Annotated in this window: 117 protein-coding genes, 1 pseudogene and 2 riboswitches (2 of these 120 only partly in view); of the genes and pseudogenes, 23 read left to right on the forward strand and 95 right to left on the reverse strand. The window is 54.2% G+C overall.

The genetic code is table 11. From position 1 onward, the window contains the following. Positions 1 to 135 carry the 5' end (the start) of a hypothetical protein gene (locus tag BMX91_RS05760; protein WP_092051016.1) on the reverse strand. Its footprint begins 576 nt before the window's first position, so 135 of the gene's 711 nt are visible here — the first part of the coding sequence; its start codon is at positions 133 to 135; the stop codon falls past the left edge of the window. 104 nt (positions 136 to 239) lie between these two features. On the opposite strand from BMX91_RS05760, the gene BMX91_RS05765 reads away from it, so the two are divergent. Then, positions 240 to 719, forward strand: coding sequence for a YkvA family protein (locus BMX91_RS05765; RefSeq protein ID WP_092051018.1), 480 nt, complete (start codon positions 240 to 242; stop codon positions 717 to 719). Positions 720 to 768: 49 nt separating this feature from the next. Here the strand turns inward: BMX91_RS05765 and BMX91_RS05770 are convergent, their stop codons facing one another. The 3 genes from BMX91_RS05770 to msrA form a co-directional block, all read right to left on the reverse strand. Then, positions 769 to 2,379, reverse strand: coding sequence for an ABC-F family ATP-binding cassette domain-containing protein (locus BMX91_RS05770; RefSeq protein WP_092051020.1), 1,611 nt, complete (start codon positions 2,377 to 2,379; stop codon positions 769 to 771). A gap of 86 nt (positions 2,380 to 2,465) precedes the next feature. Then, on the reverse strand, positions 2,466 to 2,714 hold the full coding sequence (locus BMX91_RS05775; protein WP_245744302.1) for a hypothetical protein: 249 nt from the start codon (positions 2,712 to 2,714) through the stop codon (positions 2,466 to 2,468). A 145-nt stretch (positions 2,715 to 2,859) separates the two neighbouring features. After that, the gene (msrA, locus tag BMX91_RS05780) at positions 2,860 to 3,396 is read right to left on the reverse strand and encodes a peptide-methionine (S)-S-oxide reductase MsrA (RefSeq protein WP_092051024.1); all 537 of its coding nucleotides are present in this window, start codon (positions 3,394 to 3,396) and stop codon (positions 2,860 to 2,862) included. A 126-nt stretch (positions 3,397 to 3,522) separates the two neighbouring features. Here msrA and BMX91_RS05785 point away from each other — a divergent pair, with 126 nt between their 5' ends. The 6 genes from BMX91_RS05785 to dapB all read left to right on the forward strand — a co-directional run bounded on the left by BMX91_RS05785 (position 3,523) and on the right by dapB (position 9,685). Continuing rightward, a complete protein-coding gene (locus BMX91_RS05785) occupies positions 3,523 to 4,509 on the forward strand; it encodes an LCP family protein (protein WP_092052099.1) in 987 nt (328 codons plus the stop codon). Positions 4,510 to 4,532: 23 nt separating this feature from the next. Beyond that, the gene (locus BMX91_RS05790; protein WP_092051026.1) at positions 4,533 to 5,744 is read left to right on the forward strand and encodes an AI-2E family transporter; all 1,212 of its coding nucleotides are present in this window, start codon (positions 4,533 to 4,535) and stop codon (positions 5,742 to 5,744) included. Position 5,745: 1 nt separating this feature from the next. Continuing rightward, on the forward strand, positions 5,746 to 6,150 hold the full coding sequence (locus tag BMX91_RS05795) for a sporulation protein (protein ID WP_092051028.1): 405 nt from the start codon (positions 5,746 to 5,748) through the stop codon (positions 6,148 to 6,150). Positions 6,151 to 6,234: 84 nt separating this feature from the next. After that, a complete protein-coding gene (locus tag BMX91_RS05800) occupies positions 6,235 to 6,651 on the forward strand; it encodes a MarR family winged helix-turn-helix transcriptional regulator (RefSeq protein WP_177168293.1) in 417 nt (138 codons plus the stop codon). A gap of 1,076 nt (positions 6,652 to 7,727) precedes the next feature. Continuing rightward, a riboswitch (Lysine riboswitch) is annotated at positions 7,728 to 7,906 on the forward strand. Between the two features lie 158 nt (positions 7,907 to 8,064). Next, positions 8,065 to 8,946 carry a 4-hydroxy-tetrahydrodipicolinate synthase gene (gene dapA, locus BMX91_RS05805; protein ID WP_092051032.1) on the forward strand — a complete coding sequence of 294 codons (882 nt, stop codon included), beginning with the start codon at positions 8,065 to 8,067 and terminating at the stop codon, positions 8,944 to 8,946. Position 8,947: 1 nt separating this feature from the next. Further along, complete coding sequence (gene dapB, locus BMX91_RS05810) at positions 8,948 to 9,685, forward strand: 4-hydroxy-tetrahydrodipicolinate reductase (protein ID WP_092051034.1); 738 nt, start codon at positions 8,948 to 8,950, stop codon at positions 9,683 to 9,685. Between the two features lie 306 nt (positions 9,686 to 9,991). Here dapB and parC read toward each other — a convergent pair whose 3' ends face one another. Together parC and parE are read right to left on the reverse strand one after the other, a co-directional pair. Continuing rightward, on the reverse strand, positions 9,992 to 12,442 hold the full coding sequence (gene parC, locus BMX91_RS05820; RefSeq protein WP_092051038.1) for a DNA topoisomerase IV subunit A: 2,451 nt from the start codon (positions 12,440 to 12,442) through the stop codon (positions 9,992 to 9,994). Continuing rightward, entirely contained in the window at positions 12,439 to 14,400 is a 1,962-nt protein-coding gene (parE, locus tag BMX91_RS05825; protein WP_092052101.1) for a DNA topoisomerase IV subunit B, read from the reverse strand. The genes parC and parE overlap by 4 nt, the downstream gene beginning before the upstream one ends. Positions 14,401 to 14,664: 264 nt before the next feature. Between parE and plsY the strand changes: the two genes are divergently transcribed. Continuing rightward, on the forward strand, positions 14,665 to 15,267 hold the full coding sequence (gene plsY, locus BMX91_RS05830) for a glycerol-3-phosphate 1-O-acyltransferase PlsY (RefSeq protein WP_092051040.1): 603 nt from the start codon (positions 14,665 to 14,667) through the stop codon (positions 15,265 to 15,267). Positions 15,268 to 15,303: 36 nt separating this feature from the next. Continuing rightward, entirely contained in the window at positions 15,304 to 15,600 is a 297-nt protein-coding gene (locus BMX91_RS05835) for a HesB/YadR/YfhF family protein (protein ID WP_092051042.1), read from the forward strand. A gap of 14 nt (positions 15,601 to 15,614) precedes the next feature. Here the strand turns inward: BMX91_RS05835 and BMX91_RS05840 are convergent, their stop codons facing one another. From BMX91_RS05840 to acnA, 3 genes are all read right to left on the reverse strand, one after another. Beyond that, a complete protein-coding gene (locus tag BMX91_RS05840; RefSeq protein WP_092051044.1) occupies positions 15,615 to 15,932 on the reverse strand; it encodes a hypothetical protein in 318 nt (105 codons plus the stop codon). After that, the gene (locus tag BMX91_RS05845) at positions 15,932 to 16,357 is read right to left on the reverse strand and encodes an acyl-CoA thioesterase (RefSeq protein ID WP_092051046.1); all 426 of its coding nucleotides are present in this window, start codon (positions 16,355 to 16,357) and stop codon (positions 15,932 to 15,934) included. Before BMX91_RS05845 ends, BMX91_RS05840 begins: the two co-directional genes overlap by 1 nt. A 124-nt stretch (positions 16,358 to 16,481) precedes the next feature. After that, complete coding sequence (acnA, locus tag BMX91_RS05850; RefSeq protein WP_092051048.1) at positions 16,482 to 19,214, reverse strand: aconitate hydratase AcnA; 2,733 nt, start codon at positions 19,212 to 19,214, stop codon at positions 16,482 to 16,484. 570 nt (positions 19,215 to 19,784) lie between these two features. Here acnA and BMX91_RS05855 point away from each other — a divergent pair. Further along, positions 19,785 to 20,036 carry a GlsB/YeaQ/YmgE family stress response membrane protein gene (locus tag BMX91_RS05855; RefSeq protein ID WP_008298338.1) on the forward strand — a complete coding sequence of 84 codons (252 nt, stop codon included), beginning with the start codon at positions 19,785 to 19,787 and terminating at the stop codon, positions 20,034 to 20,036. 49 nt (positions 20,037 to 20,085) lie between these two features. On the opposite strand, the gene BMX91_RS05860 is transcribed toward BMX91_RS05855, so the two are convergent. The 5 genes from BMX91_RS05860 to BMX91_RS05880 form a co-directional block, all read right to left on the reverse strand. Next, on the reverse strand, positions 20,086 to 20,772 hold the full coding sequence (locus tag BMX91_RS05860; RefSeq protein WP_245744304.1) for a lytic transglycosylase domain-containing protein: 687 nt from the start codon (positions 20,770 to 20,772) through the stop codon (positions 20,086 to 20,088). 45 nt (positions 20,773 to 20,817) lie between these two features. Then, positions 20,818 to 21,417, reverse strand: a complete 600-nt coding sequence (locus tag BMX91_RS05865) for an SCO family protein (RefSeq protein ID WP_092051050.1) — start codon at positions 21,415 to 21,417, stop codon at positions 20,818 to 20,820. A 99-nt stretch (positions 21,418 to 21,516) separates the two neighbouring features. Continuing rightward, positions 21,517 to 21,645 (reverse strand): YvrJ family protein, encoded by a 129-nt coding sequence (locus BMX91_RS05870; RefSeq protein WP_092051052.1) that lies wholly within the window; start codon positions 21,643 to 21,645, stop codon positions 21,517 to 21,519. Positions 21,646 to 21,715: 70 nt separating this feature from the next. Further along, on the reverse strand, positions 21,716 to 21,934 hold the full coding sequence (locus tag BMX91_RS05875; RefSeq protein WP_092051054.1) for a DUF2922 domain-containing protein: 219 nt from the start codon (positions 21,932 to 21,934) through the stop codon (positions 21,716 to 21,718). 38 nt (positions 21,935 to 21,972) lie between these two features. Further along, positions 21,973 to 22,194: a DUF1659 domain-containing protein gene (locus BMX91_RS05880; protein WP_092051056.1), complete on the reverse strand. Its 222-nt coding sequence runs from the start codon at positions 22,192 to 22,194 to the stop codon at positions 21,973 to 21,975. Positions 22,195 to 22,311: 117 nt separating this feature from the next. On the opposite strand from BMX91_RS05880, the gene BMX91_RS05885 reads away from it, so the two are divergent. Continuing rightward, entirely contained in the window at positions 22,312 to 22,752 is a 441-nt protein-coding gene (locus tag BMX91_RS05885) for a DUF2621 domain-containing protein (protein ID WP_177168294.1), read from the forward strand. Between the two features lie 228 nt (positions 22,753 to 22,980). Here the strand turns inward: BMX91_RS05885 and BMX91_RS05890 are convergent, their stop codons facing one another. The 13 genes and pseudogenes from BMX91_RS05890 to BMX91_RS05945 all read right to left on the reverse strand — a co-directional run bounded on the left by BMX91_RS05890 (position 22,981) and on the right by BMX91_RS05945 (position 35,519). After that, complete coding sequence (locus BMX91_RS05890; RefSeq protein ID WP_177168295.1) at positions 22,981 to 23,496, reverse strand: CcdC family protein; 516 nt, start codon at positions 23,494 to 23,496, stop codon at positions 22,981 to 22,983. Beyond that, positions 23,489 to 23,818, reverse strand: coding sequence for a thioredoxin family protein (locus BMX91_RS05895; RefSeq protein ID WP_092051060.1), 330 nt, complete (start codon positions 23,816 to 23,818; stop codon positions 23,489 to 23,491). The genes BMX91_RS05890 and BMX91_RS05895 overlap by 8 nt, the downstream gene beginning before the upstream one ends. 46 nt (positions 23,819 to 23,864) lie before the next feature. Then, positions 23,865 to 24,575, reverse strand: a complete 711-nt coding sequence (locus BMX91_RS05900) for a cytochrome c biogenesis CcdA family protein (RefSeq protein ID WP_092051062.1) — start codon at positions 24,573 to 24,575, stop codon at positions 23,865 to 23,867. A 219-nt stretch (positions 24,576 to 24,794) separates the two neighbouring features. After that, the gene (locus BMX91_RS05905; protein ID WP_092051063.1) at positions 24,795 to 26,588 is read right to left on the reverse strand and encodes an ABC transporter ATP-binding protein; all 1,794 of its coding nucleotides are present in this window, start codon (positions 26,586 to 26,588) and stop codon (positions 24,795 to 24,797) included. Continuing rightward, positions 26,588 to 26,749 (reverse strand): hypothetical protein, encoded by a 162-nt coding sequence (locus BMX91_RS16050; RefSeq protein ID WP_407640875.1) that lies wholly within the window; start codon positions 26,747 to 26,749, stop codon positions 26,588 to 26,590. The genes BMX91_RS05905 and BMX91_RS16050 overlap by 1 nt, the downstream gene beginning before the upstream one ends. Before the next feature lie 153 nt (positions 26,750 to 26,902). After that, positions 26,903 to 28,275, reverse strand: a pseudogene (locus BMX91_RS05910) (ABC transporter transmembrane domain-containing protein); the annotation flags it as partial. A gap of 93 nt (positions 28,276 to 28,368) precedes the next feature. Further along, a complete protein-coding gene (locus BMX91_RS05915; protein WP_177168296.1) occupies positions 28,369 to 28,701 on the reverse strand; it encodes a YolD-like family protein in 333 nt (110 codons plus the stop codon). Between the two features lie 238 nt (positions 28,702 to 28,939). Further along, positions 28,940 to 30,193 (reverse strand): Y-family DNA polymerase, encoded by a 1,254-nt coding sequence (locus BMX91_RS05920; protein WP_092051067.1) that lies wholly within the window; start codon positions 30,191 to 30,193, stop codon positions 28,940 to 28,942. 276 nt (positions 30,194 to 30,469) lie between these two features. Then, positions 30,470 to 31,861, reverse strand: coding sequence for an argininosuccinate lyase (gene argH / locus BMX91_RS05925; protein ID WP_092051068.1), 1,392 nt, complete (start codon positions 31,859 to 31,861; stop codon positions 30,470 to 30,472). Beyond that, positions 31,858 to 33,084 carry an argininosuccinate synthase gene (locus tag BMX91_RS05930; protein ID WP_092051070.1) on the reverse strand — a complete coding sequence of 409 codons (1,227 nt, stop codon included), beginning with the start codon at positions 33,082 to 33,084 and terminating at the stop codon, positions 31,858 to 31,860. The genes argH and BMX91_RS05930 overlap by 4 nt, the downstream gene beginning before the upstream one ends. 136 nt (positions 33,085 to 33,220) lie before the next feature. Next, positions 33,221 to 33,781 carry a hypothetical protein gene (locus tag BMX91_RS05935; protein ID WP_092051073.1) on the reverse strand — a complete coding sequence of 187 codons (561 nt, stop codon included), beginning with the start codon at positions 33,779 to 33,781 and terminating at the stop codon, positions 33,221 to 33,223. 51 nt (positions 33,782 to 33,832) lie between these two features. Beyond that, positions 33,833 to 34,585 (reverse strand): SDR family NAD(P)-dependent oxidoreductase, encoded by a 753-nt coding sequence (locus tag BMX91_RS05940; protein WP_092051075.1) that lies wholly within the window; start codon positions 34,583 to 34,585, stop codon positions 33,833 to 33,835. After that, positions 34,572 to 35,519, reverse strand: a complete 948-nt coding sequence (locus BMX91_RS05945; RefSeq protein ID WP_092051076.1) for an MBL fold metallo-hydrolase — start codon at positions 35,517 to 35,519, stop codon at positions 34,572 to 34,574. The genes BMX91_RS05940 and BMX91_RS05945 overlap by 14 nt, the downstream gene beginning before the upstream one ends. A gap of 388 nt (positions 35,520 to 35,907) precedes the next feature. Here BMX91_RS05945 and proC point away from each other — a divergent pair, with 388 nt between their 5' ends. Then, complete coding sequence (gene proC / locus BMX91_RS05950; protein WP_092051078.1) at positions 35,908 to 36,717, forward strand: pyrroline-5-carboxylate reductase; 810 nt, start codon at positions 35,908 to 35,910, stop codon at positions 36,715 to 36,717. Positions 36,718 to 36,768: 51 nt separating this feature from the next. After that, entirely contained in the window at positions 36,769 to 37,785 is a 1,017-nt protein-coding gene (namA, locus tag BMX91_RS05955; RefSeq protein ID WP_092051080.1) for an NADPH dehydrogenase NamA, read from the forward strand. Between the two features lie 120 nt (positions 37,786 to 37,905). On the opposite strand, the gene helD is transcribed toward namA, so the two are convergent. The 6 genes from helD to mce form a co-directional block, all read right to left on the reverse strand. Then, the gene (gene helD / locus BMX91_RS05960) at positions 37,906 to 40,242 is read right to left on the reverse strand and encodes an RNA polymerase recycling motor HelD (protein ID WP_092051082.1); all 2,337 of its coding nucleotides are present in this window, start codon (positions 40,240 to 40,242) and stop codon (positions 37,906 to 37,908) included. A 210-nt stretch (positions 40,243 to 40,452) separates the two neighbouring features. After that, positions 40,453 to 41,397: a ribonuclease Z gene (gene rnz, locus BMX91_RS05965; protein WP_092051084.1), complete on the reverse strand. Its 945-nt coding sequence runs from the start codon at positions 41,395 to 41,397 to the stop codon at positions 40,453 to 40,455. 1 nt (position 41,398) lies between these two features. Beyond that, positions 41,399 to 42,610, reverse strand: coding sequence for a DNA polymerase IV (locus BMX91_RS05970; RefSeq protein ID WP_092051086.1), 1,212 nt, complete (start codon positions 42,608 to 42,610; stop codon positions 41,399 to 41,401). 263 nt (positions 42,611 to 42,873) lie between these two features. Beyond that, positions 42,874 to 43,995: a M20/M25/M40 family metallo-hydrolase gene (locus tag BMX91_RS05975; RefSeq protein ID WP_092051087.1), complete on the reverse strand. Its 1,122-nt coding sequence runs from the start codon at positions 43,993 to 43,995 to the stop codon at positions 42,874 to 42,876. Positions 43,996 to 44,058: 63 nt separating this feature from the next. Continuing rightward, positions 44,059 to 45,606 (reverse strand): acyl-CoA carboxylase subunit beta, encoded by a 1,548-nt coding sequence (locus BMX91_RS05980; protein ID WP_092051090.1) that lies wholly within the window; start codon positions 45,604 to 45,606, stop codon positions 44,059 to 44,061. 9 nt (positions 45,607 to 45,615) lie between these two features. Next, complete coding sequence (gene mce, locus BMX91_RS05985) at positions 45,616 to 46,026, reverse strand: methylmalonyl-CoA epimerase (RefSeq protein ID WP_092051092.1); 411 nt, start codon at positions 46,024 to 46,026, stop codon at positions 45,616 to 45,618. A gap of 129 nt (positions 46,027 to 46,155) precedes the next feature. Here mce and prli42 point away from each other — a divergent pair, with 129 nt between their 5' ends. After that, on the forward strand, positions 46,156 to 46,251 hold the full coding sequence (gene prli42, locus BMX91_RS15720) for a stressosome-associated protein Prli42 (RefSeq protein WP_157295552.1): 96 nt from the start codon (positions 46,156 to 46,158) through the stop codon (positions 46,249 to 46,251). A 396-nt stretch (positions 46,252 to 46,647) separates the two neighbouring features. Here prli42 and BMX91_RS05990 read toward each other — a convergent pair whose 3' ends face one another. The 10 genes from BMX91_RS05990 to BMX91_RS06035 form a co-directional block, all read right to left on the reverse strand. Continuing rightward, complete coding sequence (locus tag BMX91_RS05990) at positions 46,648 to 47,088, reverse strand: BrxA/BrxB family bacilliredoxin (RefSeq protein ID WP_092052110.1); 441 nt, start codon at positions 47,086 to 47,088, stop codon at positions 46,648 to 46,650. 70 nt (positions 47,089 to 47,158) lie between these two features. Then, entirely contained in the window at positions 47,159 to 48,202 is a 1,044-nt protein-coding gene (gene meaB / locus BMX91_RS05995) for a methylmalonyl Co-A mutase-associated GTPase MeaB (RefSeq protein ID WP_177168322.1), read from the reverse strand. Between the two features lie 23 nt (positions 48,203 to 48,225). Continuing rightward, entirely contained in the window at positions 48,226 to 50,382 is a 2,157-nt protein-coding gene (scpA, locus tag BMX91_RS06000) for a methylmalonyl-CoA mutase (RefSeq protein WP_092051097.1), read from the reverse strand. Further along, positions 50,379 to 52,070 (reverse strand): methylmalonyl-CoA mutase family protein, encoded by a 1,692-nt coding sequence (locus BMX91_RS06005; RefSeq protein ID WP_092051098.1) that lies wholly within the window; start codon positions 52,068 to 52,070, stop codon positions 50,379 to 50,381. Before BMX91_RS06005 ends, scpA begins: the two co-directional genes overlap by 4 nt. Before the next feature lie 198 nt (positions 52,071 to 52,268). Continuing rightward, entirely contained in the window at positions 52,269 to 53,609 is a 1,341-nt protein-coding gene (locus BMX91_RS06010) for a dihydrolipoamide acetyltransferase family protein (RefSeq protein ID WP_092051100.1), read from the reverse strand. A gap of 20 nt (positions 53,610 to 53,629) precedes the next feature. Next, positions 53,630 to 54,613 carry an alpha-ketoacid dehydrogenase subunit beta gene (locus tag BMX91_RS06015; protein ID WP_092051101.1) on the reverse strand — a complete coding sequence of 328 codons (984 nt, stop codon included), beginning with the start codon at positions 54,611 to 54,613 and terminating at the stop codon, positions 53,630 to 53,632. After that, positions 54,613 to 55,620, reverse strand: coding sequence for a thiamine pyrophosphate-dependent dehydrogenase E1 component subunit alpha (locus BMX91_RS06020; protein ID WP_092051103.1), 1,008 nt, complete (start codon positions 55,618 to 55,620; stop codon positions 54,613 to 54,615). Before BMX91_RS06020 ends, BMX91_RS06015 begins: the two co-directional genes overlap by 1 nt. A gap of 21 nt (positions 55,621 to 55,641) precedes the next feature. Then, positions 55,642 to 57,069: a dihydrolipoyl dehydrogenase gene (lpdA, locus tag BMX91_RS06025; RefSeq protein WP_092051105.1), complete on the reverse strand. Its 1,428-nt coding sequence runs from the start codon at positions 57,067 to 57,069 to the stop codon at positions 55,642 to 55,644. 45 nt (positions 57,070 to 57,114) lie between these two features. Continuing rightward, complete coding sequence (gene bcd, locus BMX91_RS06030) at positions 57,115 to 58,218, reverse strand: branched-chain amino acid dehydrogenase (protein ID WP_092051107.1); 1,104 nt, start codon at positions 58,216 to 58,218, stop codon at positions 57,115 to 57,117. Between the two features lie 28 nt (positions 58,219 to 58,246). Next, entirely contained in the window at positions 58,247 to 60,262 is a 2,016-nt protein-coding gene (locus BMX91_RS06035) for a sigma 54-interacting transcriptional regulator (RefSeq protein WP_092051109.1), read from the reverse strand. A 131-nt stretch (positions 60,263 to 60,393) separates the two neighbouring features. Here BMX91_RS06035 and BMX91_RS06040 point away from each other — a divergent pair, with 131 nt between their 5' ends. Further along, complete coding sequence (locus BMX91_RS06040) at positions 60,394 to 60,633, forward strand: DUF2627 family protein (protein WP_092051111.1); 240 nt, start codon at positions 60,394 to 60,396, stop codon at positions 60,631 to 60,633. An 18-nt stretch (positions 60,634 to 60,651) separates the two neighbouring features. On the opposite strand, the gene BMX91_RS06045 is transcribed toward BMX91_RS06040, so the two are convergent. The 27 genes from BMX91_RS06045 to BMX91_RS06170 form a co-directional block, all read right to left on the reverse strand. After that, positions 60,652 to 61,371 (reverse strand): glycerophosphodiester phosphodiesterase, encoded by a 720-nt coding sequence (locus BMX91_RS06045; protein ID WP_092051113.1) that lies wholly within the window; start codon positions 61,369 to 61,371, stop codon positions 60,652 to 60,654. A 163-nt stretch (positions 61,372 to 61,534) separates the two neighbouring features. Beyond that, complete coding sequence (gene spo0A / locus BMX91_RS06050) at positions 61,535 to 62,323, reverse strand: sporulation transcription factor Spo0A (protein ID WP_092051115.1); 789 nt, start codon at positions 62,321 to 62,323, stop codon at positions 61,535 to 61,537. A gap of 227 nt (positions 62,324 to 62,550) precedes the next feature. Next, positions 62,551 to 63,513 carry a SpoIVB peptidase S55 domain-containing protein gene (locus BMX91_RS06055; RefSeq protein WP_092051117.1) on the reverse strand — a complete coding sequence of 321 codons (963 nt, stop codon included), beginning with the start codon at positions 63,511 to 63,513 and terminating at the stop codon, positions 62,551 to 62,553. A 326-nt stretch (positions 63,514 to 63,839) separates the two neighbouring features. Further along, positions 63,840 to 65,531 (reverse strand): DNA repair protein RecN, encoded by a 1,692-nt coding sequence (gene recN / locus BMX91_RS06060; protein ID WP_092051118.1) that lies wholly within the window; start codon positions 65,529 to 65,531, stop codon positions 63,840 to 63,842. A gap of 18 nt (positions 65,532 to 65,549) precedes the next feature. After that, a complete protein-coding gene (ahrC, locus tag BMX91_RS06065) occupies positions 65,550 to 65,999 on the reverse strand; it encodes a transcriptional regulator AhrC/ArgR (protein ID WP_092051120.1) in 450 nt (149 codons plus the stop codon). Positions 66,000 to 66,087: 88 nt separating this feature from the next. Further along, complete coding sequence (locus tag BMX91_RS06070) at positions 66,088 to 66,909, reverse strand: TlyA family RNA methyltransferase (protein ID WP_092051122.1); 822 nt, start codon at positions 66,907 to 66,909, stop codon at positions 66,088 to 66,090. Continuing rightward, positions 66,906 to 68,810 carry a 1-deoxy-D-xylulose-5-phosphate synthase gene (gene dxs, locus BMX91_RS06075; protein ID WP_092052115.1) on the reverse strand — a complete coding sequence of 635 codons (1,905 nt, stop codon included), beginning with the start codon at positions 68,808 to 68,810 and terminating at the stop codon, positions 66,906 to 66,908. Before dxs ends, BMX91_RS06070 begins: the two co-directional genes overlap by 4 nt. Before the next feature lie 87 nt (positions 68,811 to 68,897). Next, positions 68,898 to 69,782 carry a polyprenyl synthetase family protein gene (locus BMX91_RS06080; RefSeq protein WP_092051124.1) on the reverse strand — a complete coding sequence of 295 codons (885 nt, stop codon included), beginning with the start codon at positions 69,780 to 69,782 and terminating at the stop codon, positions 68,898 to 68,900. Then, positions 69,775 to 70,032, reverse strand: a complete 258-nt coding sequence (locus BMX91_RS06085; protein ID WP_092051126.1) for an exodeoxyribonuclease VII small subunit — start codon at positions 70,030 to 70,032, stop codon at positions 69,775 to 69,777. The genes BMX91_RS06080 and BMX91_RS06085 overlap by 8 nt, the downstream gene beginning before the upstream one ends. Continuing rightward, on the reverse strand, positions 70,033 to 71,385 hold the full coding sequence (gene xseA / locus BMX91_RS06090) for an exodeoxyribonuclease VII large subunit (protein WP_092051128.1): 1,353 nt from the start codon (positions 71,383 to 71,385) through the stop codon (positions 70,033 to 70,035). It abuts the gene before it with no gap. 189 nt (positions 71,386 to 71,574) lie between these two features. Further along, a complete protein-coding gene (gene folD, locus BMX91_RS06095; protein WP_092051130.1) occupies positions 71,575 to 72,435 on the reverse strand; it encodes a bifunctional methylenetetrahydrofolate dehydrogenase/methenyltetrahydrofolate cyclohydrolase FolD in 861 nt (286 codons plus the stop codon). 26 nt (positions 72,436 to 72,461) lie between these two features. Continuing rightward, the gene (gene nusB / locus BMX91_RS06100; protein ID WP_092051132.1) at positions 72,462 to 72,845 is read right to left on the reverse strand and encodes a transcription antitermination factor NusB; all 384 of its coding nucleotides are present in this window, start codon (positions 72,843 to 72,845) and stop codon (positions 72,462 to 72,464) included. Positions 72,846 to 73,307: 462 nt separating this feature from the next. Next, entirely contained in the window at positions 73,308 to 73,709 is a 402-nt protein-coding gene (locus BMX91_RS06105; RefSeq protein ID WP_245744308.1) for an Asp23/Gls24 family envelope stress response protein, read from the reverse strand. A gap of 16 nt (positions 73,710 to 73,725) precedes the next feature. Beyond that, a complete protein-coding gene (gene accC, locus BMX91_RS06110) occupies positions 73,726 to 75,096 on the reverse strand; it encodes an acetyl-CoA carboxylase biotin carboxylase subunit (RefSeq protein WP_092051136.1) in 1,371 nt (456 codons plus the stop codon). Positions 75,097 to 75,109: 13 nt separating this feature from the next. Beyond that, a complete protein-coding gene (gene accB / locus BMX91_RS06115) occupies positions 75,110 to 75,613 on the reverse strand; it encodes an acetyl-CoA carboxylase biotin carboxyl carrier protein (protein WP_092051138.1) in 504 nt (167 codons plus the stop codon). Between the two features lie 167 nt (positions 75,614 to 75,780). Further along, positions 75,781 to 76,317 carry a SpoIIIAH-like family protein gene (locus tag BMX91_RS06120; RefSeq protein WP_092051140.1) on the reverse strand — a complete coding sequence of 179 codons (537 nt, stop codon included), beginning with the start codon at positions 76,315 to 76,317 and terminating at the stop codon, positions 75,781 to 75,783. After that, the gene (locus BMX91_RS06125) at positions 76,314 to 76,736 is read right to left on the reverse strand and encodes a hypothetical protein (RefSeq protein ID WP_092051142.1); all 423 of its coding nucleotides are present in this window, start codon (positions 76,734 to 76,736) and stop codon (positions 76,314 to 76,316) included. The genes BMX91_RS06120 and BMX91_RS06125 overlap by 4 nt, the downstream gene beginning before the upstream one ends. 137 nt (positions 76,737 to 76,873) lie before the next feature. Then, entirely contained in the window at positions 76,874 to 77,032 is a 159-nt protein-coding gene (locus BMX91_RS15725) for a hypothetical protein (protein ID WP_177168297.1), read from the reverse strand. Positions 77,033 to 77,036: 4 nt separating this feature from the next. Next, entirely contained in the window at positions 77,037 to 77,936 is a 900-nt protein-coding gene (locus tag BMX91_RS06130; protein WP_092051144.1) for a stage III sporulation protein AE, read from the reverse strand. A gap of 20 nt (positions 77,937 to 77,956) precedes the next feature. Continuing rightward, positions 77,957 to 78,334, reverse strand: coding sequence for a hypothetical protein (locus BMX91_RS06135; RefSeq protein WP_143059359.1), 378 nt, complete (start codon positions 78,332 to 78,334; stop codon positions 77,957 to 77,959). Positions 78,335 to 78,340: 6 nt separating this feature from the next. Next, complete coding sequence (locus BMX91_RS06140; RefSeq protein ID WP_008298205.1) at positions 78,341 to 78,544, reverse strand: SpoIIIAC/SpoIIIAD family protein; 204 nt, start codon at positions 78,542 to 78,544, stop codon at positions 78,341 to 78,343. Between the two features lie 177 nt (positions 78,545 to 78,721). Beyond that, positions 78,722 to 79,279, reverse strand: coding sequence for an elongation factor P (gene efp / locus BMX91_RS06145; RefSeq protein ID WP_092051148.1), 558 nt, complete (start codon positions 79,277 to 79,279; stop codon positions 78,722 to 78,724). Between the two features lie 23 nt (positions 79,280 to 79,302). Further along, positions 79,303 to 80,364 (reverse strand): M24 family metallopeptidase, encoded by a 1,062-nt coding sequence (locus BMX91_RS06150; protein WP_092051150.1) that lies wholly within the window; start codon positions 80,362 to 80,364, stop codon positions 79,303 to 79,305. 2 nt (positions 80,365 to 80,366) lie between these two features. After that, positions 80,367 to 80,807, reverse strand: a complete 441-nt coding sequence (aroQ, locus tag BMX91_RS06155; protein ID WP_092052118.1) for a type II 3-dehydroquinate dehydratase — start codon at positions 80,805 to 80,807, stop codon at positions 80,367 to 80,369. Between the two features lie 65 nt (positions 80,808 to 80,872). After that, positions 80,873 to 81,295: a hypothetical protein gene (locus BMX91_RS06160; RefSeq protein ID WP_092051152.1), complete on the reverse strand. Its 423-nt coding sequence runs from the start codon at positions 81,293 to 81,295 to the stop codon at positions 80,873 to 80,875. Between the two features lie 319 nt (positions 81,296 to 81,614). Further along, entirely contained in the window at positions 81,615 to 84,182 is a 2,568-nt protein-coding gene (locus BMX91_RS06165; protein ID WP_092051154.1) for a vitamin B12-dependent ribonucleotide reductase, read from the reverse strand. A 200-nt stretch (positions 84,183 to 84,382) separates the two neighbouring features. Next, a complete protein-coding gene (locus tag BMX91_RS06170) occupies positions 84,383 to 85,216 on the reverse strand; it encodes a lipoate--protein ligase family protein (protein WP_092051156.1) in 834 nt (277 codons plus the stop codon). Positions 85,217 to 85,366: 150 nt separating this feature from the next. Between BMX91_RS06170 and BMX91_RS06175 the strand changes: the two genes are divergently transcribed. Next, on the forward strand, positions 85,367 to 85,750 hold the full coding sequence (locus tag BMX91_RS06175; RefSeq protein ID WP_092051158.1) for a rhodanese-like domain-containing protein: 384 nt from the start codon (positions 85,367 to 85,369) through the stop codon (positions 85,748 to 85,750). Positions 85,751 to 85,870: 120 nt separating this feature from the next. On the opposite strand, the gene gcvPB is transcribed toward BMX91_RS06175, so the two are convergent. From gcvPB to comGA, 10 genes are all read right to left on the reverse strand, one after another. After that, complete coding sequence (gene gcvPB / locus BMX91_RS06180; protein WP_092051160.1) at positions 85,871 to 87,358, reverse strand: aminomethyl-transferring glycine dehydrogenase subunit GcvPB; 1,488 nt, start codon at positions 87,356 to 87,358, stop codon at positions 85,871 to 85,873. After that, positions 87,351 to 88,697 (reverse strand): aminomethyl-transferring glycine dehydrogenase subunit GcvPA, encoded by a 1,347-nt coding sequence (gcvPA, locus tag BMX91_RS06185; RefSeq protein ID WP_092052122.1) that lies wholly within the window; start codon positions 88,695 to 88,697, stop codon positions 87,351 to 87,353. Before gcvPA ends, gcvPB begins: the two co-directional genes overlap by 8 nt. A gap of 21 nt (positions 88,698 to 88,718) precedes the next feature. Then, positions 88,719 to 89,828, reverse strand: coding sequence for a glycine cleavage system aminomethyltransferase GcvT (gene gcvT / locus BMX91_RS06190; RefSeq protein WP_092051162.1), 1,110 nt, complete (start codon positions 89,826 to 89,828; stop codon positions 88,719 to 88,721). 140 nt (positions 89,829 to 89,968) lie between these two features. Then, a riboswitch (glycine riboswitch) is annotated at positions 89,969 to 90,062 on the reverse strand. 166 nt (positions 90,063 to 90,228) lie between these two features. Continuing rightward, on the reverse strand, positions 90,229 to 90,750 hold the full coding sequence (locus BMX91_RS06195) for a shikimate kinase (protein ID WP_092051164.1): 522 nt from the start codon (positions 90,748 to 90,750) through the stop codon (positions 90,229 to 90,231). Positions 90,751 to 90,941: 191 nt separating this feature from the next. Beyond that, the gene (gene comGF / locus BMX91_RS06200) at positions 90,942 to 91,466 is read right to left on the reverse strand and encodes a competence type IV pilus minor pilin ComGF (RefSeq protein ID WP_322787448.1); all 525 of its coding nucleotides are present in this window, start codon (positions 91,464 to 91,466) and stop codon (positions 90,942 to 90,944) included. Continuing rightward, positions 91,369 to 91,677, reverse strand: a complete 309-nt coding sequence (locus BMX91_RS06205) for a hypothetical protein (protein ID WP_092051168.1) — start codon at positions 91,675 to 91,677, stop codon at positions 91,369 to 91,371. The genes comGF and BMX91_RS06205 overlap by 98 nt, the downstream gene beginning before the upstream one ends. Continuing rightward, complete coding sequence (locus BMX91_RS06210) at positions 91,667 to 92,113, reverse strand: hypothetical protein (RefSeq protein ID WP_092051170.1); 447 nt, start codon at positions 92,111 to 92,113, stop codon at positions 91,667 to 91,669. Before BMX91_RS06210 ends, BMX91_RS06205 begins: the two co-directional genes overlap by 11 nt. Further along, positions 92,091 to 92,402 carry a competence type IV pilus major pilin ComGC gene (comGC, locus tag BMX91_RS06215; RefSeq protein ID WP_245744310.1) on the reverse strand — a complete coding sequence of 104 codons (312 nt, stop codon included), beginning with the start codon at positions 92,400 to 92,402 and terminating at the stop codon, positions 92,091 to 92,093. The genes BMX91_RS06210 and comGC overlap by 23 nt, the downstream gene beginning before the upstream one ends. Before the next feature lie 14 nt (positions 92,403 to 92,416). Continuing rightward, positions 92,417 to 93,379: a competence type IV pilus assembly protein ComGB gene (gene comGB, locus BMX91_RS06220; RefSeq protein WP_177168299.1), complete on the reverse strand. Its 963-nt coding sequence runs from the start codon at positions 93,377 to 93,379 to the stop codon at positions 92,417 to 92,419. Beyond that, positions 93,372 to 94,427, reverse strand: a complete 1,056-nt coding sequence (gene comGA, locus BMX91_RS06225; protein WP_092051176.1) for a competence type IV pilus ATPase ComGA — start codon at positions 94,425 to 94,427, stop codon at positions 93,372 to 93,374. The genes comGB and comGA overlap by 8 nt, the downstream gene beginning before the upstream one ends. Before the next feature lie 311 nt (positions 94,428 to 94,738). Between comGA and BMX91_RS06230 the strand changes: the two genes are divergently transcribed. Next, complete coding sequence (locus tag BMX91_RS06230) at positions 94,739 to 94,972, forward strand: DUF2626 family protein (RefSeq protein WP_407640874.1); 234 nt, start codon at positions 94,739 to 94,741, stop codon at positions 94,970 to 94,972. Between the two features lie 52 nt (positions 94,973 to 95,024). Here the strand turns inward: BMX91_RS06230 and BMX91_RS06235 are convergent, their stop codons facing one another. After that, complete coding sequence (locus tag BMX91_RS06235; RefSeq protein WP_092051180.1) at positions 95,025 to 95,660, reverse strand: MBL fold metallo-hydrolase; 636 nt, start codon at positions 95,658 to 95,660, stop codon at positions 95,025 to 95,027. A gap of 163 nt (positions 95,661 to 95,823) precedes the next feature. Here BMX91_RS06235 and BMX91_RS06240 point away from each other — a divergent pair, with 163 nt between their 5' ends. After that, positions 95,824 to 96,003, forward strand: a complete 180-nt coding sequence (locus BMX91_RS06240) for a DUF2759 family protein (RefSeq protein WP_092051182.1) — start codon at positions 95,824 to 95,826, stop codon at positions 96,001 to 96,003. 67 nt (positions 96,004 to 96,070) lie between these two features. Here the strand turns inward: BMX91_RS06240 and BMX91_RS06245 are convergent, their stop codons facing one another. The 9 genes from BMX91_RS06245 to BMX91_RS06285 all read right to left on the reverse strand — a co-directional run bounded on the left by BMX91_RS06245 (position 96,071) and on the right by BMX91_RS06285 (position 105,655). After that, positions 96,071 to 97,150, reverse strand: coding sequence for a YqgU-like beta propeller domain-containing protein (locus tag BMX91_RS06245; RefSeq protein WP_092051184.1), 1,080 nt, complete (start codon positions 97,148 to 97,150; stop codon positions 96,071 to 96,073). 70 nt (positions 97,151 to 97,220) lie between these two features. Continuing rightward, entirely contained in the window at positions 97,221 to 99,125 is a 1,905-nt protein-coding gene (locus tag BMX91_RS06250) for an LTA synthase family protein (RefSeq protein WP_092051187.1), read from the reverse strand. A 187-nt stretch (positions 99,126 to 99,312) separates the two neighbouring features. Next, on the reverse strand, positions 99,313 to 99,495 hold the full coding sequence (locus BMX91_RS06255) for a YqgQ family protein (RefSeq protein WP_245744312.1): 183 nt from the start codon (positions 99,493 to 99,495) through the stop codon (positions 99,313 to 99,315). Continuing rightward, on the reverse strand, positions 99,476 to 100,066 hold the full coding sequence (locus tag BMX91_RS06260) for a 5-formyltetrahydrofolate cyclo-ligase (protein WP_092051191.1): 591 nt from the start codon (positions 100,064 to 100,066) through the stop codon (positions 99,476 to 99,478). The genes BMX91_RS06255 and BMX91_RS06260 overlap by 20 nt, the downstream gene beginning before the upstream one ends. Positions 100,067 to 100,124: 58 nt before the next feature. Next, positions 100,125 to 100,274, reverse strand: coding sequence for a 50S ribosomal protein L33 (gene rpmG, locus BMX91_RS06265; RefSeq protein ID WP_008299952.1), 150 nt, complete (start codon positions 100,272 to 100,274; stop codon positions 100,125 to 100,127). 185 nt (positions 100,275 to 100,459) lie between these two features. Further along, positions 100,460 to 102,667 (reverse strand): peptidoglycan D,D-transpeptidase FtsI family protein, encoded by a 2,208-nt coding sequence (locus BMX91_RS06270; protein ID WP_092051192.1) that lies wholly within the window; start codon positions 102,665 to 102,667, stop codon positions 100,460 to 100,462. Between the two features lie 131 nt (positions 102,668 to 102,798). Then, positions 102,799 to 103,404 (reverse strand): superoxide dismutase, encoded by a 606-nt coding sequence (locus tag BMX91_RS06275; protein ID WP_092051193.1) that lies wholly within the window; start codon positions 103,402 to 103,404, stop codon positions 102,799 to 102,801. 109 nt (positions 103,405 to 103,513) lie between these two features. Further along, positions 103,514 to 103,996 (reverse strand): DUF456 domain-containing protein, encoded by a 483-nt coding sequence (locus BMX91_RS06280; RefSeq protein WP_092051194.1) that lies wholly within the window; start codon positions 103,994 to 103,996, stop codon positions 103,514 to 103,516. A gap of 27 nt (positions 103,997 to 104,023) precedes the next feature. Further along, positions 104,024 to 105,655, reverse strand: coding sequence for a Na/Pi cotransporter family protein (locus BMX91_RS06285; protein WP_092052126.1), 1,632 nt, complete (start codon positions 105,653 to 105,655; stop codon positions 104,024 to 104,026). Between the two features lie 217 nt (positions 105,656 to 105,872). Here BMX91_RS06285 and BMX91_RS06290 point away from each other — a divergent pair, with 217 nt between their 5' ends. The 4 genes from BMX91_RS06290 to BMX91_RS06305 all read left to right on the forward strand — a co-directional run bounded on the left by BMX91_RS06290 (position 105,873) and on the right by BMX91_RS06305 (position 108,552). Next, positions 105,873 to 106,400, forward strand: a complete 528-nt coding sequence (locus BMX91_RS06290) for a DUF1189 family protein (protein WP_092051196.1) — start codon at positions 105,873 to 105,875, stop codon at positions 106,398 to 106,400. A gap of 23 nt (positions 106,401 to 106,423) precedes the next feature. Next, positions 106,424 to 106,756, forward strand: a complete 333-nt coding sequence (locus tag BMX91_RS06295; protein ID WP_092051197.1) for a hypothetical protein — start codon at positions 106,424 to 106,426, stop codon at positions 106,754 to 106,756. Positions 106,757 to 106,855: 99 nt separating this feature from the next. Then, positions 106,856 to 107,983: a flavodoxin-dependent (E)-4-hydroxy-3-methylbut-2-enyl-diphosphate synthase gene (ispG, locus tag BMX91_RS06300; RefSeq protein WP_092051200.1), complete on the forward strand. Its 1,128-nt coding sequence runs from the start codon at positions 106,856 to 106,858 to the stop codon at positions 107,981 to 107,983. After that, positions 107,980 to 108,552, forward strand: a complete 573-nt coding sequence (locus BMX91_RS06305) for a hypothetical protein (RefSeq protein ID WP_092051202.1) — start codon at positions 107,980 to 107,982, stop codon at positions 108,550 to 108,552. The genes ispG and BMX91_RS06305 overlap by 4 nt, the downstream gene beginning before the upstream one ends. A 59-nt stretch (positions 108,553 to 108,611) precedes the next feature. On the opposite strand, the gene BMX91_RS06310 is transcribed toward BMX91_RS06305, so the two are convergent. The 3 genes from BMX91_RS06310 to BMX91_RS06320 are packed head-to-tail and all read right to left on the reverse strand — an operon-like array spanning position 108,612 to position 110,663. Beyond that, entirely contained in the window at positions 108,612 to 109,031 is a 420-nt protein-coding gene (locus BMX91_RS06310; RefSeq protein ID WP_092051204.1) for a Fur family transcriptional regulator, read from the reverse strand. Continuing rightward, on the reverse strand, positions 109,021 to 109,896 hold the full coding sequence (locus BMX91_RS06315) for a metal ABC transporter permease (RefSeq protein WP_092051206.1): 876 nt from the start codon (positions 109,894 to 109,896) through the stop codon (positions 109,021 to 109,023). The genes BMX91_RS06310 and BMX91_RS06315 overlap by 11 nt, the downstream gene beginning before the upstream one ends. Then, the gene (locus tag BMX91_RS06320) at positions 109,893 to 110,663 is read right to left on the reverse strand and encodes a metal ABC transporter ATP-binding protein (RefSeq protein WP_092051208.1); all 771 of its coding nucleotides are present in this window, start codon (positions 110,661 to 110,663) and stop codon (positions 109,893 to 109,895) included. The genes BMX91_RS06315 and BMX91_RS06320 overlap by 4 nt, the downstream gene beginning before the upstream one ends. 99 nt (positions 110,664 to 110,762) lie before the next feature. Here BMX91_RS06320 and BMX91_RS06325 point away from each other — a divergent pair, with 99 nt between their 5' ends. After that, positions 110,763 to 110,999 carry a hypothetical protein gene (locus tag BMX91_RS06325; protein ID WP_092051210.1) on the forward strand — a complete coding sequence of 79 codons (237 nt, stop codon included), beginning with the start codon at positions 110,763 to 110,765 and terminating at the stop codon, positions 110,997 to 110,999. Between the two features lie 70 nt (positions 111,000 to 111,069). On the opposite strand, the gene BMX91_RS06330 is transcribed toward BMX91_RS06325, so the two are convergent. Further along, positions 111,070 to 111,957, reverse strand: coding sequence for a deoxyribonuclease IV (locus BMX91_RS06330; RefSeq protein ID WP_092051212.1), 888 nt, complete (start codon positions 111,955 to 111,957; stop codon positions 111,070 to 111,072). Position 111,958: 1 nt separating this feature from the next. Further along, positions 111,959 to 112,605 carry the end of a DEAD/DEAH box helicase gene (locus tag BMX91_RS06335; RefSeq protein WP_092051214.1) on the reverse strand. It continues 661 nt past the right edge of the window, so 647 of the gene's 1,308 nt are visible here — the last part of the coding sequence; its start codon lies beyond the right edge, outside the window — the gene reads right to left on this strand; it ends in the stop codon at positions 111,959 to 111,961.

Below are 112,605 nucleotides of genomic sequence, written 5' to 3' on the forward strand. Positions count from 1 at the left end.
AACGGCATTTCCTGCTTGTTCCACGGGCTTTTCGGCTGTCCGGTTGTCTTTTTCCGGATTTTCAGGGGTGCTGCAGGATGCGAGAAGGAAGGCCAGACATAGTGTCATGGCAAAGGCCGAAATCCGTTTCAGCATTTAAGCTGCTCCTTTCGGTTTATTAGTACATATAGTCGTTTTCCGCGGTCATACGTTTCAATCCTGCCGAAACTTGGTATAGGACGGGGAAGGGAAGTGATCGAATGGATTCAGAACTAAAACGCCCGCTGCCTTCCGGGCAAGAGCAACAGGACTTTTATGAACGGCTGAGAGGCAGGGTGGCCTCATGGCTCGGGGACAAGCCAGGAAAGCGCGGGCGGTTCGCAGACCTCATCTTATTTGCGCCGGATCTGTTCCACCTGCTCATGAAATCACTGACCGACAGCCGGATCGACGGGAAAAGCAAGTTGCTCGTCGCAAGCGGGATTCTATACTTTATCTCGCCGGTCGATTTTCTGCCCGAAGGCATCCTTGGGCCGGGAGGTTTCCTTGATGACGTGGCGGTTGCCGCATTCATTGTCAATACGCTTGTCAGCTCGGCGGGAGAAGATGTCCTGGAAGAGCACTGGACGGGCAATGTGAAGCTTCTCCGCACGCTTGAACGGATCAGCGCGAAAGGCGGGAAGGTCGTCAGAAAACTGCCGGCAGGAACCCTGGCGCGCAGGTTCATCCGGAAGCGCTAAATCCCGGCATATCAAAAAGGAGACGGCATCGGCCGTCTCCTTTTTGGAATCAGTTTGCGACGCCTTTTGCGTCACGCCATTCCAAGTATTCATCATAGCTGAGCTGCTTATCGAGAATCGTCCCGTCATCCTTGATTTCGATGACGCGGTTTGCGATTGTCTGGATAAACTGATGGTCATGGGACGTGAAGATCATCGCGCCCTTGAAAGCAATCAGTCCGTTATTGAGCGCCTGGATCGACTCGAGGTCGAGGTGGTTGGTCGGCTCATCGAGGAGAAGCACGTTTGCATTCGTCAGCATCATCTTCGAGAGCATGCAGCGGACTTTTTCGCCTCCGGAGAGGACGGAAGGCTTTTTCTTCACTTCTTCGCCTGAGAACAGCATCCGCCCAAGGAAACCGCGAAGGAACGTCTCCGTCTGGTCCTCAGGAGAGTACTGGCGGAGCCAGTCGACAAGTGTCGGCTGGTTCGTGCCTTCGAAGAATTCGCTGTTGTCCAGCGGGAAGTAGGCCTGGGAAGTCGTAACGCCCCATTTGTATGAGCCTGCATCGGGCTCCCGTTCGCCGGCGAGCACGTCAAGCAGTGCCGACTTGGCAAGGGGATTCCCGAGAAGGATGATCTTGTCTTCCTTGTTCATCGTGAAGTTGATGTCCTTCACGTAAGTCAGATTTTCTTCCGTGATCGTGAGGTCCTTTACCTGCAGGACGTCATTACCGATTTCGCGGGCAATCTGGAAATTTACATACGGATACCGGCGCGAGGAAGGTTTGATATCGTCGAGCTCGATCTTATCGAGCATCTTCTTCCGGGAAGTGGCCTGCTTGGATTTCGAGGCGTTCGCGCTAAAGCGTGCGATGAATGCCTGGAGTTCCTTGACCTTTTCTTCCTTTTTCTTGTTTTGCTCATTCGCCATTCTGGCCGCCAGCTGGCTGGACTCGTACCAGAAGTCGTAGTTGCCCACATAAACCTGGATCTTGCTGAAGTCCAGATCCGCAATATGGGTACATACTTTGTTCAGGAAATGCCGGTCGTGGGAAACGACGATGACTGTGTTCTCGAAGTTGATGAGGAACTCTTCCAGCCACTGGATCGCTTTCAGGTCAAGGTGGTTGGTCGGCTCGTCAAGCAGCAGGACGTCGGGCTTACCGAAGAGAGCCTGTGCGAGGAGGACCTTTACCTTGTCGGAACCGCTAAGTTCCTTCATCTTGACGTTGTGCATCGATTCCGGGACACCGAGTCCCTGAAGAAGGATCGATGCATCAGTTTCCGCTTCCCAGCCGTTGAGTTCGGCGAATTCGCCTTCGAGCTCTGCCGCCCGCATGCCATCTTCATCGGAGAAGTCTTCCTTCATATAGATGGCGTTTTTCTCCGTCATGACGTCAAACAGGCGCTTGTGGCCCATGATGACCGTCTCAAGCACTTCATTTTCTTCGTATTCGAAGTGATCCTGCTTCAGGACGGCGAGACGCTCGTCAGAACCCATCGATACATTGCCCGTCTGCGGCTCCAATTCGCCGGAGAGGATTTTGAGGAACGTGGATTTGCCGGCACCGTTTGCACCGATCAGCCCGTAGCAATTCCCCGGGTTGAATTTTATATTGACGTCTTCGAACAGCTTGCGGTCGCCGAAGCGAAGACTGACGTTGCTGACTTGGATCATGCATTCTCCTCCTTGTACACAATGCTCCGATTATAACATAAAGCAGGGCCGAACTGTAGCCGGGCGCACGAAGAAGAACCTGTGGGCTAGGACACGCCCTGTCTGTTGCTCCGCCTGTTCAGATAATGTTCCAGGGTTCCGAGTTCCTCGTTGACGAGTTCTTCCATCTGGCCATAATCCTCCCGCTCCGGCAGTCGGGTGAATTCACCGCCCGTGCAGGAAAATAGGAAATAGTACTCGCCGATGCGCCTGAACAAAAATACAGTCTCCGGAAAGTCGTCGAAAACAGCCTTGATCTGATATTTTCTGGCATATGCCCACTGTACAATTTTCATATCCATCACCTATTCCCAATATTAACCGCTCCTATAAAGGAACGCAAGTTCGGTTGTTCCAGAACGGTAGAAGGAGCAGGAATAAGGATATAATTGTGGGGAAGGGGTAGTTGCATAAAAAATAAGCACCCGCTTTCGCGGATGCTTACTGCTCCCAATGGGCGCTGATGAATTTGTCCCTGCCGGATTTGGCGCGATCCTGTTCATAATGCTCCCGTTCTTTGAGATAATAGTCCTGGTGATAGTCCTCGGCCGGGTAGAAAGTCGAGGCAGGAAGAATTTCAGTGACAATCGGTTTGTCGAACCGGCCGCTTCTTTCAAGGGCATCACGAGATCGGAGCGCTGCTTCGCGCTGCTCTTCCGTTGTATAGAATATTGCTGTCCTATAAGAGTCGCCTCGGTCGTGGAATTGGCCGCCGTCATCTGTGGGGTCGATCTGCTGCCAATAGATATCCAACAGATCCGCGTAAGGGAATACTTCCGGATCAAATTCGATCTCGACTGCTTCGTAGTGACCCGTATCACCGCGTTTAACGTCTTCATAGGTCGGATTTTCCAGTGTTCCTCCGGTATAGCCGGAAACCAGGTCCGAGACGCCATCCCATTCCTTGAACGGCTTCACCATACACCAGAAGCATCCGCCGGCGAAGATGGCTTTTTCGTTGGTATTTTGTCCCGCCATTTCTGCACCTTCTCTTCCTGTAATTGACTCGGTTTGTATTGTAGCACCCGGGTTACGGGGCGGCAAGATGCAACCACCGGAAGGGAAATGGCGTCCTATACACGAATCAAGAAGTTTGGAGGAATCATGATGGATACACCGCATCCGAGGAGGAGCAGAAAGCGGCGGCGCAGGCTTCGTCCGTTCAGGACGCTGTTCGCGCTGCTGACGGTCGGCGTGATCGCCGCAGGGCTGTACTCCGTTTGGCAATATAACCAGGGCCGTGATCTCGCGTCAGGTGAAAAGCCCGATTCCGGGCCGTTCAGCGGCGATCCGATCGACCCAAAATACCCGTATATCGAGAACTTCCTGCTTCTCGGGATCGATAATGACGGATCGGGCAAATCCCGCTCCGATACGATGATCGTGGCATCTCTCGATAAGGAAAACAACCGGGTGAAGCTGGTCTCATTTATGAGAGACATTTATGCGGACATCCCGGGCTATCAGTCCTATAAACTCAATACAGCCTATTACCTTGGGGGTGTGCAGCTGGCCAAAGACACGATCTCCGGCATGTTCGGCATTCCGATCCACCACTATGCGGTGACGGACTTCGATAACTTCGAGAAACTGATCGACATCGCTGCTCCTGAAGGTGTGACCATCGATGTGGAGAAGCCGATGTCCGAAAAGATCGGCGTGTCGCTCACACAGGGAACCCATGACCTGAACGGCAAGGAACTCCTGGGCTATGCACGGTTCCGGGCGGACAGCGAAGGGGACTTCGGAAGAGTGGAACGCCAGCAGAAAGTGATCTCGGCACTAAAAGACGAGGTGTTGGCGCCTGGCACGCTTCCGCGGCTGCCGAAACTCGCAGGAGCCACGACCGGCTATGTCGAGACGGATGTCGGCGGGGTGGACGGGCTCCGCAAAGTGCTGAAAGCGGCAGTCACCGGAAAATTGGAGATCGACAGGATGACTGTCCCGGTGGAAGGGACCTACCGATTCGGCAGCTACTCCCATGCAGGTTCGGTCATTGAATTGGACCTGTCCGCGAACCGGGAGGCGATCAGTGAGTTTCTCGGAACTCCAGGAGCTATGAAAGGCGCCTCAGCCCGGCTCACACCATAAAAAAGAGAATGAGGGGGAAGCAGATGGAAGGAGAAAAGGGGAATCCCGGCCGAAGCCAGGTGATCCGCTTTTTGGGCGGGCGCACGACGCTGTTCGTCCTCGGAATCATCCTGCTGGCCGGACTGATCGTTCTGGTCTTTAACCAGATTCAATTCGTATTCACGCCATTCAAGGTGCTTGTTCAGAACGTTGTCTTGCCTGTCGTGCTGGCATCCGTACTGTTTTATCTTCTCCGGCCGGTGCTCCGGCTGCTTGAAAAGGCGAGAATCCCCCGGGTATGGGGGATTCTCATTATTTATGTCGGCGGCATCGGGCTGATCTCGCTTGCCATCTTCCTGATCTATCCGTTCCTGAAGACGCAGGTCATCAACCTGGTCCGTGAATTCCCGGAATACTTTAGGCAACTGATCCTGAATATTGATGCTTATCTGAGCACATCACTTTTTGCCAGCTATTATAACGAGCTGGACGTCAATCTGGATTTGCTGATCGATTCGGTGTTTGAAGACATCTCCGGATTCTTCCGTGACACCGCCGGCGGCATCGCTTCGGGCGTCACGAACTTTATCTCTACGCTTACCGGGATCGTCATCTCAATCGTTACGGTGCCGTTTATCCTTTTCTACTTGCTGAAAGATGGGGACCGGCTGCCGGACTATATCATGAAACTGATGCCACCCCGCATGCGCGATGATGCCGGAGAAATTTTTGGTGAGGCGGACCAGCAGCTCAGCAACTATATTCAAGGACAGCTGATTGTTTCATTCTGCATCGGCCTCCTGATTTATATCGGGTTCGTAATCATCGGTATGGATTATGCGCTTGCACTGGGTGCACTGGCTGCTGTAACGAGCGTTGTCCCTTATCTCGGCCCTGTGATTGCCATCACCCCGGCCCTGATCATCGCGCTGGTTACGTCACCATTCATGATTCTGAAGCTCGCTGCAGTCTGGACGATCGTTCAGCTCGTGGAGGGAAAGTTTATCTCTCCTCAAGTTATGGGTAAAACACTCCATATCCATCCGATTACCATTATTTTCGTTTTGCTTACCGCCGGTTCGCTGTTCGGAGTACCAGGAGTGATTCTGGGAATACCGGGTTATGCACTCCTAAAGGTGATCGTGTCCCATCTGTTCAAACTGTTCAAGAAGCGCTACGATGAACATGAAAACAATCCTAATATGAAATACCAGACGGACAGCAGAAGGATTATCGAAAAAACGGGGAGAGAGTAACATGCTGAAATCATTCCTATCCAAAATTGGCATCGGTGGCCTGGAAGTCGACACGGTCGTGGACAATCAGACGCTGGAAGAAGGCGAAGTACTGAACGGAACGGTTTATATTGACGGCGGCGATGCCGATCAGATCATTGACTATATCACGCTTGAAGTGTTTGTGAGGATCCACCGTGAAGACGCGATGAGCGACTTTGAAGACGTGGACAAGACTCTTACCAAGCACTCAATCGAGCTGATCGGAGACTCGAAGTCAAAGGAAACCCGGATGATTCCGTTCGAAATCGTCCCGGATGACCGCTGGCTGATCAATAAGGACAACGAAAAGCTGCTGCTGAAGACGACTGTCCATATTGATAACGGCGTCGATGCCTATGATGAAGATGAATTCCATTACGCCTGAATCTTTCGCGGAACGCGCACCCAATCGGATGCGCGTTCCGTTTTTTGAATGTACAATCAATTCAAAGGGGGAGGGGGATCAGGCATGGAACAACTGCTTGCGACATTCCATTCGCTAAACGGGGAGCTCAATAAGATCCACAAAGAGGCCTGCTCGGAAATTTCCGTGCAGCAAAGCACCATCATGCACGAAATCCAGTCAAGAAACGAGCCGTCCATGCAGGAGACGGCGCGTGGGCTCGGCATGGACATCACAACGTTTTCCAGACAGGTCCAGACGCTTGTGAATGGTGGTTATGTTAAACGGAAACCATATCCGGGAGATCGAAGGATCCAGATTCTTTCACTGACCGATAAAGGCAGCAAGAAGGTACAACAGGTGGATGCAGATATACTGAAACAGATGAAAGAGGCCCTTGCCTCAATGGGAGAATTCGAACAAGAAATCATCGTCCAATCCCTGCGACAATTACACCGGATTCTTGGCAAAAACAGCGGCTGATTTCCGCCTGATCAATAGATGCAATATGCAAATTGAATAATTGCAGAAAGAAAGCATTGGAGTTAAAAGCGTGAAAATCCTATGTAATATTCTGATAATTGTAATTTGCAAGTATAATGGTTGCGATTATGCGAGTAATTGATTTTGCTTTGCAAGCAAGCTGCAAGTAATGGATTGCCCGCAGTGTTCAGTTAAGTAACTTTGAACAGCCATCGAAAAATCAAATCATGTAAACAGCGGCTGATTTTTAAATGATACACAGCAAAATCAACAAACTGAGAAGCTTGATTTGAAATATGGATCATACAGTACCAGCGACCGGAATCAACAGTCATGAAGATTGTTATCTAAGTCCGAGCGCGGCGGAACTCGGAGTACCGAATCCGCAGCCGGACAGTTATTTATAGAGCTGCGTGCGACAAAGCTATCAGGCCGGCCGATCAGCAACAAAACAACCATGCAGACGGGCAAGTCTAGGAGCCATAAAGCATGAACATGCAATCGGAGAAGCACTAACTTATAACTGGGCAGCCTCAAGATTAGTGACCTAAAGAAAATGTATGCATGATGGGAGAGTAGCTTAAACGCTCTAAAGGGCTTCTCTTATTTTTAGTTTACATAATTTCTATTTTCGGAAGTTACGTATCATTAAGTAGTATACTTAAGACAGTGAGACGAAATTGAATTTTCGGGCCTGAAATCGGTTTTAGATACTGGGCTTCGCTGTTGTATGTACTATTATAAGACCCCATGGTGTCATGAACCCGGGTTCTTTTGGTCTCACAACTCAGATCTGGTGCTTCATCTCAATACCGTTTAATTGTTGCAGTCCCGTCTCATTTCTATTTGAGACGCATTCTGAAGTCGATTCAGCCTTTTTCTTTGCTGCATGATCTTAAATACCGATCCACCATGTTTCTGTCCGGACACTTGATTTTCACGGTCCTAACAGCTGTTTTCCGTCTCATAAGTCATGTTCTTTGATCGCTTTCGCTGAAAGTTTGCACAAAACACGTTGCATTCTTTGTTTCTTCATGTTAACGTAGTACACAAGATTCGAAATAACAAAATTAAATAGCAATGGATGAGGAGCAAAGATCATGAGTACCCCGCTGCAACGGCTGCAGACCGGTAGCGGGCGGAAAGGGAGATTTGCCGAAACGGGGTTTGGTTTGCAGACTGTCCCCCGTTGGACTGCATATGAACAATATGCAGGCTGTCATTATTCTCGTAATAATGGAGTGCTTCCACTTGTGACCTCAGGGTCGTGCATCATCGCCTATCACAAGCCGGAAACCTACCGTTTCCGGCTTTTATTTATGCCGATGCATGGGACATTTCATCCATTGTCCGGGCGTTTGTGCCGGAAACCGGGAGACCGGAATACATTATGGATAGAAAGAGGGATTTTACATGACACATCTATTTACTGGAGTAGCCGCTGCAGTCACCACCCCATTCACGAACGAGGAAGTCGATTATAACAGCTTCCGCCGCCACCTGGAGTTTCTCATCGAGAACAATATCCAGGCGCTCGTCATCAACGGCACGACAGGAGAAGGCTCGACGCTCACTGCCGAAGAAAGCAGACGTCTCCTTGAAATTGCAGTAGAAACGGCTGCAGGCCGTGTTCCGGTCATCGCCGGAACGGGTTCGAACTCCACCGCCGAGTCGATCCGTGCTTCCCGCGAAGCGAAGGAGATCGGTGCGGACGGCCTCATGCTGATTACCCCTTATTACAACAAGACGAGCCAGCGCGGCCTGATCCGCCATTTCGAGGCGATCGTGAATGCTGCGGAGCTCCCGGCCCTCCTCTATAATGTCCCTTCCCGCACAGGTATGACGATCACTTCTGAAACGGTGCTCGAACTCAGCCGTCATCCTTATATTGTCGGCTTAAAAGATGCCACCGGTGACCTTAATTACATGTCCCAGGTGCGCCTCGTGACGGATCCGTCATTCGCACTGTACAGCGGAAACGACGATACTGCGCTTCCGTTTACTTCCCTCGGCGGCCAGGGGGTCATCTCGGTTGTGGCAAACGCGGTGCCCGCCCAGTTCCAGGAAATGTACGAACAGACATTCACCAATCTGACGCGTGCACAGGAGCTTCACTACCGCCTGACCCCGCTGATCAGCGCGCTGTCGGTTGATGTGAATCCGATTCCGATCAAGGTGCTCACATCGCACCTCGGCTTCGGCGACTATGAAGTACGCCTCCCTCTCCTGCCGCTGGAAGAGGAGGAGCAAAGCCGCCTGATCCGGCAGTTTGAATCAATGATGATGGAGGTTTGACATGAAATTGCTGCTTTGCGGGTACGGCGCGTCGAACAAACGCGTCGCCGCCCTTGCCAAGGAACGGGGACATGAGATTGTGGGTGTGCTGCTTTTGCGCGGCCAGTCGGCTGACGGCTATCCGGTTTACCGGCCGGATGAACGCCTTCCGGAAGCCGATGCGGTCATCGACTTTTCGCATCCTGTCCTCACGAAAGCCCTGCTTGCTGCGGACACCGGACTGCCTCTGGTGATCGCAACAACAGGAGAAAAGGAAGTTCTGATTGAACAGATGAAGGAAAAGGCGGATCGCCAGCCGATTTTCTTCAGTGCAAACATGAGCTACGGGGTGCATATCCTGACGGAGATTGTCCGCTATGCCACCTCCCTCCTTCCTGCCTTCGATATTGAAATGACCGAGCGCCATCACCGCAAAAAGGTCGATGCACCAAGCGGGACGCTCATCAAGCTGTATGATGCCATCGCATCTGCCCGGCCATCTGTCCATCCCGTGCATGACCGTTCCCAGACGGAAGGCGCGCGTACCGACGAGGAGATCGGCATCCATGCGGTACGCGGCGGCACGATTACGGGAGACCATGAAGTCCTCTTTGCCGGGCACGATGAGACAATCACCATCGCACACCACGCCCAGTCCAAGGACATCTTCGCATCCGGCGCACTTAATGTTGCAGAGCGCCTGATCCATAAGGAAAACGGCTATTATACTTACGATAATCTCGGAATCGGCGATTCCTGAAAAGATTAAAAGCGGAGGGCGCTTGCCCTCCGCTTTTTCTTATGCCTGGTAACATTGCTGCTGCGATTTCGTCATTCGTTTCAATAGTTTCGTCATTCGGCCTTCTGATTTCGTCATTCCACCGGATGATCTCGTCATTGGAGTGCCCGACTGGGGCGAATGACGAAATTGAGCCCGTGAATGACGAAATTGCGGGCGCGAATGCAGAAACCGACCCTATGAATGATGAAACCGGCAACATAATGCTTCAACATAAACTCCCCCTGCCTGCAGCCCGGATGGCCTGCGGACAGGGGGAGTATTCATTTATGCCTGTTCATTTTCTTTAGTTTCCATGTCGACGGCCAGATAGACCGCAGTGACATAACCGTCCTCTTTCTGGTCGACGGCAAAGCTGCCGTTTGAATAACGGTCGGCCATCCGGTAAGCATGAGGCAATACGGGTACTTCCGCATCCTTGTCCGTTCGCAGGATGACGGTGTCCTGTTTGTCGGCGAGGACGACACCTGCAATCCGATGCGGGTTGGATTTGAGTTCTTTTAATGACACGAGTCCCCGTTTTGCACGTGAACCGAGTTCATATTCACTGATCGGCATCCGTTTGACGGCACCCCGATGTGTTGCAAGAATCAGCGAGCGCTCATCATCCGCCGATCGGAGAATGGAAGATACGACATAATCGCCGTCTTTCAGGTTAATGCCTTTGACCCCCGCAGTACGGACACCTGTCGGAGCGACTTCCTCAAGCGGGAAGCGGAGCCCGTAGGTCAGATGGGTAAAGAGCAGCACTTCGTCCGAGGCCCCTGCAAGGTGGACAGACTGCAGGGCATCCCCTTTTTTGATGGACACCGCCTTGTACAAGCGGTTAGTGCGCTTAACCTGATAGTCGGCAAGTGCGGACCGTTTGATGAATCCGCCTTTGGTGACAGTGACGATATCGGTGTCCTCCCTGTCAAATGATTCGATGCCGATTGCGGCAATGATCTCTTCTTCAGGACTCAGCGGGATAATGCTCGAGATGTGCTGGCCGAGGTCTTTCCAGCGGATATCCGGAAGCTCATGGACAGGCTGGGAAATGTAATTGCCGGAAGACGTGAAGAGCAGGAGTGACTGCTGGGTGTTGAGCGTGCCGCCGTACAGCAGCCGGTCGGTCTCCTTCATCTCGAAGTCACGGCCGCCCGATGCCCCGTACGAGCGCTGGCTCGTGCGCTTGACATAGCCGTCTTTCGTGACCGTGACGACGACGTCCTCGCTCGGGATCAGGATATCGAGGTCGACCTTGATTTCCTGGATTTTCGCCTCGATCACTGAACGTCGGGGTTCCGAGAAGCGCTTGCGGATATCTTTGAGTTCGGACTTGATGACCCGCATCAGTTTTTTCTCGGAGCCGAGGATTTCCGTGAGTTCCTGAACGAGCGCTTTCAGCTCTCCTTCTTCCTTTTTCAGCTCGGTGATATCTGTGTTTGTCAGACGGTAGAGCTGGAGGGAGACAATCGCTTCAGCCTGCGGTTCAGTGAAGCTGTACGATTCGATCAGATTGTTTTTAGCGTCCCGCTTGTCCTTGGATGCCCGGATCGTCCGGATCACTTCATCAAGGATGGAGAGGGCCTTCATGAGCCCTTCTACGATGTGCAGACGGTCCTTTGCGCGCAGAAGGTCGTATTCCGAACGCTTCGTGACGACTTCTTTCCGGTGAGCGATATAAGCATCAAGCAGCATGCCGAGCGACATCAGCTTCGGACGGCGTTCATCGATTGCAATCATGTTGAAGCTGTAGCTTACCTGAAGGTCAGTGTTCTTGAAGAGGTATTGGAGTATGGCTTCCCCGTCGATGTCTTTCTTGAGTTCCACGACGATCCGGAGGCCGGTGCGGTCTGATTCGTCACGGACTTCCGAAATGCCTTCAAGCTTGCGGTCGATCCGGAGCTCGTCCATCTTCTTGACGAGATGGGCCTTGTTCACTTCGTACGGGATTTCGGTGATGACGATCTGCTGCTTGCCTCCGCGGATCTTTTCGATTTCGGTCTTCGAGCGGACAATGATCTTTCCGCGGCCCGTCTCGTAAGCTTTTTTGATGCCTTCCGCACCCTGGATGATTCCGCCTGTCGGAAAATCCGGCCCCTGCAGGACGGTCATCAGTTCATCCGTCGTCACGGCAGGATTATCGATCCTCATAAGAACCGCATCGATCACTTCGTGGAGGGCGTGAGGCGGGATATCTGTCGCGTATCCCGCTGAAATGCCCGTCGAACCGTTGATGAGCAGATTCGGCAGCATTGCAGGGAGAACTGTCGGCTCATTTTCGTTATCATCGTAGTTCGGGATAAAGTCTACGGTGCGCTTGCCGATATCACGCAGCATTTCTGAAGCGATTGCGGAAAGCCTGGCTTCCGTATAACGCATGGCAGCAGCGGGGTCGCCGTCGAGCGAGCCGTTGTTCCCGTGCATCTCGATGAGCGGATGCCGGAGTTTCCAGTCCTGGCTCATCCGGACCATGGCTTCGTATACGGAAGAGTCGCCGTGCGGGTGATATTTACCGATGACGTTCCCGACCGTTTTCGCCGATTTCCGGAAGCCCTTGTCGTGTGTATTGTTTTCTTCCATCATTGCGAACAGGATGCGCCGCTGGACCGGTTTCAGTCCGTCCCGTGCATCGGGAAGCGCGCGGTCCTGAATAATGTATTTACTGTAGCGCCCAAAGCGGTCGCCGATGACCTCTTCTAGCGGGAGGTCCTGGTATCGTGCTGTTTCCGTCATGCCTGTTCCTCCTCAGCTGTCTCGGCCGTCAGGAATTCATTTTCTAGGATCGTCGCGCCGTCTTCCATGCCGAAGTCGACGTTGTCCTCGATCCACTTCCTCCTCGGCTCAACTTTGTCTCCCATGAGCGTCGTGACGCGCCGCTCGGATTTTGCCCCGTCCTCGATCGTAACGCGAATGAGTGTACGGGTCTCGGGATTCATTGTCGTATCCCAGAGCTGGTCGGCATTCATCTCGCCGAGACCTTTATAGCGCTGGAGGATATAGCCTTTTCCGACTTCCTGGATGGCTGCATCCAGTTCGCGCTCTGTCCAGGCATAGGCCATCTTCTCTTTTTTGCCGGTGCCTTTGGACACTTTAAAGAGCGGCGGCAGTGCGAGATAGACTTTGCCGGCCTCGATGAGCGGTTTCATGTAGCGGTAGAAGAAGGTCAGTAGCAGCACCTGGATGTGGGCGCCATCAGTGTCGGCATCTGTCATGATAATGATCTTGTCGTAGGCGATATCATCGACATTAAAGTCGGAGCCGACGCCCCCTCCGATCGTGTGGATGATCGTTGAGATCTCTTCATTCTTCATGATGTCCTCAAGCTTCGCCTTTTCCGTGTTGATGACCTTTCCCCGAAGCGGCAGGATCGCCTGGAAGGTACGGTCGCGACCCTGTTTCGCGGAGCCGCCGGCAGAGTCACCCTCGACGAGGTATAGTTCGTTCTTCGCTGCGTTTTTCGACTGTGCCGGGGTCAGCTTGCCGGACAGCAGCATTTCCGAGCGCTTCCGCTTCTTGCCGGAACGCGCGTCTTCCCGAGCCTTGCGGGCCGCTTCACGGGCCTGCTGGGCACGGATCCCCTTGCGGACGAGTGTGGCGGAGAGCTCTGCATGCTCTTCCAGGTAGTACATGAGTTTCTGCGAAACGACGGCGTCTGCCGCCGCGCGCGCCTGGCTGGTGCCGAGCTTGCTTTTGGTCTGCCCTTCGAACTGGAGCAGCGCCTCCGGAACCCGTACCGAGATGATTGCTGAAATCCCTTCGCGGATGTCCGCCCCGTCCAGATTCTTGTCCTTTTCTTTCAGCAGTCCCGCTTTCCGGGCATATTCGTTGAAGACCCGCGTCATCGCAGTCTTGACACCTGTCTCATGCGTCCCGCCGTCCTTTGTCCGGACGTTGTTGACGAAGGACAGAATCGTCTCCGAGTAGCCGTCGGTGAACTGGAAAGCGAATTCGAGCTCGATCCCGTCCTGTTCCCCTTCGATATAGGCTACTTTATGCATCGTATCTTTCTCTTCATTTAAATATCCGACAAACTCCATGATGCCGGATTCATAAAGAAACTCATCCGCCCGTCCGCTTCCCTCATCAGACAGGGTGATTTTCATTCCTTTTAGCAGGAAGGCCGATTCGCGCAGCCGTTCGCTCAGGATTTCATAATTGTATTTTACTGTCGAGAAAATGGTCGGATCCGGCTTGAACCGGAGAAGCGTCCCGCGCTCGCGTGTCTTGCCGATCTCTTCCAGTGTCGTGACGGGATGCCCCCCGCCCTCAAAACGCTGGCGGAACTTCTTGCCGTCCTTGAAGACGGTCACCTCGAGCCATTCAGAGAGGGCGTTGACAACCGATGCGCCGACGCCGTGCAGTCCGCCGCTTGTCTTGTATCCTCCCTGCCCGAATTTCCCGCCGGCATGCAGGACGGTCAGAATAACTTCCGTCGTCGGTTTACCGGTGCTGTGGGTGCCCGTCGGCATTCCGCGCCCGTGGTCCCTTACGCTGACGCTGCCGTCTTTATGGACGGTGACATTGATCTCTTCTCCGAATCCTGCCAGCGCCTCGTCGACCGAGTTGTCGACGATTTCATACACAAGGTGATGAAGGCCGCGTGTATCGGTCGAGCCGATGTACATGCCGGGCCGTTTGCGTACAGCCTCAAGTCCCTCAAGCACCTGGATCGAGTCGTCGTTGTATTTCATGGTTTCTGTAATTTTGGCCAAGAGGATTCCTCCATCAAACGTTTGTTCGTATATGTTCCTATTGTACTTGTTTCGCCGGCTTGTGTCCAACTGCCGGTCCGATAGTCCCGCACTTCATTGTAGACTACTGAAGCCCGCCGTTGCAATGTTTGCTGGGGATTCCAGTCGTTTGACCCTGTATTGAGGGCATTGTGCGTGTGTCTTGGATGATGTAAACTGAGACTGACTGTTAAGACCAACCCTTATATCGAAAAGAGGTTTGCTATGGATACGGCAATTGTGCTTCTCATCGCATATTTACTTGGCTCTGTGCCTTCGGGGCTTTGGATCGGGAAGCTCTTCTACAACAAAGACATCCGTGAATCGGGCAGCGGCAACCTCGGTGCAACCAACACTTTCCGCGTGCTGGGAAAGCCGGCCGGCATTGCGGTCACGCTCATGGACATCTTCAAAGGGACCGCTGCTGTGCTCCTTCTGCTGATACCGGCATTTGCGGATTCGGGCATCCATCCGCTGACACTGGGCATCGCGGCAGTTGTCGGCCATATGTTCCCCGTGTTTGCGAAATTCAGGGGAGGAAAGGCTGTTGCGACGTCCGGAGGCGTCATTCTCGGTTATAGCTGGCCGTTTTTCCTCGTACTGATCGTTTCTTTCCTCGTTATCCTTAAGCTGACGAAGATCGTCTCCCTCACCTCGATGGCAATGGGTGTCATTGCGCTGATTTATGCGATCATCAACTACGTCAGGACGGGCGATCTGTACCTGCTGATTGTCATCATCGTCCTGTCCGCATTCATCTTTTACCGCCACCGGGCGAACATCGGCCGCATCAAGGCGGGAACCGAGCCAAAGGTGAAGTGGCTTTAGTATACTGTAGGGAGACCACGGAAGGCGGTGTGTTCCATGGAGATCAGAATTTCCGATGACGCGCAGAAATGGTTTTATGAAGAAATGGGCTTGGAAGCCGGCGCTTCAGTACGATTCACGGTCCGCTACGGCGGCTCGGGCCTTCAGCCGGGCTTTTCACTCGGGCTGTCGGTGGAAGAACCGGAAAACCCGTCCGCGCAAGCGGAGTCGGACGGCATCACCTATTTTGTCGAGTCCGACGATGAATGGTACTTTGACGGACATGACCTCGTTGTCGGTTATGATGCCGCATTGGACGAACCTGAATACGGATACGAAAAAGAGAAAGCGTGAATCCCGCAGCGGATTCACGCTTTTTGTATACCGGTCAGCCTGAAGCGTTCAATCAGGTCTTCCCTTCCCTCTTTCTTCAGGATTTCATATTCCCTTTCTCCGAACAGGTCAAAGTGCGGATAACGCTCCTTGTGGTCGATCCAATCCGGATGAAGTCCGTACTGCCTGCCCCAGGCTTCCAGCTTCGCCAGATCTGCGCACCCGGCCTTGGTGACGGTCCGGCAGCCCGGAAAACGGTCATCAAGCCAAAAATGCGTCAGGAATGCAATTTCTCCCCTGCTGACGGCTTCTTTCCACTCGGATACTTCCTGCCGCTTGACGCCGAATGCCATCACACAAGCTCCCTGGCGAGTTCCCGGTATTTTGCATCCCATTCCGGATCGGCCTTGCGCAGTCCGACCGGCCGGAACGTTTCCTTATGGACAAGCGTGTGTACGGATTGTCCGGTCGCGGCAACCGTGCCGTCCCCGTGAAGGATCTCATAGCCGTATGTCGTCCGCAGCCGTCCGTGCGACTGGATCCACGTACGGATGATTGCAGATTCCCCGTAGCGCATTGCGTTTTTATAGCTGATGTTCAGGTCGATCACCGGAGAAAGAAAGCCTTCTTCCTCCAGCTTATCGTAGCGGAAGCCGATATCCTCGATCAGTGATGTGCGTCCGATCTCCATCCATACCAGGTAGTTGGCATGGTATACGACACCCATCTGGTCGGTTTCCGAATAACGTACCTTAACTGACGTTTCATTGACATACATCATCTTCACCTCCCTGCCATTATACCGGATAGCAGCCGGCGATGTCCGGAGCAGCATGATCTCGCCGCATACAAAAACAGCCTGGAGAGGATGTCCTCTCCAGGCTGTTGGTCACTCAGTTTGATCAGTTGGCTTTCAGGCGGTTACGGAGAACCATCTGAAGGATGCCGCCGTGGCGGTAGTAGTCAACTTCCACTTCGGAGTCGAAGCGTGCAAGTGCCTGGAACTCCTTGACGGAGCCGTCCGGAGCAGTCGCAGTGACCGTGAGGACATCGCGCGGTTTCACGTTGTCAGTGAGGTTGACGCTGATCGCCTCTTCGCCTGTCAGGCCGAGGGATTCCACGCTGTCGCCCTTCATGAACTGGAGCGGAAGTACGCCCATCATGACGAGGTTCGAACGGTGGATACGCTCGTAGCTTTCGGCGATGACTGTCTTGATGCCGAGAAGGTTTGTGCCCTTCGCAGCCCAGTCACGTGAAGAGCCCATGCCGTAGTCTTTGCCTGCGAGAATCGCGAGGCCCGTACCGTCTTCCTGATACTTCATCGCTGCATCATAGATCGGCAGGATCTCTTTGGTCGGCCAGTAAGTCGTGTAGCCGCCTTCTGTGCCTTTCGCGATCTGGTTGCGGATCCGGATGTTCGCGAATGTACCGCGCATCATGACCTCGTGGTTACCGCGGCGGGAACCGTACGAGTTGAAGTAGCGTGGCTCTACGCCGCGCTCACGCAGGTACTTGCCTGCCGGCGTATCTTTGCCGATCGCGCCTGCAGGGGAAATGTGGTCAGTCGTGATCGAGTCGCCGAACTTGCCGATGACGCGGAGGTCTGCAAGCGTCTGGATCGGGCTTGCTTCCTTCGACAGGCCTTCGAAGAACGGCGGGTTCTGGATGTAAGTCGACTCTGGGTCGAAGTCATACAGGGAGTCATCCGTTGTTTCGATTGCGTTCCAGCGCTCGTTTTCCGTGAAGACATGTTCGTATTCTTTGCGGAAGAGGTCAGGTGTGACCGTCTTCTCGATTTCAGCCTTCACTTCTTCAGTGGATGGCCAGATGTCTTTCAGGAAGACGTCCGTTCCGTCCGCAGCGCGTCCGATCGGCTCTTTCTCGAAGTCGATGTTCACTGTGCCTGCGAGGGCATAAGCGACGACGAGCGGAGGCGAAGCCAGGTAGTTTGCCTTGACGAGCGGGTGGATCCGGCCTTCGAAGTTCCGGTTACCCGAAAGGACGGAGGATACGAGCAGGTCGTTGTCCATGATCGTCTTTTCGATTTCCGGAAGAAGCGGACCGGAGTTACCGATGCACGTTGTGCATCCGTAGCCGACTGTGTTGAAGCCGATCTGGTCAAGGTACGTGTTGAGACCTGCGGATTCGAGGTAGCCTGTAACGACTTTCGAACCTGGTGCGAGCGACGTCTTGACGTATGCCGGCGGGCGGATGCCCTTTTCGACCGCTTTTTTCGCAACGAGTCCGGCGCCGAGCATAACGTAAGGGTTCGACGTGTTCGTGCAAGATGTGATCGCTGCAATCGCGAGGTCACCGGTCTTCATTTCGACTGTGCGGCCGTCTTCGAACTCGACTGTGCCTTTTTTGTCGATTTCTTTTTCGCTCAGACCGAAGCCTTGGTTGCCCATCGGAGCCGTGATCGCCTTGTTGAACTCTTCCTTCATGCGGGACATTGGGATGAGGTCTTGAGGACGCTTAGGGCCCGAAAGGTTTGGCTCGATTGTGGAAAGGTCGAGTTCGACCGTGTCTGTATATGTCGGGTCCACGTTGTCTGGAGTGAAGAACATATCGTTTTCCTGAAGATATTTCTTCGTGACTGCGATATGTTCTTCTTCACGGCCTGTCAGGCGCATGTAGTTGAGGGATTCTTCGTCAACCGGGAAGAAGCCGCAAGTTGCGCCGTATTCAGGTGCCATGTTGGCGATGGTCGCACGGTCCGCAAGCGGAAGTTGTGCGACGCCAGGGCCGAAGAACTCGACGAATTTGCCGACAACGCCCTTTTCGCGGAGAAGCTGTGTGACACGGAGTGCAAGGTCAGTTGCCGTCGCGCCGTTCGGAAGGTCGCCAGTCAGCTTGACACCGATGACTTCCGGAAGCGGGAAGTACGAAGGCTGGCCGAGCATGCCGGCTTCCGCTTCGATACCGCCTACGCCCCAGCCGAGAACGCCGATCCCGTTAATCATCGTCGTGTGGGAGTCGGTTCCGACGAGCGTATCCGGATACGTTTCGAATGTGCCGTCTTCGTTTTCGATTTCGTGTACAACACTTGCGAGGTACTCGAGGTTAACCTGGTGGACAATCCCTGTTGCCGGAGGTACGGCACGGTAGTTATCGTAGGCCTTCTGTGCCCAGTTCAGGAACTGGTAACGCTCTGCGTTGCGTTCGAACTCAAGTTCCATGTTCAGGCGGAGTGCTTCTTCCGAACCATAGCGGTCTACCTGTACAGAGTGGTCGATGACGAGATCAACCGGGATCTCAGGGTTGATTTCATCCGGGTTTCCGCCGAGGTCCGCCATCGCCTGGCGCATGGAAGCGAGGTCGACGACGACCGGAACACCTGTGAAGTCCTGAAGGATGACGCGGGAAGGCTTGAATGGCACTTCCGCGGACGGGTCTACATCCGTGCCCCATTTTGCAAGGTTTTCAACGTGCTCATCTTTGATAACATAGCCATCGTGCTGACGAAGGACAGATTCCAGCAGCACTTTGATGGAGTAAGGCAGGCGTGATACATCAGCGATGCCTGCATCCTGCAGAGCCTTCAGACGGTAGTAGTTGTACGTCTTGCCATTCAGCTCGAATGACTGGCGGCTGTTGTGCAGATTGCTTTTAACTTTTTGCGTGCTCTTAGCCATTGCTTTTCCTCCTCTATTTCTGCGTGAAAAGACGGATGGATCCACTTTTCTCTCCCTTATCTTATCGAATCCTGTCCGATAAGTAAATTACATTATGTTGATTGAAGGATATAAGGAAAACGAATCACTTTTGACGGAACCATTCAGAAAATGAACATTCCGCTTCAGTAAATGCTACTCTTTGACTCGTTCGTTACTTTTTCGAATACATGAAAAATCCGGCCACCCATACGGATAACCGGATTTCCATCTGTGTTTTTTTGGCTTCAGTAGAAGCTGAGAAAGTCATAGGCAAGGGAAACGACGAACAGACTGTGCACCAGGGCAAACAGAAATGCGTGGCGGTCAAGAACCTTCATCCGTTCCATGTCCATCGCGTCCATCTCCTTATTGCTTTTCTCGATTATAAAGGAAAGAGATTGATATTTCAATATTTAAATCATTCAGAATCCATCTTTTTCTAAGGTTTTTTGTATTTGATTGGGGCATATTAGGTTTTAGCCCGAACACTTTTGGATATATAAAGTACTGTAACGGCATTATAAAAATTTTAGAAGGAGTGAAGGCAACATGGAATTCTTAATGTATCTGATCGTAGGCGGAATCATCGGCTGGCTCGCCGGTATGATCCTCGGGAAAGACATCCCTGGTGGCATCATCGGCAACATCATTGCAGGTATCATCGGTGCTTGGATCGGTGGTGCACTATTCGGTGACTTTGGACCGGATGTTGCTGGCATCGCCCTGATTCCTGCACTGATCGGCGCACTGATTCTTGTGTTCGTCGTCAGCTTTATTCTTAAAGCTATGCGCAGAGCTTAATTGAACAAACAAAAAAGAGGGCCGGAAACGGTCCTCTTTTTGTATGCCTTCATTTTCCTGTGATTTCATCTGATCGTTGCTCGTAGTCCCTGTAGAACGACATGACTTCCTCCACGTAGCGTTCACTGTGATTATAAAGGAAGACTGCCTGCTCCAGCTCCCCTTCTGCCGCCCCGTTCCTGGAAAGGTAACTGGCGGCGCTGTAGAGAGAGTCGCTCAGGCTGAAGGGATCCGCCTTCCCGTCCCCATCGGCATCGAGTCCATAGCCCCCGTAGGATCGGATGGCTTCCGGATCAGTCTTCACTTCTTCCGGGATGTCCCCTCTGCCAAGTTCGGAACAGCTCGGGTGCGACCAGCCCACCCATGTGCATGGCATGAACTGCATATGGCCTTCCGCGCCTGCCGGAGAAACGAGGGGATCCATCGTGCTGAACCGGGTCTCCACCCGGTGGTGGGCAGCAAGAAGCGTCCACGGAATCCCGTATTCATCCGCTGCTTCTTTATAGAGCGGCACGTAGTTCTCCGGCACTTGGATGTCGAAAAGCCTGTCCGGCGTATGGGCTGCATATTCGTTCAGTTCCCGGATAAACGGAATGTCCCGGATCGCTGACCAGAAAAGGGCCGTCATCATATAGACAACAATCAGCGAAGGTATAAGAAAGATGAGTGCCGCAATGAGGCATCCGCCTTTTCGCAGGCGTTTACGCTTCTTCTTCATATTTAACCGTTTGCCCATCCTTGTTCCCCTTCCACGGCAAAAGCCGGCTTGCGCCGGCTTTTTTCAAGATCCCGCCTTGATCAATGCTTTCATGTCTTCAACAATGATATCATGCGGGACTTCCATATAACCATCATAGCTCTTGACTGCTTTTCCTTCCTGGTTCACAAGGAAGAACGAGGAAGCGTGTGTGACCTGGTCCGAATCCTGCGGAGGTGCGATGACCGGAACTTTAAATGACTTTACCGCCAGGTCGGCGATATCGTCCATGGTATATCCCGTCAGCATTTCCCATTTGGACTGATCCGAGACTTCAAAGGTATCCAGGTACTCCTGAAGCTTTTCCGGTGTGTCGAATTCGGGATCGACGCTGAATGAAACGATCTTGTAATCTTCAACGCCTGCCTCGGCCAGGTGATCCTGGACTTCCGCCATGTTGAACATCATTGGCGGGCAGACCGATGTACAGTTGGTAAAGACAAACTGGGCGAGCCATGGCTGGCCTTCCAGGTCTTCCAGCGAGACGGCTTCACCGTGCTGGTTCGTGTATTCAAACGGCTTAACATCCCATGAGAAATCCCCTTCGAATTTCCCTGCGTTGCACGCTCCGAGCACAAGCGCAGCCAGGATGAAAAGCGCTGCTGCTGCCGTGAGTTTCTTCATCAGCAATACCGCCTTTGCTTCATCATTTATCTTTCATCTTATCGGATACCGGTGCGGCCTTCAACATCAGTTGCCCCGGTTTTCCGACAATCCGATGAACTATCCGGCCTTCAGCGACACGAGTGCATCATGAATGGCGGTCAGCTTGGTCTCCACCCGGTGCATCAGATAAAACGATACGAAGATCGGGAATCCGAGATCCTGGATAAACGTCATCCAATCCTGCATAAAGGTGTCCACCTTTCCGTTATTTCCCCAACCAAAACAAGGTTCCCCGGCAAGGCCGGGGAACCGTGGATCACGCAGTGATGATATCCGTCACGCCGCGGGAAACAATCCGGGCGGCTTCGGCCGACTCGGCCGGATGCCCATCCGTGCCGAACACGCCGCTTGCGATGACTTCGTCCATCGCCTGGCGTACCTCCGCTTCCGTGAGGCCTTCCCTGGGTTTGTCCACAGTGAGGGTCATCCGCTTTCCTCCGGCCGTCTTGAATACAAGTTCCAGTGTCTGGTTCATCCTCTTCCCCCCTTTCTTTTATCCGCCTGATGATGCGGTCAGTATTCCGTGATTTCTGCGGTCTCAATCTTTTCCGCTGCGATGTACGGGTAATCTGACAAGCTTCCGAGCGCACTTACCACAGCAGCCAGAGACTCCGCGTCAGCCGACCCGGACACATTCCGGTACGTTTTCAGCTTGACTACGGGCTTTCCATCCCCGTCCAGGCCGGCGTCAAAGTGGAGCCGGATGGATGCGTTTTTGAAGACGATGTTTGCCATGTTTTCTCCCCCCTTTCACCCGTTACATAGGGCAGTTTGGTGAAAAGAATACAACGGAGATGAAAAATATCGGCCGCGGCCTTATAATTGTTGGAGAATGCAAAAGAGGTGAGAGTGTTGCTGGAAGGCTGGTTTCTCTGGTTTATCCTGTTCTGGGCGGTTGTCCTGATCGGCCTGTTCGCGATCGGCGGATATTTCATGTTCCGCAAGTTTCTGAAAGCCCTGCCGAAGGAAGACGGACGGTCAACGCTCGACTGGGAAGAGTATTATGTCAATAAATCGCTTCATCTGTGGACGCCTGAGTCCAAGGAAATGCTGAACGAGCTCGTGTCACCGGTGCCGGAACTGTTCCGACCGGTCGCCAAGCAGAAGATTGCCGGCAGGATCGGGCAGCTTGCATTGCGCGAAAAGGCGAAACGGATCGAGTTCGACCATATTATCCGCGGCTATATCCTCGCGACACCGAAGCGTGACCATAAATTCCTCAAGAAAAAGCTGGAAGAGTTGCAGATTGATGATACGCCGTACAGGAATCTGTACCAGTTCAGCAGGGATTGATGACAAAAGCGCAAGCGCCCGTTCAGCAACGTACAAACTGGAGCACTTGGTAATGAGATAAAGGAAACACGGTGAAGAACGAGGCGATGTTGACTGATCGCAATGAAGAAGTGTGAAGTTTGCGAGTTGCTGGGCGCTGGAGCTGGATGGTGCTTGAGCGGAAATCATCATTTATCTGCAGTGTAAATTTAAAACCGCCATTCCGGAATTGACCGGGATGGCGGTTTTTCATGCTGCCGCCCCGATGCGGGACTGCAGCTTTCTGTATTTCAGATACATGGCAATACGCCATGGCAGGATCATGCCGAACGCGAGAAGGAAGAACATCCCGGCCAGTTCTCCGACATCGATTGTGCTGCTGAGGACCAGCTTTCCGGCCACCCTCAAGATGAGCAGGCCGGCAAGGATGAATATAAATGCCTTTGAGGGCTTCAGATAGATTTCCCCTCCACTTTCCTCAAACCTGGATGTTCGGATAAGGAGGATTGAAAACAGGGCTCCGACAGCCAGCGCCTCGAATACATGCGGCCAGGCGACGCGGAACGGCTCGAAAAGGAACATGAGCGCGCCCGTCGACATCATGACCGGGGGCAGGATGATCTTTTTGGCGCTTGCAGGGCGGTTCGAGGCCCTTGAGCGCATGATCACCGCACCAAGACCCGCCATCGCAAAGATCACCGTGGAGCCGATGATCAGGATGGGCGCGGGAATATCGGTGAATATCCCGTTGATAAAGTCATTCATACTGTCCACCCGCCTGCTCGAGTTCGTCCATCCGGTGCTTCAGATCCGCCATCGGGACGAAACGGGCAAAGCGGGCGAACTCCCGGCCTTCCTTGAACAGGAGAACGACCGGTGCGGTGAAGAGGGACAGCTGTCCCGCCAACTCAGAAACTTGGGCGGCATTAGTCAGATAAAAAGGAAATGCGTATTCTTCTTCAAGGGCGGCGACCTGCGGAAGCAGGCCTTCGCAGACCGAGCAGTGGTCGGTCTTAACGAAGAGGAGAAGTGTACCTTCCCCCTCAAGCGTTTCGATCCACTCATCGAAAGTATGGATTTGTTCCATTGCCGAATCCCTCCTCTCTTGCGGCAATGCTGATGTCTTCATGATATCAGAACCCTTGGAAATCGCCGAAGATCGGGCTCAGCCATCCGATGATCATCGTCATACCGTCAAAGAACAGGAGAATCCCGACAAAGATCATAACCCATCCGCCGATTTTCATGATGATGTTGCTGTATTTCCGGATGACGGCAAGCTTCGTGATAAAGAAAGACAAAATAAAGAACGGAATCGCAAAACCGAATACATAGGCGAGCATATACCACATGCCGGACCCTGGGTTCTGCCCGGCCAATGCGATGATGGCACCGATGATCGGGCCGCTGCACGGCGTCCATCCCGCAGCGAATGCCAGTCCGATCACCGCAGAGCCGAAATAGCCGGCCGGCCGGTTCTTGAACTGGATCTTCCGCTCCTTCATGAGGAACTCCGGCGTCAGGAGCCCGACAATCATCAGGCCAAATGCAACGATGAAGATGGCGCCGATCTGCCTGAGCAGATCATCATACCTGACGAAAAACGAACCGATGAACGAAGTGCCGAATCCGAGGGCTATGAAAATGGCCGAGAAGCCCAGCAGGAAAAAGACTGTATGCAGGATCCCGCTCTTCGACATTTTTCTCTCGTCCGATTTTAGGTCATCGAGTGACATGCCCGTGATGTAAGAGATAAATGCAGGATATAGCGGCAGCGTACACGGGGAGATGAAACTGAGGAAGCCCGCTCCGAATGCCAGTAGGATATTGAGGTCTGCCGACACGACAATCCCCCTTTCTGTTGCTGTCCTTATACTATCAGAATCCGCAGGGGTTTTCGCCATTCCTGTCTGTGACAGTTTGTTGTCTTTATAACATATTCCCGCATGCGGAAAGGATGTCACCCGGAAAGAAGCGGATAGTGAACAAAATAAGCAAATGGCAGGCGGTGGACCGCTGCCATTTGCTTATTGGGTTATTCGTTTTTTCGGCATTGCTTCCGATCAGCTGATTTCATTTCCTTCCAGGATGCCGTTCTGGAGACGGAACATTTTGTGGTAAAGGCCGCCTTTTGCCAGGAGTTCCCGGTGGGTACCGCGCTCCACAATCTCGCCCTGATGAAGGACGAGAATCAGGTCCGCGTCCTGGATGGTGCTGAGTCGGTGCGCGATGGCGATCGTCGTCCGGCCTTTCCGCATTTGTTCCAAGCCTTTCTGGATTGCGACTTCAGTCTCGGTATCGATATTCGCCGTCGCCTCATCAAGGATCAGGATCTTTGGTTTCTTGACCATCGTACGGGCAAATGCGATCAGTTGCCGCTGTCCGCCCGAGAAGGTCGAACCCCGCTCCGTCACCTTCTGATCATAGCCGTCCGGCAGGCTCCGGATAAACGGGTCCGCCTGGACAAATTCGGCAGCCGCGCGCACCTCGCCGGGATCGATCGACTCATCAAAGAGCCGGATGTTGCTCCCGATGTCTCCGTAGAAGAGGAATGGATCCTGCAGGACGAGTCCGGTCTTTTCCCGGAGCTCCGCCTTCGGAAAGGACTTGATCGGCCTGCCGTCGATCAGGATCTCGCCCCGTTCGAATTCGTAGAAGCGCATAAGCAGGTTGATGATTGAGCTTTTCCCGGAACCCGTGTGGCCGACAAGCGCCACCGTCTCCCCGGGATTGGCGGTGAAGCTGATGTTTTTCAGAACATCGTTTTCCCTGTCATAGGAAAAGGAGACATTCCTGAACTCGATCTTCCCTTCATCGATTCGCGATTCCCCTGCCTGCGGCTGTGCCGGTTCCAGTTCCGGATCGTCCATGAGGCGGAAAACCCGGTCAGCCGCGACGATGGCCTGCTGGAAGATCGACAGGCGTTGCATGACCTGGTTAATCGGTTCGAAAAACCGGTCGATATAGGTCACGAACGCATAGATGACCCCGATCTCGACAGGTTCGCTGAACGATGTGATTCCGAAGTAGGACAGGAGCAGGATGATTCCGAGTGCGTAGACGATATCAACTGCGGGGCGCAGCAACAGTCCGTCCAGCTTGATGTTGCGCATGCCCGCCTCGTAGTGCTTGTCATTGATCTCCCCGAATTCTTCCCTGAACCGCTTTTCCTGCCTGAACACCTGGACCATACCCATGCCGTTCAGGGATTCGGCGATTTTGCCGTTTAGCTGGCTCAGCCGCTCCCGGAGGTCCTGATAAAACTCGGAACTATACTTCCGGTAGATCCACATGATGAGGAAGATGAGCGGCAGCAAGAGGAGTGACAGCATTGCGAGCCGGACATCAAGCACGAACATCGCGATGTAGACACCGATGATGAGCAGGCTGCTCTGCAGGAAGCCGACAAGCACATCGACGAACATCTCGAGGATCGCTTCGGTGTCGTTCGTCACCCTGGAAACGGTGCCTCCAGCCGGCGTCTTGTCAAAATACCGCATCCCGAGGCGGTGCACCTTCGTGAACGCATCAATCCGGATCTGGCGGACGATGCGCAACGCGATCTCCTGGAATTTCAGAAGCTGGACATAGCCGAACACCGCGTTCAGCACGAGGATGCCCAGATAGGCACCGGCAAGGATCATGAGCGGACGTTCCGGGAAGTTGGCCGGTGTCAGGTAATCATCGATGAAGGTCTTGATGAGATATGGCCCGAGAATGTCCCCGAGTACGGTCAGTCCGAGCAGGAGGAGGGCTGCCACGGCCGCCCCCCGGTGCGGGCGGATGTAGCGGAGCAGCCGCATGAGGACGCGCCACTGGTCGCGCCCGCTCAGTTTCTGCTGTTCAGGTGCTTCCATCATGCATCCCCTCCCTGTTCGACGAGTGCTTCCAGCTGCTGGAGCCGGTACATCTCATGATAAAGCCCGCCCAGTGCCATCAATTCCTCATGAGTGCCCTTCTCCGCGATCGTGCCATCCTCCATGACGATGATCTGGTGGGAATGCTGAATGGCGCTCATCCGGTGGGAGGTGATGATTGTCGTCTCCTCCGTGCGTGTTTCCTTGAGGGCAGCAAGAATCGCCTCCTCCGTCCGGGCATCCACCGCGGACAGCGAGTCATCCAGGATGAGCAGCTCCGGCTCCATGAGCAGGGCGCGAGCGATGGAGATGCGCTGCTTCTGGCCGCCCGACAGCGAAACGCCCCGCTCGCCGACGACCGTGTCATAGCCTTCCGCGAATCCGAGAATGTCCTCATCGATGTGCGCGAGCCTGGCCGCTTCCCTGACTTTATCAAACGGTGCATCCACGTCAGTGAACGCGATGTTTTCCCGGACGGTTGCCGAGAAGAGAAAATGGTCCTGCGGTACGTATATGTAATCTCACCGTCATACCCCTCGAACTCGCGCAGGAGCAGCTTGAGGATTGCCGTCTTGCCGGAACCGGTCCTGCCGACAATCCCCAGTGTCTCCCCTTTTTTCAGTGTGAACCGGACATCACGGAGTGCCGGGCGCCCGTCTTCGGGGAACCGGAACTCACGGATGTCGAAGGTGATATCCCCTCCCGGTGCCAGATCCGCCGCTCCGTCCGTATCCCCGATGTCGGGCCGGACGGACAGGAGCTCACGGATCCGGCCGTAGGACGCCCTGCCGCGCTCGACGATGTTGAACAGGAAGCCGAATGCGAGCATCGGCCAGACAAGCAGACCAAGGTACGCGTTGAAGGCGATCAGGTCCCCGAGCGTCATGTCACCGCTCATGATAAAGCGTGCGCCGAAGATGATCGACAGGAAAAAGGACAGGCCGACGATCAGGGAAATGGTCGGATCAAACAGGGCATCCACCCTGGCGACGCGGACGTTTTTCGCCACGACATCCGCTGACAAGTTCCTGAAGTCCTCAATGTCCTCCTTTTCCTGGCCGAACGTCTTGATGACTTTGATGCCGGCGATGCTTTCCTGTGTCTTGTCGTTCAGATCCGAAAAGGCTTCCTGTGCCGTTCTGAAGCGCTCGTGCAGCAGCTTGCCATACCAGCTGGTCAGCACGGCCATGAGCGGCATCGGGAGAAGCGCAATGAGCGTCAGCTTCCAGTCGATCGTCACCGCCATCGCGATGATGACCGCCCCGCCCGTGGTGACCGAGTCGACGAGCGTCAGCACGCCATGCCCCGCTGTCTGCTGGACGGCGCGGATGTCATTGGTCGCATGCGCCATCAGGTCGCCGACACGGCGCTGCTGGTAGAACGAGGAAGACATCTTCGTAAAATGGGCGAACAGCTCACTGCGGAGCCGCCGCCCGAGAAGCACCGACGAGCCGAAGATCATGACCCGCCAGTAGTAGCGGAGCACATACATCGCGAGCGCCGCTCCTGCAAGGATCAGAAGCCATCTGCCGAGCCCCGCTCCCGTCAGCGTGCCAAGCCGGATTTCATCGACGACATAGCCGATGATCCTCGGCGGTAGCAGCTGGAGCACGGCCACGACAAGCAGCATCAGGATGCCGATGAAGTACTGCTTTTTCCGTTCTTTGAAAAACCATCCCAATTGCATGAACACATTCACGGATCCCGTTCTCCCTTCTGTATTTGGGCCGATATCCAGTGTAGCAAATGTTCTGAAATTCGAGAAGTGCCGGAATGCAAATTATCCGGATACTGAAATACCGGTGACATCCGAAGTCCGGATGACCGCCGGTTCCCCGTCCGCGCCGACCATCCGGATGGTTCCCGAAATCGGATCGAAATGGTGGACCGCCCCCGTGCAGCACACATCCCCGCCCGGTGTCCGGCTGGAGACGGCAAGAAGCCCTCCGTATTCGAGCGCTTCATGCAGCATCCGGTCCCACTCCTCCATCTGCTGGGGATCCGGGGCGAGCGGCTCCCGCCTGCCCTCCTCTTCCTGCCATTCCCTCAAAAGCTTCAGGTGCTCCGGCAACATCATCGCCGTCCATTTGATGTTCCCTCTGTCGCGGATCATCCGCATCACTCTCCTTCTTAATGTTGTCGCCGGTTGCCGGGTGACTTGTGTTGCTGATCAGTTTCGTCATTCGGACTGTTGGTTTCGTCATTGGGGCCGCCAGTTTCGTCATTCACCTGCGAATGACGAAATCGGGGCCGCGAATGACGAGATTTCGTCGCCGAATGATGAAACCCGACGCCTGAATGACGAAACCGCCATCCGGCCGCGGCGCCCATCCACGGTGCCGCAGACAGCTTTACATCTTATGGCCGCCGATCAGCTTCGCCCGGCCGACGGCGGTGCCGGCGTCCGTATAGGAGACGGCGCGCAGGATCGCTGCCGGACCGTACTTGGACCGGATGGCATCCATGGCGGCGCCGAGCTTGCGCTCTTCCCAGCTGCGCGTTTCGAACAAGCTGAGCTGCATGGAATGCTCCTCTTCCAGATTGGAAAGCGAGAGGGCGAGCCGCCGGACCGGGCGGCCATCGTGGAATTCATCGAGCAGCGCAGTGCACACCCGGTAGATCGCCATCGTCGAGTTGGTCGCCGTTTCCACCGAGCGCGACCGAGAAAAGCCGCCCCCGTAAGCATTCTCGCTGTAGCCGGCGGACAGGTGGATGGTGCGACCGGCCCTGCCCGCTTCCCGCGCCCGCCGTGCCACGTCCTCGCACATCTCCAGGATGACGGCGAGGATATCCTCCCGCTTCACATAGTCGCGGTAAAGCACCTGGCCCTTCCCGTAGCTGACCTGCCCGGCGATGAGCGGCGCGCCGAGCTCCGACAGGTCAATGCCCCATGCATGGTGGTACAGCTGGTTGCCCATGACGCCGAACTCCTTTTCCAGCAGCTTGAGGTCGGCATGGGCAAGGTCGCCGACGGAAAAAATGCCGAGGCCGTTCAGCCGGCGCTCCATCCGGCGGCCGATCCCCCACATTCCCGACAGCGGTGCGACCGGCCAGAGCTTCCCGGGGACATCCCCGTACGTCCATTTGGCGAATCCGGTCTTTTTCGCATCGAGGTCGAGGGCGATCTTCGCCAAGAGCATGTTCGGCCCCATGCCGATGGCGGCCGGCATCTGGAACTGGGCAAGCAACTGGTCCTGGATTCGCTTCACGGTTTCCTCCGGAGGCCCCCAGAGCCGCTCCGTCCCGCCGAGGTCGACAAACGCCTCATCAATGCTGTACACATGGATCGCCTCCTTCGGCACGTATTCGCCAAGGAGGCGGGTAATCTCCATCGACACCCGGACATAAAAGCCCATTTTCGGTTCGATGAGCCGGATCGCCGGGTCATCCGGGATTTCATACAGCCGGTGCCCCGTCCGGACACCGAATTCCCGTTTGAGCCGGGGCGAGGCGGCGAGGACGACACTTCCCTTGCGCTCACGGTCGCCGATGATGGCGATCGGCTCCTTCAGCACATCAAGACCCTCGTCCGCCGCTGCGCAGCTTGCATAAAAACTCCGCATATCCAGGCAAATAATTTTCCGGTCCGGCAGTCCCTCATACATGCGCGCATCCTCCTTTTTGATGATTTATTCGATATAGAACAAATGTTCCCCTCCTTCAGTATAGCCAAACCGGAGGCAATCATTCAACGGCAATTTCGGGAAATCGAGGGGATGGGATGAAAAAAGGCGGGTTGATATTCGGGAAGACAGGACGAGTATGTCCCATCAGCCGCGAGTGCCTTTAAAAAACGGTTGGAGCGGGATCTGCCCTGGCCGGATGAACAGGAACGAAAAGACCGGAACGCACGATGGCGTTCCGGTCCGGATCATCAAATATTATTTTGTGGTTGCTTCACCGAGGAGCTCCCCGGCTTTTTCGATCTGCACGCGCACCTGGTCGAATCCGGTGCCGCCGTAGGAATTTCTCCGGCGGACGGCCGCAACCGGTGCGAGGACATCATAAATGTCCTCCTCAATCAGCGCGCTTTCCTGCTGCATGTCGGAAAGGGACAGATCCTTCAGGACGCAGCCTTTCTGGATGCAGGTGAAGACGAGCTTTCCGGTCACTTCATGCGCTTCACGGAACGGCATGCCCTTGGCCGCCAGGTAATCGGCGAGCTCGGTGGCATTGGAGAAGTCTTTGCTGACTTCCTGTTCCATGACGTCCGTGTTCACAGTCATCGTTCGGATCATGACCGCGAAGATGCGGAGCGAGCCGGTGACAGTCTTGACCGTGTCGAACATGCCTTCCTTGTCTTCCTGCATGTCCTTGTTGTAGGCGAGCGGCAGGCCCTTAAGCGTTGTAAGGAGGCCAACCAGGTTGCCGTACACGCGCCCGGTCTTGCCGCGGATCAATTCCGCCATGTCAGGGTTCTTTTTCTGCGGCATGATGCTGGAGCCGGTCGAGAAGGCATCGTCCAGCTCGATGAATCCGAATTCCTGGCTGGACCAGAGGATGATCTCCTCTGCGAGGCGTGACAGATGCGCCATGAGAAGCGACGAGGCGGACAGAAACTCGACGATAAAGTCCCGGTCGCTCACCGCATCCATGCTGTTTTCATATACACCCGCAAAGCCGAGCAGCTCAGCCGAGTAATGCCGGTCGATCGGGAACGTCGTCCCGGCAAGCGCTCCGGCGCCGAGTGGTGACAGGTCGACACGCTTCAGAGAGTCCGTGAAGCGGCCCTTGTCACGCTCGAGCATCCAGAAGTACGCCATCAGATGATGGGCGAACGATACCGGCTGCGCGCGCTGGAGGTGGGTATAACCCGGCGCAAGCGTTTCGACATGGGCGTCTGCCTGCTCGAGGATCGCCTTCTGGAAGTCTTCGGTAAGCGCGATGATCTCCTTTGTGCGCTCCTTCAGATACAGATGCATGTCTGTCGCGACCTGGTCGTTCCGGCTGCGTCCGGTGTGGAGCTTGCCGCCGACCGGGCCAATGTCATCCGTCAGCTTTTTCTCGAGGTTCAGGTGGATGTCTTCGAGCTCGACGGAATATTCCAGCTCATCCGCCTTCGCCTGTTTCTTCAGCTTTTCCAGGCCGCCGAGGATTGCTTCCGTCTCGTCTTGCGTCAGGATGCCGCATTTGCCGAGCATTTTCACATGCGCCGTGCTGCCTTCCAGGTCCTCCAGGACAAGCTCCCGGTCAAAGCCGATGGATGCGCCGAACTCGTCGACCCATTCCTCTGCGCTTTTCTGGAAACGTCCGCCCCAGAGCTTTTCGGTCATGACTGCACCTTCTCCGGCTGCTTCGCGGATTCGGCAGCCTTGTTGACGGATGCATGGACTTTTGTCGGGAGGCCCCACAGCTCGATGAAGCCGACTGCGGAGGCGTGGTTGAACTCGTCTTCCTTCGTGTAGGTCGCGAGTTTTTCATCATAGAGCGAGTTGTCCGATTTGCGGCCTTCGACGATCGCATGGCCCTTGAAGAGCTTTACGCGGACCGTGCCGTTGACGAACTGCTGCGTCTCTTTCAGGAATGCCTGGAGCGCTTTGGTGAGCGGCGAGAACCAGAGCCCTTCATAGATGAGTTCTGTCAGCTTCTTGCTGATGACCGGCTTGAAGTGCGCGAGTTCCTTGACGAGCGTGATGTCTTCCAGCTCTTTGTGCGCCGTCAGCAGCGTCATTGCAGCCGGGCATTCATACACTTCACGGGACTTGATGCCGACGAGGCGGTTCTCGACGTGGTCGATGCGGCCGACGCCATGCTTGCCTGCAAGTTCATTAAGCTCAAGGATCAGCTCATGCAGTTCCTTTTTCTCCCCGTTCAGCGATACCGGAACCCCTTTGACGAATTCCAGTTCGATGACGTCCGCTGTGTCCGGCGCGTCTTCGATGGAAGCCGTCAGGTCGTAGGCATCTTCCGGAGGCGCGATCCACGGATTTTCGAGGATGCCGCATTCGTTCGCGCGGCCCCACAGGTTCTGGTCGATCGAGTACGGGCTGTCGAGATTCACCGGGATCGGGATGTTGCGTTCTTTCGCGTATTCGATCTCTTCCTCACGGGACCAGCTCCACTCGCGCACCGGTGCGATCACTTCAAGGGACGGATCCAGCGCATTGATCGACACTTCGAAGCGCACCTGGTCGTTCCCCTTGCCTGTGCAGCCGTGTGCCACGGCAGTCGCGCCGGTATCGTGCGCAATCTCGACGAGCTTTTTGGAGATGAGCGGGCGCGACAGCGCGGAGACGAGCGGGTATTTGTTTTCATACATTGTATGTCCCTGAAGCGAAGTGAGGACGAACTCCTCTGCGAATTCTTTTTTCGCATCGATCATGTAGCTTTCGGAAGCGCCGACTTCAAGCGCCTTGTTTTTGACGAACTCCAGGTCTTTTCCTTCGCCGACATCGAGGCAGACCGCGACAACGTCATAACCTTTTTCCTTGAGCCATGCAATTGCAACCGATGTATCCAAACCGCCTGAGTAGGCGAGAACGACTTTCTTACCCATAGTGAATCCCTCCGTGTATGTTTATTCATAATATACATGTTTTATTCATGAGAGAATCATAACATGTAATAAATATCAGTGCAAGTAAATGTTTATACAATCGACAGAAAAATTAAAAGAGCCGCCCTTAGGCCGCTCAATCCTGTTTCGGTTCTAGCGTATAATCATGGCTTTCAACATCCAGTTCCACCGTGTAGGACTCATTCCCGGTGACCATCGTGAAGTCAAACCGGATGGTCTCACTGCCGATTTCAGGCTTGCCGAGAATGACGAAATCGTCCCCTTCCGCTTCAATAAACGCCTGGAATGCCTCCGTCTGGCTGAGTGACTGTCCGTCCTTCGGCACGGCGAATACAGTGGCATGGCCCTGAGCAGGAAAAGATTCGGCCAGCATGCCGGAATGATAGACATCGGCCCGCATCCCCAATTCAAGATCTTCGATCGACAGCTCCCGCTCCGCCCCGTCACCGATGCTGACAAGATGAGTTTCCTCATCTATTGTGTAAAACACCTGATTGACCAGCACCCGTTCGCCATCAATGGCTGTGATGAAACCTTTTGTTTCTTCCATATCTTCGACCTGCACCGACAGTTCGTCCGGTGCAGGCTGTCCCGCTCCCCCGCCGCTTCCGCCGTCACCCGTACCGCAGGCCGCAAGAAAAACAGCAGCAACAGCACCAATCATCAGCTTTTTCATCCGATCACCCCTTCATGAAATCAGACGGCTCGGAGCACCGATTGTTACGCTTCACTTCTTCTCAAAGAAATTCCGTCCGAGCCGCTCGGTGAGTCCCGGAGCGATGCCATGCATCCGCGAAGCGGCCGACATATACCACGGGAGGTCGATCTCCCGCACTGAACGGCCGATCACACCGATGGTTGCCTCCGCGACTGTCCCGGGAGGCGTCAGATAGCCTGCCATCGATTCCCTGTAGCCCGACAGCGGAGAGGCGATGTCGAGGAACGGGGTGTCAACCGGCCCAGGGTTGATCGAGGTGACGGTGATGCCGTACGGGGCCATTTCCAGCCGGAGGGCGTCGGCATAGCCGAGAAGGGCCGCTTTGGACGCTGCATACACCGAGGCTTTTTTTGTCGACACTTTCCCCGCTGCGGAAGCGATCAAGACGACCTGGCCGCTTCCCCGTTCCATCATGCCCGGCAGGATCCGCCGGAGCAGTTTCATCGGCGAAGCCGCATTCACATCCATCATGCGGTCGATCGATTCATCGGATAGCTCGTGCGCATGGAGAAACGCCCCTACACCGGATGCCGAGATGAATACATCCGGTGCGCCGGCAGCAGCCGCGACCCGGTCAAGGCCTTCGGCAGTCGACAGGTCTGCCGGGATAACGCCCGCGCCTTCTCCATGGATTTCTTCAAGGATTTCCCGGTTGCGTCCGGTTGCCAGCACCAGATGGCCTTCGAGGAGCAGTCCGGTGACAATCGCACGTCCGATGCCGCCCGTCGCCCCGGTGACAAGTACCCGCTTACGCCTGTTCATAATGAAGCACACCGTCCCCGTCCCGGATTTCCGTCGCCAGCCCTTCCGCGACCAGCCAGTCGGTCTGTCCGATCGTTTCGGAAAGCGTGAGGCCGAGTTCCCGTTCATAGGCGTGCGGGAACAACCGCTTTGTCAGTTCATAGATTGTCTTCGGACCGTCCGAAAGCATGTCCAGAACGGCATGCGCACGTTCCCTCTGCTGTCCGATCCGCTTTGTGACAAGTTCCCGGATGTCGCGGACTTCTTCGCCGTGGCCGGGATGGATAAGCGTGACGGGAAGGTCAGCCACGCGGCGCATTGAATCATTGTAGAGAAGAAGCGACCGCGGGCGGTCCTCTTCCGGGTCGAGCGGAGGTTCGATCAGCGGATTGGAAGAAATCTTCCCGAGAATGAGGTCGCCGCCGATCATCTCCCCGTCCCGTTCATTAAAGAAGGCGAGATGGCTCTGGGCATGTCCCAGGGTTTCCATCACCGTCCACCCCGGATGTCCCGGGACTTCGACTCCGTCCCCGAGGATGCCGTCAAGCGGACGCTTCCCGATGAACTCCACCGGACGCTTCATCTTCCTCACCCAGTGATGTTCGGACTCCGGCACGCCCTCTTCCTTGAGGCATTGCAGATAGAACCGGTCATGGCGCTCGAAAAACGCCTCGTCGCGGACCAGCCACGGTTCGTTGTACCGGTGTCCGAGCAGGCTTGCACGTTCAAAATGTTCGACAAGTCCGCTGTGGTCCGGATGGTGGTGCGTCAGGATGACCTGCTCGATATCACCGGGCCGGTAGCCAGCCGCCTTGAGTCCGGCATGCAGTGCTTCGGCAGCCTCGGGAGTATTCGTACCGGCGTCAAACAGCGTGAGCGCGTCCCCCTTCAGCAAAAATGCATTGACATCGCCGACGGCAAAAGGCGTCGGCATCGTGATTTTATGGATAGTCATCGGATCCCCTCCGGAAAATGAATGGTCATTCATCCATTTTACACAAGCGCCTGTCTCACGTCACCTGTTGACTTTGGCAGCCAAGCATGTCTATAATCGCACTAATCAAATGAACGGACGCTCCGACGAAGACCAGTACGGGCGGTGATGGCGCACAGAAAATGCGGTCACCGGCTGAGAGCCGCATCCCCTCTCCCGCCCCGAACCTGCTTCCGAGCCGCCATGGAAACATGGCCGTATCCCGCTGCGTTAAAGGGGAAGAGCCGCGCCGGCAAGTCCGGCGAAAAAAGGTGGTACCGCGGAAACCGATGTGTTTTCGTCCTTTTCATGATGGACATCATGAATGGACGAAAACGCATTTTTATTTTGCCCGAGGAGATGATCGGATATGAAGAACGTACTATTTGTCGGCGCCGGTTCAATGGCGGAGGCCATAATCGCAGGCATCACATCGAACGGGGCGGTTGAGCCCGCTTCGGTGTTCGTCATGAACAAGTCGGACCATGCTCGCCTTGAGGAGCTGCGGGACAAGTACGGCATCACGCCGGTACGGAGCGGCGACCCGGAGATCGGGCAGGCGGAACTTGCCTTATTTGCGACCAAACCGAAGGATGCACGCCAGGCGATGAAAGAGATAGCCGGGCAGCTTCATCCGTCCGCAGCAGTGCTCTCCGTGATGGCAGGCATCCCGATCAGCCTGTTCGAGGAAGGGCTGGGCAGCCGGCCGGTCGCCCGTTCCATGCCGAACACGTCCGCAACGATCGGGCTTGCCGCAACGGGCGTCGCCATGAATGACGCGGTCGGCGACAAAGTCCGCCAAGATGTTCTCTCGCTTCTTGGCTCGATCGGTCTCGTGAAAGAAGTCGAAGAGGACGAGCTTCATCTGATTACCGCATTGGCAGGGAGCGGTCCTGCCTACGTCTATTATTTCGCCGAGGCACTTGAGGAAGCGGCCACGGCATCGGGACTCTGCGGCCCGGATGCCCGTGACCTGATCGTCCAGGTACTAGAAGGAGCTGCCGCGATGCTGAAGCGGCGGACAGCCGAACCGGCCGAACTCAGGGAACATGTAACCAGCCCGGGCGGCACGACTGCGGCTGGCATCCGCGCACTCGACGATGCCGGTTTCCGCGAAGCTGTCGCTTCCTGCATCCGTGCAGCAGAAAACCGCTCCCGTGAGCTTGCGTCAGGACAGTGACCGGCCCGATTGATAGAATGGAAACGAATTCTATCGGAAAAGGGTGATTGGATGGCAAAGCTGTTTGAACCGCTTGAAATCAGGGGCGTGACGCTCCGCAACCGGATCGTCATGTCACCGATGTGCATGTATTCCTGTCCGGAACAGGACGGAAAAGTCCAGGACTGGCACCTCGTCCATTATCCGTCGCGTGCCGTCGGCGGAGCAGGACTTCTTATCGTTGAAGCGACTGCGGTCCAGCCTGAAGGACGGATCTCGAATGAAGATCTGGGCATCTGGGAGGACGGCCATGTCGAAGGGCTGAAGCATCTCACCAGCCTGATCAGGCAGCACGGGGCTGCGGCCGGCATCCAGCTGGCCCATGCCGGACGAAAATCGGAGACCGACGGGGATATCTTCGCCCCTTCCGCCATCGCGTTCAGCGACCGCTATAAGACACCGAAGGAAATGACCGAAAATGATATCAAAAAGACCGTAACGGCATTTCGTGATGCGGCAGTGCGTGCGAAGGAAGCGGGCTTTGATGTGATCGAGCTCCACGGCGCCCACGGCTATCTGCTCAATGAGTTTTTGTCCCCGCTGTCGAACAGACGGACAGACCGCTATGGCGGAAGCGCAGATAATCGCTACCGCATCGTGCGGGAAACCATCGATGCCGTGCGCGAAGTGTGGGACGGTCCCCTCTTCGTCCGAATCTCCGCAAGCGACTACACCGACGGCGGGATGACGCCCGAAGACTATGTCCAGATGGCGGCATGGATGAAGGAACAGGGCGTCGACCTCATCGATGTAAGCTCGGGCGCGGTCGTTCCGGCACGGATCAGCGCATACCCCGGCTACCAGGTCCCGTTCTCGGAGACCGTCCGGAACGGCACAGACGTCATGACCGGTGCGGTCGGGCTGATCGAGGAACCGGCGCATGCCGAGGAAATCGTCCAGAACGGACGCGCGGACCTCGTCCTTCTCGGGCGGGAACTGCTGCGTGATCCTTACTGGCCGAGGCGCGCTGCAAAGGAACTTGGAGCAGAAATTCAGGCACCTGTCCAGTACGGACGCGGCTGGAACTGATAAACGACATCATAGTGTCTGGCCAAAACCGGCCAAGCAAAGCAAAAACGTGATCCCCGCTATTGGCCCGGATCACGTTTTTTAATGGAGGGGATATGACGGAAGGTTCCGCTGAGGGAATCAGACCTGCAGGGCGCCTTCCTGCAGCGCTTCCTCAAGGAACGGACTCGTCTTCCCGACACTGTATAGGTGCAGGATGTGCATGGCTCTGGTACAAGCTGTGTAGAAAAGCCTCCGCACACTTTCGTCGCCATAGACATCCCGTGAAGCATTATAAATAATCACCGCATCAAATTCGATCCCTTTGGACAGATAGGATGGGATGACGACCGTTCCCTGCTCGTATTCCCCAGTTCCGCTCTTGATGAGTTTAAGCCCATCGATGCCGGATAGGGATCTGTATGCATTCAGGCTTTCCGCGGCAGATTGGCAGATCACAGCTATACTTTGATGCCCCTGGCGCCGCAATTCATGGATTTTCAGGATGATGCGGCTGTGCAAATCCTCAAAATCACCGACCTGCTCCAGCGATGGCCAAACGCCATCACGGTCAAAGGGAATGATGTTTTCGCCATGGGGAATCAGCTTCTTGGTAAATTCGATGATCGGCCTTGTGGACCGGTAACTCCGGGTCAGATTGACCACTTCTGTCTGATCAGGTCCGTATAATCCGGACAATGCGCTAAAGTCCGTCCGCCCGTCGGCATGGGAATAAATCGCCTGATTAAAGTCACCAAGCACCGTCATCTTCGCTGAAGGAAACAGTCGCTTCAGAAACTCAAACTGAAACGGTGAATAGTCCTGGGCCTCATCAATGACGACATGCCTGATTGAGCTGTTTGACTGGAAACCGAGGATTAGTTCCTTTAAAAACAAGTAAGGGGTTGCGTCCTCATGGAAGAGCCGGCCCGCCTTCAACACATCGGTTGTCATCCGGCAAATGGCCCCCCATTCCACAGGTGTCTCCCCATTGGTCCACCGGCCAATCTGTGAAGGTTCTTCAAACAGCTGACCATACATCGCTTTGTAATCGACGAACTGATATTCACGGATCTTGCGTCGGTGTGGCTTCATCTTCTGGTGGACGACCAATCGCGCCAGCGCTTCGGGCTCCATTTCATAGTCGGCGACGGCTTCTTTTGTGTAGCCCCGTTTTCCGGCAAGATAACGGTGAGCCTTGTGATAGGCATCTTCACTTAAAAGCTCGATTTCATCCTGGACCCACGGCTTTTTCCATTCGGCTTTCTGGAGGTTCTTCAGCTCTCCAAGCAGCCATTCCTTCAGCTTATCCAACCGGTTATGCACGCGGAGAGCAGGGTCCAGACTGTAGAACCGCTCTGCCATCTGTTCAGCCGTAATGATCGGCCGCCCTCTGAAAGTCACATCCCTGAAGCGCATTCCCGACGATTCCAGCGATTCGCTGTAGGATTTGATTACCTCGATAAAACGGACAGCTGATTTGAATCGAATGCTCTGCACCCTCAGACTTTTGGCATCTGCATCTCCCATACTCAGAACGGACTCCAATTGACCGTAGGAAGTTTCAACGTCGAACTCATCGCCCAGCCGGTGTTCCAGATAGTCCTGGAAAGTGACCTGCTGCATATTTTCTTCGCCGAGCTCCGGCAGAACGTTGGACACGTAACTGCTGAACATCGTGTTCGGAGAAAAAAGAATAATCTGATCTGCGTTCAGCTGGTCCCTGTATTTATAAAGCAGGTAGGCGATCCGCTGCAGGGCGGCCGATGTCTTACCGCTTCCTGCAGCGCCATGAACGATCAGCAATCTGCCATGATCATGCCGGATGATCCGGTTTTGGTCCTGCTGAATGGTCGCAACGATGCTATGCATCTGTTTGTCGGATTGTTTGCCGAGCACTTCCTGGAGGATTTCATCCCCGATGGTGAGACTCGTATCGAACATGGATTGAAGGACGCCATCCCGGATGAGATACTGCCATTTTCCGTCCAGTTGGCCGTGCACTGCACCACCGGGAGTTGAATATTCAGCCGGGCCCGGCTGGCAGTCATAGTAGACGCTCGAGACCGGTGCCCTCCAGTCGTAGACCAGAAAATCTTCTCCGTCTTCATCAGTAAGAGATGAAATTCCGATATAAAAAGATTCCGGTGCCGATTCACCGCTCTCGGTAAAGTCAATCCGGCCAAAATAGGGAGATTCCTTCATTCTTTGAAGCACCTTCAGACGCTGGGATGCATGCCTATGGGAGCCTTCACTGACGGAAAGTGCCTGGGCTTCCTGGCGCAGGCCGATGATGGTCTCCAGGTAATCATCGAATGTGTCGGTATTCACCTTCACTTCATCCCAGAAGTGCCTCCTGATCTGGATGACCTCACCTTTGCGCCTGGCTGTTTCTGTTTCCAGCTTTCCGATTTCCTTGGAAATGGTGCCCATTACAAGATTCACACGGTCCTGTTCGTACCTGAGTTCGCGGTTCATGGCAAACCTCCCTGAAAAATAGTGTAAAGGCTTGACTTGTTGACTGATGCCGTATTATAATTAAATTAGGATAAGTATATATATCCCTTCGCTCTTGATGACATCTATACAACCATACCATAAATCACCCGTTCCCTTCAATCGGAACCGGGTATTTTTCGACTATAAAAACGCGGGCAGGAGGTGTTCCTCCACTGCCCGCGTTTTTTATTATGGATTAATCCGTCTCAGCATCCCGTTTTTCCATTCATATTCAGCAAGATCCTCCGCAATTGCTACTTGCGGGAAAATCTCTTCCGCCTCAGCTGCCAAGTGTCCGGCATCCTCGGGAAGGAACCGGGCGCTGATATGATTGGCGATCAGTGACCGGGCCCCCGCCTCCCGTGCTGTTTTTGCGGCATCCATGATCGTGGAATGACCGTAAGGCCCTGCCAGATGGGCTGACTCTTTGTCGAACGTCGCTTCATGAATCACGATATCCGCATCCCATGAAAGTTCAACGGCATTGTCCGTGAACCGGGTGTCGCCCAGGACGGCAACAGTGAATCCCGGTTGCGGCGGGCCGGTGACCTCCAGGCTTCTGACAACTGTTCCGTCTTCGAGAGCAATGTCCCTGCCTTCTTTCAGCTCGCGCAGCAGCGGCCCCTTCGGAACGCCAGCTTCAATTGCACGGTCCACGAGAAGTTTTCCGGGCAGCGGTTTTTGCTCAATACGGTAGCCGAAGCATGGCATCACGTGATCAAGCGGAAGCGCCCGGACAGTGAAGGAATCATCCTCAAAGACCGTACCGGCTTCCACTTCATGGACAGCCAGTTCATAGTTGAGATGGGTCCGGCTGATCCGGAGGGTCACCTCGATCCATTCCTGCAATCCTTTGGGGCCGTACAGGTCAAGCCGTCCGGATCCCCCCAGGAATCCTCTTGAACCGAGCATGCCAGGAAGCCCGAAGATATGGTCCCCATGAAGATGCGTGATGAAGATCTTGTCCAGTTTCCGCGGTTTCAGCGTTGTGTGCAGCATGCGGTGCTGCGCAGCCTCCCCACAGTCAAACAGCCAGAAGCTGCCGCGCTCCTCAAGAAGCTTCAGTGCAAGTGCGCTCGTGTTCCGTTGTTTGGACGGCATGCCCGCGCCCGTCCCTAGAAATTGTATCTGCATGTCAACCCTGCCTTCCGCCGGATTTCGGTCCGGAAAACCCTTTTGTAACAGTTCCTTTTCCGAACTTCGACTCCAGCTCGCCGATCATTTTCAGGACCGGCTCTTCTTTTGCGTGTTTTTCGTAGTTGAAGATCGACAGCTGCTCTGTCGTCTCGGAGCGGTCGATGACCCGGCCGATGGTAACCCCGAGAAGGCGCACCGGCTGCCCGCCGTAATGCCGGTCAAACAGCAGCTCCGCCTCCCTGCAGATGGCGTCAGCCGTATGGATAGCATTCGTAAGTGTCCTGCTTCGCGAGTGGTTCACCCAGTCCGCGTCACGGATCTGAATGGTCACGAGATCACCAGCGAGTTCGCGGCGGTCAAGGCGGAGGGCCACTTTTTCCGATAACTTGCGGAGCGTCTTCTTTAGTTCGGCCGGATCGGTCTCATCGACGGGAAGCGTCACGGACCCGCCGACACTTTTTCGTTCATGGACAGATTCCGGGTCAACCGGGCGCGAATCAATGCCGTTCGCGCGGCGCTTCAGATGGAGTCCCCGTTTACCGAGATTCTCCTTAAGAAAGCCTTCGGGTGCCGCAGCCAGATCACCGATCGTTCTGATTTTAAGTGATTGGAGTTTTTCTTCGGTGCTTTTCCCGATGCCATGCATTTCGATGACCGGAAGGGGCCAAAGGACGGATGGCACATCGCGTTTCCTGAGAATCGTGATCCCCATCGGCTTTTTCATGTCGGATGCCGTCTTGGCAAGGAATTTGTTCGGTGCAATCCCGATCGAGCACGGCAGATCCAGTTCTGTCAGGATCCTGCGCTGCATCTCTTCCGAAAGCCCGACAGCATTTCCCGGCCATTCCACATCCGACACGTCCAAATATCCTTCGTCGATCGACACCGGCTCAACCAGTTCCGTATAAGTCCGGAGCAGGCTGAACATTGCATCCGAGGCGTCACGGTAACGGTTATGGTCCGGCGGGATCACGATGAGTTCCGGACATTTGCGGCGGGCTTCCCAGACCGGCATGGTTGTATAGACACCGTGCGCCCTTGCTTCGTATGAACAAGTGACCACGATGCCCTTGCGCTCTTTCGGATTCCCGGCAACCGCCACCGGTTTTCCCTTCAATGAAGGATCATGTGCCTGCTCGACAGATGCGAAAAAGCTGTTCATGTCGATATGGAAAATGATCCTGCCTTTTTTCGGCTTGCTTTCAATCATGTTCATCGCTCCGGTGTGTCATGCTGTCTCCATTATATCAACGGCCGGCCGAAAAAGGAAAAAGACGGGCGCGAGGGCCCGTCTTTGGCAGTGAAATCAGTTGTCTGTCCGGCTAAGTCCGCTATTCAGGCCGTAAGTCCGAAATCCGGATTGTAAGTCCGATACGATGCTTCTAAGTCCGATTTCGCGAACCTAAGTCCGAATTCTCAAACGTAAGTCCGAACCTATGTCTCCAAGTCCGAAGTCTGGCTGATCGCAGATCCTTACTGCTTAGCTGCAGTTTTCACGATTTCGACAAGCAGGTCGGAAAGTTTCTCCAGCTCTTCGACCGGCATGCGCTCGTTCGTCGTATGGATCTCCTCGTATCCGACAGAAAGTGTGACGGTCGGGACACCGAAGCCGTTGAAGATGTTGCCGTCGCTGCCTCCGCCGCTTGTCATGAGCTTGGGCTCACGGCCGATTCGCCGGATCGCGTCCATCGCCGTCTTCACGACCTGATCTTCCTCACCAAGCGAGAAGCCGGGATACATCAGCTGGACGTCCGTCTCGGCTGAGCCGCCCATCAGGCTTGCCTGGCGTTCGAACGTGCGGACCATGTGGGCGGCCTGCTCGTCGAGTTTGTCTTTGTTGATGGACCGCGCCTCGGACAGGATATGCACCTCGTCACATACAATGTTCGTCGCCTGACCGCCTTCGAAGCGGCCGATGTTCGCCGTCGTCTCGGAATCGATTCGCCCAAGAGACATGTTGGCGATTGATTTGGACGCGATGGTAATTGCGGAAACACCTTTTTCCGGAGCCACGCCGGCATGGGCGGTCTTGCCGCGTACGGTTGTTTTCAGCTTTGCCTGGAAAGGAGCCGCCGTCACAATGCCGCCGACTTTGCCGTCGGAGTCTACTGCGTAGCCATAATCCGCCCGGATCGCTGCCGGATCCAGCTCTTTTGCTCCGCGCAGGCCGCTTTCTTCCCCTGCTGTAATGATAAACTGGATGTCACCATGCGGGGTACCCTCTTCGCTGATGCGGCGCATCATCTCGAACAATGCGGCAATCCCGGCTTTGTCATCCGCGCCGAGGATGGTCGTGCCGTCCGAATAGATATAGCCGTCTTCCTTCAGCACCGGCTTGATCCCCTTGCCGGGCACCACCGTATCCATATGGCAGGTAAAGTAAATGGCATCCGCACCATCTGCGCTGCCTTTTTTCGTCGCGATCAGGTTGCCTGCCCCATGTCCTGAACGCGCTGCGGAATCGTCTTCCTTAACATCAAAACCGAGGTCTTCCATTTTCTCTTTCAGGATGCCGACGATCTCCCCTTCATGCTTCGTTTCTGAGTCGATCTGGACGAGCTCCATGAATTCATTGATCAGCCGTTTGTTTGTCATACAGCATGCCTCCTGTCAAATCCGAAAGCGCACCGCAAAAATCCGGTGCGCTTCCTGTATCCATTATAGCGGAATGTTGCCGTGTTTTTTCTTTGGACGATCTTCTTTCTTGTTCCGCATCATCTCGAGCGCCTGGATCAGCTTGATCCTGGTCTCTCGCGGATCAATGACATCGTCAACCATGCCGTGGCTTGCCGCGACATATGGGTTGGCGAATTTCTCTTTGTACTCGTCGATTTTCGCTGCGCGTGTCGCCTCAGGATCATCGCTATTGGCAATCTCCCTGGCGAATATGATGTTCGCAGCGCCCTGAGGGCCCATGACAGCGATTTCCGCATTTGGCCAGGCGTACACGATGTCAGCACCGATCGATTTCGAGTTGAGCGCAACGTAAGCGCCCCCGTATGCCTTCCGGAGAATGACTGTCATTTTTGGAACAGTCGCTTCCGAGTAGGCGTAAAGGATCTTCGCGCCGTGGCGGATGATGCCCCCGTGCTCCTGCTTGATGCCCGGGAAGAAGCCGGTCACGTCCTCGAATGTGATGATCGGGATATTGAACGAGTCGCAGAAACGGATAAACCGTGCCGCTTTATCCGATGAGTCGATATCAAGGCCGCCTGCCATGACTTTTGGCTGGTTGCACACGAGTCCGACTGACTCTCCCTTGATGCGGGCGAGTCCGACTACGATGTTACGCGCAAATTCAGGCTGGACTTCCATGAACGAATCCGCATCGACGACCTGGTCAATCACTTTCCGGACATCATACGGGCGGATTGTCTCAAACGGGACAATATCCGCAAGGTCCGGACGGTCATCTGCGTCCGTGCCGCCGTCGAGGCGTGGCGGCATCTCTTCATTGTTCTGCGGGAGATAGGAGAGGAGCCTGCGCACGTCTGTAAGGACTTCCTCTTCGCTTGCCGCGCGGAAATGGGCATTGCCGCTGATAGCGTTATGTACTTTTGAGCCGCCAAGGTCCTCGGAGGAAATCTTCTCTCCAGTAACAGTCTCGATGACTTTAGGACCTGTGATGAACATCTGGCTTGTCTGATCCGTCATAAAGACGAAGTCTGTAATGGCCGGCGAGTAAACGGCACCGCCTGCGCAAGGACCGAGGATGACGGAAATCTGGGGAATGACGCCGGAATAGATAGCATTCCTGTAGAAGATATCCCCGTAGCCGTCCAGTGAGACGACGCCTTCCTGGATCCTCGCTCCGCCGGAGTCGTTCAGCCCGATGAACGGGGCACCGTTTTTCGCAGCAAGATCCATCACATTCGCAATCTTCATCGCATGCATCTCACCGAGTGCGCCCCCGAAGACGGTGAAGTCCTGGGAGAACAGATAGACGGGACGGCCGTTCACTTTGCCGTAGCCGGTCACGACGCCGTCTCCCGGGCCCTTCATCTTATCCATGCCGAAGTCCTGGTTCCGGTGTGTGACAAACGGATTCAGTTCGACGAACGTCCCCTCGTCAAGCAGCAGATCGATGCGCTCGCGTGCGGTCAGTTTCCCCTTTTCGTGCTGCCGGTCTATTTTGTCATCCCCGCCGCCGAGTTCGATTTCACGTTTCCGGTCATACAATTCATTGATTTTGTCATAAATATCCATGATGAAATATCACTCCTGGTCTCCGGATTTGTCGCACAGTTCATAGAGAACGCCGTATGAGGATTTGGGGTGCATGAACGCCACCTGGGCACCGCCGGCCCCGGGAACCGGACCATCCGACAGCAGGCGGACGCCATGCTCACGGAGCTCTTCCATCCTCTCCCGGATACCCGTCACGCCGAACGCAATATGGTGGACGCCTTCTCCACGCTTTTCGATGAACTTGGCGACGGCGCTTGTGTCAGACACCGGCTCCAGCAGCTCCAGCTTCACGTTTCCGGCGTTCAGGAATGCCACCTTCAATCCCTGTGTGGGCACTTCCTCGATTCCGATGAGCGGAATTCCGAGCGTGTCCGTGTAATATGGAAGGACGGCATCGAGGTCTTTAACCGCGATGCCGATATGGTCGACCTTCTCCATTTCCCTTGCCCCCTTTGTTATGTATCCGATTACAATTGTACCGTTTCAGGGCGCAAAACTCTATATATTGCGCAAACGACCAAAAATCATTAAAATAAAGCCATCAGCAGTGAAGGAGCCAGAATAAAATTGAGCAATAAAAAATTTCAGAAAATCGTAATCTATACCATGGTCGCACTGATGCTTCTGTCAACCATCGCCATGGGACTCAGCCTGTTCATCTGACTACAGGAAACTAAATACAAAAAATCGCAGCGCCGTCAAACGGCTGCTGCGATTTTTGTTACTTAAAAAATTTCATGATTATTCCCGTGTCGGCCACGGCTAGCTCCAGCGCCCAGCAACTGGCAAACTTCACCCTTCTCCGCTGCGATAAGTCAACATCGGCCCGTTCCGCGCCTTGTTTCCTTTATCTCATTGCGAAGGGTTCCAGTTTGTACGTTGCTAAGCGGGCGCTGCGCTTTTGTTCCGGCTAGCTTCAGCGCCCAGCAACTGGCAAACTTCACCCTTCTCCACTGCGATAAGTCAACATCGGCCCGTTCCTCGCCGTGTTTCCTTTATCTCATTGCGAAGGGCTCCAGTTTGTACATTGCTAAGCGGGCGCTTGCGCTTTTGTTCAGATCAGACTTCCTTGCAATATTCCTCGAACATGCCCTGAAGATTGACGACGACAGACATCGGGTCGTGGCCCTCGATCTCGTGGCGGGGCACTTCGCCGACAACTTTCCCGTCCTTCACAAGCACGAATGACGGCGAAGACGGAAGGTGATCGTCACCGAAGTGCATGCGCGCCTGTGCCGTTGCGTCCTTGTCCTGTCCGGCGAATACTGTCACCAGGCTGTCCGGGCGCTTGTCGTAATGGACGGCATGCATGGCTGCCGGACGGGCGATTCCGCCTGCGCATCCGCACACAGAGTTGACCATGAACAGCGTCGTCCCTTCACGGTTGATCGCCGAATCCACTTCTTCCGGAGTCTTCAGCTGTTCGTAGCCGGAGGCTTCCATCTCGCTCCGCGCCTGGCGGATCATATCTTGCATAAACAGGTTCATATCCATGTTCATGACTGCATCCCCTTTCGGTTTATCCAAGAAAATCATAACAGGTCGGGACCTTTCCTGCAAAACCGGAGTCTCAGTCGCGGAATAATTCCTCAACCGCTGCGGTCACTGTGAGCCGGCCGTCAAGAATACGCCTCTCGAGGACACCGACCTGTTCTTTTCTGCCCTCTGACGCAAAGAACGTATCAATCAGCCGGTCCTCAATCGACTGGCGGAACCACGCCCTTAGCTGGTCACGGCGCCTTTTGTCCCATTCACCTGATCCGTACATGCTGTCACGAAAGCCGAGAATTGTCTCCCAGACGTCATCCAATCCGGTCCCGGCAAGCGAGGATACGGGATGGACGGTTGTCTGCCACCCCGGAGTGGCCGGCTGCAGCATGTGGAGAAACTGTTTGTACTCCCTCGCTGTCCGCTTTGCCGGAATGATGTTGTCGCCGTCCGCCTTATGGACGATGATGCCGTCCGCAAGCTCCATGATGCCTTTTTTGACTCCCTGCAATTCATCACCGGCACCGGTCAGCACGAGAAGGAGGAAAAAGTCCGCCATCCCCCTGACCGATGTTTCACTCTGCCCCACTCCGACCGTTTCGATGAGGATGACATCATAGCCCGCAGCTTCGCACAGCAGCATCGTCTCCCTCGTCTTCCGGTGAACACCTCCGAGTGTGCCGGAGGAAGGCGACGGGCGGATAAACGCGTTCGGATGGCGGGCCAATTCCTCCATCCTCGTTTTGTCTCCGAGAATGCTGCCGCCAGTGACGGTGGAGCTGGGATCGATCGCGAGCACCGCCACCTTGTGGCCGGCTTCGGCAAGCATGAGGCCGAATGCTTCGATGAACGTGCTCTTCCCGGCACCGGGCACCCCCGTGATGCCGATCCTGACACTATTCCCGGAATCCGGAAACAGGCCGAGGAGGAGTTCCTGTGCATCCTTGCGGTCTTCCGGCGACCGGCTTTCCAGAAGGGTGATGCCCTTTGCAAGCGCCAGCCTGGATCCGGTCCTGATCTCTTTTTCCAGATCTTCCGCAGGAACGGGCCGCCGTTTTTTGACAAATCGCTTTCTCGGACCCGCGGACATGCCGTCATGCGGCGGAACGCCGCCTTCGGTCCGCATGCGGGCCTGTTTTTCCCGTTCCGTCAATCGACGGCTTCCTCATAGCCGAGCTTGCTGTAGATGGCTTCGATGACTTTCTGTGCGGATACCGGGATGACGGTGCCCGGCCCGAAGATGGCGGCAACCCCCGCCTCGTAAAGGAAGTCGTAGTCCTTGGCCGGGATGACACCGCCGGCAAACACGACGATGTCCTCTCGCCCAAGTTTCCTGAGCTCCTCCAGCAATTCAGGGATCAGCGTCTTATGACCCGCGGCAAGCGAGCTTACGCCGACTGCATGCACGTCATTTTCTGCCGCCTGAAGAGCCGTCTCGGCCGGCGTCTGGAAAAGCGGACCGATATCGACGTCGAACCCGAGGTCGGCAAAAGCGGTCGCGACTACTTTGGCGCCGCGATCATGTCCGTCCTGGCCCATCTTCGCGACCATGATCCGCGGCCTGCGGCCTTCATTCTCAAGAAATTCGCCTGCCATTGTTTTTACTTCCTCGATCGCTTCAGTATCGGAGAAGTTGGAACTGTATACACCGCTGATCGACCGGATGACGGCTTTGTGCCGTCCGGATGCTTTCTCGATGGCATCCGAGATTTCGCCGATCGAAGCCCGGGCGCGTGCCGCGTCGACTGCAAGTTCAAGAAGGTTCCCTTCCCCGTTTTGCGCGGCTTCCGACAGTTTATCGAGCGCCATGCGGACAACCGCATCGTCGCGATCCGCTTTCATCTTCTCCAGGCGCTCGATCTGCTTGCGGCGCACTTCTGTGTTATCGATGTCGAGAATCTCAATCGGATCTTCCTGTTCCGGCCGGTATTTGTTCACGCCGATGATCGATTCCGCACCGGAGTCGATCTGTGCCTGGCGCCGAGCCGCAGCTTCCTCGATCTTCATTTTCGGCAAGCCGGTTTCGATCGCTTTAGCCATTCCCCCGAGTTCCTCGATCTCCCCGATCAGCTCCCACGCCCTCTCCATCAGCTCACCCGTCAGCTTTTCGACGTAGTAAGACCCGCCCCACGGGTCGATAACGTTCGTCATCAGGGTCTCTTCCTGCAGGAACAGCTGTGTGTTCCTGGCGATGCGTGCGGAGAAGTCCGTCGGAAGGGCGATCGCTTCATCCAGCGCATTTGTATGGAGGGACTGGGTATGGCCCATCGCCGCAGCGTTCGCTTCGATCAGTGTACGGGTGACATTGTTGAACGGATCCTGTTCGGTCAGGCTCCAGCCTGAAGTCTGTGAATGGGTGCGGAGCGCCAGCGATTTCGGGTTTTTCGGATCGAATGATTTCATCATCTGTGCCCAGATGCGGCGCGCGGCCCGCATCTTCGCGACTTCCATAAAGTAGTTCATGCCGATCGCCCAGAAAAAGCTGAGCCGGGGAGCAAAGGAATCGATGTCGATCCCGGCCTTGAGGCCGGTGCGGACGTATTCCAGCCCGTCCGCGAGCGTGTAGGCGAGCTCGATGTCCGCTGTCGCGCCTGCTTCCTGCATATGATAGCCCGAGATTGAGATCGAGTTGAACTTTGGCATATGCTTCGACGTGTATTCAAAAATATCCGCGATGATCCGCATCGACATCTCCGGCGGATAAATGTAAGTGTTCCGGACCATGTATTCCTTCAGGATGTCGTTCTGGATCGTTCCGGCCAGCTTTTCCGGGCTGACGCCCTGTTCTTCGGCGGCTACGATGTAAAAGGCCATGACAGGGATGACTGCGCCATTCATCGTCATCGACACAGACATCTGGTCCAATGGAATGCCGTCAAAGAGAATCTTCATGTCCTCGACGGAGTCGATGGCCACCCCGGCTTTGCCGACATCACCAGAAACACGCGGGTGGTCGGAATCGTAGCCACGGTGTGTCGCCAGGTCAAAAGCAACAGACAGGCCTTTCTGGCCCATCGCCAGGTTGCGGCGGTAGAATGCATTACTTTCTTCAGCCGTAGAAAATCCGGCGTACTGACGGACGGTCCACGGGCGGGATACATACATCGTCGGGTACGGACCGCGTGTGTTCGGTGCGATACCCGGCATGTCGGAAAGATGGCCAAGCCCTTCCAGTTCATTTCCCGTATAAGCCGGCAGAATGCCGATTCCCTCATAGGATTCTGCAGGTGTTCCTTCCGGAGACAGGTGTGTACTCCCTTTCAGGACTTTTTCCGGGTCGATTTTCTTAAAGTCTGGTTTGTTCATCGCTGCGTTCCCCCCTCAAGAATCCCTTTCACTTCTGTCAGCTTGTCCAGAATATCCTGTCCTCTGTAGTGGAAGCCATTGAGTCCGGCTTCCCGGAGTGATGCGGCAGTCTCATCAGGAAAACGTCCCGCAGCATCAAGGATGGTATCCGCAGGCTTGCCTTCCAGGACTCTGCGTACAGACTGCTCTGCCTGGTCACCCGGTGCGCAGAGGATGGCATAGCGTGGCTGTTCCGACTGCAGATAGCCCAGGGCTTCTTCAGCCGTCTCAAAAAGTGGAGAAAGCTCCGGACGGATGCCGCCGACAGCAAGCACACCCGCAGCGAAGTCAGCGACCGGCTTGACCGCTTTAAGCGTGCCGATACGGATCAGATGGACTGTACTTCCATGCAGTGCTGATCGGAGCGCTTCAAACGGTTCGGCAAACCGGCCTTTCGGTTCATCTGCACCTGAAGCCGGCTGCACCTGTTCTTCAGGGTCCGCATAAATATTCGTTCCGATCAGGGATTCTTTTCGCGCGGCAAAATTCCGGATGCGCGCTTCCTTTTTCTCTCCGAGCAGACGGTCAAGTGCACCGTCTGCGGCGAGGGCGCTGACGCCGCCCTGTTCTTCAAATTGGAGGAACAGTTCCCAAGCACCACGGTAAAGTGATTCCGTCAGAGATTCGATGTAGTAGGAGCCTCCGGCGGGGTCAAGCACCCGGTCGGCATGGGCTTCCTCCTTGAGAATATGCTGGACATTGCGCGCTACGCGCTCGGAAAAACCTGTGCTTCCCGTCAGGCTGTCGAGAGGCGCGACCATTATGCCATCCGCTCCGCCGATCGCGGCCGCAAAAGCTTCATTTCCGCTTCTGAGCAAGTTGACATACGGATCGGCCAGCGTGAAAGTCCGGAGTGAAGTCCGGGCAAGAACCGGAACTTGTGCCGGCTCCTGTTCCCCATATGCAGCAGAAAACGACTTAAACAGCAGGCGGAATGCGCGAAGCTTGGCAACCTCCGTGAAAAAGTGGGTGTCCACATCAAAGGTAAAGAACAGCTTCTTCGCCAATGCGCCGAAATCGTCTTCTTCCTCTGCGATTTCGGCCGCCATGGAAAGTGCTGCAGCAAGCTCCGTCACGGCATCTGCGCCTTTCATATGTACGGAACCCGTATCCACGGCAATGGTACGCAGTGTCGGGAAACGGCGTGAAAGATCCGCTGTCCTTTCCACGTCGGCATAGCCCGTGACAAGCGATCTGCGATCGTCCGGCACCCTGCCGAATACAGAAAGGAACGGATCGTCCGGGCTGCAGCGGATGTACACCGGCACTTCGGTGATGAGCGCTGACAGCTCGTCTAGGACTTTGCTGTCCGCTTCCTTTTCCCATCCGCCAGTATAGACGACAGCCCCGTTGCCCCTGCTCAGAGCCGATTTTGTCTTTTCCAGGTATGCGGCAGGTTCCGTTTCCGGAGTTTCCTGAAGCAGGGTCCAGTCTGCCCGGCCGATTCCTCCGCGGATGGCGTTAAGCCGCTCCTCCTGTCCTTCGGGGATATCGTTCGCCGTATAAAGCGGCTTCAGTATAATCCCTTCGGGTGTACGGGTTTCTAGCGATGCAAGCGGTTTCCCTTTTAGTGAAGCTTCGGCTGTTTCCCGCCACTCCCCGATGACGGGCGGTTCGAATGATGTCTGTTTCATCGTGTGGATCGTCATATGGCTCTCCCCCTTTGTGAATTGTGCCTATTTTCATTCTACCGGAGAACCGGATGCCTTGAAAGTTGAAATGCTATTCAATGGTGATGCCTGCCTGAACAAGCGAAATTCCACCGAAATCATACAGATTCATCCGCTTATTTTCTGTTGCAGGACAGAAAATAAGCCGGGTAGCGGAAAGCTTCCCGGCCAAGACGGTCAGTAGACCGACGTATTCTCACTTGTAATATTCTCAAGAATCTCCTTGACGCGTGCGAGGAACCGTCCTGCAACAAGGCCGTCCAGAACACGGTGGTCAAGTGACAGGCAGAGGTTGACCATGTCGCGCGCCGCGAACATGCCGCCGTCCATGATGACCGGACGCTTGACGATCGATTCCACCTGAAGGATCGCTGCCTGAGGATAGTTGATGATTCCCATCGACTGGACAGAACCGAATGAACCGGTGTTGTTTACCGTAAACGTGCCGCCTTGCATCTCCTCGGATTTCAGCTTGCCGCTCCGGACCTTGTCCGCCAGCTCCTTGATCTCCCGTGCGATGCCTTTGATCGTTTTTTCGTCGGCATCCCTGATGACCGGCACGAACAGGGCATCCTCGGTTGCGACTGCGATCGAGATGTTGATCGCCTTTTTCTGGATGATCTTGTCGCCCGCCCACATGGAGTTCATCATCGGGAATTCCTTTAGTGCCTGGGCTACCGCCTTCACAAAGAAGGCGAAATAGGTCACGCCGAAGCCTTCCTTGCCTTTGAACTCGTTTTTGATGGAATCCCGGTACTGGACGAGACCCGTCACATCGACTTCGACCATTGTCCAGGCATGCGGCGCTTCCTGTTTGGAACGCAGCATATTGCCCGCGATTGCGCGGCGTACACCGGATACCGGGATTTCGATGTCCCCTGCGGCCGTCTGGACACCCGCCGGCTGCCGCACCGGCTGTTTTGCCTGTGCGGGTGCAGCTTCAGGTGTTGCTTGCCCGGAATTGGCTTCTGCGGGTTCAGGCTGCCGGACATCTGCTTCCTTCGGAATATTCCCCGACTCGATCAGCTGCGTCAGATCCTTCCGGGTGATCCTGCCGCCCCGGCCGGAACCCTCGACCTGTGAAAGATCGATGCCATGTTCCTGGGAAAGTCGCAGCACGGCGGGTGAATACCTCGCGCCTGACGCATCGGCTTTGGCCGGAGTGGAAGACCCTCCGGTCCCCGACAGCTTTTCAGGCTGATCGGAGCCGGCAGCCGGCATCTCGTTTGAAGGTTCGCTTTCAGCGGGTGCGGCTTCCGCTTCAGCCGATGCGCCGCCTTCTGTCTCGATCGTGCAGACAGCTGCCCCGACTTCGAGTGTTTCCCCTTCATCGGCGAGGAGTTCCTTGATGGTTCCTGAGAAGGATGACGGGATTTCAGCCGTCACCTTGTCCGTATTGACCTCGGCGAGCGGATCGTACTTCTCGACCGTGTCACCCGGTTTCACGAGCCAGCGTTCGATGGTGCCTTCTGTCACGCTTTCGCCCAGCTGGGGCATGGTGATTGTCTGTTTCGCCACTTGTTAGCCCTCCGTCCGTATCAGAATTCCGCGAGATCGCGCATTGCTTTCTCGACCTTGTCCGGATTGATCATGAAGTATTTTTCCATTGTCGGTGCATATGGCATCGCCGGGACATCAGGGCCGGCAAGGCGCTGGATCGGTGCATCCAGATCGAACAGGCACTCTTCGGCGATAATGGCCGCCACTTCACTCATGATGCTGCCTTCCTTGTTGTCTTCCGTGACAAGAAGTACTTTGCCCGTCTTCGATGCAGCTTCGACAATGGCTTCCCGGTCTAGCGGATAAACCGTTCTGAGATCGAGGATATGTGCGGAAATGCCGTCTTCGGCTAGCCGTTCGGCTGCCTGCAGAGCGAAATGCACCGCCAGCCCGTATGTGATGACCGTGATGTCTTCGCCTTCGCGCTTGATGTCAGCTTTTCCGATCGGGATGGTGTAATCCTCGTCCGGAACTTCGCCTTTGATCAGCCGGTACGCACGTTTGTGCTCGAAGAACAGGACCGGATCGTCGTCGCGGATAGCTGCCTTCAGAAGACCTTTGGCATCGTAAGGCGTCGAAGGGATGACAATCTTGAGTCCCGGCTGGTTGGCAAATACCGCTTCCACGGACTGCGAATGATAGAGTGCGCCGTGGACTCCGCCTCCGAACGGGGCACGTACGACAATCGGGCAATGCCAGTCATTATTTGAGCGGTAACGGATCCGTGCCGCTTCCGAAATGATCTGGTTGACCGCCGGCATGATAAAGTCTGCAAACTGCATTTCAGCAATGGGTCGCATGCCATACATGGCCGCACCGATTCCGACCCCTGCGATTGCAGATTCGGCGAGCGGCGCATCAATGACGCGCTCTTCCCCGAACTGGTCATAGAGCCCCTGTGTCGCCTTGAAGACCCCGCCCTTTTTTCCGACGTCCTCGCCCAGGATGAAGACGTTTTCGTCACGCTCCATCTCTTCTTTCATCGCGAGCGTAATGGCATCGATATAAGAACGTACTGCCATTATTCATCCCCTCCTTGTTCCGCATACACGTATTTCAGCGCTTCTTCCGGTTCTGCATAAGGAGCTGCTTCCGCATAGTCCGTCGCTTCATTGACAGTCTGCTTCACGCGTTCTTCCATTTCCTTCTCTGTTTCCTCGTCCAGAACGCCAGCTTCCTTCAGATAAGCAGCAAACCGCGGTATCGGATCTTTCTCGCGCTCTGCCTTCAGGTCTTCATCCGAGCGGTACGCACGGTGATCGTCATCCGACGAGTGGGCAGTCAGCCGGTAGCAGATGGTTTCGACGAGTGTTGGGCCCTCACCTGAACGTGCGCGGTCGGCGGCTTCTTTGACGACTTGATAGACGGCAAGCGGGTCTGTTCCGTCTACTGTAAATCCAGGCATTCCGTAACCCGGCGCACGATCTGAAACATTTTCGCAGGCCAGCTGTTTCTCGAGTGGGACCGAGATCGCGTACTTGTTGTTTTCGACCATGATGATGGTCGGAAGTTTATGGACACCCGCGAAGTTGGCCCCCTCATGGAAGTCACCCTGGTTGGAAGACCCTTCACCCAGGGTCACGAAGGTGATGAAATCTTTTTTCTTGATCTTGCCTGCCAGTGCCACTCCGACCGCATGCGGCAGTTGTGTCGTAACAGGGGAAGATCCTGTGAGGATTCTGTTCTTTTTCTGGCCAAAATGGCCCGGCATCTGCCGGCCGCCGGAGTTCGGGTCCTCGGCTTTTGCGAAGGCACTCAGCATCAGATCCTTCGGCGTCATGCCGAAATGGAGGACGACGCCCATGTCCCGGTAATACGGGGCGATGTAGTCTTTTTCTGCATCAAGCGCGAATGCCGCGCCGACCTGGGCAGCTTCCTGGCCCTGGCAGGAAATGACGAACGGGATCTTGCCTGAGCGGTTCAGCAGCCACATGCGTTCATCGAGCCTTCGGGCAGTCAGCATCGTCTCGTACATGCGCAGAACATCCTCATTGGAAAGGCCAAGCTGTTCATGACGGTTGTTGGTCATCTTTCGGTTTCCCCCTCTTGTTTACATATGGATGGCCTTGCCGTCGACGGCAAGTGCCGCCTCACCCATCACTTCACTCAGGGAAGGGTGCGGGTGGACAAGGGACGCGACTTCCCAAGGCGTTGCATCGAGCACTTTCGCAAGTCCCGCCTCAGAAATCATATCGGTGACATGCGGCCCGATCATATGGATGCCGAGGATATCATCGGTTTCCTTGTCGGCAACGATTTTCACGAAGCCTTCGGACTCCCCGTGGACCAGTGCCTTGCCGATGGCCTTAAACGGGAATTTCCCGATTTTCACAGAGAATCCCCGTTCTTTGGCCTGCTGCTCCGTGATGCCGACCGATGCCGCCTCCGGACTCGAATAGATGCACTTTGGCACCATGTCGGGATCGACGGGATGTGCATCAGTCCTGGCGATATGCTCGACCGCCGCTATCCCTTCGTGGGAAGCCACATGGGCAAGCTGGAGACCGCCGATCACGTCCCCGATCGCATAAATATGGGACTCCTTTGTCTGGTACGTGTTTTTGACTTTGATGAAACCGCGATCCAGCTCAATATCGGTGTTTTCCAGTCCGATTCCTTCAGTGTTGGCCTGCCGGCCGACGCTGACAAGCACCTTTTCCGCGGTGAACGTTTCCGTACCTTCGCCGATTTTCGCGTCAATGGAGACGGAGCCTGTGTGTTTATTCAGGGAGTCGGGAAGCACTTCTGCGGAAGTCACAAAACGGATGCCTCGTTTTTTCAGCAACTTCTCCATTTCCCGTGAAATGTCCGCATCCTCTGTCGGAAGGATCCTGTCGGCATATTCGACGACAGTGACATCCACGCCGAAGTCATTCAGCATGGATGCCCACTCGATTCCGATGACACCGCCACCGATAATAACGATTGATGTAGGCAACTGTTCAAGAGCAAGCGCTTCGTCTGATGTCAGGACGTCCTTCCCGTCTATTTGAAGGCCTGGAAGCGAACGCGGCCTGGAACCTGTTGCAACAATTACGTTTTGGGGGATGAGGATGTCATTTTCCCTTCCGTCCTCGTATTCGACCGAAATCGTGCCGGGCATCGGAGAAAAGATGGACGGTCCAAGAATCCTTCCGATGCCTTCATATACATCGATCTTCCCTTTTTTCATCAATCCCCGAACCCCGTTGTGCAGGCCGTCGACAATCGATTGCTTGCGCTGCTGCACCCGGTCGAATGCAAGTGAAACCTTACCGGTAACGACACCGAATGAATCGGCTTCATCTTTGGCAAGACGGTACACTTCCGCACTGCGGAGCAACGCTTTGGATGGGATACAGCCGCGGTGAAGGCAGGTGCCTCCGAGCTTGCCCTTTTCCACCACAGCGGTCTTCAGGCCAAGCTGAGCGGAACGGATGGCGGCGACATAGCCGCCTGTGCCGCCTCCAAGAATGACGACATCATATTCAAGAGCCATTGGATGGCCTCCTTTTTTCTATGGATCTGCAAGTCCTGTTACAGGTCATCGGCGATGAAGCGTATCCTTGCCGTTTCGGAGAAATTGGCCGCGGGCTTTTGCGATATTCGTGATTCGTTCTTCGGCGAGGCGGTCCGCTGCCGCGTAGGATGGGATACCGTCACGTTTCGAGATTTCAAATACTTTTGCAATCGTGTCATAGATTTTCTCAACCTTTTTCATCGCACGCTCGCGGTTGTAGCCTTCCAGTTCATCAGCTACATTAATGACGCCGCCTGCGTTGATAATGTAGTCCGGCGCATAGACGATGCCCATCTCATGGATGCGGTCACCATGTTCCGGTGTTTTCAGTTGGTTGTTAGCGGAACCTGCGATGACTTTCGCCTTCAACTGAGGGATCGTTTCGTCATTGATGGTCGCACCAAGCGCACACGGCGCATAAATGTCGCAGTCAACACCGTAGATGTCATTGATTCCGACCGCTTCCGCCCCAAATTCTTCCACTGCGCGGCGTACGGCTTCATCGTTGATATCCGTTACGATCAGTTTCGCGCCTTCTTCATGCAGATGGCGGCATAGTGTAAAGGCCACGTTGCCGACGCCTTGGACTGCAACCGTCTTTCCTTCCAGGGAATCAGAACCGAAAGCCTCTTTTGCAGCCGCCTTCATTCCCCGGTAAACCCCGTATGCCGTAACCGGGGACGGGTTGCCGGAAGAGCCTTCGTGCGTTGGGGAGATGCCTGTGACAAAATCGGTCTCCTGATGGATGATGTCCATATCCCCTTCTGTTGTCCCTACATCTTCTGCAGTGATGTAGCGGCCGTTGAGGCCCTGGATATAGCGGCCGAATGCACGAAACATCTCTTCATTCTTGTCAGTTTTCGGGTTTCCGATGATCACGGTTTTGCCGCCGCCCAGGTTCAGTCCTGCAGCGGCATTTTTATAGGTCATGCCTTTTGCAAGGCGGAGGGCATCGATGACTGCTTCTTCCTCCGTCGCATACGTCCACATCCTTGCTCCTCCGAGTGCAGGGCCGAGCGTCGTGTCATGGATGGCGATGATCGCCTTTAGTCCGGATGTTTTGTCCTGGCAGAACACCACTTGTTCGTAATCGCTTTCTTCTAGGTAGCTAAACAGTTCCATCTTCATTCTCCTCCTTGGTGATAGGTCGGGCCGGTCACACCAGCCGGTGCTTTTCCAGTTTGTAATATAGGGTGCGGACAGATATTCCGAGTTGCCGGGCGGCATCGGATTTGTTCCCTCCGCAGTTTGTAAGCGCTTCCTTTAAGATCAGGCGTTCATGGGCATCCAGCTGTTCTGCCAGAGTGCCTTCTGTACCGCTTCCTTCTGCCTGGAATACGGCGGAAAGGTCAGCTTTTCCGAGCAATTTGTCAGTGGGTTTCATAAAGATGAGAGCACGGCTGATGACATTTTCCAGCTCCCGTACGTTGCCGGGCCAGTTGTGTTGTCTGAGCAGTCCTGCGGCATCTTCGGTGATTTCCGAGACCGAACGTCCCAGATCCCGGTTCAGCTTTGGCAGCAGTTTTTCTGCAAGAAGCTTGATATCCCCTTTGCGGTGACGCAACGGTGGAATGTGGACAGGCATCCGGTTCAGACGGTGGAACAGGTCTTCACGAAACTTTCCTTCCTTCATGAGCTTTTCAAGATTCCGGTTGGTCGCAACGATGACCCTGAGGGAAACCGAAACGGGCCTGCTGCCGCCGGCACGGAAGAATTCGTTTTCTTCGAGCACTCTTAGAAGGGCGACCTGGACATCCATCGGCAGCTCACCGATCTCGTCGATAAACAACGTCCCGCCATGCGCTTCCTCAAAAAGCCCTTCTGTAATTTCTGGAACACCGTCACCTGCAGGCTCTTCTGCACCGAAAAGTTCCTGTGACAGCCGCTCTTCAGGAATCGCGGAGCAATTGACGCGGACAAAGTTCTCTTTTCCCGCCTCATGGTGGATGGCCTGGGCAAACACTTCCTTGCCGGTGCCCGATTCTCCCCGCAGCAAGATCGGAAGCGGCAGGGTGGATGCGAGCCTTGCCTGCTGGATCGCCAATTGCATGTCCGGAGATTCGCCTGCCAGGTCCTCAAATGTATAGCGGGTTTCCAGGGAGCGGATAATGCGGCGGGCATGGTCAAGTTCATCGGCAAGCTCCCGCATTTCAGTCAGGTCATGAATGATCCCGATGCTCCCTTTCAGCTCGTCACCGACAAGGACCGGGGCCACGTTGACGACGACTTCCCTTGCCGCCGGGCCGACTCGCATCCGAACGCCCCGGATTGGACGTCCGGTTTCCAGTACCTTCATGTGGATACTTTCACCCTCGGTGATATCGACTGTGGCCGGCTTGCCGATGACATCTGCATCGGTAAGGCCGGTCAGCCGGGTGTAGGCCGGGTTGATCATGATGCCCCGGCCTTTTTCGTCAACGACAGAGATGGCGTCATCGCTGGAATGGATGATGGCCTCCAGCATGGATTGGATTTCTTTCAGGTTGGTAATTTCCTCGGCGAGTTCCACCACTCCGGTAATATCCCGGAAAACGGCGAACGCGCCGGCACGATTGCCGGACGTATCATTGATCGGCCGTCTGGACGTCACGACCCGGGTGCCGTTTGTAAGTGTCAGTTCACGGTTCAGCTCCGGTATTCCTGTCTTTGCGACATGGAGCAGATTGCTGTCCGGAATCACATCGAGGATATGGCGGCCGAGTGCGCTCCGCACCGGTGTGCCGGTGATCAGAGAGGCGCTGCGGTTAAAGAACCGGATCACTCCATCCCCGTCTGTCCCGATCATTCCCTCGTCAAGCGAGTCGAAAATCATCTTGTTCCGGTGTGTCTCGGAACGCAGCCGCTCGATGTATGCGGTGTTTTCCTCAAGCAGGCTGACGAGCAGCTTGGCGATCGTGCCGGGAATCAGCACCGCGTGCGCGGGCCTGGCCTTCAGCAACTCTCCAAACACACCCTGTTCACCGGTTACATCAAAAATCATATGAAGATCATTTGTGATAAGGGGGCGCCAGTCTGCGCCGTGCGGAATGCCGTTTTCCTCTGCGATCAGGATGCCGGGGGCTTCCGGATTCGGGTCGACAATTCCCGTGACGTTCATATAGTCGAGATGCAGAAGAAGCTGCAATATGGCTGTGCCGCCGGCGCCGGCCCCTACGACCAATACATTCTGCAAAATCCTTCAGGCCCTTCTAGAGATTTGTGCAATGCTTTGCATAATCAGCTTTATCATACCTGATAGCGGTCTTCTTGACAATCCTCTTGTTGAAAAGGAAAATATAACTCGAGAGAAAGGGAGAGATCATCATGCAGCGGCTTGCCGCCTTTATCGTCCTGCTGATCCCGGGCATCGGTGCCGCATGGGGCATCAAGCTCATGCGCGATGCCATGTTTGGCGTGCAGGCATCGGCGTTTCCCGTCTGGCTCCAGTTCCTGTTCGGCCTCATTGTCCTGATTCTTTGTATCGGGTTCTTCGCGGGGTTCCTATACAGGCGTGACCAGCGAAACGGAAAAATACCGAAAGATCGCTTTAAGCGCAAAAACTAAAGGTTCCTGACATTATTGTCAGGAACCTTTTTGCATCGCTTTTTTGACCGTGTCCGGGTAATCCGTGATCCATCCGCGGATGAATGCCTCAGGTTTCGGAATGAAGGGCTCGGTGCCGTCCACTCCGTATACCCTTGCGAATTTGCCATCGCGCTCGATGGCGCCGAGATATTTGCCGGACCAGAGCCGCTTGTGGATGTGGAATCCGTCTGCACTGCCGTACATGCCCAAGTTGTCCCAGCGGGTTTTCTTTGTGGCGATCAGCGCAGTCTCTGCTCCCGGATCTTCCTGCTTCACCCTCATAAGAAGAGGATAATGGAAAGAGGAAAAATGGATGTCCGGATAGCCCTTGGCGGCATTCACAACCTTTGCGACGGCTTCCGGGCGATCAAGGAACGTTTCCTTTAATTCAATATTTAGCGCAGGGCTGCCCGATAACCTGGCCCATTCAAAAAACTCTGTAACCGTCATCGCCGGCTTCCCGAGAAGCCGCTTCCATCGATTCCGGCCGATTCTCAGTTTCCTGACTTCTTCCAAAGTCAGCTCCGTAATGAACCGGCGGGTACCCGTGACACGGTACAGGTCGGCATCGTGGATGATGACGGGAACCCCGTCTTTCGTCAGCTGAACGTCCGTCTCGATGCCGTCTGCTCCGAGTCCGATCGCTTTTTCGAATGCCCGAAGTGTATTTTCAAAGGCGTATCCCGAAGCTCCCCTGTGTGCATACACTTTCCTCATGCGCCCCACCCTTTCTGCATCTCCTTACTTTTTGTTTCCCGTAACAGGGCACCCGAAACGGATTCCACTCCGGAGGAAATGCCTTACTTACTATAAACGAAGAAAGCCGCCCGGGGTTCCGGGCGGCTGTTCCGGCAAGTGCCGGTATGAATGCGGTTTACTTTCAGGCAGTCATGAATTCAAGTCGCAGTCTGTCCGATACCATCGCAATAAACTCAGAATTCGTTGGCTTGCTCTTCATATGATGCACCGTATAGCCGAACATCTTCGAGATGACTTCATAGTTCCCCCGGTTCCAGGCGACTTCGATGGCGTGGCGGATTGCCCGTTCCACACGGGAAGGTGTCGTATTGAATTTTTCCGCAATCTCCGGATACAGCACTTTTGTGACCGAGCCGAGCAGATCCACGTCATGATACACCATTGTGATCGCTTCGCGCAGGAAAGCGTATCCTTTGATGTGCGCAGGAACCCCGATTTCCTTGATGATTGCGGTGATGGCCGTATCGATCGCCTTTTTGCTGAGTGTCTGCTGCTTGCCGGCTTTTGACCCCTGAACGGCTGACTTCAGCTGACGCCCGTTTTTCATCTGGAGAATCTGATGGACCAGGCGATCGAATTCAAACGGTTTCAGGATAAAGTAAGATGCACCGAGCTCAGCAGCCTGCTGCATGATTTCCTCTTGTCCGAATGCGGTGAGCATGATGATGTTCATGTCTCCTGTTCCCCCGTTTGCATGGAGTTCCTCAAGAACACCGATACCGTCCAGATGAGGCATGATGATATCCAGCAACAGCACATCAGGTTTTTTCTCTTCCAGCATGTTCAGGCAGAGCTTCCCGTTTGCAGCCGTTCCGATCACTTCGATCTCCGGGTGATTTTCAAAATAAATAAGCATTGTCCTTACAAGTTCCCGATTGTCATCCGCCACTGCAACTTTGATTTTTTCCATTATGAATTTCCCCCTTATTTAAAACGAACCCATCTCAGAGACATGTTAGAATAGTTCGACATCCTGCTGTTAGTACCTTCATCAAATCTTAAAATGGGCCTCATGAACGATATTTCCGACATCATTCGACGAAAATCCACAATTCAAAATGCTTCATTTCAACCTTTATTATAATGCAAAAAAAGGAAAAGACCATACCTATTATGGTATGGCCAAGAATATATTTTTTACGGCTTCCGTTTTGTCATCTCACCAATGGGAAGAGCCGCCCCTTTTAACGGTTCCTCGACAAACATATGCGTCACGACCCCGGCAAATTTTCCGTCCTGGATAATCGGACTGCCACTCATGCCCTGCAAGATGCCACCTGTTTTTTCGATCAATGCACGATCTGTGACCGTAAACCTAAATACATCATCTGCGCTTGCCGTGATGTTGATACTATACTTATTGATTTCCGTGCCTTTGATCGTCGTGTAGATAGAAGCTTCTCCTTCACGGATCTCTTGGGGCCGCATAATCTCCACCGGTTTCGGGAATGCTCCTGTTAACGTTGATGTCCATTTTCCGAATATCCCATAGATTTCGTTTTCACGGATATCGCCAAGGAGCTGCTGTCCGGATTCAACCGACGAGATTTTGTACCCCGGCTTGCCCGGCTCGCTTTTTTTGATCTGTTCGACATCCGCCAGGAAGATGGAGCCGCCTGAGAACGGTGGTGCTCCGTCCAATGTCCTGTCGATGATCTGATGGCCGAGTGCCCCATATTCACCGGTTTTCGGATCTACGTACGTCAATGTACCGATTCCCTCTGTCCGCTCACGTATGAATGATGGGAGATTGAGGAGCTCTTTTTTCGTGGCCCCGACTTCCATTTCCCGTCCTTCACGTTCAATATCGAGTACCGCTTTTCCTCCGCCAGAAGCTTCTGCGGCGTCCGAGATGTCCTGTGGCGTAGTGACTTCTTTTCCGTCAAGCGCCTTCACGATGTCGCCGGCCCGCAGCCACTGGCCATCCGCGACCAGGACATCATCGGTGACAACCAGCATCCCCAATTCCAGATGGATGCCGATTGAATGTCCCATTGGAATGAGCGTCTTCGGTCCGTCCGCTGCCGCACCGGTTGCACCTGTAAGGAACAGGACAGCAAGCAGTGCAAACAGCATCAGCTTCCGGCTAATCCATCGCATGGTTCACCTCCCCGTGCTGTTATATCGTTACTATGTGTCCGGTGCCTTTTCTTATGTCCGGTATAATGTAGCATGAAAATCAGGGGATAACGAAAGGTGCTGCAGTTACAGCATTCTGACAACATCTCATATAAATTCGAAGAAAAAACTTAAATGCCGGATAGGCATACATCATTTCAGTTCATCTGTACAAATTAAAGCGAAAAAGGGGCCGGCAGAAATTCGATTGCTTTAGATTTCATGAAAATCGTTATTGGAACAAAAAATACTCCCCCTGCTCCGGCATGTAGGCTGCGGACAGGGGGAGTGCTGATTTCAATCTAAGTTCACATTTCTTTTTTCCGGTCTTCCGCCATGACGAGAAGCTCTTCTGCATGACGTTTGGTGAGATCTGTCATTTCCGCTCCTGTCATCATCCGGCTCAGTTCCTCTGTGCGCTCCATCCCTTCGAGTTCAGCGACTGATGTGGAGGTGCGTCCGTCCGAGAACTCTTTGCGGATGAAAAGGTGATGGTCTGCCATCGCCGCAACCTGAGGCAGATGGGAAATGCAGAGGACCTGTGAGTGCATGGATATGGCGGCAATTTTCTCGGCGATTGCCTGCGCCACCCGCCCGCTGACACCGGTGTCCACTTCGTCAAAAATAATTGAAGTAACTTCCTGATGTTTTGAAAAAATCGTCTTCAGTGCCAGCATAATCCGGGAAAGTTCTCCTCCGGACGCCACTTTGGCAAGCGGCTTCGGTGGTTCCCCGACGTTTGCCGAAATGAGGAAGATCACATCTTCCGCACCGTGACGGTCGAAATGGCTGCTTTCCCTGAATTCCACGGTGAATTGAGCCTTCTCCATGTACAGTTCCGAAAGCTGGCGATGGATCGCTTCCGCCAGCCGGACAGCTGCTTCTTTCCTCAGCCCCGACAGCTCTCCCGCTTCCACTGCCAGGTCGGCTTCGATCGATTCGATTTCTTTTCTTTCGTCTTTGAGCCGCTCATCTCGGTTAAGGAACTTTTCCAGTTCTTCTGCGATCTTGTCACGGTAGGCCAGAATTTCCGGTACGGATGCCCCGTATTTCCTTTTCATGGTCTGAAGCAGGGCGAGCCGGTGCTCCACTTCGTCGAGGCGGCCCGGGTCGAATTCCATCCCGTCAAGCATACTTTTTAAAGAATACGCGGTTTCCTGCAGTGTATAAAATGCATCGGATACCGAAGTCGCAAATTCTCCTGCCTGAGGATCGACTTCAGCCGCGTGTTCAAGGTCGCTCATCGCGGAACCCGTCCAGTCAAGTCCTTTAGACTCGCCCTGGATGGCTTCATACGCAGCAGAAACACGCTCGAAGATGGCCGTGAAATTCTTCAGCCGTGTCCGCTCTTCTTCCAGTTCTTCTTCTTCCCCCTCAAAAAAGCCCGCCTCGTCAATTTCCGTCAACTGAAAACGGTACAGATCGATTCGATGGGCAATCTGCTGTTCGGATTCGTCGTAACGTGCAATCCGTTTTTTCAGCTTGATATAGCGGTCATAAAGGGAAGCGTAGCTTTCCTTGGCATCGCTGATCGTTTCCCAGCCGAATTGGTCCAGCAAAAGCACGTGGCGTTGCTCGTCCATCAGCTCCTGCGTTTCGTGCTGCCCATGAATATCGATCAGCGCAGAACCGATTTCCCGCAGGATGGCGAGGGTCACCAGCTTGCCGTTCACCCGGCAGGTGCTTTTCCCGGAAGCTGAAATGTCCCGCCTCAGGATCACCATTCCTTCATCATCCGAAGGAATTCCTGACTCCTCGAGTTTCCGGAAAACAGGGTGTCCGCCGTAGGAAACTTCGAACATCCCTTCAAGCTCCGCTTTTTTTTCACCGTGGCGGATGAACTCACTGGATCCCCTGCCGCCGGCTAAAAGCTGGACAGCATCGATGATGATCGATTTCCCCGCTCCCGTCTCCCCCGTTAGGACAGTCAGTCCATTGTCGAAGCGGATGGACAGGTCACGGATAATTGCGAAGTTCTTGATTGACAGTTCTCTAAGCACGGGGCGTTCACCTCCTGATCAGAGCATGCCCAGCAGCTTTGCCCTTACTGTTTCACGCTGTTCGTCATTCCGGCAAAGAATGAGGCACGTATCATCCCCGCAGATGGTGCCGAGGATCTCTTCCCATTCGATCTGGTCGATCAGCGAACCGATCGCGTGCGCATTGCCCGGCAGTGTTTTCATGACAAGAAAATGCCCGGCTCCGTCAATGCTGACAAACGCATCGGTCAACGCCCGGTTAAGCTTGCGCATGGGATCAAAGCTGCGCTCGGCAGGCAAGCTGTATTTGTAGCGGCCGTCCCTGAGCGGGACCTTCACGAGATGAAGTTCTTTGATATCTCTCGAAATCGTCGCCTGGGTCACATTGAACCCCTCATGCTTTAACCGGTCGACGAGCTCGTCCTGTGTTTCTATTTCATTGTGTCCAATAATTTCCCGAATACGGATATGCCGTTGGCCCTTGCTCAATCTATTCCCTCCGAAGAATGCATATTTCCTAATAAGAATGTACCATTATCCATTTTTCGCAACAACAAAAAACCCCCTATTCCGGGGGTCAATCCAACTTTTCATGGGCTTCCTTCACTAGTGCGGAAAAAGTCCCTTCCGGAAGCCGGTACTCCGGATCCTCTGTCGCCTTCAGGTGAAAGAGGAACTCGATATTGCCTTCGCCTCCGGTAACAGGGGAGAACGAAGCATTCATGACGTCGAATCCGTTTGAAACAGCCATCGCTGCCGTACGTTCGAGGACTTCAAGGTGAACAGCCGGGTCACGGACGATCCCTTTTTTGCCTACGTTCTCCCGTCCGGCCTCAAACTGGGGTTTGACAAGCGCGATGACGTCTCCTCCCGGCATCAGCACTGTCTTTAAAGTCGGCAGGATGAGGGAAAGAGAGATGAACGATACATCGATTGTCGCGAATTCCGGTATGCCCTCCGTGAATAGATCAGGGGTTGCATGACGGAAATTCACCCGTTCCATGACGGTCACCCTCGGGTCCTGACGGAGTTTGTAGGCGAGCTGGTTATAGCCGACATCAAGTGCGTAGCTATGGGCAGCGCCGTTTTGAAGTGCGCAGTCCGTGAAACCGCCCGTTGATGCGCCAATATCCAGGATCAGCTTGCCGGCCACACTCACCTCAAAGGTTTCAAGCGCTTTTTCAAGCTTGAGGCCCCCGCGGCTTACATACTTCATCCCGTTGCCTTTCACCTGGATATCTGCGTCAGCAGGAATCTTCTCACCAGGTTTATCCATCCTGCGGTCACCGGAAAAGACGATTCCCGCCATGACGGCCCGTTTGGCCTGTTCGCGGGTTTCAAAAAATCCGCGGTCAGCCAAGAGGACATCAATTCTTTCTTTTGGCTGCTTGGGTGTCATAGGGCATGCATGCCTTTCTGGCGGGACAGACCCACCAGTTTTTCGACCTTGTCAGCAAGAGCTTCGTCTGTCATGCCGATCTCCTCAAGGAGTTCCGGCACGCTGCCGTGTTCAATGAATTTGTCGGGAATGCCCATGCGGTCGATGATGCTTCCGTGGAATCCGTGTTCGTGCGCGAACTCGATGACCCCGCTTCCGAATCCGCCTGCCAGGACCGCTTCCTCAACAGTCACGATCGGCAATTTCCGTTCCAGGAGGTTTTTAAGCATTTCCTCGTCAAATGGTTTGATGAACCGCGCATTGACAACAGCAGCGCCGATGCCTTTTTCGCGCAACTTTTCCGCGGCGGCCAGCGCCATCGGAATGGTCGTTCCGAATGTCAGGATGGCCGCATCACGTCCTTCTGTGAGCATCTCCCATGAGCCGATCGGGATTTCCCTGAGCTCTTCATCAAGCGGAACACCCAGGCCATTGCCGCGCGGATAGCGCAGTGCGATGGGGCCGTTGTCATAGCTGACCGCTGTCCTGACCATATGCTGGCCCTCATTTTCATCTTTCGGCATCATGATCGTCAGGTTCGGCATGCTTCTGAGGAATGCAATGTCGAAGACGCCCTGGTGGGTTTCCCCATCAGCGCCGACCAGCCCTGCCCTGTCGATGCCGATAAAGACATTCAGATTCTGCCTCGCGATATCGTGGAGCATCTGGTCATAAGAACGCTGCAGGAAAGTTGAGTAAATAGCGAGGAACGGCTTCATCTCTTCGACCGCCAACCCTGCTGCCATCGTCGTAGCATGCTGCTCAGCAATTCCGACATCGAACATCCGGTCCGGGAATTCAGATGCGAAGCCTTCCAGCTTCGATCCGACCGGCATCGCAGGCGTGATTGCGACCACACGCTTGTCCTCCCGGGCAATCCGGCGGACAGTTTCCGCAATCAGCGCGCTCCAGCCCGGTGCTTTAGCCGGAGACTTGATGAGGTCGCCCGTTTCAAGCTTATATGGCCCGGTGCCATGCCAGGTGCCGATCTTGTCCTCTTCTGCCGGGCGGAAACCCTTGCCTTTTTTGGTCAGGACGTGGATGATCACCGGCCCTTCCATCTTTTTGGCGTAATTCAGATTGGCTTCAAGATCCTCGAAGCTGTGCCCGTCAACGGGACCCAGATAAGTAAAGCCGAGTTCTTCGAAAAAGACACCTGTGACGAGCAGATATTTTAGGCTGTCCTTTACCCGCTCCGCCGTCGCGGCCAGCTTGCCGCCGACAGCCGGAATCTTCTTCAGCAGATATTCAAGCTCGTCTTTTGCTTTGTTATACTTTCCGGCAGTGCGCAGCCGCCCGAGCACGTTATGAAGAGCACCCACGTTCGGCGCAATCGACATTTCATTGTCATTCAGGATGACGGTCATGTTTGTGCGCTCGGATCCGATATGGTTCAGCGCCTCAAGCGCCATCCCGCCTGTTAGTGCGCCGTCCCCGATCACCGGGATGACATGGTTGTCCGCACCCTTGATATCGCGTGCTGCCGCCATGCCCATCGCGGCTGACAGAGAAGTCGAACTGTGGCCGGTTTCCCAGACATCATGCTCGCTCTCGATTCGTTTCGGGAACCCGCAAAGGCCCCTGTACTTCCTGAGCGTAGAGAAATCACACGCACGGCCGGTCAGGATCTTATGGACGTATGCCTGGTGGCCCACATCCCAGATAATCTTGTCCTGCGGGCTGTCAAAAGCCCTGTGCAGGGCAATTGTCAGCTCCACGACACCGAGGTTCGGCCCGATGTGGCCGCCGGTAGCGGACAGCTCACGGATCAGGAACGACCGGATATCCGATGCCAGTGACTCCAATTCCCCGTTGCCAAGCTCCTTCAGGAAGGATGGATCGGAAATCTTGGTCAAATCCATCGCCATCACTCACCTTTATAAAAAAATAGGTAAAAATATTCTTTGTTCATTATAGCAGTGTCCCATCCATACACCAAACAAACGCTGTCAGGAAACGCGATGGATGATGTAATCCGCGATCAGGCGGAGGATAGGATCAGGGTCTTTCAGGAATGAAATGGCTTTGACTGCTTCTGTATGATGATGGAGCAGCTTTTGCCTTGCCCCTTCCATTGTCAGGATGGCGGGATAGGTGTTTTTCCCCTGCTCGGCGTCAGCCCCCGTCTTTTTGCCGGTAACTTTCTCGTCCCCCACAACGTCCAGGATGTCATCCTGGATCTGGAAGGCGATGCCGATGTGGCGTGCATAGCGCCTGAGCTGTTCCCGATCCGTAGCTTTCGCCTTGGCGAGTATTGCACCTGCCTCTACCGCAAAGGTCAGCAGCGCACCGGTTTTGAGCCGGTGGACGTTTTCAAGTTCGTTTTCCGAAAGCTTTTTCTGTTCGGCATCCATGTCAAGCACCTGGCCGCCGACCATGCCTTCTGCGCCCGCGGTGCGGGTAAGCAGGAGGATCAGCTCAAGCTTTTCGGCATCCGTCAGTGATGGTGCTTTGCCGATCACGGAAAAGCTTTCCGTCAGCATGGCGTCTCCCGCCAGGATGGCTGTAGCCTCACCATATACTTTATGGTTCGTCGGCTTGCCTCGTCGCAGGTCATCATCGTCCATCGCGGGAAGATCGTCATGGATCAGCGAATATGTATGGATCATCTCAAGTGCGGCGCCCACATGCAGTTCAGCGGGATGGACTTTTCCCAAGTCATGGAGCACACCGGATATCAGCAGCGGCCGGATTCTTTTCCCTCCCGCTGTCAGTGAATAGAGCATCGATTCCTTTAGCCTGGATTCCGTGTCGAGCGTCTTGACTGCCACTTCAAGCACAGGAGACAACTCACTGATCCGGCTTTCCATGAAATCTTTCAACTTCTCATTCATCGCGATTTCCTCCCTGAGCCGGATCAAAAGCTGTCGCCTCCCCGTCTTTGTCGATGAGCGTCACGAGCTGCTTTTCGGCGGACTGCAGTTTGCTGTGACAGACCGCAGACAGTTCCATTCCTTTTTTGTACAGGTCGATGGCATCTTCAAGCGGTACATCCCCAGACTCAAGCCGGCGGACGATTTCTTCCAGACGGCCGATCGCCTCTTCAAAACGGATATCTTTGGTTTCCTGTTTTTCTTCGCTCATTTATTGTTCCACGTCCTTTCGTTCTGGGGACCCTTTGACAATCGCATCAATCGTTCCGTCCCGGAATGAAATCGATACTTTGTCACCTGCATCCAATTCACCGGCGGACTTGATCACCCTGTCACCGCTTCTCACGAGGCTGTATCCCCGGTCCATGACCGAAAGCGGATTCAGCGCCTGAAGTGTGCGGACAGCCGAATCAAGTGTACGGCCCTGGCGCTGGACAGTTTCTTTTGCCGCGCGCTTGAGGCCCTCCTCCAGCCGGTTTGTGTGCTGCTGCGCCTGTGTCAGAAGCTCCCGGGGAGAGCGGGCAGATAGCCGTGCATCCAGATTGGCAATGGCCTGCCGGCGGTCGGATGCCAGCCGGGAAGCGCTTTGCCCCAGTCGCTCATCCAGAAGTTCCAGTCTTTCGGCAAATGGCCGGTATAGCCGCTCCGGAAAACTCATCGGATAAGAGGACTCAAGCCGCTCCAGCCGTTTTTGCTCTTGGCGCAGCCTGGAATGGAGGGATTGGTGGAGCCTGGATCTCGATTCAAGGATGCGCCTGGAGACCTCCACGCTGTCCGGGACAGCCAGCTCTGCGGCTGCAGTCGGAGTAGGAGCGCGGAGATCGGCCACGAAATCGGCGATGACCGTGTCGGTTTCATGGCCGACCGCGCTGATTACAGGAATACGGGAAGTGAAAATCTCCCTGGCAACCTCTTCCTCATTGAATGCCCACAGGTCCTCAATCGAACCTCCGCCCCGTCCGATGATCAGCACATCAATTCCGCCATGTCCATTGGCCTGGCGGATTGCACTTGCAATCGACGGGACGGCATTGGCTCCCTGCACTACAGCAGGGAACAGGAGCACGTCCGCGAGCGGATAGCGCCGGTTCAATGTCGTACAGATATCACGGACCGCAGCCCCTGTCGGAGCGGTGATGACCCCGACCCTGTCCGGGTAAGCAGGAATGGGCTGTTTCCATTTGGCGTTGAACAATCCCTCTTTGCCAAGCCGCTCTTTTAGCTGCTCAAATGCGATGAATAGTTCCCCGACGCCATCCGGCTGCATCGAATTCGCATAAAGCTGGTATTGGCCGGCAGCCTCATAAACATTCACATCGCCCCGGATCAGGACATTCATGCCTTCCTCCGGCCGAAATTTCAGCTTGGAGGCATTGGCGCGGAACATCGCTGCATTGATGCGGGATCGGCTATCCTTCAAGGTAAAATAAACATGCCCGGAAGAATGGAGCTTTACATTCGAGAGCTCCCCCTTGACGTAGACATCACGGAGATGGAGATCCGCATCGAACTTGCGCTTGATGTATTTGGTCAGAGCACCGACTGTCAGATAAGGGTTTTGCATGCCGGCACCGCCTCTCTCTTGAATTACAAAAATATAGCGGCAGGCCGGCACGTTCCCGGGCGCAGCCGCCGGGACGCGCCGGCCACTGGGCCGGTACCGTCACGGCAGGCAGGCTTACCGAGGGGGCCGTACCGCCCTTGCCGCATGCTTAAACAATTTTGTCGTATTCCGAAACGATCTGCCGGATGCTTACCGTCCTTCCCGGAAAGCCTTTTCGGCACTTTTCAGCGTGTTCGACATGAGCATTGCAATCGTCATCGGCCCGACTCCGCCAGGGACGGGTGTGATGGCCGAAGCAACCGGAATGACGCTGTCAAAATCAACATCCCCGTGCAGCTTTCCGTCTTCTCCCCGGTTGATGCCGACATCGATGACAACAGCATCCTCTTTGACATGCTCCCGGCCGATCATGCCTTCCCGCCCGACAGCTGCAATCAGGACATCTGCCTGGCGGGTGATGGACGGCAGGTCTGCCGTCCTGGAGTGACAGATCGTCACGGTGGCATTCGCATGAAGAAGAAGCATGGCCATCGGCTTGCCGACGATATTGCTCCGTCCCACCACTACGGCATGCTTGCCGTTCAGGTCCACTCCACGCCGCTCCAGCATGGCCATGATGCCGAGTGGCGTGCAAGGGACAAATCCCTCCATGCCTGCCATAAGTCTTCCGGCATTGACTGGATGGAACCCGTCCACGTCTTTGTCGGGATGGATCGCGGCGATGATGCGCTGCTCGTCGATCTGTTCCGGGAGCGGAAGCTGGACAAGTATGCCATGGATGGCAGCATCCCTATTGAGCCGGTCGATCTCGGCGAGAAGGTCGGCCTCACTTGTCCCGCTGCTTAATCGGATCACCTCGGAGTGCATGCCAAGCGCCTTTGTCGTGCGCTCTTTGCTGCCGACATAAGCCGAGGATGCAGGGTCTTCACCCACAAGGATCACTGCTAGTCCGGGAGTCCTCCCTTTCGCCTTCAGACGGTCGACGCCCTCTTTTACTTCTTCCTTCACTAACCCGCTGATTTCTCTGCCGTCAATAATCTTGCCTTCCACACTCTTCACTCCAAGCTATATAGGTGTCAGTCTGTGTATTTGGATAGGACGCCGTTCACAAACCGGCTTGATTTCTCATCTCCGAATGTCTTACTGAGCTCGATTGCTTCATTCAATACGACTTTGGAAGGCGTTTCTTCCATATGAAGAAGTTCGTAAACGGCCATCCGAAGCACGGTCCTTTCAACCTTCGGGAGCCGTTCCAGTTTCCAGTTCTCGAGCTTCGACTTCAACGACTCGTCGATTTCTTCCCTATTGCCATAAGTTCCCTCGACGAGGGAGGCATAGAACGGATCACGGACTTCCTCTTCCCCCGTGATATGGTCCATCGCCTCATTGGGCGTCATCTCCGTGCTGTCCAGCTGGAACAGCGCCTGCATGGCTTTTTCTCGTGCTTCATGTCGTTTCATCCGGGCAATCTCCTCTTTTTGCATCGTTCTGGACTATGATAGCATATTTTCGCCGATCCGTAGGAATCCGGAAACAAAAAGCCGCCTTTAATTGGCGGCTTTTTGTTCATGCTTAGGAAATTATAAATCGTCACTCTGTGAATAACGGCTACTCACATGGCATCCCCGGCCAGCTCCAGCGCCCAGCAACTCGCAAACTTCACCCTTCTCCACTGCGATAAGTCAACATCGGCTCGTTCCTCGCCGTGTTTCCTTTATCTCATTGCGATGGGTTCCAGTTTGTACGTTGCTAAACGGACGCTTGCGCTTTTGTTTCGGCCAGCTCCAGCGCCCAGCAACTCGCAAACTTCACCCTTCTCCACTGCGATAAGTCAACATCGGCTCATTCCTCGCCGTGTTTCCTTTATCTCATTGCGATGGGTTCCAGTTTGTACGTTGCTAACCGGGCGCTTGCGCTTTTGTTCAGGTCCGTTCTTCCGATTGGTCGAACTGGATACCGGTGATGTGGACGTTCACTTCTTCCGGTTCGATCGCGGTCATGTTAAAAACCGACTGGCGTACGTTCTGCTGAATTTCCCGGGCGACGGCCGGAACTGTGCTGCCATAGCCGACCGAGCAGTAGACGTCGATGAACAGGCCATCTTCGTTATAGTCGATCTTGACCCCTTTGCCGTGCACCGTACGGCCGAATTTCTCCGCGACACCGGAAGCGAAATTGCCCCGCATGTCCGCCACCCCTTCCACTTCGGCGGTGGCGATGCCGACGATCACTTCAAGCACTTCCGGAGCAAGCTCGACCTTGCCATAATTATCCTTGCCGGCCCCGGCGGCTGCCTCACGGGAGGAAGTCGTTTGTTCTGCCATCCGGATCATCCCTTTCTCAATGTTGTTCGGCTTCTTCAGTTTCAGCCATTACATCATATTTTTCAAGGAACTTGGTGTCAAAGTCTCCGGATTTGAAGACTTCATGATCCATGAGATTCAGATGGAACGGGATCGTCGTATCGACGCCTTCCACGACGAATTCGGAAAGCGCGCGTTTCATGCGGGCAACCGCCTCTTCACGGGTGTCTGCGAATGTGATGAGCTTGGCTACCATGGAATCGTAAAACGGCGGGATCATGTACCCCGGATAAACGGCGGAGTCAACACGGACCCCGTTGCCGCCCGGCACGATGTACATGTTTACCCGGCCTGGTGACGGCATGAAGTTACGTGAAGGGTTTTCGGCATTGATGCGGCACTCGATTGACCAGCCGTTGATCTTCACATCTTCCTGCCTGATCTCCAGCTGTTCGCCGGCAGCGATTTTGAGCTGCTGGGCGATCAGGTCGATGCCCGTCACCATTTCGGTTACCGGGTGCTCGACCTGGATGCGCGTGTTCATCTCCATGAAGTAGAATTTATCGTTCAGATGATCGTAGATGAATTCAACCGTACCCGCACTGCGGTAGCCTACAGCCTGTGCTGCGAGGACAGCAGCTTGTCCCATCTTTTCGCGTGTTTCCTGGGAAAGTGCAGGTGACGGAGCTTCCTCGACCAGCTTCTGCATGCGGCGCTGGATCGAGCAGTCACGCTCTCCAAGGTGGATCGTATTGCCGAACTGGTCGGCGAGCACCTGGATTTCCACATGCCGGAAGTTCTCGATGAACTTTTCGATGTAGACACCCGGATTTCCGAAAGCTGCCGCAGCTTCTTTTTGTGTGATCTCCACACCCTTTTTCAGTTCCGCTTCGTCGCGTGCGACGCGGATCCCTTTTCCGCCGCCGCCTGCTGTCGCCTTGATGATGACCGGGAATCCGATCTCTTTTGCGACTTCAAGGGCGCCTTCCGGTCCGTCAACGATTCCCGTGGATCCCGGAACGACCGGAACGCCGGCTTTTCTCATCGTTTCACGTGCGACATCTTTAGTGCCCATTCTGGAGATGGCATCTGCAGTCGGACCGATGAATGTGACATTCACCTCTTCGCAGAGTTCAGCGAAGTCGGCGTTTTCGGCCAGGAACCCGTATCCGGGATGAATGCCGTCACAGCCGGTCATCTTGGCGACACTGATGACGTTTGTGAAGTTCAGGTAGCTGTCTTTGGATTGTTTTGGCCCGATGCAGTATGCTTCGTCTGCCATTTCAACATGCAATGCATCACGGTCGGCTTCGGAATAAACCGCTACCGTCTGGATGCCGAGGTCACGGCATGCACGGATGATGCGGACCGCGATTTCACCGCGGTTGGCAATGAGGACTTTTTTCATCTTGTCGCCCCCCTTATTCCGGTTTGACCAGGAACAGCGGCTGGCCATACTCCACGAGTTGTCCGTCCTCCACGAGGATCTGTGCAATCTCACCGCTTGTCTCCGCTTCGATTTCATTGAACAACTTCATAGCTTCGACGATGCAGACGACGCTATCCGGCTTGACCTTGTCACCGACTGCGACGAAAGGAGCCGCATCCGGTGATGGTGACTGATAGAAGGTCCCGACCATCGGCGACTTCACTTCCAGCAGATTCTCGTCCTGTGAAACGGCTGCAGGTGCAGCTTCCTGCTGCTTCGGCTCTTCCTTTGCGACCGGCGCAGGCTGGGCAACAGGCGCGGCTGGCGCAGGTGCGGCCACAGCAGGTGCCTGGACTGCAGGGGCACTCTCGACCACCTGGAAGGCGCCGCCCTTTTTCAGCTTGATCTCGCCTTCTTCCGTCTTGTACTTGAATTCTTCAATTCCCGTTTGGTCGATCAGTTTGATGATTTCGCGGATTTCTTGAATTTTAAGCATAATGACGACTCCTCTGACTATAAATGTGTACCCTTACATTTTAGACGTTTCGAAAGGTTTTTTAAATAGCTATCACATAAAAGCGACGAATACGGTACTGAAGTACGACATTCAGCACAAGAGTACGGAATTTTCCGCAAAAGAAAAAGGCCTTGCGAAGGCCCAGTTTATTGTGCGGATTTGAAATCGACGGAGACTTGCGAGGAATCTTCCCACTCACTCTTTACGGTATAGACAATCTGGTCTGCCTGCGCGGCCGACAGTTCATCAGCGATGACACTTACCTTCACGGCGCCATCTTCTGTGCGGACGACCACATCTTCATATCCGATATCTTTGATCAGCATCTCAAGCATGGCTTCAGCTGTCTCGCGCTTTGTAAGAGATTGCATTTCGTTAAATGCCTGGTCGCGCTCTTCAGCAGTCAGGTCATCGGACGTGATTTTCTGTGTCAGCAATTCTCTTTGCTGGCTGCGTTCATTGCGCATTTCCATCCTCATCTCTTCGAACAGGTAGCTCTCCGCAAAGACCGGAGTTGCATCGCTTCCCGCTTCACCCAGCTGTGTGTCTTCAATCGTATCATCGGAAAAAATCGTGATTCCGTCAAACGGCATTGGATTACGGTCAAACAGATAGTAGACCCCAATCACCGCTACAAGACTCAGCAACGTCAGGAACCAGACACCTTTTTTCTTCACTCTCATCCCTCTTCCCCCTCGTTTTTCATTTCCACTACGACGATCCGGTGCTCGGGCAGCTGGAGAACACCTGACAGGATCCGGACAAGCTCTGCACGGACCTTCGGATTTCCCGCACCTTCCGCGACAACCAGGATCCCGCCGGAAGGCGTGTCCTTTCCGCCGCCGGATGCGTTTCCGAAGTAACCGTCAAGCGGCATCAGAATTCCGCCCCGCTCACCGTCTTCACCGTCCTGCCGGTAGATCCTGACTTTCCCGACTCCCCTGATATCCGAAAGGACCGATTCAAGCCCGGATGGCACTGCCTCCCTGCCTTCAGCGCTGTTTTCGGCGAACAGCCCCCTCATTCCCGGCAACAGGATGAACAGGCTGGCTGCCACGGCAAGCAGCAGCGGCAGGGCGCTCTTCTTAAAGGTTTTTTCCATGTCATCTCCACGCTTCCCGTCCTTTCGGTTATGGCTGTTCCGGTATATGGGAGCGGATGAATCGGTCCGGAAGCGATTACTGCTGTGCCGTTTCCCGGCCATTCATCCTGACACAATGTATGCACGGCTCGTACAGGCTATGACCCGGGCAGCAGGGAGATCAGACCAAGGATATAAATCAGCACTGCAAGCTTCATCAGCGGCATGAAGTTCTCCCTTTCATCAGCTCCGAGTACCGCGCCCAGGACCGCCAATATGCCCATGAGCCAGACAAGGCCGGCGAGCCATTCCCACATTCACTCACCCCGCTCCCGCAATGACCTTGATCAATACGATGGACAGCACTGCGGTATAAAAAATGGCGAATGCAACAATCAGCATGATTCCGCAGAGCACAAACAGTGTTTTTCCGATATCGTCAAAAAGTCCAGCGAGATCCTCATGTGCGAACGGCTCAGAAAGCGCGGCGATCCACTTGTAGAGAAAGGCTGTCAGAAGCACATAGATAACGGGGGAAAGACTCGTCACGAGCAGTGCAACAATCAAATAACTGCCGGCTATCGGAGCCATGCCGGATGAATACTTGCCGACAACCCCCATCGTATCCGTAATAAACGACCCGACCAGCGGGACATGCTGGCGCAACAGTGCTTTGAGCGGCTCCGCCAGTGCACTTCCGGAAGACCAGGCCATTGCACCGGTCGCCGTGATAAATAGCGAGTAGCAGGCGATGATGACGGAGATCGCGCCCAGAAGGGTCACCCGGATCATCTCCGAAATACGGGCGAACGGGATTTCGGGCACGAGCCTGGACAGGTAATCCAAGATAAAACTCGCAATCAGCAGGGGGACCATCCATTTGCCCCCGATCACGACGGCCCCCTGGACAAACAGGAAAACGGCGGGGTTCCAGTTGATGAGAGAAAGCGCTCCTCCTGCGGCTGCCATTCCGGCGGCCAGAACCGGATAGATGCCGAGGAACAGCACGGTCATCTTCCCGATCAGACCATCCATCATGCGAACCGCATCGATCGCCGGTCCCATCGCCGCAGCTCCTGCCGAGACAAGCAGGAAAAGCCTTGTCCACTCACGGAACTGCGGGACGAGAAAATCCGCCGCCAGAGCCGCGGCGGACAGGACGACGATCAGCACAAACAGCCTGATGGGCGGACCCGAAACTGCAGCAATCAGCTCCCACATCGTTCAAGCCCCCTTTTTCCTTACGGCAGGAGACCGACCAGAATCCCCGCCGTCTCCCCGAACTCTCTCAGCCAGATTCCGACAATCAGAAGCTGGACTGCCATGTGGGACAGCTTTCCGATTGGAGCATATCCGATCTCCCCGAGCATGTCCCTGAACGAAGCGGACAGATAAAACAGGAAGGCAGACCCGGCTATAAGGCGAATCTGCCGGGCTCCTGCCCCGTCCCAGGCAAGCGGAAGTTCCTGCAGAAGCGGTACGGCCATGCGGAAAGTCAGCTGGGCCAGCAGCAGGAAAAAGAAGATCAGCAGGAAAAACGGTGTCATCTTCGGCAGGAAGGTATCCAGGATGATTAACAGGAACACGATGATGACCGCGGACAGGATAATTTCCATCATTCCTGCCTAAGCCGAGAGCCACGAAAAGAAGGATGAGATTTCCGTGAAAAAGATCCTCAGGAACCTGAGCATCTCAGCTGTAATATACAGGTATGCAATAAAGAATATGAAAAAGGAATACTCCTTCTTCCCCGTCTGCTCAAAAAACAGGTGCAGGAAGGCGATGACGAGACCGACTCCCGCTACCCGGAGAATATCTTGAAGTTCCACATGCGGCCCCCCCGTTTTTTCGAGTGTATGCGGGTCCGGAATGGGATATGCGATGGCCCGTCCCGGCTGAAGCAATCGGGAATATTCCTTGATCATCCGGGGCGGACTGATTTTCTGCATATAAAAAAGCTGCAGACATGCGGCTGAACCCGCATTGTCTGCAACTTTTTTCGGTTATTATGCTCGGGAGACGTATTCGCCCTCTGCAGTGTTAATGACCAGGCGGTCTCCGGTGTTGACGAAGAATGGCACCTGGACGACGAGTCCGGTTTCCAATGTCGCCGGCTTGGAGCCGCCGCTCGCCGTATCACCCTTGATGCCCGGCTCAGTGTCGGTTACTTCAAGCTCTACGGTCGCCGGCAGGTCGACACCCAGTGTCTCGCTCTGGTACTGGATGATATGGACTTCCATGTTTTCCTTGAGGAATTTCAGTTCGTACTCGATCTGGCTTTCGTTAAGTTCGATCTGTTCGTAGTTGTCTGTATCCATGAAGATGTGCTGGTCCCCGCTTGCATACAGGTACTGCATGCGGCGGTTGTCGATCTGTGCGCGTTCCACTTTTTCTCCGCCGCGGAAAGTCTTTTCCGTGACGTTGCCGTTGCGCAGGTTGCGGAGCTTGGAACGGACGAATGCCGCCCCCTTGCCCGGCTTGACATGCTGGAAGTCCATGACGCGGTAGATGTCGCCGTCAACTTCGATGGTGAGGCCGGTCTTAAAATCGTTTACAGAAATCATTTGAGTTCCTCCATTTTAGAGTGTTATAGGATGATGAGTTCCTTGGGCGATGACGTCAGCAGTTCGCACCCGTCTTCGGTGATGAGCACGTCGTCTTCGATGCGCACGCCGCCTAGGCCCGGAACATAAATGCCCGGCTCGACTGTGACGACCATGCCCGGCTGCAGCTTTGTATCCGAACGGAAGGAGAGCCCGGGGCCTTCGTGGACTTCAAGACCGATCCCGTGCCCGGTCGAATGGCCGAACGCTTCTCCGTAACCGTGTTCGCTGATGTAGTCACGTGCGACAGCATCAGCCTCTTTCCCTGTCATACCCGGTTTGAGGGCACTGCATGCACGCTTCTGGGCCTCAAGGACGATATGATAGATTTTCTTCAGCTCTTCCGGCGGCTCTCCGACTGCGACCGTACGGGTGATATCGGAGACGTATCCATCGTACAGGGCACCGAAATCCAATGTCACCATATCGCCATTTTCAATCTTTTTGTCCGTGGCGACACCATGCGGCAGCGCCGATCGTTTGCCTGAAGCGACAATCGTATCAAAAGAAGATTCCGATGCACCGAGTCGGCGCATGAAGAACTCCAGCTCGTTGGAGACTTCCAGTTCCGTCATACCCGGCTTGATGAATGTCAGAATATGGCTGAACGCTTCGTCCGCGATTTTTGCTGCCCTGCGGATCGTCTCCAGTTCGTCGTCTTCCTTGACCATACGGAGCTTTTCGATTACGCCGGAAACAGGCACCCATTCCGCTTTAGCTGCCTTTTGATACCTGTCGTAATCGGCATATGGCAGTGTGTCCTGCTCAAAGCCGATTTTTTTGATTCCCATCGCGCTGACCTGTTCTGCGACCGCATCTTGCATAAGTCCCGACTGTTTTTCGATGCGGAAGCCTGCCACCTGTTCCGCGGCCTGCTCCGTGTAGCGGAAGTCCGTGATGAACACGGCATCGTCCCGCGAAATCAGTGCAGTTCCGGCAGATCCTGTGAAACCGGTCAGGTAGCGCCGGCTGTACGGGTTCGTGACGAGAAATCCGTCAATTCCGAGTTCATCGAAAAAAGCACGGAACGCATTCAGTTTATCCATGATCATTCCCCTTTTCCCATCCGAAGGAGGGCAAGCATCGCCAAGTCGTAGCCATAAGTTCCCATGCCGGATATTTGCCCGATGCATACCGGGGCTAGATAGGAATGGTGCCTGAAGGACTCCCGCTTATGTATATTCGAGATATGGACCTCGACTGTCGGGATTCCGGCATCGGCCACCGCATCACGCAAAGCGACTGAAGTATGTGTGTAGGCAGCCGGATTAAAAATGATTCCGGCCGTGCCGTCTTCAGCGGCCTGCTGGATCCGATCCACGAGGGCACCTTCGTGATTGGATTGATAAAACGCCAGTTCGGCGCCGTTGTCTTTGGCCAGCTTAAGGAGCCGTGCTTCCACATCGCCGAGTGTTTCGCTTCCGTAGATTTCAGGTTCCCTTTTTCCGAGCCGGTTCAGGTTCGGGCCGTTCAGACAGAGGATATTCATCGCCAGCCCTCCTTTCAGCAGATTCCTCACCATTTTATCATATGAAAGCAGGCGGACAACGTTTTTCACGAGTCCGCCTGCTGTTTTTTATGGAATGCCGCCGTTTCGTTGATAAACCTTGTCGCGACCAGGGTCAGCGCCGCAAATGGAACGGAAATCGACTGCCGGAAATCACCGTAGCCGCCGGGCCTCACAATCAGCCACTCAATCATTCCCGCAATCAGAAGACCGGCAACGGCGGCCGTGATGGACACCTTCCACTTCCATGTCAAAGCAAGAAGATAGTATAAAACAAGTGACAGCACAAAAACGGCAGCAAGCAGGATCAGCCACTTGGCTGCCCATGGCCCGTCCGCAAAAACACCGTAGCGTTCCGCCCAGCCGGTCGGTTTCCATTTGATGAACTTGAAGTAATGAAGGAATTTCAGGCCGGCAGTGAACATCACCGCCGCCGCTCCTGCCGTCCAGAATGGCAGCTGCTTAAACATCGGACCACCTCCGCATTTCATTATCATGATGGGATCCGCGCGGGGTGTTTATTCATGCAGCACAAGATTATCCTCGTGACTCGGCAAAACAAGCGGGGCTGTCCGAGAAGTGTATTACCAGCATAAAAAGCAAACAGCAGTGGCTCTGGTCGCTTTCCGCGGGCGTTGCCTTAGCCTCCTCGGACTCCGTCCTGCGGGGTCTTCGGCTAACGCTATTCCCGCAGGAGTCTCCCGACGCCACTGCTGTTTGCCATAGATACAAGAATTTAATTACTTATTGGACAGCCCCGCTTTTCAGATCAAAAGATGAAATTGATGATTACAGTCCGCATTTCAGCTGGGCCCCGCAGTTTGTGCAGGAATTGCATCCGCCCATTTCTTCAACCGTCCCCTTCCGGCAAACCGGGCATGTATCGCCGATTTCCGATCCGATGGTAACGTTTGTCGAGCGGAGAGCCTGAATCGTATCTACGAGGACGACCGGGCGCTTGTCCTCGACCTGTTCTTCGATTTCCACATCCGGATCGTTTTCTTCAGCTTTCAGCGTCAGCACCTGGGAGTCGCGGGATCCGTCGACATAGACCGTTCCGCCCTTTGCTCCGCCTCGGTAAAGCCGCTCGTACACTTGTTCAACCTGCTCGACCGTGAAGCCCTTTGGCGCGTTTACCGTTTTCGAGATGGAACTGTCGATCCAGCGCTGGATGACGCATTGCACGTCCGCATGTTCTTCCGGGGTCAGGTCCATCGAGGTAGCGAACCAGTCAGGAAGCTGTTCCGGATCAGCATCCGGATTGGCACGCAGATAATCTTCCACGATTTCCGCTTTGACTTCGATGAACTTCCCAAGACGGCCGCTGCGGTAATAAGTGAACGAGAAGTATGGTTCAAGCCCCGTACTCACTCCGACCATTGTGCCCGTGGAGCCTGTCGGCGCGACCGTAAGCAGGTGCGAATTTCGGATACCGTGCTCGAGGACGCCCTGGCGGATGTCCTCCGGCATGCGTTTCATGTAGCCGGTGTTGATGAACCGCTCCCTCAGTTCGGCCGTTTCTTTTTCCGTTTCACCGATCAGGAACGGGAAGCTGCCTTTTTCCTTGGCGAGCTCGATGGATTCCCTATAGGCCGTCGTCGCGATCGCTTCGAACACCTCGTCGACCAGCTGGTTGCCTTCCTCGGAACCGTAGCGTTTTCCGCAGTAGATCAGCAGGTCCGCCATTCCCATGACGCCAAGTCCGACACGGCGCTCGCCGAGTGCCTGGCGTTCGTTTTCCTCAAGGAAGTACGGGGTAGCATCGATCACATTGTCCTGCATGCGGACGCCTGTCCTTACAGTTTCACGCAGCTTGTCGTAGTCGACCCTGCGTGTTTCTTTGTCAGCCATCTCGGCCAGGTTGACCGCGGCAAGGTTGCAGACAGAGTAAGGGGCGAGTGGCTGCTCCCCGCAAGGGTTGGTGGCAACGACCTGCTGGCCGTATGCTTTTGCATTCGTCATATCGTTGGCATTGTCGATAAAGAATATGCCGGGCTCCGCAGAGTAAGTGGCACAGATATTGATGAGGTTCCACAATTCACGGGCTTTCATCGAACGGTAGGTGCGGATAGCGTATCCGCGCTTTTCCCATTCACGCACATCCCCTACCTGATGCCATTGTTCGTTGTACTCGTTCATCTCTTCAGGAGAATATTGCTCGACATACGGGAAGCGGAGATTGTGTTCACCGTCTTCTTCAACTGCCTTCATGAAGTCGGATGTAAGAGTGACAGAGATGTTTGCACCGGTCAGGAACTCCGGGTTGTGGACAGAATAGGTCCCGCCATCACGGAGCTTATGCTCGGCGTCGCGGATGATCGCCTCGCTGAAGCCGCCGTATCCGGGAATATGTTTGTAGTTGACGATCCCCTGATACATGGCTTCTTCCTGCTGGGTGAACGGCTTGAACTTCAGTTTTTCTTTTGCAAGTTTGCGGATATGCCCATCATTCGTGTTTTCGACCAGGAAGCGGAGAATCCGCGGGTTCTGCATTTTTGAGATGATGAACTCGACGATGTCCGGGTGCCAGTCGGCAAGCATGATCATCTGCGCACCGCGACGGGAACCGCCCTGCTCAACTAGATGGGTGAGCTTCGCAATATCATCCAGCCACGAAACCGATCCGGAAGATTTGCCGTTCACGCCGCGCGCAAGCGTATTGCGCGGGCGAAGCGTAGAGCCGTTGGTTCCGACACCGCCGCCTCGGCTCATGATTTCCATCACCTGCTTACGGTGGTCCGAGATGCCTTCTCGGGAGTCTGCGACAAACGGCATCACATAGCAGTTAAAGTATGTGACGTCCGTATCGGCACCGGCACCGTACAGGACACGGCCAGCCGGGATGAAGTTAAGCGAAACGAGCTCTTTGTAGAAACGGTTGAACGAAGCCTGGCGTGTTTCTTCGTCCTTCTCGACGGAAGACAGCCCCGTCGCATTACGCTTGGCGATCTGCTCGTAGAAAACTTCCAGCGGTTTCTCGATGACATCGATCGGACGGGTGACGATGCCCTTTTCCTGCTCTTGCGGATGGTCGATGGCGGAGCGGTAATCCGGTTCGATCCAAATGTCCGCCAACCCATTTTCCGCATCAAGGGAGAGGATATAACCGAGTCCGCGTGCAGGGAACTTAGGATCTTCCTTGACCGTAAGGACGACGTAGTCCCCTACCCCTAGTGTTTTCTTTTCGGTATCCTTGAACGAATAGCGATCGATCATGACCAGCCGGGAGACTCCTTTATGACGAATCTGCATCTCCTCAGTGACCGGATGGACCTGTGGAAAACCGGCAATGTCCCTGTTCAGTTTCGAAACGTCCAGCGTCGGTTGGTTTTTGTGTGAAGCGATGACCAATACCATGACCTCCTCGAATATCCTTTATGATAGATACTATATCTAGTATTATGTACTTCCCAACTCTACTACATGTTGAAACCAGGCATCAAGGACAGAATTTCGACCTTGACATTTCCGGATCTTCCGAGATGCCATGCGGCTACTGGCTCCGACATGTTTCGACAGGAAACGAGTCCATTAAAATTGATACGAAAGTCCCTGTTTCACTTCTTGAAGTTCCATGAGTCGTTCGCATACTTTTCCTTTTCCAATGCTTGTACAAGATCCAAAATTTCCTTATTTGGTTCCCTGGTGATGAATTCGATATCAAGTGCTTTTTGGAAGCCCGTACGGAATGCCTCTGCCACTTCGTCCATCGCAATGCTGCGGCCGGAGAGCTCCTCTATGGAGACAGCCTTGTTCTTGAGCTTATCCTTCATTCTTTGCCGGTGTCCTTCGGAAGCGAAATGGAATACGGAGACCAGCTTGTCCAGATCCATCGAAACAGGGATTGCACCATGCTGTAGGATGACGCCCTTCTGACGTGTCTGTGCGCTGCCTGCCGCTTTCCTGCCTTCAACGACCAGTTCATACCAGCTCGGCGCATCAAAGCAGACGGCGCTTTTGGGCTTTTTCAGTGCATCCCGCTCCTCTGTGCTGGACGGGACGGAAAGTTCAGCGTTAAGTCCGAGGTTCCGGAATCCCTCAAGCAACCCTGCACTGATGACTTTGTAAGCCTCAGTCACGGTTGCCGGCATCTGCGGATGAGATTCCGATACGATGATGCTGTAGGTTAGCTCCCGGTCATGAAGCACGGCACGGCCGCCTGTCTGCCGCCGGACAAAACCGAGCCCCATCTCTTTCACCTTCTCCAGATCCACCGCTTCAGCTGCCTTTTGGAAATAACCGATGGACAGCGTTGCCGGGCTCCATTCGTAAAAACGCACAACAGGCGGAATCAAGCCTTTGGAGTGTAGGTCAAGCAAAGCCTCATCCATCGCCATATTGTAGGAAGCACTCTGCGGTCCGGAGTTGATGAAAATCCATTTCTCTGTCATTCCTGACTTCCCCTTTCAAAAACACAATGGACTTAGTTTATCATAAACGGGATGCGTTTTTTGATTGGATCAGCCAACATCTTATCCTGTCATGGACGAACCGCATGAGTTCTTTTATAATCTTAGGGAGAGAGAAAGGGGAAAATGGCTTTGGAATCACTTTATATCATTTCCGCGATCCTTTTCGGATTGATTATCTACCTGCTCGTGACCCTGCTAAGGACCCGCAAGGCGGTGACTGCGCTTAATCAGGAGGAGTTTATCGCGGGCTACCGGAAGGCCCAGCTGATCGATGTGCGGGAGCAGAAGGACTTTGATGCCGGACATATCCTCGGAGCCCGCAACATCCCGTTCACGCAGTTCTCCCAGCGCTACAAGGAGATCCGCCCGGACAAGCCGGTCTATCTGTATGACCAGAACGGTTCCCGGAGCGGCCGGTCCGCGCTCTATCTGAAAAAACGGGGCTATGGACAGCTCTATATGCTCCAGGGCGGTTTCCGTCAGTGGACAGGGAAAGTCAAAACGAAAAAATAAAGACAAACGCCTCCGCGCAAGCATTGCTTGCCGGAGGCGTTTGTTATTGGGCACCCTATAATTAAGGCGCCGATGCGGAAAAGGCCCGCACGGATGCGGGCCTTTTCCATTTATGACCAATCAGTTGACGGCAACCGCTTCAGGAGCCTCAGGACGGTTGTATTTCAGTACCGGCTTGCGTGCTGCCTGAGTTTCATCCAGGCGGCTTACGACAGTGGTGTGCGGGGCTTCCTGGACAATTTCAGGGTTTTCTTCCGTCTCACGTGCAATCTGGATCATTGCATCGATGAATGCATCAAGTGTTTCTTTGGATTCCGTTTCCGTCGGCTCGATCATCATGCCTTCCTCGACATTAAGTGGGAAGTAGATGGTCGGCGGGTGGAAGCCGAAGTCCAGCAGTCGCTTGGCAATATCAAGCGTGCGGACGCCAAGCTGTTTCTGACGACGGCCGCTCAGCACAAATTCATGCTTGCAGTGGCGGTCATACGGCAGGTCAAAATGAGGAGCCAGTCGGCGCATCATGTAGTTCGCGTTAAGCACCGCGTATTCCGATACGAGCTTCAGGCCTTCTGCACCCATGGAGCGGATGTACGAATATGCGCGCACATTGATGCCGAAGTTGCCGTAGAACGGTTTGATCCGGCCAATCGACTGCGGGCGGTCATAGTCGAACGTGAACGCATCGTCTTTCTTCACGAGAACCGGTTTCGGCAGGAATGGAACGAGTTCCTTTTTGACACCGACAGGACCGGAACCGGGTCCGCCGCCGCCGTGAGGGCCGGTAAACGTTTTGTGGAGGTTGAGGTGGACGGCATCGAAGCCCATGTCCCCCGGACGCACCTTGCCCATGATGGCATTCAGGTTCGCGCCGTCATAGTAGAGCTTGCCGCCCACACCGTGGACGATTTCCGCCATTTCGAGAATATTTTCCTCGAACAGGCCGAGCGTGTTCGGGTTCGTCAGCATAAGCGCTGCTGTGTCTTCTCCCGCCACACGCTTCAGGTCCTCAATGTCGACAAGACCGTTTTCGTCAGATTTAACTGTAATTGTTTCAAGGCCTGCTACCGTTGCGGAAGCAGGATTCGTTCCGTGTGCGGAGTCAGGAATGATGACCTTCGTCCGGTTGTGGTCTCCGTTCGCCTCATGGAAGGCGCGGATCATCATGAGTGCCGTCCACTCGCCGTGTGCTCCGGCAGCGGATTGGAGCGTCACTTCGTCCATGCCCGTGATCTCAACCAAGTGTTCCTGCAGATCGTACATCAGGCCCATTGCCCCCTGGACGGAAGACTCTTCCTGGAGAGGGTGGACGTTTGCGAATCCGGACAGGCGGGCGGCAGATTCATTAACTTTCGGATTGTATTTCATCGTGCATGAGCCGAGCGGGTAGAAACCTGAATCCACACCATGGTTGCGGCGGGAAAGCGCTGTGTAATGGCGCATAATATCAAGTTCGGAAGCTTCCGGCAGTTCTGCGGGCTCCTCGCGGAGAAGTCCTTCCGGAAGCAGGGCGGAAAGATCGGTTTCCGGAACATCAAGTTCCGGAAGTCCGTATCCGATCCGGCCTTCTTTACTGATTTCAAAAATAAGCGGCTGGTTTTCTTTATGCATGGATGGCCTCCATTTCCTGCACAAGTGCATCGATTTCTTCCTTCGTCCGCTGTTCGGTCACCGCGATAAGCATATGGCCTTCCAGCTCAGGATAAGTCAGTCCGAGGTGATATCCGCCGATGATCCCTGCATCGAGCAGACGGCGGTTCAGGTCTGCAACCGGCTCTTTGCACTTCACGACAAATTCGTTGAAGCTTGGGCCGCCGAATACGACTTCATAGCCGGCTTCCCGGAAAGCTCGGATGGCGTACTGTGTTTTGGAGATGTTTTGCAGGGCCATTTCACGGACCCCCTGCTTGCCGAACGCCGACATGGCGACAGATGCGGCAAGAGCGTTCAGTGCCTGGTTCGAGCAGATGTTGGACGTCGCTTTGTCACGGCGGATATGCTGTTCGCGCGCCTGGAGCGTCAGTACATAGCCGCGACGGCCTTCCTCGTCATTTGTTTCACCGACGAGGCGGCCCGGAACCTTGCGCATCAGCTTCTTTGTAACAGCGAAATAGCCGCAGTGCGGGCCGCCGAAAGCTTCCGGAATGCCGAATGGCTGCGCATCACCGACCGTGATGTCGGCTCCCAGTTTGCCCGGAGGCGTCAGAACCGCAAGCGCCAGCGGGTTTGAAGAAACGACGAACAGCGACTTGTTGTCATGTGCGATATCGGCCGCTTCCTGGATATTTTCGATCTGTCCGAAGAAGTTCGGGTACTGTAGCATGACCGCTGCAGTATCTCCGTCGATCATACCGCGGAGCGCTTCATAGTCTGTCACGCCATCTTTGAGCGGAATCACTTCAACATCAATCGACTGACCGAGTGCATAGGTCTTTACGACATCACGGTATTCAGGATGGACAGCTTCCGAGACCAGAAGCTTTTTCCGGCGTGTATGAGCTGCAGCCAGCATGCCAGCCTCGGCCAATGCGGTTCCTCCGTCATACATCGAGGAGTTGGCGATGTCCATGCCAGTCAGTTCACAGATCATGGATTGGAACTCGAAGATCGCCTGGAGTTCCCCTTGGGAGAATTCAGGCTGATACGGCGTGTACGCCGTATAGAATTCGGAACGGGAAATGACATGGTCGACGATGACCGGCTTGTAGTGATCATAGACTCCTGCCCCAAGGAACGATGCGTGGGAGTTGCTGTCGGCATTTTGGCCGGCAAGTTCGGAAAGCTCTTTTAAAAGATCCGTCTCGGACAACGCCGGTTTCAGGTCGTAGTCACGGTCAAAACGGACTTTTTCAGGAATGTCACTAAACAGATCATTGATGGATTGGACGCCGATCGCGTCGAGCATTTGTTTCTTGTCCGATTCAGTCATCGGCAAATAACGGTGCTTCATCATTCTGGACCTCTTTCTGATTTAGGATTTCGCGCGCTTATAAAACGGGGTTTCGACAATTTCAGCCTTGAGGCGCTTTTTGCGCACTTCCACTTCCACTACATCGCCCAAAACAGCATGTTCAGTACCGATGAGGATATTTCCGATATTTGCACCCAATGTCGGGGATTGTGTGCCGGTCGTTACCTCGCCGATTTTTTCGTCTCCCTTGTAGACTGCGTAACCCGTACGCGGAATCCCTTTATCGATCATCCTGATCCCTGCAAGCTTCCGGGGAACGCCCTCTTCCTTCTGCCGGACGAGAACTTCCTTTCCGATGAAATCGTCTTGCTTGCCGACTTTAACCGCAAAGCCGAGACCTGCTTCCAACGGGGAGATCGCATCGGACATTTCCTGGCCGTACAAGGGAAGCCCTGCTTCAAAGCGCAGTGTATCACGGGCGCCGAGACCGGCAGGCACAAGACCGTCCTTTTCGCCTTCCTTCAGGATCTCTTCCCATAGCACACGTGCGGATTCCGGGGAGGCATAAATTTCAAATCCGTCCTCACCCGTATAGCCCGTGCGTGAAATGAGCGCCTGATGGCCGGCGATGCTGACTTGATCCTTAAAGCGGAAGAACTTGATTTCTTCGAGCGGTTCATCTGTCAGCCTTGCGAGGATTTCCTGAGCCTTCGGTCCTTGGAGAGCCAGAAGTGCGTAGTCATCGGACACATTTGTGACCGTAACATCACCTTCCACATGCTGCTTCATCCACTCCACATCTTTGTCCGTGTTGGCAGCATTGACAACAAGAAAATACTTATCATCGGACATCTTGTAGATCAGCAGGTCATCGATCGTGCCGCCCTGCTCGTTGCACATGATGGTATATTGGGCGCGTCCTTCCACTAGCTTCGAAACATCATTGGTCATGAGCTTCTGAAGAAAAGCTGTGCTGTCTTTTCCTTCTACGAATACTTCACCCATATGGGACACATCGAACAAGCCCGCCTTCGTACGTACCGCTTCATGTTCCGATTTAATGCCGGAAAACTGGACGGGAAGATCCCATCCACCAAAATCGATCGTCTTCGCCCCGTGACCGGCATACAGGTCATATAGTGGGGTGCGCTGCAAGGTGCTTTCAGCCATTGCACTTCTCCTCCGTTTCATCCAGATGTAAAAAAGGACAGAGAGACCCGTAAAATCGGGTCCTCTGTCCTGTCACCTGAAAGTTTTCCTGGTCGGTTTTCCTCGTTGGTGGCCGGCTGGTCCGGCGCTCTCCAGAGATGCGTCCTGTACGAGTCTTTTTGCCTGAGAGATTCATAACACCCGTTACTTGCTCCTTCGGCGACGCATTCACGCGTTCTCTCCCCGTACATTCATCCGCCCGGCAGATGCCGGTTATTCAGCTGTAGTTAAAGCGAAAGTTCTGCCGCTTTGCCTATATCCTAACATTGAATTTTGAGGAAGGCAATAATTTTTAAAAAATGGTTTGAGAACCGAACGTTAAAAAACCGGAAACCATAATAGTTCGGCTTCCGGTAGTTTTTTATCGTTTTCCTTTTCCTTTTAGCCGTCTGACCTGTCTGGCAGCATAATCTGTTGCCTGGCGCAGGCTCCGGCCTTGGGTATTGATTGTGATATGGGCGGTTTTTCTATAGACTTTTTTCCGCTCATTAAAGAGCTGCTGGAGTTCCTCACGTGTCGAGCGCTGGACGATCGGGCGGTTCTTGTCCGTCTTGATTCTCCTCCAGATTTCGAAAAATGGGGCATTCAGGAAAAGCACAAGTCCAGTCTGCCGGAGGAGCTTCCGATTTTCCGGTCGCATCGGTGTCCCGCCGCCCGTCGAGATGATGCACCATTCATCACGGAAGTTTTTCAGAAAGTCGGTTTCCAACTGACGGAAGTGCTCCTCGCCGTACTGTTCAAAAATCTGCGGAATCTTCATGCCCGCCTGTTTCTCGATCTCCCTGTCCATGTCGTAGTACGGGAGACGCAGCGCGTAGCTCAGCCGCTTCCCGATCGCCGACTTCCCCGAACCCATGTAGCCGATCAGGTATACCTTCTTCATCTTCCCACCTGCCTAAAAGCGGTTCCGCTTCGCTAAAATACGACTCGATTTTACTAATCGTATCACGAGCGTGGGAAGATTCCAATAACGTATAAGCCTGCAATTGTGCCAGATATGCATTCGTTGCAAAAAGAATGAACACGGAAACTAGAAAAATGAGGAGAATCGCAGCCGGCAGGATGCCGCCAGTTTCATTTCTTAGTTTGAAGAAGATGGTGCATCGACCTCCTTTCTTTTCCGTCCATGAACACGGCGCTGACAGACAAGACACCTTCTTCAACCGAAAATCTGACGGATCGGACTCCTGTCAGCATCGGTTCATGCCCCTGGTCGTTCACCCGCTTGCGGATCAGGGATGCCGCGGGATAATGACCGATCTCGGTCACCTTATCTCCCGTGATGATGCGGAGCCGGCTCCCGCCATCGAGGATGTGCACCCCTTCCACTTCTCCGAGATAGTCAGCCAGTTCATACCGGAACAGCTCCCATTCAACAGAAGAAGGGTCCCCTATGTGATGAGCCATTTCTGCCGAATACCTGAAAAAGCCGGCAAACAGGATGAAAAATAACGAGAAAATCGCCAAATGGAGCAGAGCCTCGACAAATGTATATCCAGCTTCACTGCTCTGTCCCGTAGCAGCGTGATTGCCATCCGGACAAGGTCTTGTACGAAACACAGATTCCCCCTCCCTGCATCCTCCAGTCAAACATGACACCGTCCATCATGCGCGACCCTTCAACTGCTCCGGTCAGATGATGACCATCCACCGCATCGGAGGCGACAGAGGCTGCCTGGGCAGCGAGTCTCTGGTCTTCCAGTACAATGGCCATCCGGTCCATCAGCGGAAAAAGCGTCGAAAAGATGATGTAGACAATAAGCAGCGACAGGAGGGATTCCGGAAATGAGAAACCCCGTTCATTCCCCAATCGTGACCCTCCCTTTTCCGATGTGGATGATGAGCGTCTTGACGCCTTCCGGTGTACGGAAATTCAATGTCCCGAAGGACCTGGCTGAGCCCTGGCCGGTGAACTCCACCTGCTTCAGTGTACTGAATTCCGAGAGCGATACTCCTTCCGGCAGTTGTCGCCTGAAAAGGATGGAGGAACGTGTTCCGGAGGCCACATAGTTTCCATCCGCAAGAAAAACGATCTTCGTGTACTCTTCATTTGCGACGGCATGCATCTGGATGGCCTGGATATCGAGCTTAAGCTGGTCCTCGAACGGAATCGGCTCCTGGTTCTGCAGCGCCTTTGAAGCAGACACTGCATATCCGACGCCGGTCACGGCCATGACCACTGCCAGCACGAGCAGCATCTCGGTGAAAGTGAATGCTTTTGAGTCAAGGTGCCGTCGCAGTGACAACACCGTTGTTCACGACAATCGTCCTCCCGTCAGAGCAAGAAAGGTCCCCATCCTCAAGGTAATCCGGCTTCAAATCGGCCTCCGATTCCGGATTTTGCTTATTCTCTATCTTGTAAGCCTGAACCTGGCCTTCAACCATCTTGACCAGGGCATTACAGCCCGTCTCGTCAATCTCGGCTGCCCGCTTGGTCACATTAGGTATCGCAAGCAGGATCAGTACGGAAATCACAAGTAGGACGATCATCATTTCAATCAGGGTGAAGCCAGATTGGTTTATTAGTTTCTTCAACTTGAGTTCCCCTTTCATTGGAGTTCGATCATACTGTAGACCGGCAGCATCAGGGCCAGATAGGCGCCCATGATACAGACTGCCAGAATTCCAAACAACACGGGCTGAACGACGGCAATCAGCTTTTCCGATTCCTCTCCGATTTTTTCATCCATCAGTTCACTGTAGACAAGCATTTCCCTCGGCAAGTGGCCGCCTTCCTCCCCATGTCGGATGAATGATGGAAAGTCAGGCATAAATCCACCGGCATGACGGACTGCTTCATGGAGCGGATCTCCGGTAAGAATCCGGGATTCGACATTTCTCGTGATCATCGCTAGCATGGAATTGCTGTCCTGCGCGGCCACGATGCCGAGTGCCTGCTGAAGCGGAATGCCTCCCCCCAGAAGCGTTCCCATCTCCCGGGCAAATACAGTGGTCTGCCCCATTCTGACCCACTTGGAAAGCACAGGTACCGATAGTGCAGTCCTAAGCCTTTCTTCCGCCGGTTTTTTTGCCCAGATCAGATAAACCGGAATAGCGACAGCAATAAAGATCAGCACTACGCCTGCAATCACATCAGGCAGCCTCAGAAGATAGGCGGAAAGGGCGACCGCATCTTCCCCGCCTCCCCTGCTGCTCAGCATCTTTTCCATGTTCGGCATAAACATCGTTCTGAACAAAATGAACAGCAATGCAATAAAACAGAAAAGGACGGCGGGATAAAAAGTGGCTTTCCGCATTTTCTCCATCGTCCTTCCCCTGCGCCCGAGTCGCCCGGCGACTGTCCGTAGTGACTCCGGCAAATTGCCGTGGCTGACGGAAATCCCGACAGGAATTAGAAGTGCGGAGGAAAATCCGACATCCGCGAGAATTTCCTCGGGACTTTTTCCTGAACGCAGATTTTTTTCCAGCGCGCGCTCGGCTCCGCTCGGATCACTGATATGGTGAGGAAGCAGCATCCGGACAGAATCATGGAAGGTATAACCTTCATCCATCAGCCCGGCAGCCCGGGAAAGGAACCGTTCCGGTTGGTGGAGCCGGATTTTCTTTGACCGCCTTATACGGAGCCGGGACATTTTGCATCGCCTCCTTCCGGTCAAGCGTCAGTTCTGACGGCATGACAAACGGATCCCCTTCCTGCAGGCACCGGAACGCTTTGCCGAGCAGGTGTCCGTGGAGGATTTCGTAAATTGCTCTTTGACCGCTGCCGCCTGAAGACAGCCGCTGGGCACAAATCATGTATACCGTCTGTCTGAGTTCTTCCAGCTGGATGCCGAATTCCAACATCCTGAACAGGCTTCCCGCTGTATCTTTGGAGTGGACGGTCGCCACAACGAGGTGCCCCGTCAGCGCCGCCTGAACGGCGACTTTTGCTGTATCCGCATCGCGGATCTCTCCAATCATGATGACATCCGGCGAATGTCTGAGAATTGCCTTGAGTCCGGTTGAATAAGTGATGCCTGCCCGCTCATTCACCTGGATCTGCAGAAGGTGCGGCTGGCTGCGTTCGACCGGATCTTCAAGAGAGATCACATGCCGCCCGAGTGCCTCTGCGCAATGGCGGGTCACCGAATACATTGTGGTCGTCTTGCCGCTTCCTGTCGGGCCGGTAAAGAAAATCATTCCCTGCCGTTTTTCAGCGGCCCCGAGAAGCAGATTGACAGCCTCCATATCATCCGTCAGCTCCGCCACAGGACGGGCATCCTCTTGCGCCTGGAAGCGGATGGCCGCACTTTCCTTCTTGTTGACAGAGGGCAATGTTGAAATGCGGAAAGAGTAAAGGGCATCTCCAAAGACAAGGGAAAATGCACCGCTTTGCGGTTTTCTGCGCTCTCCGATATCAAGTGAGGATAGGTACTTATAAAAGGAGATGATCCGCTCACCGAGTTCGACGGGGATTTCCGATGCCGTAATGATCCCCCTTCCTTTTCTGTGCTGGATTTCATAAGAATGGCCTGACGGGTTCAGGTGAAGGTCTGTCGCGCCTTCCCCGACTGCCCGGCTCAGGAGTTCCACGGCTTTTTCTTCGATGACGTTTTCCACCGTACTGCCGCCTCCCTGCCTACTGTAATCGACAGGAAAGGACCGCACTCCCCTGTCAGTTCGAGTATAGGCCGGCACCGGGGCGGTTGGTAGTTAATCCGGCACCTTTGCAAAATGGGCCAATATCCGATGACGTTATTGAAAAATGCAAGGCGAAAAGGGGGCAAATTTGAATTTTGATGATTTAACATTGACAACCTTTTGTCACAATCTTGCTATCGGAATCAGTTTGCACCGCACAGTCAAAACCTATATAATGAATGGGAGATGATTATGGCACCGTTGTAAAGGAGGGAACACGCGTGGATAATATGTTCAAGCTTTGTGGCTTCTGGACAGGCATTTTCGCGGTCATGTTCTATATCGGAGACATGATGACACCGTCATTGCTCATGTTGGCAAGCACCGGATTCTTCATTCTATTCGGATATCTGAAGTTGACTGAACGCATGTACTTATATCTTTTCGGCGCTTACTTGATGGTCTTCATGGTCGGGTTCAGCTATTACACGAACTTCATTCATGTGCCGGGCGCAGGACATTAATTAAAATGTGAAACAAAAAAACAGCCGGATTGGCTGTTTTTTTATTGCTCAATTATCCGCGAAAAAACGGATTCAACCTCTTTTCGTCACCGATTGACGTCGGGTCCATGTGGCCCGGAAGGACTTCGGTCCCTTCAGGCAACGCGAATAGTTTTTCCCGGATCGAGCTGAGCAGTGTTTCATGGTCGCCTCCCGGCAAGTCGGTCCGGCCGATGCTCATGCGGAAAAGTGCGTCGCCGCCGACGAGAACCCCTTCACGCTCAAAGTAAAATGCCACGCTGCCCGGAGAATGGCCCGGCACATGGAACGTACTGAATTCGAAATGGCCGTCCGTGCGTTGTCCGTCTTCGCCGATAAGCCGGTCCGGTGCGTCTGTGCGGATATCTGGAAGATCCGCATACCTGCCGGATCCGTTCAGCATCGGATCACCGAGCCATTCCTGTTCCGCTGAATGCAGATGGACCGGTATGCCGTAGCGTGTCCGGAGATCCTCCACCGCTCCGATATGGTCAAAGTGTGCATGGGTCAGGTAAATTGCTGTTGGACGAAGATTCAGCTTTTCAATTTCCCCCGCAACCTTTGCGGCTTCCTCTCCCGGATCGAAAATCAGGCACTCGCCGGTTTCCGCTTCGGCGATGTAGCAATTCGTCTGCAGCGGACCGAGCGGATATCGATGGAATTTGATCATTTGTCTGTTCACCCCGAGCCCATTATAGCATGGCGGGTTGCCGGTGTTCATACATTCGACACGATTTGCGCTCGACAAATGAAGGTCCTTTCATTACAATAGAAGAGGAGTTTATACGTGATCTGAATCATTATCGGACTCATTGTCGGAAGGAGTGTCACCGATGAACTTACTGATGGTTATTTTTGGACTTATTGCGATTTTCGCAGCAATCGGAACAGTCCAGGCTTTCAAGGAACGCAATATCCTGAGCATTCTTTTCAATTTGGCTGCATTCGTCGTCTTCGGGGCCTTTGTCGTTCTTACGATCGCTTTCCAGGGCTACCCGCCAACACTTCACTGATCCCAACAAAGGACCGGCAAACATGCCGGTCCTTTTGCATTTTCGAGAATAAAAAAGGCGATTCCGGTCATTTCCCGGAATCGCCTTTTATTTGTTCCATCCAATTCACGACAGTCCCATCGTCCGCATTAAATAGCAGCTCGCTCATCGCACCGGTCAGGCAAAAAGAAGTCTCCGCGGAACAGGTCATAACCGGCGAATCGACCCTCGCCGCTGACTTCCGGATTCCGCGCGTGGAAATCACTGCCGGCTGCCACTGAGCGACTTCTTCCACGGCCTCTGTCTCCGTCGGCAAGAGCGTTGCAAACCGTCCCGGACCTGCAGGTTCAATTTCCGCCGGAAGAAGCCCGAGCCACCGGTCTCCCGAAGGAAGACTCATGACCGGAAGCCAATCCCCTTTTCCGCTGCCGATCAAATAGCCGATGCTGCCGTCAGCGGCGGCTTCGGCGATGGCGAATAATTTGCCGTCCGTTGAGAATTCCAGGACATTCTCCGCAATCACGGTTCCTTTGCCGTCTACGAGCGTTCCCCCGTCTTCCAGATTGCCATCATCCAGCACTTCAATCACTCCGCCAGCTCCTGCCCATACCGGAAAAGGCCCGGCATCTTCAACCGGTTCAAGGGATCCGGAAGATGCATCTGCCAGGAAGACTTCATAGTCCCAATATTCATCAAAAGCTGTCACATAAAGCTTTGTCCAGTCATCAGGATTCCAGGACCATGCAATATCATGGGACTCCACGATAATGTCCTCTTCGGCAGTATCGTCACCGATCAGCCGAAGATGGGCCTCCCCCTCCCCTGCATCCAGCCTGAGCAAAAGTCTGCCGGACGGGTGGCTTTCCGCCTCAGTGATCATGAGTTCCGTCCGGACGATCTCTTCGGCAGCCCCTTTTTCCGGTTCTACCGCGTACAGGACTGAACCCCCGGTTTCTTCGGAAGAGACGGCCAGAATCCTGCCTCCCGCATCAAACCCCAGGACAAGCGGATCTTCTCCGATATCAGGAATGGCCCGGGTATTTTCTTCAGGTTCTTCGGCACCTTCAGCTGTTCCCCCCGCTTCTGGCGGCGTTTCTTCCTCAGGCGCACAACCGGCTGTCACCAAAATAATGGCGAGCAGTCCGGCAAGCATCCGTTTTTTAATCACCCATAGCCCCCCCGTTTCGTTATCGTTATGTAAAAAAGCCTGTGCGGCAATAGTTCCGCACAGGCTTTAGTCAATCGGCTTCGCGCAGTTCAAACTCCTGCCCGGAAACCGGCTGATTTCTATAAAATCTCAGCAAGTCGCCGTTGATGATCATATCCGAATACTTCAGTTCCTGCTGAACTTTCTGCAGACCTTCTTCACAGGCAGCCGGATCCCCTTCTTCCCTTGTGGAGAGGTCGTAGCATACTTCGCCGGCATAGATGTTCTCCGGTGTAATGAAGCGGCCGTCGCGGAAGGCAACGAACTCGTCGTGCTCAGGAGAGAATATGTCTGTGCCGAACTGGATGTCATCCTTCGTCTCAATGCCCATCAGGTGCAGAAGCGTCGGCCGGACGTCGATCTGGCCGGCGAGCTTCTCGACAGTTTCCCCTTCCCCGTAGCCAGGAATGTGGATGAACATTGGAACTTTCTGGAGTTCCGCAGAAACAAGCGGCGTAATCTCTTCACCAAGATACTTGCTCATCGCCTTGTTATGGTTTTCGGAGATGCCATAGTGGTCTCCGTACATGACAATGATTGAATTGTCATAGAGCCCTTTTTCCTTCAGATCATCGAACAGGCTCTTTAAAGCTTCATCCATATAGCGGACCGCCTGGAAATAGCGGTTCAGTGTTCTCGAATTTGAATCATATTCCGGAATCAACTTGTCCTCTTCATCGAGCGTGAACGGATAGTGGTTTGTGAGGGTGATCATCCTGGAATAAAACGGCTGCGGCATTTCCGACATGATGTCCGCAGACTGTTCAAAGAACGGAATGTCTTTCATTCCCCAGTTTACTTCCTCTCCTTCACCGACCGTGTAGCTCTCAATGTCGTAGAAGTGATCAATATCAAGTGCCTGATACATCATGTCCCGGTTCCAGAAGCTTTTTCCGTTCGGGTGCATGACGTTTGTGTAATAACCGTTATCCCCGAGTTTCTCAGCCATCGAGTTATAAGTGTTCCCGCCGTGGGTGAAGAACACCGCACCTCCGCTCAACGGATAAAGGGAGTTCTCCACGATAAACTCGGAGTCGGATGTCTTCCCGAGACCGGTCTGATGGTAGAAGTTCGGGAAATAGAAAGTATCCTTGTCTTGGGTCAGGCTGTTCAGGAACGGTGTGACCTCATGGCCGTTCATATCGTTATTGATCACAAAGGACTGGAGAGACTCCATCGAGATCGCAATGATATTGCGCCCTTCGGCAACTCCGAACATTTCAGGATCAGGTTCTGCATGGTTGGCCGAAGTGTAGTTCTCAATTTCGGTCAGCTCGGTGCCATCGGCAAGTGCGCGCTGGGCATGGGACTTTGTCTGAATATAGATATCGTAGAGATGGTAGTTGTACATTCCCAGGTTCTTCACGAGCAGTTCACGGTCGAAACTCCGCGTAAGGAGCTGCGGGCGTTCCGTTTCGGCAAGGCCGAGGTTCAGGACAAGCAATGCAGCGGTCCCGACAAAATAAAGCCTGCGGAACATTGGACGCACCGCCGCCTTCACTGCGGGCTCTCCCATTTTTTTCGCTGCAAACCAGATGATCAGGATATCCGCGAAGTAAAGTGGGTCATGGATTCTCAGGCTCGACAGCACGGAAGATCCAAGGTCTCCAAAGTTATTCGTCTGGAAGAGCACAGGAAGCGTGATGAAATCACTGTAGAATCTGTAGAAAACCACATTCGCATATAAGATGATCGTCATGATCCCGCTCGTGATGAGAAGATATCTGACGGTCCCTTTCCATGTTTTCATGTACATGGAGAAGCCGTAGATGAACAGCAGGAAAAATAACGGATTGAGGAACAAAATGAATTCCTGCATCATATTATCGATTGCCATGTTAAAGCTTGTTTTATAGGTGATATAAGTTTTGAGCCACGATGCTACTACTGCAATCGTGAGCAGCAGCAGGAGTTTTGGCCTTTTCGTAATTGCCACGTCTGGCTAACCCCTTTCTGGTAGGTTTCTCGGTCTGGCGGAATGAGATTGAGGGAATGAAGACAAACACATGGTTGCTCAAATCCGAGTACCCTATATATGACGGATGTAAACGGCATATGGTTTCATTGTAAACCGAAGTTCATATTTTCTTAATACTTCATAAGGCCCGATTATCGTTCCGGCCTTATTTCCCCCTCCTGAGGATCAGCAGGGATTTTGTGAATTCACCGTTGGAGATCATTCCATTTTCATGCAGGTGGCGGACTTCCATCTCCATCAGGATCAGATCTGCATTCCGGTCTCCGGTATAGACAAACGTGCCGAACCTCTTGAGCAGCTGCATGACATCATACACGGTCTCCAACATCCGCCCCTCCCCTGCAGTCGATCACACGGCGTTCAGTGAAAATCATGTCAACAGGGATATCATGGGACTCAGCCGGCACTTCACCGGCCAGTTGCTTTTCAAACGCAAGCGAGACCGTATCTCCCCCGAAGTCCGTAAGATAACGATCATAATAACCGCCTCCGAAACCGATGCGGTACCCTGATTGCGAATAGGCAACGCCCGGGACGACCAAAAGATCGATATCCTCTTTTCCGGCGGGCTCGGTTTTATCCTCTGCAGGTTCCAGCAGGTCCATATAGACGGTCTCCAGCTGTTCATAAGAATCGATGTAGCGGAATTGCATGCCACGGTCTGACGGCGAGCATCTGGGTGCGGCTACCCGCTTGCCGTCTTTCCATGCAGCTTCGACCAGCGGCCTTGTGTCAAGCTCGGGAAACCTGGAGATGGTGACACCTATAGTGCCGGCATTTCTGTACGCCGGATCTTCCATGAGATATCGGATGGCGTCACGGCTGCGGCCGGAATAGTCCTCCGGCTGCATATTCCTCAATGAACCGAGTATGTTCTTACGGATCGTCTTTTTATCCATTACAGAAACCTCCTCCAATGAAAAAACCAAAACCGGTACCGGTTTTGGCAGGATCCGCTTACTTCGTTTCGCGGTGCAGAGTCTGTTTGTTATCACGTGAGCAGTACTTTTTCATTTCAATGCGTTCCGGATTGGTACGCTTGTTTTTGGTCGTGATATAGTTGCGCTCGCCGCATTCAGTGCAAGCAAGAGTTACATTAACGCGCATTCGGTTCCCCTCCCACTCATACAGGATAGAAATGTTTGAGCATGGTTAAGTGAGCATGATTTATACGACTGTTCCATTATAGCACAAGGCACGCCGATGTCCACTAAAGAATCTGCGTCCAAAGCACTTTTTTTCATGGGACAAACACTCTGGCCGGGCGCTTTCACGGCAACCGAAGCCAAGTGTTATTCCCCTTCCCCTTCACGGATAACCGTGCCGTCTTCCGACTCTTTCAGCGCTCCTTCGATATTGGCGCCGGCCTCTCCGCTTTTAATCCGCTGTTCCTTGAGTTCGAAGTAGAAATCAGTCATTTCCCTGGCGATTTCATTGTTCGGATGCGGAATGGAATTTGTGTTTGACGAAACGTTCGGCGCGAGAACGGCATAGGCGATCTCGGGATCCTCATATGGCGCGAACCCGACATGGGAAACATTGACGGTCGGCTTCCCGAACCATGGGTCCTTCCTGTCAGCCTCGTAATATCTGCGCTCAGCTGTCCCGGTCTTGCCGGCCGCTTTATAGCCTTCTGTGTCGCTGAATGTCGAATAAGCGGTTCCACGCCGGTCGTAGTAGACGGTGTACATGCCCTGCTTCATCCGTTCAATCTGATTGTCGCTATTGCTGACCCGGTTCAGATATTTGGCGGGAAGCTCGGTGGCAATCGGTCCAAGTTTCTTGCCGTCCGGAGAAGGTTCTCGTATTTCTTTGACGACTCGTGGTGCGACCCGGTATCCGCCATTGGCGATCGTTGAAACATATTGGGCAAGCTGCATGGTCGTGTACGTATCGTACTGTCCGATGGCAAAGTCGAGAACATTGCTTGAAGAAGGATTGGACGGGTGCTGCCCGGCCGCTTCGTCCGGCAGGTCGATGCCGGTTTCAACACCGAGTCCGAACGAGGCGAACGAATGACGGAAACGATCAATCGCCTGTGAATCGATTGAGAGCGGGCCATTCGGAACATAGGAGCCACCGCCGATGCCGATGGCGATCTTCCACATATAAACGTTGGAAGACCGTGTGATGGCCGTGATGTCATTGACCGGAATGCTATTGTACCAGTTGAACAGTGAGCGTTTTGGTGGTGTGCCCCTAAAATGCATCGGAGCATCGATCATCGTCTGGCCGACCGTTGCCCCTCCGTGTTGATAACCCGCGAGGATAGTCGCCATCTTTATGGTAGAACCGGCCTCGTAGGCATCCTGATAAGTGCCGAATGTGCGGTCATACACTTCGTACTTTCCTGTTTCCTTGTTCCGTATTGCCTGCTTGCCGACCATAGAAAGGATCTCCCCGTTATTCGGATCCATCATGACGAAGAAAATCCGGTCGAACATTTGCGAATTCCGTCCGTTTTTGATGGAAAGGACATGCCGGCTGACGACTTCTTCCGCTTTTTTCTGCAGTTCGCTGTCAATGCTCAGGACCAGGTCCTTGCCAGGCTGCCCTTCCTGTACCGGAACTGTTTCAAGGACGTTACCGGCCTTGTCGGTGATGTTTTTCGCAATGGTCTTCTGCCCCTGGAGGACTGATTCATACTGCTTCTCTATAAAGCTTTTGCCCACCCGGTCGTTCCTTGAATAACCGCGTGCCAAATAGTACTGCAAGTCATCTCCGGGAAGTCCTTCTTTAGGAGTGGTCGTCTGGCCAAGGATCGCCAATTCTGAATTCCTTACACGCTCCCAGTCAGTTGTCGTATTGACGCCGGGCAGTTCGTGGAGGCGTTCTGAAACCCTCGCATACTCCTCCGGTGTCACGTCACCGCTCTTGATGATCTGTGGCGAGTAGTTGTACCCGGAGGTCATTTCCCTATAGATGGCGAGCACTTCAACTTCTTCGGGACTCATTGCCTCCAGGTCGGCTTCAGTGATTTTATCCCGGACGAGACTGTCCAGCTCCCGTTGCCGTTCGGTTTTCGACTTAGTTTCATCCGAGTTGATGGCCTTCTTTTCCTTGTCCGATACACGATCGTAAGCCTCGTCCTTATTGAGAAGAATCCAGAAGTCTTTTTTGTCTCGTTGTGTGACATCTTCCGGATCCTTTTCAATCAGCGCGGAAAGCCCACGGGCCACTTCCAGCATTTCGTCCGTTTTTGTGGACTGCTTTTTCGTGTAGGTGATCGCCCGTTTCGGCTCGTTACCGACAAGGATCTGGCCTGTCCGGTCGTAAATTCTGCCCCGAGGGACGCTGGTATTGACCGAAATCTCCTCGGTACGCTCAATGACCCTCTTGTAATCTTCTCCTTTGACAATCTGAAGATAGCCCAGCCGGAGAACAAGCGACGAAAACAGGAGAAAAATGGTGAAGAACAGGACATTCATCCTAAAGGTGGTGTTTTTGCGAAGTTTCTGTTTTGGTGTCTCCTGCTTAGAGGATCGCCTGCGGCGGTTCACGCGGCTTCCCCCTTTCCTTGCGAATTTCTACGAGAATTGTACCTCAAACCAACAAAAAAAGCACACACCAACGGGACGCCCGTGGTGTGTGCGGGGTTTCCGGCATCGCCGGAATTAGGCTGAGAAAACGATTATTTTGCTTCTTCGTAGCGCTTGGAAACTTCTTCCCAGTTTACAACATTCCAGAATGCCGATGCATATTCAGGACGGCGGTTCTGATACTTCAGGTAGTACGCGTGCTCCCAGACGTCAAGTCCGAGTACTGGCGTCTTTCCTTCCATAAGTGGAGAGTCCTGGTTCGGAGTCGAAGTGACTTCGACTTCGCCGTTGTTTACGACGAGCCAAGCCCAGCCGGAACCGAAGCGGCCCTTCGCTGCTGTTTCGAACTCTTCCTTGAATTTGTCGAAGCTGCCGAATTTCTTGTCGATCGCTTCAGCAAGAGCTCCGGATGGCTGTCCGCCGCCGTTCGGCGAAAGGATCTGCCAGAAAAGCGAGTGGTTGGCATGGCCGCCGCCGTTGTTGCGGACTGCGGTTTTCTTTTCTTCCGGTACGGAATCGAAGTTACGGAGAACGTCTTCGATCGATTTTTCAGCAAGATCCGTTCCTTCAACTGCAGCGTTGAGGTTTGTCACATACGTGTTGTGGTGCTTCGTATGGTGGATCTCCATCGTTTCTTTGTCGATGCTTGGCTCCAACGCGTCGTACGCGTATGGAAGTTCTGGCAATTTAAAAGCCATTTCACATTCCTCCCGGGTTCAATTGATTGACTACAACCTTCACATTATCAAACTTGTTGCACAGCTTCAAATAAAAAGCACCGCCGAAATGGCGGTGCAATAAAGTATCTCAGGAAACCACGACAACAAACAGCAAAATCATAACAATCTGGATGGCACCCTTTACGCCGACAGACGTCAGGAACCCGATCAGCGACCCTAGTCCGCTTCTCAAAGCCTGGTTCAGCCCTTTCCGGTTGACCAGCAGTTCGCCAAGCACGGCACCGATAAATGGGCCTGCCAGAATCCCGATCACCGGTATGACAAATGGTCCGACCAGGATTCCGATGGTACTTCCCCACAGTCCGGCCTTTGTGCCGCCATACTTTTTCACGCCTACCGCGTTCGCCAGGAAGTCAGCTCCGAAAAGCAGGATGACGAACAGGATTTCGGCCAGCCAGAACCACCAGGGCAGTTCAGCAAATGAATAGAACAGCCCGTAAAGGACGAATCCCAGGAAAACAAAAAGAGAAGCGGGGATCACCGGATAGACCAGCCCGATGAACGCAATGATGAAACTCAGGATGATCAGCGTCCAGGCAATGATGGCCATTTAGGTCCTCCCCCTTCTCTTTTCACATTATACGTTGCGGCCCAGAATCGATTCCGCAATATTGACGGCGTGGTCGCCGATGCGCTCCAGGTTGCTCACGATATCGACGAAGACGATACCGGCCTGTGCGGAACATTGGCCATCGTTCAGTCGTTGGATGTGCTTTTTGCGGAACTTCCGCTCCATCTTGTCGATGAGATCTTCTTTTTCTGCGACTTCACGGGCGATTTCCGCATCGTGATGGTTAAGGGCTTCAAGAGAGCGGCTGACCGTATCGATGGTCAGGCTGAACATTTCATCCAGGTCCGCCAACGCACCTTCAGTGAGTACAACGCGGTTGGCCTCGCGGTAGTCGATCAGTTCGATGATGTTTTCAAAGTGGTCGCCGATCCGCTCAATGTCGCGAACCGTCTCCATCAGGATGACGTGACGTTCAGATTCGATCGCACTGATCGGCTCCGCAGAAATCTTCACGAGATAATCTGTGATCCCCCGGTCAAGGTTATTGATCGCATCCTCCAGCTGGTACGCCGTTTCAGAATGCTTTTTCTCGCTTGTTTTCAGATATGTGTATGTCTCGTTCAGGCCGCGGACAGCGTATTCGCCCATCCGGAGAATCTCTTCTTTTGCCTGCCCGATCGCGATTGACGGCGATTGGCTGATAAAGGAAGGATCCAGGTGTTTCGGCTTAAATTCGATCGATACATCCTCACCTGGAATCAGTTTTGTCACTACGTATGCCCAGACACCGATCAGCGGGAATTGAATGATGGTATTGGCCACGTTAAAGGAGCCGTGTGCAAATGCAATCTGCATTTTCGGTTCCAGGCCGAGCACGGACGACAGCCAGCTGACATATGCCGTGAACGGTACGAGGAAAATCAGGAAAACGATCGACCCGATCACGTTAAACAGGACGTGAGTGGCTGCCGCACGCCTGGCCGCGACAGATGCACCAAGAGATGCAAGAACAGCAGTGATTGTTGTACCGATGTTGTCACCGAACAATATAGGCAGTGCCGCCCTCAGGTCTACAAGCTGCTCGGCATACAAGCCCTGCAAAATCCCGACTGTCGCACTGGAGCTCTGGACGATCAGTGTAAAGACCGTACCAACGACAACGCCGAGAAGCGAGTTTTCGCTCATCGATAGGGTCAGGTCAATAAACGCCGGAAGTTCCCGGAGAGGCTTCATGCCACCGCTCATCAGCTCGAGCCCGAGGAAAAGGCCCCCGAAGCCGAAGACGACTTCACCCAGGTTTTTAATCTTGTCCTTCTTAAAGAAGAACAAAAGGAAGGCACCCACACCCATAATCGGAAGCGCATAGGCTCCGACATCAATACCGATGATAAAGGCAGTGACCGTTGTCCCGATGTTGGCCCCCATGATGACCCCGATCGCCTGGCGGAGTTTCATGAATCCGGCACTTACCAGGCCGACGACAATGACTGTCGTCCCTGAGCTGGATTGGATCAGGATTGTGACGACAACCCCGACCAGGACGCCCATGAACGGATTGGTCGTGAAACGGTCCAGAATATCTCTGAGCCGGTCGCCGGCTGCTTTCTGGAGGGCGTTCCCCATAAAGTTAATGGAAAACAGGAAGATCCCCAGTCCGCCGATAAACTGGAATATCATCTCTGTCCAATTGATTTCCACGAGTTCATTCAACCCCATTCGACAAAAATTAATGCTTGTCCATTATGTAGAGTGGTCCAAGCGATTGTAAAGAGGAACTTTAAAGAATTTACAATACGTTAACAATCGGGGTTCCGGGCGTCATAGAACTTTCGTTTTCTCCCCACAGATGTACCCTTACACGTGGTAAACTAAACGGGTTAGGGAGGCGATCGATCTGAATCTGAAGTTCCGGCAAATGTTCCTTTCGGCTTTTTATGAACCGAAAAAACTGGCCGCCTACCGTCTTCTGCCATTCGGCAAGGTCGTGAAATATATCTTTGTCTTCGTCCTGCTCACGGCTGTACTATCATTCATCAGTTTTTCCCTTTCCTCGGGTGCCATCCTCGAAGAGACGGGAATTCCGGCTGAAGAACTTAAGGGCATCGGACCGCTCCTCTACCCGGCAGCTTTCGTTCTCCAGTTTCTGATCTCCACTTTCTATTTCTATATTAAGGCGAGCATTGCTGCACTGGCGGGCATGGGAATGATCCGGCTCCGCAGCCGCCGTGGCGAGTACCGCCACTTGTGGCGAACATCAGCCGTCGCATTGACTGTCCCGACCCTGCTGCTTCTTGCCGACGATTTGCTGGGAGGAGCCATTCCTTTTGCCGCACCGCTTTCTTGGGCCGTAGCCCTAGTTTATATCTGGCTCGCGGCAGGCTATTATCCCAAAAATGCACCTGTTAAGAGACCAGCGGCGCATAAACCCCCAGTCCGTTCATAGAATGTGGAAAAGGGGGTTTTTCCATGCGGATTTTCCTGGCCGCCATCGTGATCCTGATCATTTCCTACTTTATCAGAACCGATCTGCAGGAAGGGACCATCCCGAAAGCGGCATTTTATTCGGCGGAGGCAGGCGGCTCCTGCCAAGAGACAGCCCAGCCGGACGTGATTCCGGTAACACTCGTGGAGGGCGACACCGTACGTTCTTTATTCGCACTTTATCCTGATGATATGGACCTCCTCACGCGACTGAGCGAGTTTTATAATCTGAATCCCCACCTTAAGAACCAACAGCCCGCTGCAGGCAGCACCGTCTTTTTGCCCCTGTCGCCGGACAGCGGGGAATCGTGCGGGTGACCCGGGGGCTGCCCGTATCCGGATTACTTGTCTAAGATGGAATGCATTGATAGAATAATCGAAGTGAAGGCACCGGCCTGCTAAAGGAGAGAATGACATATGGGTGAAATTACACACCGTTCAAAAACCCGTCCGGTCCGAGTTGGAAACCTGACGATCGGCGGCAGCAACGAACTCTTCATTCAGAGTATGACCACAACAAAGACACATGATGTGGAAGGAACCGTAGCCCAGATCAAGCGTCTGACGGAAGCGGGCTGTCAGGTTGTCCGGGTAGCTTGCCCGGATGAGCGCGCAGCCTATGCCATCGGCGAAATCAAAAAACAGATCGACATCCCGCTAGTCGTGGATATCCACTTTGACTACCGCCTCGCGCTCATTGCAATCGAGCAGGGTGCGGATAAGATCCGGATCAACCCCGGAAATATCGGAAAACGCGAACGTGTTGAACAGGTTGTCAAGGCCGCGAAAGAAAAAGGCATTCCGATCAGAATCGGCGTTAACGCCGGATCGCTCGAGCGCCATATTCTTCAGAAGTATGGCTATCCGACTGCTGAGGGCATGGTTGAAAGTGCCCTGCACCACATCAAGATTCTCGAGGATCTCGACTTCCACGACATCATCGTGTCGCTGAAAGCCTCCGATGTCCAGCTGGCAGTCGATGCTTACCGTTTGGCATCGCAAGCATTTGATTATCCGCTCCACCTCGGCATCACCGAGTCCGGAACCCAGTTTGCCGGTTCGATCAAGAGTGCAGCCGGTCTCGGCACCCTGCTGAGCATGGGGATCGGAAACACACTCCGTGTCTCACTCAGTGCTGACCCGGTTGAAGAGATCAAAGTAGCCCGTGAACTATTGAAAGTCTTCGGCCTTTCGTCCAATGCGGCAACCCTCATTTCCTGCCCGACATGCGGACGCATCGAGATCGACCTGATCTCTATCGCGAACGAAGTGGAAGAATACATCTCCCACATCAAAGCGCCGATCAAGGTTGCTGTTCTCGGCTGCGCAGTAAACGGCCCGGGCGAGGCACGCGAAGCGGATATCGGCATCGCCGGCGCACGCGGTGAAGGTCTTCTCTTCATGAAGGGCGAGACCGTCCGGAAAGTTCCTGAAGAAACGATGGTCGATGAGCTTAAGATGGAAATCGACAAGCTTGCAGAGGAGTATTTCGAAAACAAGCGCCGCGAAGAAGAGCTGGCGCTCCAGGGGGATGCGGCAGAGTGAATCCGCTCCGCCTCGGAATCGATATCGATGGGACGGTAACGAGCCCATCTTCGCTCCTGCCCCACATCAACAAACGATTTGGACAGGCATTCAAACTGGATGACATCACCGATTATAGCCTGACCGCTTCATTTCCGATGCTGGACCCAAAAGAGTTTGGCATCTGGTTCAAGGAAGCAGAACCGGAAATCTACCGGACTTCCCCGGCGCATGACTATGCACAGGAAATCCTGAACAAGTGGAACCGGCTGCATGAGCTTTACTACATCTCGGCCCGCGGACTGGAAGTCAAAGATGTCACGTTCGGCTGGTTCAGGGAGCAAGGCATCCCCTACCGGCACATCGAACTGACAGGCACCCACCGCAAGATCGAGGCCGCAATAAAACACGAAGTCGATGTGTTCTTTGAAGACAAGCACGACAATGCCGTCGATATCCACGAGGAAGTCGGCATTCCCGTCCTGCTGTTTGATGCCCCCTACAATCGCCTTCCAGCCCCTCCCGGAGTCGTCCGGGTCCGGGACTGGCGCGAGGCTGACCGATGGATCCAAACTGAATTCGGCACATAAAAAGCGTGAGGATGCGAACTCCTCACGCTTTTTCATATTTAATGGCAGCTGCGGCCTTTTTAGCTTGCGCTTCTGCAGTCCGGGCATTGTCCGTATACTTCAAATTTATGATCATCAATGACGAACGCCGGAAGGGCGCGGGAGACCTGTTCCATCGGACACACATCTAGTTCCTCGGTTCTTCCGCAATCCATGCAGATGAAATGATGGTGGTGTCCATGCCGGTCGCAGTGCATGCGGAACTTTCGCTCTCCTCCCAGCTCTGTTTCCTCGAGAATCTTAAGTTCGGAGAATGATGTCAGGTTGCGGTACACCGTATCCTGGCTCATGGTCGGATGGTCGGCAGCAAGCGCCTTTTTCACATCACCCGCAGACAGATACCGGTCCTCGAGCTCAAGCAGCCGAAGAATCGCCTCGCGGCTCGGCGTACGCTTGAACCCTTCGGATTTTAGCCGTTCTATGGCCAGTTCAAAGTTCACTGTTCCCCACCTCCTCTTTCTTTGAAGCCATCCGTGATGCGGTGAACTTTTTCCCTGCAAGCACGGCAAGCAAAATAAGGATTGAGATGACGACAATCGTCCCGCCCGGTGCAAGGTTCAGGTAGAATGCAGCAAAAAGACCTCCGATCACCGACAACTCTCCAAACAATGCCGAATAAAACATCGCCTGACGGAAGCCTCCGGAGATCTGCATTGCCGCAGCGACCGGAATGGTCATGAGCGACGAGACAAGAAGAATTCCGACAATCCTCATCGAACCGGCGACGACAAGGGCCGTCACAACCATAAACCCGATATTCAGAGCCTTAGATGAAATTCCCTGGGCCCTCGAATATTCCGGGTCGAATGACATCGTGAACAGTTCCTTATAGGTCAGTATGATGAACAAGGCAGTGATGAGGGCAACAATAACAATGGTATATAGATCCTCACGGCTCACGGCTGAAACCGAACCGAAAAGATAGCCGACCAGGTCGGTGCTGAAACCCTGTGCAAGAGAGATGAAAATGGCGCCGATTGCAATCCCGCCGGACATGATGATCGGGATGGCAAGCTCCTCATAACTTTTGTACATTTCCCTTAGCCGGCCGATCAGCAGTGATCCGGTAACCGAAGAGCCGATACCCAGGTAAAGCGGGTTCAGCGCTGCAAGCGCGGCCACATTCTGGCTCAGGAAAAGACTGCCCGCAATCCCGGCAAGCGCAACATGGCTGAGTGCATCAGCGATCAGTGCCAGCCTCCTTACCACGATGAACAGGCCGAGCGCAGGTGCAATGAGACCGATGATCAGGCCTGAAGCAAAAGCGTTCTGAAGAAATTCATAATCGAAAATAGCTGAAATCATGCATCTGCCGCCTTCCTGTCATGATGAACACGGCGGACTGCATGACCATACCATTCGTTCCTGATCTGGTTTTCCTGACGGCTGTATTCTTCGTGCGGTCCATGGAAGTGGATTGAACGGTTAACACAGGCGACATGGGACACCAGCTGGGAAACCGTGTCCACATCATGGGTGACGAGAACGATTGCTATCCCTTTCTCACGGTTTAGCCGGCCCAGCATATTATAAAACGACTGCATATGCTTGCGGTCGATGCCGACCGTCGGCTCGTCAAGGACGAGGAGTTCAGGGTTGCTGATGAGCGCACGTGCAATGAACACACGCTGCTGCTGGCCGCCCGAAAGGTCGCCGATCCCGCGGCCTGCAAACTCTTCCATGCCCACCGCCGCAAGCGCCTCGTCCACTTTTTTATCGGCATCTGCCGGATAGCGCCTGAACAGTCCTGTCTTTTTGACCAGGCCGCTCCGGACGACTTCTCTCACCGTTGCCGGGAAGGCCCGGTTAAACGCATTGGATTTCTGCGAGACATAACCGATCCTCTCCTTCTCCCGGAAATTGGCTGCCTCCTGTCCAAACAGCCGGATCCGGCCTGACAGCGGTCTGATCAGACCGAGTATGAGTTTGATCAATGTGGATTTTCCCGATCCGTTCGGTCCGATGACCGCCCAGAATTCCCCTTTTTCAACGGTGAGGAAGATATGTTCGAGCGCTGATGTTCCACCGTACCGGTAGGACACATCTTCAAGCTCTATCAATGGTTCTGTCATGTTGCTTCCTCTTTTCCAATTCGGAATGACTACGATTTACTTAAAGAAGTATAGTACAGTTCCCCGTTGTTGTAAATGATTTGAGAATGGAGGACCAGGATGAATCTAAATGGGTTGATTGGGGACCTGAAACGGATGTCGGACGGTGAGCTGCGGGAACTGGCCGGACAATACGGGGTCATGCTTACGACAAGTGAAATCAGGAAGCTGCGCCCGCTGCTGGATGAAGTCTCAGTCAGCTTTTTGTGGACCGGTGTTCCGGAAACGCTGATCCGCAAAGTGGAGTCGGTCATCGGAAAAGAACGGACCCGTCAGATCCTCGATGAGCATTGGTGAACCGGGACAATTAAACAGGCTGCGGAAGCATCTCAAGTGAGACGCTTCCGCAGCCTGCTGATGTTTGGGCTTAAACCATGAGGGCTTCGATCGGTTCGCGGCTGAACGATTTCTCGCGCAGCATGGCGATCTCGTCACGGTATGGGGCTTTGCGGCTTGCTTTGTCCGGTCCGACCCAAGGGGTTTCCAGTATCTTTGGTAGTTCGGCGAATTCCCCGAGATGGACGATCCGGGAAAGGGCGTCAAATCCGATATGGCCGAAACCGATATTCTCATGCCTGTCCTTTCTGGCGCCGCGCTCATTTTTGCTGTCGTTGACATGGATTACGGAAATCCGGTCGAGTCCGATCACTTTATCGAATTCGGTGAGTACGCCATCCAGGTCATTGACGATGTCGTACCCTGAGTCATGCACATGACAAGTGTCGAAGCAGACCGTAAGCCGGTCGTTCCGTTCAACGCCGTCAATGATCCTTGCAAGCTCATCAAATGAGCAGCCGCACTCCGATCCCTTGCCCGCCATTGTCTCAAGAGCGATCCGGACTGGCGCTTCCGCCTGAAGGGCTTCGTTCAGACCCTGGATGATTTTCGCAATCCCCTTGTCCGTCCCCTCGCCTACGTGGGCTCCCGGGTGCAGGACAATCTGGTTCGCGCCGATCGCTGCCGTCCGATCGATCTCACTCTGCAGAAAATTCACGCCGAGTTCGAACGTCTCCGGCTTAACCGAATTTCCGATATTGATGATATACGGGGCGTGGACCACAATATTGGAAAGTCCGTTTTCCTCCATATGAAGGCGGCCGGCAGCGATATTCAGTTCTTCAATCGGTTTGCGCCTAGTATTTTGTGGTGCACCGGTATAGACCATGAACGTCGACGCCCCGTATGAAGCAGCTTCTTCGCTTGCCCCGAGCAGCATTTTTTTGCCGCTCATGGACACATGTGATCCGATCAGCATTTTACTTTCTCCTCCCCTGCCGGGATTCCTTGCGCTTCTCCTTGCGCCGGATATCGGCCACTTGCTTTTCTATCTTCTTCTTGTATCCAGGCTTTACTTTGGTCGGCCTGCGGACCTGACGTCGGATCTTTTCATCCAGTTCACGGTCGGTCTTCTGGCGCGTGGAACGGGAATGGCGCTCCTTCAATTCGGACCATTCACCTTTTTTCACATCACGGTGAACAAACGGCACGCCCATTTTCTCGATCCGTATGAGCGCGTCTTCATCGGACGGTTCATATAACGTGATAACGGTTCCCTGGAGACCGGCCCTTGCAGTTCTGCCGGAGCGGTGTACAAAGAATTCAAGATCTTCCGGAAGGTTGTAGTTGATGACATGGCTGACACCCGGAATATCAATTCCACGTGAAGCAAGGTCGGTCGCGACGATATATTCGAATTCCAGTTCGCGGACCCGGTTCATCATCTTCCGGCGCTCACGAGGTGTGAGATCACCATGGATACGGCCAGTCTTGATTCCCTGGGCCGACAGGTACTCACCGACCTCTTCTGCCTCTTTTCGTGTGTTGGTGAAGATGATCGCCAGATAGGGATTGAGCCCCTCCATGACATGAAGCAATTTCTTTTTGCGGTCCATGCTCCTCACTG

Source organism: Bhargavaea ginsengi (assembly GCF_900109165.1).
GTDB classification, from domain to species: Bacteria; Bacillota; Bacilli; order Bacillales_A; family Planococcaceae; genus Bhargavaea; species Bhargavaea ginsengi.

Excerpts from the sequence above, each read along its gene's own strand:
- BMX91_RS05840 (WP_092051044.1), bottom strand. The coding sequence starts at position 15,932 with ATGGCATTCGGCGTCAAGCGGCAGGAAGTATCCGAGTGGAAAGAAGCC.
- accB (WP_092051138.1), bottom strand. The coding sequence starts at position 75,613 with ATGCTTAAAATTCAAGAAATCCGCGAAATCATCAAACTGATCGACCAA.
- BMX91_RS06040 (WP_092051111.1), top strand. The coding sequence starts at position 60,394 with ATGCAGCGGCTTGCCGCCTTTATCGTCCTGCTGATCCCGGGCATCGGT.
- BMX91_RS06260 (WP_092051191.1), bottom strand. The coding sequence starts at position 100,066 with ATGGATAAAAAGACGATCCGTAAGAACATACTCGGTTCATTGAGGAAT.
- BMX91_RS06125 (WP_092051142.1), bottom strand. The coding sequence starts at position 76,736 with ATGGAAAAAACCTTTAAGAAGAGCGCCCTGCCGCTGCTGCTTGCCGTG.
- BMX91_RS05875 (WP_092051054.1), bottom strand. The coding sequence starts at position 21,934 with ATGAACCAGACACTGGAACTTGTATTCAAGACGGCCGGAGGAAAGCGG.
- BMX91_RS06325 (WP_092051210.1), top strand. The coding sequence starts at position 110,763 with ATGAATCTAAATGGGTTGATTGGGGACCTGAAACGGATGTCGGACGGT.
- BMX91_RS05990 (WP_092052110.1), bottom strand. The coding sequence starts at position 47,088 with ATGAACATGGATATGAACCTGTTTATGCAAGATATGATCCGCCAGGCG.
- BMX91_RS05890 (WP_177168295.1), bottom strand. The coding sequence starts at position 23,496 with ATGAATGACTTTATCAACGGGATATTCACCGATATTCCCGCGCCCATC.
- BMX91_RS06230 (WP_407640874.1), top strand. The coding sequence starts at position 94,739 with ATGTTCAAGCTTTGTGGCTTCTGGACAGGCATTTTCGCGGTCATGTTC.
- BMX91_RS05915 (WP_177168296.1), bottom strand. The coding sequence starts at position 28,701 with ATGATCCGCGACAGAGGGAACATCAAATGGACGGCGATGATGTTGCCG.
- BMX91_RS06070 (WP_092051122.1), bottom strand. The coding sequence starts at position 66,909 with ATGACACCCAAGCAGCCAAAAGAAAGAATTGATGTCCTCTTGGCTGAC.
- BMX91_RS05975 (WP_092051087.1), bottom strand. The coding sequence starts at position 43,995 with ATGACAAACAAACGGCTGATCAATGAATTCATGGAGCTCGTCCAGATC.
- BMX91_RS06055 (WP_092051117.1), bottom strand. The coding sequence starts at position 63,513 with ATGCGATGGATTAGCCGGAAGCTGATGCTGTTTGCACTGCTTGCTGTC.
- BMX91_RS05905 (WP_092051063.1), bottom strand. The coding sequence starts at position 26,588 with ATGGAAGCACCTGAACAGCAGAAACTGAGCGGGCGCGACCAGTGGCGC.
- BMX91_RS06255 (WP_245744312.1), bottom strand. The coding sequence starts at position 99,495 with ATGTTGGAGACCGTGTATGATGTCATGCAGCTGCTCAAGAGGTTCGGC.
- BMX91_RS06280 (WP_092051194.1), bottom strand. The coding sequence starts at position 103,996 with ATGGCCATCATTGCCTGGACGCTGATCATCCTGAGTTTCATCATTGCG.
- BMX91_RS05870 (WP_092051052.1), bottom strand. The coding sequence starts at position 21,645 with ATGCAGGATTGGATGACGTTTATCCAGGATCTCGGATTCCCGATCTTC.
- BMX91_RS06170 (WP_092051156.1), bottom strand. The coding sequence starts at position 85,216 with ATGACAGAGAAATGGATTTTCATCAACTCCGGACCGCAGAGTGCTTCC.
- msrA (WP_092051024.1), bottom strand. The coding sequence starts at position 3,396 with ATGGCGGGACAAAATACCAACGAAAAAGCCATCTTCGCCGGCGGATGC.
- proC (WP_092051078.1), top strand. The coding sequence starts at position 35,908 with ATGAAGAACGTACTATTTGTCGGCGCCGGTTCAATGGCGGAGGCCATA.
- BMX91_RS05785 (WP_092052099.1), top strand. The coding sequence starts at position 3,523 with ATGATGGATACACCGCATCCGAGGAGGAGCAGAAAGCGGCGGCGCAGG.
- BMX91_RS06045 (WP_092051113.1), bottom strand. The coding sequence starts at position 61,371 with ATGAGGAAAGTGTATGCACACAGGGGAGCTTCGGGATACGCCTTTGAA.
- BMX91_RS05775 (WP_245744302.1), bottom strand. The coding sequence starts at position 2,714 with ATGAAAATTGTACAGTGGGCATATGCCAGAAAATATCAGATCAAGGCT.
- xseA (WP_092051128.1), bottom strand. The coding sequence starts at position 71,385 with ATGCAAAACCCTTATCTGACAGTCGGTGCTCTGACCAAATACATCAAG.
- BMX91_RS06295 (WP_092051197.1), top strand. The coding sequence starts at position 106,424 with ATGCGGATTTTCCTGGCCGCCATCGTGATCCTGATCATTTCCTACTTT.
- BMX91_RS05920 (WP_092051067.1), bottom strand. The coding sequence starts at position 30,193 with ATGTATGAGGGACTGCCGGACCGGAAAATTATTTGCCTGGATATGCGG.
- BMX91_RS06330 (WP_092051212.1), bottom strand. The coding sequence starts at position 111,957 with ATGCTGATCGGATCACATGTGTCCATGAGCGGCAAAAAAATGCTGCTC.
- BMX91_RS06105 (WP_245744308.1), bottom strand. The coding sequence starts at position 73,709 with ATGGCAGAACAAACGACTTCCTCCCGTGAGGCAGCCGCCGGGGCCGGC.
- BMX91_RS06165 (WP_092051154.1), bottom strand. The coding sequence starts at position 84,182 with ATGGTATTGGTCATCGCTTCACACAAAAACCAACCGACGCTGGACGTT.
- comGB (WP_177168299.1), bottom strand. The coding sequence starts at position 93,379 with ATGGATGAAGGTTATACCTTCCATGATTCTGTCCGGATGCTGCTTCCT.
- BMX91_RS06315 (WP_092051206.1), bottom strand. The coding sequence starts at position 109,896 with ATGATTTCAGCTATTTTCGATTATGAATTTCTTCAGAACGCTTTTGCT.
- BMX91_RS05790 (WP_092051026.1), top strand. The coding sequence starts at position 4,533 with ATGGAAGGAGAAAAGGGGAATCCCGGCCGAAGCCAGGTGATCCGCTTT.
- BMX91_RS05940 (WP_092051075.1), bottom strand. The coding sequence starts at position 34,585 with ATGAACAGGCGTAAGCGGGTACTTGTCACCGGGGCGACGGGCGGCATC.
- BMX91_RS06135 (WP_143059359.1), bottom strand. The coding sequence starts at position 78,334 with ATGATGGAAATTATCCTGTCCGCGGTCATCATCGTGTTCCTGTTAATC.
- BMX91_RS06160 (WP_092051152.1), bottom strand. The coding sequence starts at position 81,295 with ATGTTTAAGCAGCTGCCATTCTGGACGGCAGGAGCGGCGGCGGTGATG.
- BMX91_RS06150 (WP_092051150.1), bottom strand. The coding sequence starts at position 80,364 with ATGGATAAACTGAATGCGTTCCGTGCTTTTTTCGATGAACTCGGAATT.
- BMX91_RS05880 (WP_092051056.1), bottom strand. The coding sequence starts at position 22,194 with ATGGCAAACATCGTCTTCAAAAACGCATCCATCCGGCTCCACTTTGAC.
- BMX91_RS06235 (WP_092051180.1), bottom strand. The coding sequence starts at position 95,660 with ATGATCAAATTCCATCGATATCCGCTCGGTCCGCTGCAGACGAATTGC.
- BMX91_RS05945 (WP_092051076.1), bottom strand. The coding sequence starts at position 35,519 with ATGACTATCCATAAAATCACGATGCCGACGCCTTTTGCCGTCGGCGAT.
- BMX91_RS06275 (WP_092051193.1), bottom strand. The coding sequence starts at position 103,404 with ATGGCTTTTAAATTGCCAGAACTTCCATACGCGTACGACGCGTTGGAG.
- BMX91_RS05765 (WP_092051018.1), top strand. The coding sequence starts at position 240 with ATGGATTCAGAACTAAAACGCCCGCTGCCTTCCGGGCAAGAGCAACAG.
- parE (WP_092052101.1), bottom strand. The coding sequence starts at position 14,400 with ATGAAATACAACGACGACTCGATCCAGGTGCTTGAGGGACTTGAGGCT.
- lpdA (WP_092051105.1), bottom strand. The coding sequence starts at position 57,069 with ATGGCTCTTGAATATGATGTCGTCATTCTTGGAGGCGGCACAGGCGGC.
- rnz (WP_092051084.1), bottom strand. The coding sequence starts at position 41,397 with ATGCAGATACAATTTCTAGGGACGGGCGCGGGCATGCCGTCCAAACAA.
- BMX91_RS06130 (WP_092051144.1), bottom strand. The coding sequence starts at position 77,936 with ATGTGGGAGCTGATTGCTGCAGTTTCGGGTCCGCCCATCAGGCTGTTT.
- BMX91_RS05770 (WP_092051020.1), bottom strand. The coding sequence starts at position 2,379 with ATGATCCAAGTCAGCAACGTCAGTCTTCGCTTCGGCGACCGCAAGCTG.
- BMX91_RS05930 (WP_092051070.1), bottom strand. The coding sequence starts at position 33,084 with ATGGGTAAGAAAGTCGTTCTCGCCTACTCAGGCGGTTTGGATACATCG.
- meaB (WP_177168322.1), bottom strand. The coding sequence starts at position 48,202 with ATGCGGACCGAAGGCGGCGTTCCGCCGCATGACGGCATGTCCGCGGGT.
- acnA (WP_092051048.1), bottom strand. The coding sequence starts at position 19,214 with ATGGCTAAGAGCACGCAAAAAGTTAAAAGCAATCTGCACAACAGCCGC.
- BMX91_RS05865 (WP_092051050.1), bottom strand. The coding sequence starts at position 21,417 with ATGAAGAAACTCACGGCAGCAGCAGCGCTTTTCATCCTGGCTGCGCTT.
- plsY (WP_092051040.1), top strand. The coding sequence starts at position 14,665 with ATGGATACGGCAATTGTGCTTCTCATCGCATATTTACTTGGCTCTGTG.
- BMX91_RS06015 (WP_092051101.1), bottom strand. The coding sequence starts at position 54,613 with ATGGCAGTACGTTCTTATATCGATGCCATTACGCTCGCGATGAAAGAA.
- BMX91_RS06290 (WP_092051196.1), top strand. The coding sequence starts at position 105,873 with ATGTTCCTTTCGGCTTTTTATGAACCGAAAAAACTGGCCGCCTACCGT.
- dxs (WP_092052115.1), bottom strand. The coding sequence starts at position 68,810 with ATGGATTTGACCAAGATTTCCGATCCATCCTTCCTGAAGGAGCTTGGC.
- BMX91_RS05980 (WP_092051090.1), bottom strand. The coding sequence starts at position 45,606 with ATGGATATTTATGACAAAATCAATGAATTGTATGACCGGAAACGTGAA.
- efp (WP_092051148.1), bottom strand. The coding sequence starts at position 79,279 with ATGATTTCTGTAAACGATTTTAAGACCGGCCTCACCATCGAAGTTGAC.
- gcvPB (WP_092051160.1), bottom strand. The coding sequence starts at position 87,358 with ATGCATAAAGAAAACCAGCCGCTTATTTTTGAAATCAGTAAAGAAGGC.
- BMX91_RS06195 (WP_092051164.1), bottom strand. The coding sequence starts at position 90,750 with ATGAAGAAGGTATACCTGATCGGCTACATGGGTTCGGGGAAGTCGGCG.
- accC (WP_092051136.1), bottom strand. The coding sequence starts at position 75,096 with ATGAAAAAAGTCCTCATTGCCAACCGCGGTGAAATCGCGGTCCGCATC.
- BMX91_RS15725 (WP_177168297.1), bottom strand. The coding sequence starts at position 77,032 with ATGTGGGAATGGCTCGCCGGCCTTGTCTGGCTCATGGGCATATTGGCG.
- argH (WP_092051068.1), bottom strand. The coding sequence starts at position 31,861 with ATGACCGAAAAGCTCTGGGGCGGACGTTTCCAGAAAAGCGCAGAGGAA.
- BMX91_RS06085 (WP_092051126.1), bottom strand. The coding sequence starts at position 70,032 with ATGAGCGAAGAAAAACAGGAAACCAAAGATATCCGTTTTGAAGAGGCG.
- BMX91_RS06080 (WP_092051124.1), bottom strand. The coding sequence starts at position 69,782 with ATGAATGAGAAGTTGAAAGATTTCATGGAAAGCCGGATCAGTGAGTTG.
- spo0A (WP_092051115.1), bottom strand. The coding sequence starts at position 62,323 with ATGGAAAAAATCAAAGTTGCAGTGGCGGATGACAATCGGGAACTTGTA.
- BMX91_RS05845 (WP_092051046.1), bottom strand. The coding sequence starts at position 16,357 with ATGTATGTCAATGAAACGTCAGTTAAGGTACGTTATTCGGAAACCGAC.
- BMX91_RS06240 (WP_092051182.1), top strand. The coding sequence starts at position 95,824 with ATGAACTTACTGATGGTTATTTTTGGACTTATTGCGATTTTCGCAGCA.
- helD (WP_092051082.1), bottom strand. The coding sequence starts at position 40,242 with ATGAACCGCGAACTCAGGTACGAACAGGACCGTGTGAATCTTGTAATG.
- scpA (WP_092051097.1), bottom strand. The coding sequence starts at position 50,382 with ATGAACAAACCAGACTTTAAGAAAATCGACCCGGAAAAAGTCCTGAAA.
- namA (WP_092051080.1), top strand. The coding sequence starts at position 36,769 with ATGGCAAAGCTGTTTGAACCGCTTGAAATCAGGGGCGTGACGCTCCGC.
- BMX91_RS16050 (WP_407640875.1), bottom strand. The coding sequence starts at position 26,749 with ATGAGCGCCATTCAGCATTCCCACCAGATCATCGTCATGGAGGATGGC.
- bcd (WP_092051107.1), bottom strand. The coding sequence starts at position 58,218 with ATGAAGATGGAACTGTTTAGCTACCTAGAAGAAAGCGATTACGAACAA.
- gcvT (WP_092051162.1), bottom strand. The coding sequence starts at position 89,828 with ATGGCTGAAAGCACCTTGCAGCGCACCCCACTATATGACCTGTATGCC.
- BMX91_RS05800 (WP_177168293.1), top strand. The coding sequence starts at position 6,235 with ATGGAACAACTGCTTGCGACATTCCATTCGCTAAACGGGGAGCTCAAT.
- BMX91_RS05970 (WP_092051086.1), bottom strand. The coding sequence starts at position 42,610 with ATGATTGAAAGCAAGCCGAAAAAAGGCAGGATCATTTTCCATATCGAC.
- BMX91_RS06320 (WP_092051208.1), bottom strand. The coding sequence starts at position 110,663 with ATGACAGAACCATTGATAGAGCTTGAAGATGTGTCCTACCGGTACGGT.
- nusB (WP_092051132.1), bottom strand. The coding sequence starts at position 72,845 with ATGAAACGACATGAAGCACGAGAAAAAGCCATGCAGGCGCTGTTCCAG.
- BMX91_RS05895 (WP_092051060.1), bottom strand. The coding sequence starts at position 23,818 with ATGGAACAAATCCATACTTTCGATGAGTGGATCGAAACGCTTGAGGGG.
- mce (WP_092051092.1), bottom strand. The coding sequence starts at position 46,026 with ATGGAGAAGGTCGACCATATCGGCATCGCGGTTAAAGACCTCGATGCC.
- BMX91_RS05860 (WP_245744304.1), bottom strand. The coding sequence starts at position 20,772 with ATGGGCAAACGGTTAAATATGAAGAAGAAGCGTAAACGCCTGCGAAAA.
- dapA (WP_092051032.1), top strand. The coding sequence starts at position 8,065 with ATGACACATCTATTTACTGGAGTAGCCGCTGCAGTCACCACCCCATTC.
- BMX91_RS05935 (WP_092051073.1), bottom strand. The coding sequence starts at position 33,781 with ATGAAAAAGCTGATGATTGGTGCTGTTGCTGCTGTTTTTCTTGCGGCC.
- BMX91_RS05855 (WP_008298338.1), top strand. The coding sequence starts at position 19,785 with ATGGAATTCTTAATGTATCTGATCGTAGGCGGAATCATCGGCTGGCTC.
- ispG (WP_092051200.1), top strand. The coding sequence starts at position 106,856 with ATGGGTGAAATTACACACCGTTCAAAAACCCGTCCGGTCCGAGTTGGA.
- BMX91_RS06120 (WP_092051140.1), bottom strand. The coding sequence starts at position 76,317 with ATGAGAGTGAAGAAAAAAGGTGTCTGGTTCCTGACGTTGCTGAGTCTT.
- aroQ (WP_092052118.1), bottom strand. The coding sequence starts at position 80,807 with ATGAATATCCTCTGTCTGAACGGCCCGAACCTGAACCGGCTCGGAAAA.
- BMX91_RS05835 (WP_092051042.1), top strand. The coding sequence starts at position 15,304 with ATGGAGATCAGAATTTCCGATGACGCGCAGAAATGGTTTTATGAAGAA.
- BMX91_RS06005 (WP_092051098.1), bottom strand. The coding sequence starts at position 52,070 with ATGACGATCCACACGATGAAACAGACATCATTCGAACCGCCCGTCATC.
- gcvPA (WP_092052122.1), bottom strand. The coding sequence starts at position 88,697 with ATGAAGCACCGTTATTTGCCGATGACTGAATCGGACAAGAAACAAATG.
- rpmG (WP_008299952.1), bottom strand. The coding sequence starts at position 100,274 with ATGCGCGTTAATGTAACTCTTGCTTGCACTGAATGCGGCGAGCGCAAC.
- BMX91_RS05795 (WP_092051028.1), top strand. The coding sequence starts at position 5,746 with ATGCTGAAATCATTCCTATCCAAAATTGGCATCGGTGGCCTGGAAGTC.
- dapB (WP_092051034.1), top strand. The coding sequence starts at position 8,948 with ATGAAATTGCTGCTTTGCGGGTACGGCGCGTCGAACAAACGCGTCGCC.
- parC (WP_092051038.1), bottom strand. The coding sequence starts at position 12,442 with ATGACGGAAACAGCACGATACCAGGACCTCCCGCTAGAAGAGGTCATC.
- BMX91_RS06020 (WP_092051103.1), bottom strand. The coding sequence starts at position 55,620 with ATGACCAACAACCGTCATGAACAGCTTGGCCTTTCCAATGAGGATGTT.